Origin of the sequence: Legionella rowbothamii, from assembly GCF_900639985.1 — a bacterium.
Classification (GTDB): domain Bacteria; phylum Pseudomonadota; class Gammaproteobacteria; order Legionellales; family Legionellaceae; genus Legionella; species Legionella rowbothamii.
Map to the genome: position 1 here is coordinate 1 of NZ_CAAAIM010000006.1, position 115,343 is coordinate 115,343.

Here is a 115,343-nt window from a genome sequence, read left to right on the forward strand (position 1 = left end):
TGCAGCGTCAATTTAACTTTTTAAATCGCAAGAAAAGAGAGCGTATCGAATATTAGGCGCAAAGAATCTCAGAAGCAGTGTCTTGCCAAATTTCTTTAGCTTTTTGAAATTGGCTTCTTCGTTGATGGGCGGAGTTGGTATAGCGCCCCACGGCGACAGCAAAAAGATTACGCACTTTCCCCATGAGTGCGATGACGGCCTGTGCCCCAGCAGGTGAGTTAAATCGAATGAGGCATTTTTCTTTTCTTCGCGTGGGCTGGTGGGCATTTTCTACCCGATTATTGAGCCCTTTATGCGAACGATGCTCCACTCCTTTACCCATCTGGCGAATGGGTTTCGTGTAGCTCCTGAGCTTGTCCGTTACAATCACCCGGGCCTTGGGGTAGGCGTTCAGTAGACGAGACAGGAAACGAATAGCCGCCTTTTTATTACGTCGCTTTTGCAGAAACACATCCAGCTCATAACCCTTCATCCACAGCGCGCCATAAATAATATATAGCTCCACGAATGCGTAGTTGCTGCTCATCCAAGTGCCATTTATCCGATGCTCTTGGTGCTCGCTTCTTAATGACGCTCTTAAAGTGAGGCCCAAATTTAATACACCATTGACGTATCGTTTCATAGCTGACATCGATACCACGATAAAGCAAGCGCTCCGATACATCCCGGTAGCTGTCATTGAATCGATGGTAACTCCATACCACAATGCTGATTAACTCTAATGAATAGCGGTATCTTTTCGGTTTCCTTTCTAGCATCGCGTTCTTCCTGTAAATAAATTACAGTCTAGCTCAAAGTTAAATTGACGCTACCTCTCATGAGCATGAATTATATTAAGTAACGCCAGCGCATTATTATGCTCCATTTCTTTAGAGCCAAACAACAAAGTCACTTTTTTATGTTTGGCCTTTTCTTTAATTAAATCAATTAAATCCTGTTTATCCTCTAATTCCTTTGCATAGCATTTTTGAAATTCTGACCATTTTTCTGCATCATGATTAAACCACTTACGTAAGGCATCACTCGGTGCGATTTCTTTGAGCCATAAATCAATCGAAGCCTCCGCTTTTTTAATACCACGTGGCCATAGTCTGTCGATTAATATTCTAAACCCATCTGTTTTTTCAGGAGCTTCATAAATCCTTTTAATTTCAATCGTTGCCATTTTAAATCACTCCTTTGTCAAAGAGTTTTTGCAATAATAAATGGAAATAGACAAATCCTGCATAAGGATGCCACGATGCAGTAATTGTTGCCGTTTGTTTATGATCTAGCTTATCTTCAAGACGAAGCAAATTGCGTAGATTATTTTGAGCACCAATGTCATCTACGGGGAAAACCTCAATCCGTCCTAGTCCGCGCAACAAAGCATATTCCGCAGTCCAACGCCCTATTCCCTTAAATTGACAAAGAAATTGGATTACCTCATCCTTTGGCTTATCCTCCAAACGAGCAAAAACATCAGGAGCTTCTTTTAGCCCAGATGTTAGGCGAATAATGGTTTCACTTTTATGGGTGCTATAACCAATCGTTTTTAACTCAGCAAGAGTGCACGCACTAACATCCTCAGCCATTGGGAATGCATAAACCTCTTCGTTATTCCCATACACTCTCATATTAATATGCTGAATTAATCGATTTTGAATCTGTAATCCTGCATCCAGAGATATTTGCTGACAGGAAATTGCATTCATCAATGCTTCAAAAAGAGAAGGAAAACGAGGGGGTTTGAGCCCCATAAATTGAGATACAAGAGCACTCAATGGGACCTCCTGCTTGGCCATTTTATAAAAGGCAGCTACATCTCGTTTTAGTCCTAACATCAATTCGATAAGATGGATTATTTTTTCCTGTAATAAATGAGGAATTGCTTGGTCTAACGAGACACGAAGTTCTGGATTATTGAGATTGTTTACTTGTTCAATACGTATTTTAATGAGCTGATTTTCAAGGTTTAATACGCGGGTGTAATAGTGGCCATCCCATTTATCAACAAGATTTTTACTTCGTCTACGTAATGCTATGGCCGTATAATCCAGCCGAAACGGAGCAATAGGATGTAGTGTAAATGAAGTATGCATGAGTAATCCTGTACTTAACTATCCTATTAATAAGTTTAGCCTTCATTCTATCTATTCGGAGTAGCTTGCTTGTCCCCACAACTTTCTTAGCACATGGCGTGACCTTATTGAAACGCTCATCGGTGGCTTTTCCTTTTAGAAAACTCATTAACGCAGTATCATCATGACGCTCTAAAAAATAGCCGAAAAATCAAAAATCATTCCAAATCGATAATCAGGTATTTCTTTTTGCATTGGTGAAACATAAATCATTCCTTAGGGTTTGCAAAAAAGGAACGTAGTAATAATCACTTCTCAATAAAAGCAAGCTTGTTCCACTTGAAGTATAATTTGCTGAATATAAGGAGATATCATGACATCAAACTACAATGAGCTACTCTGCTATAAAAAAACGGATATTGACAGTCATGGAAAACTAAAATTTTTCCTAGAAAAACACAGCACTAAAGAAGGTACCTGGGCAAAGCTCGCCCTACAAGAAGGAGCAATTGATTTTGTATTCTTAAATGGACAGGGGCAAGAATTGTCCCGGATTACAGTCAACCAAGAACAACCCGAGGTACTAATCCCCCCCGCTGCCTGGCACAAAATCATTCCTGCCAGTGAATCGTTTAAGGCAACTCTTGAGTTTTATTGCATGCCTCAACGTTACTTTAATAAAAAATACGGATTGGCCGCTGTACATAGTGACTTAATGTACATTTATCAGACTTATTTGCAGCACTTACACATGGCATCCATCCTTGATGTAGGTTGTGGTTCCGGCAGAAATTTATTGTATTTGGCACAAATGGGACATCATGTGAAGGGAGTAGATCACAACCAAACCGCAATAGAGGCAATTCAAAATATCGCTCAAAAAGAGGCCCTCGCCGACGTGCTTACTCAAGTGCATGATTTAAATCAACCTTTGGGCCTGGAAACAGAGCATTATGATTTAGTACTCTCCACGGTTACCTTGCAATTTTTAAACCCTCAACGTATCCCCATCCTGCTCACAGAACTTCAGAAAATAACCAATAAGAATGGATATCACTTTTTAGTCTTCCCTATTCAATCAGACCTCTATCCACTACCTGATTTTTTCACCTTTCTTCCTGCAAAAGAAGAACTGTACCATCTCTATCAAAACAGCGGCTGGTCAATACTCGAATACAAAGAGTCGATAGGTCACCTGCATAAGCAGGATACATTAGGAAGACAGATATCAGGTATATTCGGTATTTTGCTCGCACAAAAAATCACATAAACCCGAATTACCGCGGTCAATCCGCGGTAATTCAAAAATCCTATATCAAACTAATCTTTTCCTTTAGCAGTTGAATTTTAAAAGGTTTTTGCAAAACATAATTAGCACCAATCTCTAACGCCAGTTCTTTAATATTAGGAGAGGCGGAAAGGATAATAACTGGCACCGCCTTGGTTCGTTCATTCCTTTTAAGGATACGACACAGTTCAATACCATCAAATCCTGATAATTGTTTATCAATCAAATAAACATCTGGTACTGGCATATTTTCCGCGAGAACGTCTTCAGCTTTAGTGCAAAGAAGCAGCTTGTATTCCAGTTCTTGAAATATTAATTGCATTGCATCTTGTATAGAAGGATCATCCTCAACTAATAATATTGTTTTCATTGGTTCTCTTCGCGAAATTTAATAGGAATAATAAAACTAAGCGTAGAACCAACTAGCTCCTGGCTTTCAACCTCTAGCCTACCGCTATGCATATCAATAATATCTTTACAAATCGCAAGACCGATTCCCATACCTGGAAAGGTTTTTGCTTCATTGGAATATACTCGATAAAAGCGTTCGAAGATCTTTTCAAAATCTTCTTTGGGAATACCAATACCACTATCCATAACACTTACTTTTACAAAGTCATCCATTGTTTCACTAGAAATTAGAATTTTTCCACCTAGAGGAGAATATTTTATGGCATTAGAAATAAGATTAATAAGTACCTGCCCAATACGCTCTTCGTCCGCTACAATTTGCTCGACCGACTTAAGCTGCAGCTCCAATCGGTGCTTTTTAGTATTCAATTGAAGATTTTCTGCTTTTTCTCGTATTAAATTATGCAAATTAAAGCATGTAATATTTAACTGCAATTTTCCTTCTGCCAAACGTGTGGTATCCAGCATATCTCGGATAAGTCCATGCAACCTCTCCACCTGCTCCCTTAATTTTATTACCATTTCCGTGTGGTGGGGATTAACCGTTCCTTCGAATTGCCGTTCGAGTATTTGTGCATAAATCATCATACTAGTAAGCGGGGTATTTAGTTCATGGCTTGCATTACCAATAAACTCATCTCGCAAACGCAATAACATCTTCAACTTCTGTTCGCTTTCACGCAACGCTTCCTCTGCTTGTGTTCGCTCCACTAATTCCTGTTCACGAGAAATAATGATTGCCGCCGCATGCGCAAGAATACCTGCTAACTCTAATTCTTGGGCCGAAGGTGTACATGGCTCACGGAAATAAATACCTAGGGTTCCAACTATTGGCCCGTCCTTAGTTCGTATAGGAAATGACCAGCATGCACGACAGTCATGCTTGCGAGCTAAATCTCTCAATGGGCCCCATGATGGATCCTCTTCAACATCAGGAGTAATAATGGGCTCTCCTTTATACATCGCCAGACCACATGCCAGCGAATCGGGGCCTACTTTAAATCCATTTATGTCCTTTGCATACTCCTCTGACATACCCACGATATGATACAACCCGGTACCGGCTGATGACATTCGATAAAAAGCAGCTCGTGCTTTGCCATTAGTCTGAACGACTATAGTGTCAACCAAAGCCTTAAGTGATATTGTCAACGGTAAGCCACTCATCGCGGCCTGAAACGCCTCTTTTTGCCCATTTAACCAGGACTTATTTTCGCGTAAAACTGTTTGTGCTTGCATGCGTTCCAGGAGTGCATTTTTTAACTCTTTCCTATCTTTATCGTGAAGTTTTTCGTAAATTGCTAACTGATTTTGATAATGTATTTTCTCATGGCGCAATTGATTAAGCTCTATTAAAAGAGCATCCAAAGATTGATTAGTTAATGCATCTCCCCCCTTGCCTTCTGAGAGGTTTTTAAACTCATGGGTTTGTGCAGTTTTGGGCATTATTTACTCCTGTAACCATCTGCAGCTTTATACTGCTCAATCTTTATATAATCAATGGTAGATAGATAAAATTTTCTGTTACTCATGTATACTTTTTGCTTAAAGCAAACCTTAAGAGTATTCCTTCCGTTACACCCCTTCAAGATGATGCACATTACGTAACTTCATAAATAATAAATAAATTTAAAAAATACTGTTAAGTTAAACATCCAATGCTAGACTGGACAAGTGTGGGCTGCAGTGTAATCCACTATTCAATTAGGTTTCATTCAATTAATAAATTATAAAGATGATATCAGATATGAAAACAACAAAAACCTTCTTAAAATCGATACTTGCTGTAGCTTTATTCTCTTCTACTACTTTTGCTGCGGGTAATGCAATCAGTGGCCAAGTGATGCTCATTAACAACATGGGTAACGTAGACAGTAATACTAATTCTCCTGGAGCATCTCAATCCGCATTTCAGGTTTCACTATCAGATACCACAGGGATATGTAGCACTACTAAAATTAATTACAATGGATATGTAGTAGTTCCATGGTATTCCTCTGGTACTCATAGTAGCTCCCATTGTGTAGGCGCTCCTGTCTCTATAAAAGTAACCCCTACAATAGGAACTGTAAGCGGTATTTCTACAGCAATATATGATTCCGCTGTGATTACAGCCCCTGACACCTCACCAACAACCACTACCTTAAATGCACCAACACCAGGCTCTGTTGTTTGCGGCGTGAGTATCTGCACAACAAGCTATGAAAATATGGCAGTCATTATGACTGGTGATGGCAACCCGAGCACGGCCACTGCTGCAACCGCAACTACTTGGCAAAGCCTTGCAGGTGCTGTACCAGTTTTCGATTCAGGCAATGGCGCATTACAAAGCACTGGCGTGTTTGGCTTATTAGCGGTTATTGATTTAAAAGCTGAACAACTGATGAGAAAATATGGATATACCCCCCATACCGGTGGCCAGGCACCAAAATAAAAACCTTCTACCCTGGCGGCTTTGTGACTAGGTTTTCTTTTTCCGTGAGGGCAAAGGTTCACGTGAATAGCTATGCTACCACATGAGCAAATTAAATTTAAAATGACAAAGCAACCCAGGAGCTCTCTGCACGAAATCCTGGGTTGCTGCAAAAGCAGGCTAAAATTAACTGCGCTTTTTAGACTCAACAAGAGGACGAGGCATTACCTCACGTGGAGCATTAGCATGGAGATAAGTTTTAACTGATACCTCACTATAACCCAAAACAGCTGTATCAAGTGCACAAGACTCCAATAATGCAGGTTCTGTAATCCCGGATGCTTTACAAACATCAATAGCCTGAGCCGCTTCTTTAGGATACAGATCGCTCATATAAAATGGCTTCTCAGGCGCTCCAGGCCTCACCATGGAATCCGTTTCAAGTAACATTTGATCCGGCTGAACCCGCCAGCTTTCCCCATAAATATTATAAAGATCTTGGAAAGAAACAGGCCAGTTCAAAACCATCCCCTGCGATGTGACTAACTCATGAATATTGCCTTCTAAATTACCAAGGAGACCACGAGTTTTGCCCATAGAACTACTAAGACTCACAGTAACATTCATCCAAGTGTTCATACCATTATCATAGAGTATTGCGCGCACACTATCCCCTTTGGGTCCGACAATCACATACTCGTTGTCCCTACGAGCAATTTGAACTCCGTTAACTTCTATGTGTCTTTGTCCCTTGCTCATCTTATAGGGTTTATCATTAATGACTAGCCTTGTTGGTCCGACATAAATAGCCACTCGGGTTTGCCCCATTTTGACAGCAACCGCTTTGTTAATGGACGTATCCTTCCAGCGAGGATCAATCACAGGAGCCGCTTGACGAGTCTGCACGATGAAGTCAGGACCAGCCTCCACTAACACAAAATCGCCGGTTGCCTGAAAGTCATATTCTAAACCAGAAAAATTCGTGATGTGTGTATCCCCGGTACTCGACGCAGTTTGACAAGCAGAGCTCCCTGTATTATTGCTACTTTCCGTGAACACAATTGCCGCGGGATTTGCTCCTGCTGGGCTTGCTGTAAATATCCCAAAATTGAGGTTATTAGTTTCAGCCGTATACCCTGTCGCCAGACAACTTGGCGCCGCAGAGCTACCCGCATCAACTGCTGTTCTCACTTTAAGCGCCGCGACATTAGATGAGTTGTGGTTAAAAGTAGCCGCGGATCCATTACCGTCACCAAAGACATTGAATTCTGCTGTTTGCCAATAATTAGCAAGACTAACCACACTGTCATGATCACTTGTAGAATAGGCTGTTCCGCCCACCGTCATCGTAAGGGTATCATTGCCCCCTGCAGCAGCTTGACCAGCAACTACCATCTGGCTAAGTTTAGAGATGATTAAAGGAGGACTGCCAGTAACAGTAACCGCATTGCTATTGCCATAGCAATGGTTACTATAAGATATCCATCCAGTACCTGCTGGACCACCTGATGCCGGACATGTCGGCCCGTAATTAATGAGCCAGTACTGAATAAAGGCTGCTCCGCTAGCATTGGAGTAGACAAATTGAGCCCAACCCTCACAACCAAAAACTCCATTACAAGCGGGAGTATTCAGAAAAAAATTTGAATTTAATTGAAGAGAAAAAATATTCTGTGAAAACACATTATTGTATGGATTGATTCCGTATTCATTTACCACACCACTAACACTATCAAAGGATCCAATAGCTTCACTTATATTACCGCTAGCAGCCTGAGCTGTAACGTCATTACCGTTACCAATTACAAACCCATGACGTGCGCCACGAGTGGGAAGATAAGGCCATATGGGGGCCCTGGTACAAGGAACCTCACTCCATTCAGCTTTAGGATATTTGGCAGAAAAGCATCCATTTTTGGGTCGGGATACACGCAAAATAGATGAACGCCAGGATTGAAGTTCTTTTATACTTGGGCGAGATGAAGATTGGGATGCCCTCTCCTGATGAGCAGGAGATTGAGTCGCAGCAGCACCTGCGTAATTTGACATAAACATAAAGAGCAATCCCGAGCTCCCCATAATGCCACGTACTAAGTTATATCCTTTCATGTATTCTTGCTCTCCTTGTCAAAATAAACGTATCGATTAACAGGTAAAAAAACCTTATTTATCAACCTTACCATACTACATTACTTTCAAACGTAAGCCCTAGGCCTCGTGAACAAACTTTTCTATGAGCACCATCTAAAGAAAATTTGTTCACGAGAACTCAAGTATTTTTGGAAAAATGAAGAAAGATAGTAAACATTTAATGTTTTTATAGGAGTTATTAGCTATTGTGAATATATAGAATAAACAAGTATCGTTTATTTATTTTGCTAAATAAGGATAAATTTGCTTATGAAAGAGCGTTCAAGGCATTAATTATAAGGGAATATATATGATGCTTGATATCATTACTATTTTAACATTTGCTATTCTCATTTATTTTGCCTTTTTAAATATCTGGTGTTTTATACTTTTAATTAGCTGCGCTCCAGATATCATCAAAAAATTCAAAGAAGCAACCTACGGTGGTATCGAACAATTCATTGACCATCTCGATCTAATGCCTGTTACTGTTGTTACTCCCGCCTTTAATGAAGAACATCGCATTTTAAATATGCTATACAGCGGACTAAATAGCGATTATAAAAATACCAACTTTATTGTAGTTAACGATGGCTCTACCGATGGAACACTGGAGCTATTAAAAAAAGAATTTTTGCTCTATGAAATCCCTGTGACCAGCAAAAAATTGATAAAAACCTCAAAAATAAAACATTATTATCAATCAAAACGCTTTAAAAATTTAATGGTTATCGATAAGGAACATTCCCCTTGGGGATGTGGGGCAGATTCAATTAATGCCGGCTTAAATGCCTGCCAAACCCCAATTATGCTAACTATAGATGCTGACACCGTTGTCGAACCCGAAGCATTAACGCGACTTATCTATACCTTTTTATCACATCGACATTGTGTTGCTGTGAGTGGTACCGTTTATTGTTTAAATGGTAATCGAGTCGCTCATGGTAAGATGCTAACCCACAAATTACCCAAACCCTTTATTTCCGCATCGCAAGCACTAGAGCATATGCGCTCTTTTCTTTATAGCCGCTCAGGCTTAAACACGTTTGGAGGTGCATTATGCTTTCCTGGGGCGTTTACGCTTTTTGAAACAGAACTGTTACATCAGATTCAAGGCTTTGACACACAAAATTTTAGTTATGATGCAGAAATAACCATCAAAATACATCATTTCATGCGGAAGCATAAATACCCTTATCTAGTAAAACATTCATCTGATGCTTTTTGCTGGACTGAGATGCCCCCTACATGGAAAGCCTTTTGGATACAGCGAGATAAATGGCAACGCGGAATGCTACGAAGCGCAAACAAACATTTGGGAATGCTATTCAATCCAAGATATGGGATTGTGGGCTTATTAACTTTCCCGCTTTATATACTATTTGATATTTTCGGCCCAGTAATTGAATTTACATCGCTGCTATTATTTTTAATATGCATTTACATGCAGCAAGTTAATTGGTACATGTTAATCTGGTTACTGGTTTTAGCATGGGGATTTATTACTTATATGACTTTAACAGTGCTTTTTCTTAATGTAATTAGTTTTAACAAGTACCGAAAAAAAAGTGACGTATTCAGATCTATGTGGTTATGCTTTACCGAAATGCTAGGCTTTCGACAATTTCGTGCCATAAACTGTACCGTATCAACACTTCGTTATCTAATTAATCGTATCTCAGGAAAGCCACTTTAGTAAGCCTAATCCATTATATTTCAAATTAATTTAACTAATTAATATAAAAAAACAATAAGTTAAACACCTTATTGACGATACTCTTCAACACGATTATATTTGCAGGCGGATGACCATCAGCTCACTAATGCATTCCTTACATGTAATTCATTTTTCTAGACATTTTAAAAGGAGTTCACAATGTCGGTTTATTGCTTTTTCTCTATATTTAGTGGGTGCATCTAGATGCAAAAGCATATAATTATTCTATCCTGTTTCGTATTTTTTGATGCGCTAGCGAACTCATCCCCCCCCATCAAAAGCAATCAAGTAAATCATGTAATGAATCTAAGTAATAAAAACCAATTAGCTGCATCACCCTATTCTTTTCAACAAGTTCAACGATTACGAAAAGAAGGCAAACTTGCCCAAGCAAAAACATTAGCCAAAGCCTATCTGCAACAACATCCAAACGATGGCGATATGTTGTTTGTATTAGGACTCATTTATTATCAAGAAAGAAACTTAAACGAGGCCAGCACTTGCTTTAGTCGCGTCTTAGCGAAAACACCAACTTATATGGATGCACGAATTGCCTTAATACGCATAAAAATTCTTCACAAAAAATTTCAAGAGGCATCTAATTTAATTGTGATTGGACTATATCAAAATCCTAAACAGCAAGAGCTCATTGAACTAAAAGCAACAATTATCCAAGAAGTGAGTATTTTATCGGCGAAAGACCTATTAAAAAAGCAACCAGTAGAGGCGACAAAATACGCTGTAGCAATAACAAAACAAGTTACAGCAGTGAAAAAAACACAGGCAACAAGTCTCGCTGAGATAAAAGCATTAAGAGCACAAGGCAAACTAAGTCTTGCTAAAGCTAAAGCATTACAAAATTTAAAAATTAACCCTAAAGACTTAGATAGTGAGTTGTTATTAGGGCTTATTTACTTTCAACTAAAAGATTACCCTCAGGCAAGAGTTCGCTTAAGGGCCGTCTTAATCCAAAAGCCTGACTATTTAGATGCACGGGTTGGTTTGATTAAATTAAATTTAGTACAAAGGAAATTTAAAGAAGCTCAAGATTTAATTAAACAAGGCATGGCAACCAATCCACGCAATGATCAGCCCCTGCTACTGCTAAAAAAACAACTCGCAGGTTTAAGTAGGCCCCAAAAGACAAAGAGATTCCATCCAACACGCTCAGCACCAAAAGTAGACAAATTGGTCCAAACTAAAAGTTATATTGTCCAAAAGAAATATAATGAGGCGAAGATAATTCTACAAAATCTAGTCGCCCAATATCCTCATAATAGTGAATATCGCATCGCACTAGCTAATTTTTATCTTGATCAACAAAATGATATGAAAGCTTTGAGTGTGATTAGAAGTGGGCTAAAAAGCAACCCCTCCAATGCTGATTTATTGAACAAGGAGGGAATGATCCATGAAACCCTTCGCCAATATTCTTTAGCTGCACGAGCCTATCAACAAGCGAAGAAAGTTTCGCCTAAGGATAAAAAAATCGATGGCTTATTAACAAATATTAATAGCATTAGCCCACATTATGCCTATGGTTTAAATGAAATAGGGATATCCACTGATAATGCTTATGTATCTGACGTGCATTCTGTTTGGGATTGGTCTAGCATCTATTACAGTCGAGATACCATTTATGGGGTAGCTACTGCCAGGATCAACTATGCATCAAGACTACACCAAAGCACGCCTCAATATGAGCTTGATTTTTCACCGCGATTTAATAGAAATATTTATGCCGATTTAAGTGTAGCCTTTGCAAGTAAACCCGCTATATTTCCTGATGTTGCCACATCTGGTGAGGTTTACGTTAACATCCCTAAATTTTTTGAGCTGTCTGGCGGTACTAAATATGCCAAAATCGCTCAAACCTTTTTTGTAACCTACACCAGCTCCATCAGCTTTTACCCTCAAAGTTATTGGTTCAATTTTCGACCTTATTATTTTGTCCCCAAAGGCCATAAAAATACCTCCATTTTGTATACATTAAAAGGCAGAAAATACTTTGGTGGCAACCTGGATCACTATTTTGGAGTTGGTGTAGGTAGCGGAAAAAGCCCTGACCTTGCTGATTTACTAACGGTTAATTTTATTGTTATTCAAAATAACTACATCAACGCAAGTTATGGCTTTCCTATTTTTAACCATCATGTCATTACTGAATTACAAGCGGGCTATCAACGATGGAAATATCCAACGAATTTAGTTCGTAATCTTTATGACGGCTCAGTCGCCTTTAAATATAGGTTCTGAAAAAAATGCTCATGGAAACAATACTACACATTGTAAAAATTGTAGCAATAATCGAGTTAATCCTAATCACGCTATTTGTCTTACTCACTTTTTTTGCGAAATGTTATTTTAGCTGGCATAAGAAAAAAAATAGTCGCAATTTGAAATGGATTTTTGAATTACTCCGGTCTCGTATGGCAAATAAAGACCCCATTTCTATTACAGAAGCTAAGAAACTAAAAAAATCTGTTCCTAATGTGCTAATTATCATGAAACGCCTAGGGGAAAAACCTAATGATTACTTTGAACAGCTAAAAAAACAATTATTCACTTCGGTATTAAAACCTGTAGCAGTAAAATGGTCCTCATCCTACAGTGGATTCAAACGCAATCAAGCAGCAATGTGCTATTTATATGGACTGGATTCCGATGATCAAAAAAGAATATTTCGATTACTCAATGACAATACTCTACTTATTTCCATGAATGCAGGTCTTAGCATCGTAAGATTTGGCGATGCGACACAGATTAATAATATGATCACTACTTTTTCACAAGGGCGTCGTTTACAACAATCTTTATTAGCAAAGATAATTACCAGAGGCTTCCGGGATTTATCCCCAATTATCATCGAAAGATTACACACAGAACCAAATCCCTATGTGAAAACTTTTTGCTATCGGCTACTTTGCGAGTTTCCTCAACAAACAATAGCCCCTATCGCTAAAAAAGATTTTAACATTGAAGTAGTAGATTTAAAGATAGCAATTATTCGTTACTTCATTCATTGCCGAGATAGTGAAAAAAGAGAATTAATTTATGGCCTGGTAACAGACATCCATTGGGAAGTCCGAGCCATCATAGCAAAAGCAATAGGTACAATTCCTGGAGATAAAAGCATTCAGCTCCTAGCTAGATTATTGTGTGATCCCGAATGGTGGGTCCGCTTAAATGCCGCAAACGCATTAATCGAACAAGGCGAAAAAGGCATGGACGTTTTATACAATCAATCCCCCGATAAAGATAGATTTGCTTATGAAACAGCACAGAAAGTATTAATAATGCAGGAACATATATGCTCTTAAACATTCTTGTTGTTTTAACCATCGCGATTCTCATCTATTTTGCTCTTCTCAATCTCTGGTGCTTTTTGCTTTTAATTAGTTGTACTCCTGACATCATAAAAAAATTCAAAGAAGCAACCCATGGCGGCATTGAACAATTCATTGACCATCTCGAATTAATGCCCATAACTATTGTTACTCCTGCCTTTAATGAAGAAAATCGCATTTTAAATATGCTCTGCAGCGGACTAAATAGTAACTATAAAAATGTAAACTTCATTATAGTCAATGATGGTTCAACTGATAGAACCCTAGAACTATTAAAAAAAGAACTATTACTCTATAAAGTACCTGTGACCAGCAAACAATTGATCGAGACTGCAAAAATTAAAGATTATTATCAATCTGAACGTTTTAAAAATGTGCTGGTTATCGATAAAGAACATTCCCCTTGGGGATGTGGGGCAGATTCAATTAATGCGGGCTTAAATGCATGCCAAACGCCCATTATGATGACCTTAGATGCAGATACCGTTGTGGAGCCCGAAGCATTAACCCGATTAATTTATACCTTTTTATCACATCGTCATTGTGTTGCAGTCAGCGGTACCGTTTATAGCTTAAATGAGAATAAAGTTGCTCATGGAAAAATGCTAACGCACCAGTTACCTAAATCCTTTATTTCTGCATCGCAAGCACTAGAACACATGCGCTCCTTTCTTTACAGCCGTTCGGGTTTAAATACCTTTGGTGGCGCATTATGTTTTCCAGGGGCATTTACTTTTTTTGAAACACAACTATTACATGAGGTAAATGGTTTTGACACACAAAATTTTAGTTATGATGCAGAAATAACCATTAAAATCCACCATTACATGCGGAAAAATAATTATCCCTACATGGTAAAATACTCATCCGACGCCTTTTGTTGGACTGAAATGCCACGAACATGGAAAGCCTTTTGGAAGCAACGAGATAAATGGCAACGCGGGATGTTACGCAGTGCGTCCTTACATATACAAATGTTTTGCAATCCAAAGTATGGAATTATTGGCCTTTTAACTTTTCCGCTTTATATTTTATTTGATATTTTTGGGCCCGTAATTGAATTTCTTACCCTGATATTATTTATAATATCCATCTTCCTTGAGCAAATTAACTTCCCCGCATTGCTGTGGTTACTACTTTTAGCATGGGGATTTATTACCTATGCTACTGTAAGCGTGCTTTTTCTCAATGTAATTAGCTTTAATAAATACCAAAAAAAGAGCGATATATTTAGGTCAATGTGGTTATGTTTTACTGAAATGCTCGGCTTCCGCCAATACCGCGCCCTAGGCTATACGGTATCGACAATTCGTTATGTCATTAATCGTATTTCAGGAAAACCACTTTAGTAAAAAACACTTTTCAATGCGAAAAAGCTTATTATTAGCGTTTATGGAATCAACACTGAGACAGGTCTTTGGTATAGATATGGAAGCTGCAAGTGCAGAATTTGAGAGCAAAACTCCTAATACCATTAAATTTTTGATCTTCATCCTTTACATCTTCCCTACTTCAGACAACCACCGAGTATAGAATAAATCAACCATTAAGGATATGATGTTTCCCATCACATCCTCTTCTGTGAGAGAAGAAACTAGTTCAGCTAGTATGTTGAATTTTTATCAAAACAGGGAGTAAAACATGACACAAAGTGTAGAAGTACGACTATCAAAATATTGGTTCCTAAAAACTCAAGGTCAAAAAGGAATTCAAGATCGCAGAGCTATTTCACAACTAGGTGCCAATATTATCAATCAATGTCAAGACATCCTTGCGATGACTGATGATTCTTATACCAAGCAACAATTAAATTTAGTTATCCATAATACAACGGGTCTTATGTCCATAGTTTCAGCAAGTTCAGCAAAAGAAAAATATGAAAAAGACATTCTAGATGCATGCAGAGAGCTACAAACTAATATTTTATGCATCCCAACTACTATCCATACTCCTAGTAATTTAGCCAGCATAAACCATAAGCTTTCTATGATATGTATGTACATCCTTTTACTGAGTGTCGCCTTAACGATAGGTGGATCATTCGGTGCGCTGTATTTTGGCGTTCTTTCTGCAAGTTATGTCGCTGATTACCTTGTAATCGCTCTTGCAAGTATCGGAATTCCAGCACTTTGTGTTGGCGCATTTTCTTATGGTATTTATTCGGCACAAAATGATCCCGTATCAGAACGGTTTACTGACTTAGTGAAAAACATTGAACTGTTTTGTGATGAGGTTTCTTCAATTGAAGAAGAGAATAAAGAAGAGCGTATGTTAGTAGCCGTATAATAAGAACATAATGCAATTGTAGCTTGGTTGCTTGCAACCAGCTTTTCCTTAAACGGCAACTAATCAAATTGCATGGAACAGATCCCGAGTGCACGCCCCCAGACTTCCAATTAAGGTGATAGTAACTCGTTAATCCACCCATCCCCCTCCCTACGGTAACGAAGCACTTGTGAAAAGGAAATTGTCTCTACTGTATAAAAAACAAAAGTCTCAGGCTGAAAACGAAATCCCATATAATCATCACACATCGGAATAGATTGATTAGCGAATTGGCTGTCCAATTCTCGCTTTCGCTTATCTAATTGATGCAAGCACGAAATCACTTGACCCGATGTAGGAGCATAGGCTGAAAAACGCAGTTGTCGCTCTCGAGGTAAAGTCATCCAATAATGCTCATTTTCTTCTGGAGAAATTGGCTTTGCAATTCCTTCAATACTCACCTGACGTTGCTGCATGGCGAATAAAAAATTCAGAGTTGCGGCAGGATTAGTACACAGCTCGCTAACTTTGCGTGTCCCTTTTTGCGTAAAAAATAAGATACCCTCTTTTTTTATTTCGCGAATTGCCACCACCCGACTATGGGGTATTCCTGATGAAGTACAGGTTGCTAAAACAGCACATTCGGGTTGCATAACCCCTAATTCTTTTTCTTTACTCAACCAATCAATTAACTGATTAAATGGCACGGAAGACTCCTAGAAATCAATTGCGTCCAAAATGGCGGAAAACTCTGCAGTTTAAAGTATGTAATTTCAATTACTTGCAGCTATGCTGTCACAGGATCTTCATTTTGTCTAGCTCAATAATAATACAATCAGTGTTTGAAATTGGACTAATTCAAGAAAGCCTAGAATAGACTTGTTACGCTAATATTATTGATATGTTTTTGGATAAACCCTCATGTAATATGAGGCCAATTTGATCACATTTTTATTAACCTTGATCTTTTTTATATAAACTAATTAAAATATGGCACCAGGTAGGCTAAAACATTAGCTCCCACACGACTAATCCAAGAAGATGCTATGAATAATCCCCCCATCCAACCATCATATACTAAAAATGCAACCCAGTATTTACTCGCATATTTTTTAGAATCAGATGACAAATGGAGAGCAAGACTATTACTTGCCGGCTCGATTTTAAGTATTTTAACAATATCCGGACTGAGCTTGTGTTTAGGATGGTGGTGTTTTCCCAATATTTATGCCGCGCTTATGGCTAAAGATACAGCTCTCTTATTAACGAATTTAGCTTATAGCCTTTTCGTTTCCGGCGGGATGGCTTGCTTTCAATGGTTGGCTTATGATTTTAAAAACAAGTTATCTGTTTCATGGCGTAACTGGCTCTATAAAAAAACAACCGAGCAATATCTATTGGGAAAAACAAATTACTTGGAGATTTCAAGATCTTATAAAAATATTGATAATCCCGAACAACGTATTCAAGAAGACATTCATCACGTTGTTGATTCATTCCTTGACCTAACTTTAGGTTTTATTAATAATTTTACGAATCTCATTATTTACACCACCTTGTTGTATTTAGCTGGCAGCACCCTTTCTTTTACTATGTTAGGGTTAAATATAGTAATCCCTGGCTTTTTAGTGTGGACAGCCTTAGCCGTAGGGATTGGAACATCGCTTGTTGGTTATTTTATAAATAAACCCTTACACGAATTGACCACGGAAGAAACTATTAGCCAATCTAATTTGAGAACAAATCTGCTCAACATTCGTAATTTTGCGGAAGAAATAGCTATTGAACGTGGAGAACAATACCATGCAGATCGTCTTGAGAAACAGATGGATGAATTAAGCATTAAAACCACTCAACGATTATCTATCCAAAATAGAACAGCGACATTTAATATATTTAATGGCAACCTACAAATGCTGGTTCCATTTTTTGCCGCAGCACCTTTATATTTTAACGACTTACTCAGTTTAGAGGCATTTTATACAGTAGGATTTTATTTTTCCATGATGACCTCTTCTTTAAGCTGGTTCATTGAGTCCTTTGAAAAAATTAATAGATTTCAAACGAGCCTGGGACGCGTTCTTGGCCTACAAGAAATTTTGGACAAAAATAATACCTCAACTCAGAAAATTATTCGCATTGTAAGTGAGCATGAGCAAGATTTAGTAATAAACAATTTAAACCTTAAATTACATAATGAAGATAAATTGCTCGTAAAGGGTCTTAATTTAAGACTCACTCCCGGAGTTAATACCATATTTCAGTCACCATCAGGAACAGGAAAAAGTAGCATTTACAAAGCCATAGGAGGTACTTGGCTAGCAGGGGAAGGGGAAATTATTGTTCCCAAGAGTTTGGATGCACTTTATTTTTTACCGCAAAGACCTTACATTCCTTCTGATACACTAAGAAACATCCTCTCCTATCCTGATGTACAGTGTAGCTATTCTGATACAGAACTCCTTTCCGCCTTGGATGCAGTGAATCTGGGAGCCTTTACAGACAAACTGGACCAAAAAATTGAGAATGCATCCTTAGGTGAGCAACAACGAATAGCCTTTGCCCGTATATTCTTAAGGAAACCTGACTGGGTATTCTTAGATGAATCTACAGCATCCTTAGACGAAGACGTAGAAAAACTAGTTTATGACCGTCTTAGAAAGCTTCTACCGAACACAACTTTTGAGAGCATCGCGCACCGCTCGACAGTAAAACGCCATCATGACCATACAATATTTTTTAGAGTGAACGATATGAAAGAAGTGCGTGTGGAAGAACAACATCTATTGGTTGAAGAGGAATCAGAGTTAAGTATCGTCTATTGAAGTTGTGTTTTAGGAACCTAGTTGACTTATAGAAAACTGAATAGTGGACAAGAAAAAACTTATGGCTAATTGGAGGGGTTTGCGCGACACGAATTAAATTTATGCTTAGCCAAACCCAAATCAGGTTCAATAAGCCTTATCTCAATACGCTCTTTCCCACCACCAATATTAGCCCTTTTTAAACTAATAGCCCCAACTTCTTTTGTAGATTTCACATGAGTCCCACCACAAGCAACCCGAGAAAACCCCTCTATTTCCCAATAACGCCGTTGATTTGTCACATCGGAAAATCCAGTTTTGATAGGCCGATCATCTTTTATTATTTGATTATAATCAGCCAAGAGCTCAGGAAAAATAAACGATATGTTTTGGTTAGAAATAAAGTCTATGCGTGCTTTTGATTCAGCAATGTGGGCACCAATTTTTTGCATGGCTAATTTTTTTGTTACCAACTCAAGCACTAATTCTGCGGCAAAATGCAAACGCATCAATCGATATCGTCGTGGCCAGTCAATCTCCATGCTTACTTCATCACCAACAGCAAGTTGATGCTCTCTGGGCAGAGTATAATAAATCAAATTCCCCTCTCGTTCAGAGGTCAGAACAGGATAACCATGAATCCAAGCCTTATCACTTTCTTGCCCACCTGAAAAAGAAAATGCTATGGTTTCATCTAATAAAATACGCTCATGTTCAACTGCTGCTACCTTGGTTACTAAAGAATGCTGGTACGGGTTTTCCCAAAAAATTTTTTTCATAAGAATTACCTCCAAAGAGAACGCTTTCGATGAGCAAAATCATTCGTCATTTTACCAGCTAAATACTTTTGTTAAGGCTATCAATTTATTCTTAAATCGCTTTGTTGCCATTAGAAACGCCCTTCTCATCCTACTTCACAAGGTGTGCGTTTTAACGCATAATAACTCATGTTAACTCTGTGCGCTATAGCGCACAATGAATTTATGGAACATTTATACAAACGCATTGCCCTAACTTTAAAAAATTTACGTAAAGCACGTGGCTGGAGCCTTGATAAAGCCGCAGCAGCTACCGGAGTAAGCAAAGCAATGTTAGGCCAAATAGAACGAGAAGAATCAAGTCCCACCATTGCCACTTTATGGAAAATTGCCAGCGGTTTTCAAACCTCATTTTCCTCATTTATTGAGGAACTACAAGCTCACTCTAATGAGCCAGTATATCGAGCAGGAAGAACCAAGCAGCTTCACCCGAGTGATGAAAAAATTCGGGTCTTGACTCTTTTTTCCTTTGATAGGCAATTAAATTTTGAACTGTTTGTCATTGAGCTACTACCTGGGTGTAAGCATTTATCCCCACCTCATAAGCATGGGGTTATTGAGCATATTATCGTTCTAGAGGGCATTATGGATATTCTGATTGATAATTCATGGCAAACCTTACATCAAGGTGAAGGTCTGCGCTTTGAAGCAAGCAAACCTCATGGATATCGAAATACAACGACAAGTACTGCTCGATTTCACAATATTATTCACTATCCATAAACTACCCCTCCTGTCGCGCAACCCAAACAGTAGCCCCCCCACAATGAGGGTCATTTATTTTATGAACTAATACTTTAAATGAAGCAGCATTTAAAAGACATTCATATTCGCTTGTTGATAAAGAAGCATGATAAAGCTCTTGTCCTCCATTGTTAGCCCATACCTCCCCTTCATCAAGACCTGAAGTAAAAGCAAGTATACCATTAGGCTTAATATGAGCTGCAAATAATTGAAACATAGCTCGTTGACTTACCGGGTCAAGATGAAAAAAACTATGCCAAGCCAGAATCACATCAAATTGTCTGTTCAGATTTAATTCGCGCATGTCAGAAACGAGCCACTCTTCATTAGGAAATCGCTTCCTACATAATTTAATCATCTTTGGGCTACCATCCACGCCTGTAATCTTAAAACCCTTCTCAATAAAAAACAGAGCAATGGGCTCTCCAGTGCCACAGCCTAAATCTAAAATTGAAGCCCCAGCAGGAATGGAATTAGTAATTAAATTGAGATATTCAGCTTCTATTAAAGTTTTAGTACGGGCCTCATCAAACCAATCAACAATTTTTTCGTAAGCCTTATAAACTTGTTTTTTGTAACGTTTAATCATAATCCTTTTGCTCACACTAAGGTGAATAATATAAAAAATTAGAAGTGAATTAAAAACTCAGCCAAATGCAAATTTTAGTTAATTATACAACACAATTTGAGCTGGTTGATTAATTCAAAAAACCTTATAGAATGCATTTTCCAATGAAATTAATTGGTTATGATTTGTTAAAAGGAATTAAATATGAATTTAAAATCTATTCTTATTGCAGGCTTACTTTTGGGTACACCACAATTATATGCAGGAAATTTTTACAACATCAGTAATGTTCCTCTAAATATTTGTGCACTGGAGCAAACTGGAAACCCCCTTGATCTCGCATTAAGAAATGAAGGCTACTTGGTTGTTTCCCAAGGCAAAAAAGATAGCGAACTGTTGTTTACCCGGTATGGTGCAATGGGTTTAGACCCGAACGGATATATTCGCACCTACAATGGTGAATATCTACTTGCAATTAACAAGAAATCAGATCCCAAACATTTAAGTAAGTTAAAAGTTTCTACAAAAAACTTGCCCCCTAAAGCAACTTCCCAAGTATTCATGAGCATAAATCTTCCGGCTGATGCCCATGAGGGAAGCGGTTATCATAGCTCTAGTATTATCTACGATAGTATTTCTGGTAAACATACTTTAGAAATGAATTTTACAAATATCGGCCCTAACACTTGGAGTGCACAGGTAATTGTTGATGATATCAAGTTAAACAAAGGCACATTAGTGTTTAAAGGAAATACTGGTAAATTAACTAAACAAGAGGGCCTCGCTCACATTCTATGGCCTGCAGATTATGGCTTAAATGAAATGGGAATTGATCTTTCTGGAAGTACTCAATTTGTAAGCCCTTTCTCCATACAAACCATATCAAGTAATGGCTATCCTCTAGGATTACTTGCCAATGTAAGCGTTAGTTTGGATGGCGGTATCCTGTTGTTATATAACAATGGAGTAACTAAAGAGCTAGAAAACCATATCGCTGTAGCTAAATTTACCAACCCATCCTACTTAGAATCAGTAACGGAGCATTTGTATAGAGTAACCGCAAAATCAGGTCCTCCTAGACTCCACTGGACGAATAGCCAATATGCTATTTTAAGTGGTTATCTGGAAGCAGAACCCTGCCTGGCAAAATAACGAATTAAAGTTCAGGCCTACTTCATCGTAGGCCAACTCACTTAACTATCACTATTTCAATGATTGGCCCCCTTATTTAAGGATACTTCGCTAAGTATTAGGTGGTAAAAAACACTTATTAACCGCCCTATTCCATTCCTGGAACTGCTCTAAGTTGGATAAATGTCCTGCATTTGCTAATACAATCAATTGACTATTGCTGGCTAAATGCTGCATCTGTTCACTTTGAAGAAGGGAAATAATTCTATTGTGTTCACTGGTGATGATTAAAACAGGTACTGTAGTATTTGTCAGTAACTCGCGCATTGGACTGCGTAAGGCCATACCCCGCAAAACAGAGGCAAGTGCTGTGGGGTTTTGTGTGCTTAGAATGTGGACGAGAATAGCATTAGTTTGCTCTTCCATTATAACTCTATCCCCCAAAGGATAGTAGGATATCAAGTTAAAATCTGGATTTTGTCAAAGAAATTAGTGTGATGGAGGTACTAAAATATCGATATGATCGGACAAATCAATTTCTTCGGGGATATGTTGATTTGGTTTCCACAATTCTTTTAATAAATTTTTATAAGTATCCGTATACTCAATAATACGAGTTCCTTTTTTATTAAATTCACTTTCGGTATAAAAATAATTTTCGTCTTTTTTTTCTTCTATCCACATCCTACAAAGTCGATTCTCGGTTCTGGATACAGTGCATAAATCGATATAGGTCGTAATGGTTTGAAAACACTTTAAACGACGTTTCAATTCATCACGATAGCTTGCAATTCTTCCCATCATACAAGAATCTATATCCAGGTTTTTCAATTGGAATTTTTTTAATCCTAAATCATTTTTGAGGATATCTGCCAATATTTCGGCATCGTATCCTGCAATTAATTGGTTAGGAACATCACCCTGACCGTTAATTAGTATAGAATCGCCGTGATTTACTCGAACTAATAAAAAGTCAATATTTTCTGGGTCATAGAGGTTTATGATTGGTTTAGTATAGCCTCTACTATTGGCTTCCACTAAAAGCCGATTAAATTTGTCCGCATCCGGAGCATAGACAAATCTAATTTCTTGTCCAAAAATTTCAGTCAAAACTGAACCGGCATCTGTTCCTGAAATTACTTCATGCCCAACTTGTTCGATATATTCCTTGCTAGAACAATATAACTCAATTACATGGGTTTTATTCGGCGTGAAAAATTTCATATTGGGCATACTGCTTTGTGGACATGCTGAAATATTAACCATTTTATCATTAAAAGATGAGGGTTTTATTAAGTTGATTTCTTTAGAAAACTGCCTCTATAGGGGGAATAGTAGTTAAGCCTGATTTTCATACCGAAATTAGGCACTACCCACTGAGTATCTTACCTAAAGCAGTGTCCTGAGGATTTCCTTCATAACCATCAGGATCGTTAAATTGCATCTTAATGTACCCATTTCTCTGATAAAATTCTAATGTTTCTGGCGAAGACTCTACATGCAAACTTTTGCATCCTTGCTCTTTCAGCCAACGCTCGCAAAAGAGCAAAAATTGATGACCATAATGATGATTCCTTTTAGTTTCATCAATTACAATGACTCGCATCGCAACCCTGCCATCAGGCCAAAGCTGCAGATGGGCGTAACCAATGATTTCTGTACCTTGATACAAAACAAAATGCAGATGCGCATCATGCTCAAAAGTCAAAGTGTAGGGATCAGTAAGGCCCATCCGCTCAAAAAAATAAAGTTGACGAAAATGACAAACGGCACTCCATTCTCGTGGAGTCAATGCCTTTACTACCCTCAAGCCCAAACAACCCGTTCTTTTATCAACACCAGAAACAAAGTTCTCTTTACCAAAACAATACGCGCTGATGTCATCAGGATGTAATTGGGCCAAATCTTGTTTTAACTGAGCATAAGCATCTCGGTCTTCGGGATGCTCGCGCATCCAATCACGAAATTTCATGTGCCGCTCAATTTCAGAACTCCCCTGTTCAAAGACATGAACATTGAAAGAAGGCTGGGTATCCCCTTTTTGGAAAAAACGGCGAAAAAGCATCCCAAACTCACCTTTTGCCTCATATCCCAATGCAGCCATTAAAGAGTTCATGGCATCAACCTGCGTAATATCCAAAACTACAGGGATCATATCAATAACAGGCTTTGCAGCTAGACCAGGCACGGCTGTAGAGCCAATATGGTGAATCTCAATGCAATTAGGCCCTAAGGCCTTTTGGATAGATTGTGCTTCTTGTGTGAATTGTTCTGACCAATGACTATCATAAGGAAGTACTTTAATAAGCCGATTTGGGGGTATTTTTGTCATAATTCTCTCTCGTCCCATACGCTGTCACCAGTTTCTCGATGATGAGTCACAGCCTACTTAATTCAAACTCAATTCCACTACAAAAGCCAACCCTAACTTGGCGAAATTTTCTAAATGCTGCAAACTGATAGTCTCTAATCGATCATTAGACGTATGAACATTATCATTATCATCATCTAAGGTGGTAGCTGATGGATAGCACGCTGGAAATCCATTTATATGCCAATTCGCATGATCGCTGCAAGCATAACCGCAATGAGTGAAGGAAACTGGGATGTTCACATAATGAGTAGTTAGATTAGCTAAGAACTTAGTTAACTTAGAATCCACATAATCATCCAGTAACCAAATCGTATTGTCTTTGGGATTGGCTCTAAATCCTGCCTGATCAAATTGGAGAACTGCTTTAACAGGCGTTTTTTCATCTAAAAATGATTGCACAACAAAACCAGAGCCAACCAATCCCTGCTCCTCTGCTGCATAAGCAATGACATAAATAGGATGATCAAAGTTAATTCCTGAAGATAAAAGTATTCTAGATACTTCCAAAATCGCTGCAATTCCGCTGGCATCATCATCAGCTCCTGGCATATTGCCTTTTAGCGTATCTATATGCGCGCCAATTACGATTGCACCGCCTGGTTTTTCTTTACCAATAACGGTTACTACTGAAGGCTGCTTATATTTTTTACCCGTTGCGACCAAATAGCTTTGAACATCGTTGTGTTGATAATATTTTGCCATAGAATCGATTTGGTCTTTAAACCATTGCGCAGCCAAAACACCTGTTTGAGAGTTTGCGGAACGATTAATGTAGTTCGTAAGATGCTGCATATAGCCCCAAATATTATTCCTTTCAATTCCCTTCAATAGTGGCCTAACTTGAGCATCATGTCTGATAGGATATTCATCAAACCCCAAGGTGGGGCGTGTACGGGTTAAGTTAATTAATAACTGCTTTTCATTAATCTTTTGTTGAAACATCGCTTTTTTATACGGTTCAATATTTAAAAAGCCACCACATGCTCGTCGATTCTGGTGTAACACACTAATCAATTGATCGTTCATTTCAACTTCAATTAGTATGTATTTATCTGTTCTTGTAATTAAGCTCACTAAATTTTCTAGCTTCTCATACATACAGTTTGTGACAATTAGTTTATCTTTAACGGATAATTGATGGGCTCCAAGATTAAAACTTAGGGCCATTAGCAATAGCAAAAAAAATCTTTTCATAATTATCCTTAATTCAAAAGCCAGTAGTTTACCTTATTTAAAAATAAGTTTTAAAACCATTTGCATTAAATATCATCGTTATTATAATTGGATTCATTTTGACCACACGGTATGCGCTAAATGAAGTTTATTATTGATGAAATCATTTATTATGATGAAAAAAATCCAAAAATCGAAATATCTTGGAGTATTATTCATACAGATGGCACCAAGAAACCATTTCTTAATGAAGTGTTTAAATGGCGAAGCTATCCTGAAATTCTTTCCCCCAGTATGTTATTAAAAATGAAACCTCTTCGAGATGAAGAAGAAGAAGGTGATGAAAATAACTTATTTCTGGGCCATTATTCTCAAACCAAACGCTTACAGAAGTTAGTCGAAGCTCAGCTTAACATCACCAAAGTGTTGATAGCCAACCATTTAAATATCTTCAAAACAATACCAACAGCTACATGGAAAAACACCCCCCCCGATGAGCCAATGACTCCAGATGAGCTAAGAGTGCTTTACCCCTTAAGCTATGTAATTTATTCTGAGCACTTATTGAGTGATGGAAAACCTTGTCGTGTGCCTCTGTATATGGTTTGTCATAATGGTATGATTGACGCAGAGCCAGCTCCATCAATGCTAAGAGAGTTTAGACCTCCACATTCATTGCGCCATATATTATTTCATTCTCAGAAGAACAAAAGTTCTGAATTAGCTACGGAAAGCTCAAATAGCGAGCCCAATGATAGTCACGAACAACAAGCTTCCAGTAGTTATTCTTGGTAGGAAAATCTCTGATGAGCCGCGAAAGATGCCGCGGCTCATCAGAGATACATGCTCTAACGACCAGCTAAAGCAATCGCAGCAGGCGTATACTCATAGCCTAAATCCCGAGCAACCGCTTCAAATGTAATTTTACCTTGATGAACGTTCAAGCCATTTAATAAATGAGGATCATTTAATAAAGCCAGCTTCGTACCTTTAGTAATAATACTTAACACAAAAGGTAAGGTCGCATTGTTCAAAGCAAAAGTAGAAGTTCTTGGTACTGCACCAGGCATGTTGGCAACACAATAATGGACTACTTGATCCACAACATAAGTTGGTTCTTGATGTGTCGTAGGACGACTTGTTTCAAAACAACCGCCTTGGTCAATTGCCACATCCACTAATACAGAACCAGGACGCATTGATTTTAGCATCGCTCGAGTTACTAATTTTGGAGCCGCAGCACCAGGAACTAATACCGCCCCAATCACTAAATCTGCTCGAGATACATACTTTTCAATTGCATCAGCAGTAGAATAAACAGTATTAATCTTAGAACCGAATTGAAAATCCAATTCATTGAGACGTTGTAATGAGCGGTCTAATACAGTTACTCGCGCCTCCATTCCCATAGCCATACGTACCGCATTAGTCCCTACGACCCCACCCCCAATAACTACAACACTAGCGGCTGCTACACCAGGAACCCCACCTAATAAAACACCACTTCCACCTTGGGCCATTTCTAAGCAATGAGCACCTGCCTGGATGGACATACGACCTGCAACTTGTGACATAGGGGTCAACAAGGGTAAACCCCCATCATCCTGGGTTACGGTTTCATAGGCAATTGCGGTTACACCAGATTCTTTTAGCATACGCGCTTGATGCGGATCTGGAGCTAGATGCAAATAAGTAAATAAAGTTTGTCCTTCTCGAAGGCGTTTGCATTCAATAGGTTGAGGTTCTTTAACTTTAACGATTAAGTCGGCTTTAGCAAATACTTCATCCGCACTGTCAACAACCTCAGCCCCCGCATGGCTGTAATCATCATCCGAAATACCAATTCCTAATCCAGCACCTTTCTCAACAATAACAGCGCTACCAACTCTTATGATTTCCCTAACACTTGAAGGGACAAGACCCACACGATTCTCTTGTGGCTTAATCTCTTTTGGAACACCTACTAACATAAATTACTCCCTTTTACTGTGTTTTATAGGCCCCATTGACATTCCCACTTAGTCCAAATGGTCCAGGTTTGCAAAATACCAACAGGGCCTATGCTTTTATTTATCTTTTAAATGCGCAATTAATTGTGGTACTAATTCGAATAAATCGCCAACCAATCCATAATCTGCAATTTGGAAAATCGGTGCGTCTTCATCTTTGTTAATGGCAACGATCACTTTGGAATCTTTCATACCCGCCAAGTGCTGTACTGCTCCTGAAATACCAACGGCGATATAAAGTATTGGCGCGACTACCTTGCCAGTTTGTCCAACCTGATAGTCATTGGGAACAAATCCAGCATCAACTGCGGCACGTGATGCCCCAACTGCAGCACCGAGAGTATCGGCTAATTCTTCAATTAATTTAAATTTTTCAGCGCTTTGTAATCCCCTACCTCCAGAAACAACAATTTTAGCCGTACCTAAATCTGGACGCTCGGATTTACTGAGTTCATGCTTTATAAATTGGCTGTTATGAGCAGGAAATTCTTTGTCTAGGGTTTCAATAGTGCACGCAGCTTGGGTGGCAGTTACTGCATCAAAGGCCGTTGTTCTAATAGTCATTACTTTGATAAGATCCAGAACTCGCACCGTTTCTATGGCATTACCAGCATAAATAGGATGCTCAAAAGTGGCATTATCAAGAATTTTACTTACATCAGAAATTTGCGCAACATCGAGAAGCGCAGCAAGACGTGGAGCTATATTTTTACCAAAAGTACTGGATGGGATTAATATCGATTTAAATGAGGTGGCAAGGGCTAACAACAAATCACTCATTTGCTCTGCAAGTGGATGCTCATAACAGGATTTATCTGCATATAAAACTTTATGCACGCCTGAAAGCGCTGCCACCTGCTCTGCTACTGTTTTGCATTGATGTCCCGCTACCAGCAAATGTACTTCCTCGCCTAACTGCTGTGCAGCGGCCAAAACATTCCGAGTTGCAGGATGCATAGTTTGATTATCATGTTCAACAAGTATTAAAGTGCTCATCCTATCTCCTTATCAAAGCACTTTGGCTTGATTTTGTAATTCTTTAATGAGCTCATCTACTGAACCTACCTTTTTCCCTGCACTACGTGCTGCAGGTGCGGTAACTTGAATTACTTCAATATGTTTTTTCAGTGCTAAACCCATATTATCTAATTCAATAACATCTAGAGGCTTACGCTTTGCCTTCATGATATTAGGTAAACTGGCATATCGTGGCTCGTTCAAGCGCAAATCGGTGCTTACTATGGCTGGCAATTGAACTTTAATTGTTTCTAATCCACCATCAATTTCTCGGGTGACCTCAAGATGCTCAGTACTTGCTTCCAGCTTGGAGGCATAGGTTGCTTGTGGCCAATTTAATAAAGCGGATAGCATTTGGGGCGTTTGATTGTTATCGCCATCAATAGCTTGTTTCCCCATTAATACTAAAGAAGGTTTTTCATCATCAACAATCTTTTTTAATACTTTAGCAACATTCAAACTTTCTAAGGAGTCTAGTGTACGCACTAGAATAGCCCGGTCAGCACCTAATGCTAATCCGTGGCGTAAAATTTCTTGTGAACTGTCTGTACCAATACTCACAACCACTACTTCAGTAGCCCAATTTTTTTCACGTAAACGTAGCGCTTCTTCGACAGCAATTTCATCAAAAGGATTCATTGCCATTTTGATATTTTGTGTTTCAACTCCGGTATTATCCGATTTGACCCTAATTTTGACATAGGGATCAATTACACGCTTCACTGCAACGAGAATTTTCATAAGTCCTCACTGGAAAATCAAAACAAAAGCATCTTGCCAGAGATATGGGGACTAATTCAAGGGGGCATCGCGATTAAGTTGGAGATCATTGCATAAAAAACAAGGCTTCAAAAGACGGACTGACCAAGTATAATCTGCCTTCTACCTCTCGCAACTTCCTCCAAACATCTCCCGCTTTTTTTATTCTTTTAGTATTACCTAGAAGGAAATGTCCAAGCAGTCTTAAGTTTTAGCTGACCTCTTAGAACACCGGATTACCACGAGTTGACCGCGATAATTCGAGAATAATTTTTGGTAACTAGCAAATTAACGCTAATTGGACGGGCAGAAATGTCAAATTCATTACATTGATGAATTGCTAAGGCAGGCAATTGGCTTTACCTCCGTCTTACCATCCATCATAGCCAACGGATTTTTAATAAAAAACTTAAGAAAACGTTCTGCTTTATTAATTGCAGGGCCTGTATAACGCCCCTCTTCATATACTGTTTTATTTTCTTTTAACTTAACAATTAATCGTTGCGCCACTTCTAATTTTTTTTCAATAGGGTCATGATTTTGATCCAGTTCACGCATTTTAGTTAAAAACCGAGTGAGAACCCTGTCCTTTTCAGCACCAATCCGATGGTTTAAAAACCATTGCTCTTTTAATGCCGAACAACGAACTTCTATAGGAGCCACGATGAGCTTTAACTGATAGTTTTTAAAAAGCAATCCACCGTCTTTGTTTTCCCCTGCCTCAAGTAAGGCTTCTTCTATATTTTCAACAGAATCCGAGTCTGTTCCAGAAAAAAGTGGTTCTAATACAGTAGACCCAACTTGCAGTGTCGCCATATAACATTGGCGAGAACTCCAAAAAATCAACTCCATTAAACGAACAAGTAATGCGGTAGTCGTTGCCGCGGTAACGGAGGTTACTTGTTGCACCGTTCCACCAAATAATTGCAACTCGGAAATATTGGTTTTACCAATATACTCTCCTCCTTTGAGCACAATAAAATATAATGCATAAATAGCAAGTAACTCTTCTGCAAAAGCAATGGTACCTAGGCTCACTAAAAGTACAGGGATAAAAGACAATAAAGCTTTAATTGCGGTAGGTTTAACTTTTCCTATCTCATCGTAATAGTCTACAGACTCGTTTAATAATCCTAAAAGACTGTTATATAAACTTCGTTCGTTATAAGTTCTAGCCTTTGATGATAAATTTTCTAACCATTTCTTAAGATCATCCTGGTTCGTGATTTCACCAAATGTAAGTTCTTTATAATTTGCAGGTGTTACTAATCGTTGATAACAATCAGTTAAAGTTCTTTTGCATAAACCATCATTTAAGCCTTTAGATAAATGGTGTTCAAGCCATACTACTTCCGGTAAAGCAAACGAGCTCTCAAAAAACGAAAGCAGTTTATTGTAGTTTTCTTCAATTCGTTCCTTTTCAGCACCATCATGCAACAACCCTTGATTAAGCAATAAATGAAAGGAGCGATCCAAATTAAAAAGCTGCTCTTCATTTAAGTTATTCGAAGTTAGGGATTCTTGCTCCACAACAAGTGAAGGATATATAGATTGACCAATATGACTTCCATTCTCAGAGTTGGGTTCAGTAACACGATGATCTAAAGGCCCAAGATCATCTAAAGAGGCAATATGCTCATTCTTATTGATATAAATCCCTCTTTCCTGATCAAATTTAGCATAGACCTCAACCAACGATTTCAAATCAGCATCTATAATCATAATCACTCCTTGAAACCTAAGAAGCACTGTTATGCTTCTTAGGTGAAATCCATCAGGACCTGTTTAAACAAACTAAATGATTCACAGTCCCTAAGATCTTTGTCCGTTTAAAATTAAAGGCTTTGAATCAATGCAGCCTTTTTCCTCAAACCAATTTTTTTGTTTTAGATAATGAGTATAAAAGCCAACTACTAATACTGTTAAATAAAAGCCTGTCATCACATCACTTAGATAATGATAATACAATAATACTCTAGATGCTGCGACTAAGAGCGCCACCCCAAGGGCTGCATAAAAATAACGTGGGAACAAAACACCGAGACCTACAGCCAAACTAACTACAGTTGTAGTATGTCCCGATGGAAAAGACCAATAATATTTACCCATTCTAAACCAGTAAAAACCAAACTCATTACTGCTAAACAATAAATCAGGACGGGCTCGGCTTAAAGCAACTTTCAAAACAAAACACACTAAGTTGGCAACAAGCACACAACCTAATAAATACCATGCTCTTGCTTCAGATACTGGATTAGTGCGGACATAACGAAAATATACTGCAGCACAAAAAAATAAACCAATATAAACAATCCATTGACCAAACGCCGTCAAGATACTTAGGGCATGAATATTTGTTCTCAAATCAAGTTGATGAAAATATGTAGCCAATGTCTTATCAACAAAAATATAGGACAATATGACTAGAATTGCATAAAGTAAAATAACCCAGGTTTTTTTCATAAACTCAAATGTTTTTTCAAATTGTGTCATTAATCAAATTCCTCTTACTTAAAGTCAAATTCCTGTTTACATAAGGATGCTAGGCTAATGGCAATGCACCTAAACATGATCCAACATATTTAAAATTATCTGCCATCACCTACATGCGCACGCCTCAATACGGATTCCTGCCAGGGTATTGTAATCACTACTGTTCGCTCATCACGCTCTAAAAATAGTAAAGCACGTAACCCTGGTGCATGAATATTATGTAACAGATACTCATACCATTTTGGTTCCTCTAACTCAGGTATAATAAGCGCAATAATCCTGTCTGTCCTTTGTTTTTTCACTTTTTTAATATATTTAAGTACTGTGACGATAGAGCGGGAACATGAGTCATTATTGTAAATTCTGTTTCTTAGCTGCACTGGATGCCAAAGGACGTCCAAAAATTTTATTTATGAGTGACATCCTTATCATCTATTAGTTCAAAACACGTCATCTTAAGGTGACGTATATCGTATTTTTTTATTTTACTTGTTATTACAACAAACAATTCGTTAAAATCATCATACACTAACTAGTATATAGTTCTTAATGCCAGAATTTAATTTAATCCAGCAGATATGTATTTGGGCTCTTCCCGTTTTGCTTGCTATTACTCTTCATGAAGCAGCTCATGCTTATGTTGCTAATCTTTGCGGCGACACTACTGCAAAAATGTTTGGGCGTTTAAGTTTAAATCCAATTCGCCACATAGATCTTGTTGGTACTATATTAATACCCATATTAGTTGGTGTATTAACTAGCTTTCAATTCGTAATTGGTTATGCAAAACCCGTGCCGATTAATTGGAGCCGATTTAAACATCCGCGACGTGATATGATTCTCGTCACTCTCGCCGGGCCATTTTCAAATATTTTTATGGCATTTTTATGGGCTGCTGCATTTAAAATTGCAACTAATCTTCACCCAGAAACCTCTATGCCCGCCCTTTTTCTGTTAATGAGTGCTCGTGCAGGAATGATTATCAATCTGGTCTTAGCGGCATTAAACTTACTACCGCTACCCCCACTCGATGGCAGTCGCGTAGTCATGAGTCTTTTACCTCCTCGACAAGCAATGGTCTATGCGCAAATAGAACCCTATGGCTTTTTTATTCTCATCATTTTAATGTTCACCGGGATTTTAAATTACATTATGACTCCACTCATTAGCATAGGACTCTTTTTATTAAGTTCAGTTTTTCAATTATGAACGTTTTAGCAGATGCTTCACTACCCGGATTAGACGAAGCTTTTCCTGGGCCCTTTTGTCTAACACGTTATACTAGGCCTGATGAAATTGCCTCCCTACTTGCGGGGCAAGATGTTCTTTTGTGCCGAGCAAATCTCAAAGTAAATCACCATCTATTAAAGGGTCACAAAATAGGTTATGTAGCTACCGCGAGCAGCGGTAGTGATCATTTGGATAAACCGTGGTTAAAGACACAAAATATTCAGGTCATTGATGCTAAAGGATGCAATGCTCGTGCTGTTGCCGATTATGTTGTTTCTTGTCTTGCTTATGTGTATCAGCAGCAGCTTATCCAGGGTAAGCGTGCTGCAATTATTGGTTTCGGCGAAGTAGGAACACGAGTTCAAGCACGATTGGCTGCTGCTGGCTTTGCTACTATTGTTTACGATCCACTAAAAGGATTAAGTACTCAGCTTAAAGATTTATATCAAGTAGATCTTTTATGTATTCATGCAGAATTGCATGATGGCCCCTTTCATCCAAGCCGGAATTTAATTGATCAGCAATTCCTTGCCAATTTAAAGCCTGGTTGCATCATTATTAATGCAGCACGCGGGGGAATTATTGATGAAAATGCCTTAATTAATCTTGGTGATAAATTCATTTATTGTACTGATGTTTATCTCGATGAGCCGAATATTAATCAAAAAATTATTGAAAAAGCCACTTTATGCACACCGCATATTGCTGGTCACAGCCTTGAAGCTAAATATAGAGCGGTAAACATGGTTAGCGAAGTCCTGCATCAAATAGCTGAACTACCGTTGCCCAAGTTTGCTTGCCCTGAAATGGGTGAAGAAGTGCATTTGGAGACTAGCAAAACATGGCAAGAACAGATTTTATCTCTGTATAATCCCATTGAAGAAACAGTGCGTTTGAAGCAGGCTAAGTATCTTGAAGAGGCCTTTTTGCAGGTTAGGAAAGAACATCAAAAACGCCATGATTTTCGGCTCTATGCTAATGCAGGCCTGGATGCAGAAACGAAAGCCTTGTTAGGAGTCTAACAAGAACCTGTTGACTATTTTCCCTACTCACTCATGTAGGTTGGGGCCATGAGCCCAACCTACAAAATCAGTTTACCCTTAGCCGTCTTACAACTTCCTGATCCGAAAACGCATGCTTGACCGTACCAATTAGCTGATAAGCCTCATGCCCCTTCCCCGCAATTAAAATAATATCATCCTCATGCGCTTCCTTTAGGGCATAGGCGATCGCCTCTTCCCTATTTTCTAATTTCTTCATAGAAGCCGATGGTGAAACACCGACAGCAATCTCATTAATGATTGTTTGTGGATCTTCAGTACGTGGATTGTCACTAGTAATAACAATTTGATCCGCATGCTCACTTGCAATTTTCCCCATCATTGGACGTTTGCTTTTATCGCGATCGCCACCGCAACCAAACACTACCCAGAGCTTGCCCTTTTTTATTTGCCCTAAGGTAACTAAAGCATTTTCTAAAGCATCGGGGGTATGAGCATAATCGACAAGCACATAAGGAGCACTACTTACAATTTCCAGCCGTCCTGGAGCGGCTTTCAATTGCGACATAACTTGCACCACTTTTTCAGGCGCATAACCACTAGCCAATAAACTGCTAAATACCGCTAAACTATTATAGATATTAAACGCACCCAAAGCTTTAATGTGTAGCTTGTGTTGTCCCCAAGGAGACTGTACATCAATTAAAGTGCCATTGATGTCCATATGCCAATTGAGCACTTTAACATCACAATTCTCGGTCATACCATAACTTAACTTTTTTACATGCGGCTTTACTGCAGCTGCCATAAGCTGTTGGTATTCATCATCCTGATTAATAATCGCCCATTGCAAAGATTGTCGTGCAAATAAATTAGCCTTTGCGGCGGCATAATTTTCCATCGTTTGGTGGTAATCTAAATGATCTAAAGTCAAATTAGTAAAAATTGCTTGGCTAAATTCAATCGCATCCACTCGATGTTGAGCCAAAGCATGGGATGACACTTCCATACACACTTGGTGTAAGCCTTGATTCTTATATTGAGCAAATAATTTTTGTAAAAATAAGGCGTCAGGTGTGGTGTTATCTAAAGGCTTGAGGTGATGCACCTCTCCTTGTCCAATAGTCCCAATATATGCAGCACCTTGCCCAAGTAAAGAATGAGCTTGAGCTAATTGATAAGCAATGGTCGTCTTCCCGTTAGTACCAGTAATTCCTGTGAACATTAGCGCCTCGCCAGGATTAGCATAAAAAGCCTTAGCTATATATGCTAATTGAGTAGCCAAACCAGGGATAGCAATACAGGGAACATCCGGTGCAATCACATCTGAAGGAAAATCCTTTGGTTCAAAAATCACCGCTACGGCACCCGCAGCTACTGCTCTATGAATAAATAAACGCCCATCAGCAGCTGCACCAGGATAGGCTACAAACAAATCACCTGGCTGAACCTGCCGACTGTCATTTTGAATGCCGGTAATTGTACAATCAACAACATTTTGCTTTGTCCAAGGTGCTAACAATTGGCTTAGTTTCATGGTATTTCCGCTCGTTTAAACGTTAACTTATCGCCTCATCCGTAGGGATATTAAATAGCCGTAATGCGCCCATCATAACCTTAGAGAATAATGGAGCTGCAACTGCGGCAGCATAATAACCTTTTTTGGAAGGTTCATGAATAATGACCACTACGACAAATTTGGGTTTGGAAACAGGGGCAATCCCAATGAAGCTTGCCGTATATCTTCGATCCTTATAACCGTCTTTACCGGCCACACGTGCAGTTCCTGTTTTACCTGCTACTCGATATCCAGGTACCCTCGCCGATTTACCTGTACCATCTTTTCCTAGTACAGCCTCCATCATCGCCAAAACTTGTTTTGCTGTTTGCGCTTTAATCACTTGTACACCCGCTGTTGGTGGGTCATTGTGAATTAAGGTAACTGGAATTAAGCGCCCCTCATTAGCAAAAATCATATGCGCTTTGGCTAATTGCAATGCCGTTGCCGATAGGCCATAGCCAAAGGCCAGAGTTGCTAAAACAAAAGGGTTCGCATCTTTCACTTTAACAATACTCCCATCACTTTCGCCAGGATAGGTACTTTCCGTGCGTTGTCCAAAACCACAACGCTGTAATAAGCCAATTAATTGTTCTGGTGGGCTGGCTAACACCATTTTAGTCACCCCAACGTTACTTGAGTGCTGCAAAACACCCGTTACATCAAGCACCCCATAGTTATGTATGTCGCGTACTACATGGCCATGTACCGACATCCAACTAGGGTTAGTATCAATAATTGTTGATGGAGTATATAAACCAGTTTCCAGGGCACTTGCTATACTGAGTGTTTTCATAACAGAACCCGGCTCGAACGTATCCGTGACTGCCCTATTTCTATAGGTATCTTTATCATAACGTCCGCGTGAATTAGGGTTATAGGAAGGCACATTAGCCATCGCTAAAATTTCCCCATTTTCAGTATCTACGACTACTACCGATCCTGATTTTGCGCCAAACTCCTCTACAGTTTTACCCAACTCACTATAGGCTAAATACTGCAGGCGTCTATCAATACTTAACACCATATCGCGACCAGGACGTGGTTCTTTAATCACATTTAACTCTTCAATAATGCGACCAAGGCGATCTTTAATTACTCGTTTTTTCCCCACGACGCCCTTTAACCAATCCTGATAGGCTAACTCAATACCCTCCAAGCCTTGATCATCCACGTTAGTAAACCCTAGTAACTGCGAAATACTATCTGAATCGGGATAATAGCGTTTAAATTCTTTCTGAAAATTAACCCCTGGAATTTTCAGTTTCTCAATTTGTTTCGATAAAGCTGGAGGTAATTGTCTTTGTAAATAAAGGAACTCACGATTATCATTTTGTGCATCAACTATTTTTCTGCTTAGTTGTTTCGGAGTTAGATGCAAGTACTCAGCTAAAGACATAAATTGGTCTTCATCAGGTGAGAACTCTTTAGGATTGACCCACACCGATTCGACAGGGGTGCTTATAGCAAGCGGTGCACCATGACGGTCAGTAATCATGCCACGATAAGCAGGGATATCTACCGTACGTAAGCTACGCGCATTGCCCTGCCCTTGCAAAAATTTTCGATGCAACACAGTCAAATCAATCATTCGCCAAATCAAAATAAGCGTTAGCAAAATAAAAAACGCAGAGACAATAACCAGTCTGTTCAGATGGCGTGATCTTTTCATAGGCAACTACTCAAATTATTATTATGGTTTAATCTTGACCTGATGATTTGCATATAATGTCCTTATTCAGAACAGACAGCATGACAATCCTGATGCTTAAAATGAAATTTTAGCTGGTTTTTCAACCCACGCTATGTTCCTAGTATTAAGCGGTCACAAATAACTCGTGATGGTACTCGCTTAATACGAAAACTTCCAGACCCTGCTTAGTCGAATGCCTTAACTGTTTTCTAACCCCGTGGCTAGGCTGGGCCGTCAAGCCCAGCATGAGAAGCGGTACAACATTGCTGGAGTTTGTAGCCCTACCTACTTACCTTATTGTTGTCCCTGCAACCAAAAAGTATTTTTAGTTGTTGGTAGAACCATACCTAATTTGTCACTAGCTAAATCTTCTACTCGTGCCGGAGTTGCAAGACTTGCTTGCTCAAGCAACAATTGCCCCCATTGTAATTGCAAATAATGAGTTTGTTGTTCTTGTTGTTCTACCTGGCTAAACGTCGAACGATATGAATTCGTACTATAAACCACGGCTAATGCACTTACTAATACGGCAACTACTAATATGATTAACATATATGATGACCTTGACATCTGCATATCTGCCAGTTGACCATTAAATAAAGTACCTTGATTAATCACTTTCGCTGCAGCGTTCATGCTAATTTCTCCCCTATCCTGAGTACGGCACTCCTAGCTCTGACATTTTCTCTTACTTCATTTTCCTGCGGCATTATTGCTTTACCTATTCTCTTAAAATTTGTCTTTAACTCTTCATAACGAATTGGTACTTCTGGTGGTGGTCTTTCTCCTTGCTCCTTGTTCCGCATAAATTGCTTCACAATGCGATCTTCAAGAGAATGAAAGCTGATTACTGCTAATCGTCCATGGGGCGCCAATACCTTAAGACATTGTTCTAGACAACTACTTAAATCATTTAACTCTTGATTCACATGAATGCGAATCGCCTGAAACACTCGAGTTGCTGGATGTTTATGCTTTTCCCACTTGGGATTTGCTTCCTTTACTATTTCTGCCAACTGCAATGTTGTGGTAATTGGTGCGTTATTTCTAGCAGTAACAATCGCCCGCGCAATTCGTCCAGCAAAACGCTCTTCACCATACAATCTGAAAATTGCCGCCATTTCGTCTGCTTCAGCATGATTAACAAAATCAGCAGCACTCATTGATTGTGATAAATCCATGCGCATATCCAAAGGACCTTGTTGCATGAAACTAAACCCTCGCTCAGGGTTATCGATCTGTGGTGAAGATACTCCTAAATCCAACAAAATACCGTCTACTTTACCTAACACTCCTGCATCAGTAGCAAACTCCTCTATCTGAGCAAAAGAACCGTGAAAAATATGAAAGCGTTGATCTTGGCCAAAACGTTCTTTCGCATGAGCGATTGCATCTAAATCCTTATCAATCGCATACAAACGACCTTGGGCATCTAAATGACTCAAAATTTTCTGACTGTGGCCACCACGCCCAAAAGTTCCATCAAAATAAATACCGCTACTTTTAATAGCTAAGCCATCTATTGACTCATCGAGTAGCACTGATTGATGCATTGCCATTTTTGTTTCCATTACAAAGAAAACGTTTTCATTTCTTCGGGTAATCCAGAATCACCTGAACTTTCCTCCGCCAACCATTCTTCGCGTCGGGTATCCCAAAGTTCCTTACTCCAAACTTCAAATTTATTTCCTTGACCAATCATCACCACATCTTTTTCCAACTTTGCATAATTTCTTAAAACCGTAGGGAGTAATACCCGACCATTCGCATCCACTTCCACATCAGTAGCATGCCCAATAAGCAAACGTTGGATTCTACGTGCAGCGGCATTAAAGCTAGGCAATTTCTGTAAGTTATCTTCAATTACTTGCCACTGCGCGGCGGTGTAGAGTAGCAAACACGTTTCTTCGGTATCAATGGTCACAACCAAAGGAATTTTTTCCTCAGCACCTAAGGCAGAACGATAGCGCGTAGGTATCGCTAAGCGTCCTTTAGTGTCTATGGTGATGGCGTTTATTCCCCGAAACATGGTTCTCTCTTTCTATGTGAAAGTTTTCACCTCCACAATTCTCCACTTTTTTATTATTTTACTCCACTTTTATACACTATAGGAACACATTTCTACACCCGTCAAGCGAAAAACCCACTTTTATGGCAAATTATTTGTAATTTTTTTGAGCGGGCAAACAAGATGGGCAAAAACAAAACAATAGAACAATAAGCTACTCAACAAGGTATTTTATACTGCATTGATTTTTAGGAATAAAGTGGGGGAGTTTCCCGTGGACCAGCCACGGGAAGTCAATAAACGTGATCAATGACTTTTAGCAGAAGTGTAGGACGTTGTCGTCTCATCCTTCGGCGCCGAAGAAGAGGCTTGAGGCTGTTTTGAAGCAAATGTTGTTTGCGAAACAGAACTAACTTTCACTGGTTTTTTTTCTTCTGTAGACTTTTCTATTTTAGGCGTACTCACGTTCGGCTTCTGGTTTTTCACAGACTGTGTAGGTTTGAGTAAGGGTTGCGCTTTGTGGCCCCGACTCCTTAAAAGCTCTTGCTCTAATTCAGAATCAAGTTTGTTGCATTCTATGACTACTTCTGTAACTGTTGGCGGAATTGCCTCCATAATTTGCAATAGCTCAGTCTTATTAAAGCTCGAAAGTCCATTATTTCTTAATGACAGATACTTTACCCTTTTTGATATTGAACTCAAAGCAAGACACAAATAAGTGTGATTGTTTTCCCCTGTCGGATCCAAACGATGAAGACTGTTACTATCTAAAATCATTGTCTTAACTTTACACGATTTAATAATGAAACAGACGTCTAACTTACCAAACTCGTTCATTCTCATTGAGCTAAAGTTGACTTCACTAATTTTCTCGGGATCAATGGATCTTACCATATGAGCTAATTTCTTAGGTCCAATGTTGTGCAGACTACGGCACAGGCCCTCATTAGTGGCGCGGTACTTGACTGACCGGTTATCCATCAAAAAGAACGAATGCATCATATAATTGACCATATGAAATTGAACATCGATTTCAAGCGAGGAATTATTAGATACTTGACTTCCAAAAAAATGGGAACGTTCGTCTTCATTGTAACTCAGCTCATTCTTTTGAATAAAAGGCTTGAATATTGTTTCGTACCAAGAACTAGAATTTAAAGAAGTGTAGTCATAACCAAAAAATTTCTTTTTAAGCTGACTTTTAGGATCGAAAAACCTTTTGTCATTTTTTTCACCCATTCCACCAGTCACATTTATTACATCAATGTTTTTAGCAGAAAACCCCTTACGACCCGACAGTTGCCCCATAATCATTAAGGCTGTCCACAGATAAGCCACATCATTTACATCTTCACCAACTCCCGATATCTTAAATACTTGGTCCTGCGGAAAATCGGCGCCTGGTTTTATCCCATGAGCATAAAAATAACCTGCTAATTTCATTTGTGCTATAGCTAATGCACAATAGATTCGCAGTTCTTCATTACCTTGTTTCTCTTCAGGGAGTATTTTGAATTTAGGCATAATAATTCCTTTACTGTTCTCTGGACTTTGCTACTGGTATCTGTATCTATATCCAATCATTAAAATTACTCATTGCATCATAAAAGCCAACAAGCACTGCTTAAAAAAACAGCATAGTTTATGATGTATCCCCACAAAATGGAAGTACATTTTATGATTTTCGTTTTATCTTAAATATAAGAAATTGATATAAATATAAAATTATTTTTTGTGGTTTCTCTAAATAAGTATAGGCCGCACAAGAACAAAACAACATCAAATTGACCATTTAAAGACCGCGTGGATTATAGAATAATCGGTAGGCTGGGCTGTAAAGCCCAGCAAACACTGTGGAGCCTGTCCCGATACAGGGCCTTAACAAACCCAACCTAACTCCAAACTCAATAATTCATCAACGCAGCTAAACGAATACCTTGAAGAACTAAATCAGGTACAAGATGATCGTATAAATCTTGCTTATCGAATAAAGAAGCAAACCCCCCCGTTGCTAATACCAAAGCCTTACTCGTACCAAAAGCTTCTTGTTTCATACGTTGAATTAATTCACGGCAAGCACCAAGAGCACCATGATAAACACCTGATTGAATACTTTCTATAGTAGAACGCCCTACTGCATTATCTATTTTGATGATTTCTACAGCAGGTAATTTCGCCGTATTTTTCGATAAAGCATCAACAGATAATCGTACCCCGGGTAAAATTGCTCCCCCCAAATAAGCCTTTTGTGCGTTAATGACACAAAATGTGGTTGCCGTACCAAAATCAATGACAATAATGTTTTGATTAGGGTAGATGTGTGTTGCCGCAATTGCATTTGCAATTCTGTCAGCCCCAACTTCCACTGGATTACGGTATTTAATGTTCAACCCAGTCTTTACACCTGCTTGTAGCAAAAAAGGATCAATAGAAAAATATTTAAGGCATGCGGCACGCAACGAATAATCGATTTGAGGCACTACCGAACAAATACCAATTTTACTAATCGCTTCAGGAGAACAGCCATTTTCCCGCAAGACACTCTTTAAGAAAATGCCTAATTCATCAGAAGTACTCACTTGCGAGGTATGGCGGAAACGAAGTTTAATCTCATCGCCATCGAACACGCCACCATATATATGGGAATTCCCCACATCAATACAAAGAATCATTTATTTATACCTGCTTTAAAAAAGTCATGCGATTCTAGTATTCTTATGACAATAAAAAAAGCCCTGCATTAAGCAGGGCATAGAGTGGAGATACCGCATGTTACAACTACTTGGAAACTCCTTTGTTAAGGAGTTTATATTTATTGGTACAACGTAACCGATTTATAACCCGCCTTTGACGAAATCGAAATACAGGCTTAAGTACTAAAAATCCTACAATCCAACCTACCCTCTAATTAGTTTAGTAGGGTTTTACAATTACGGTAGTACCGACATCCATAAAATCTTGGTTCAACCATTTTGCAGCACTTGGTAATACCCGAATACATCCATGGCTGGCATTATAGTTAGGTACTTCATAAGCAGCATGGATAGAATAACCGCCGTGGAAGTGCATGCAATATGGCATTCTGGCTCCGCCATGGGTTTCAAGTGGGTAAACACTGGAAGTACAATCCTCGCCTTTTTTCGAGTAAACGTGATAAGTACCAGTTACAGTACGACATGGTTTACCAGCATCCTCACAAAAATCCTTACCGCCAGATGCGCTACCTGTATTTACCCTATTACCATCAGCATCATATGCAGCCCAAGCAGTTGCTTTCGGGTCAAAAATAAATACTTTTTTACCGGTCGCTACTCGTTTTGCAGGGAAATGGACCGTTCCTCGATGATCATTTGCCATGCTTTTTGTGTAATGTGTATAACCAGCGTCATCGACTACAGGTACCCCACCATCCATAGAAGAACATGACGCAGCTAATGCACAAACAGGCACTATAAGTAACATTTTTTTCATTTTTTTCTCCCTCTTTTTTCTTATTTATCGGGAGAAACAAAAATAGGTTTAGGCTTTTTTGTAAATTTTTTTTACTTTTTATTCATTTTATGAGTATCATGTTCATTTTATTTGAATTTTTCTTTTTGCTTTGGAAGCATAAATTGGATGGCTAACATGAGTTGTTTGTCAGTGCATTCAAAACATCCTCCCCGAGGCGGCATTGCATTTAATCCTTCATCAGTATGTTGAAACAAAATCTCCATTCCCTGTTTTAGACGTAATTTCCAATCCCCTTCTTCACCCACTCTTGGAGCCCCAACAGGAATCACGGGCTTTGTTGCATGACAGTTGACACAAAAATGATTATAAATCTGCTCACCTTCATTTTTAGAGCCACTCACCGACTGTAAAAAGTCCTGAGGACGATGGCTGTCTGCATGAGCCTGAAGAGAAAGAAAAAGCCAAGCAGTAGTACATATAATGATAAAACACCTAAGCATGTTATAAACTCCTTAATTTGATACTCTGTTTGCTGTATGATTCGAAAAAATATTTACAGGGACATTAGGGATATTGTTGTGAAAAAGAGCATACTAAGCATTTTACTATTTTTTGCAAGTGCGGGATTATTTGCAGAGCCAACTCAGTCACCTGAGTTATTAAGTCAAAAAATTGAACTGTACGTTCTTAAGCAATTGGCATCCTATAAAGAAGGGCGGATCCATGTTTCCGCAGACAAAATTGACTCCCGTTTAAGTTTAAAGGCCTGTGCAGAGGATCAATTAGTTGTATTTAATCCCTATAACACCCCAATTTTAGAAACCAACACAATGGGAATCAAATGCCAAGAACCAGAAAATCACTGGTCCTTATATGTACCCATTCGCATTATCATTCTAAAAACTGTTTTTGTAGCAAATCGCACATTAATGAAAGGCGATAAAATTACAGGCAATGATATTTACCAAACCGAGATGGACGTCCATAAATTAAAACATGGTTATTTTAATGACATAGATGATTTAATTGGCCGAGTATGTAAACAAAATATTGCGGTTAATCATGCCTTTAATCCCACCAACATTGAATTACCTAAAGTAGTTAATAAAGGAGAAAAGGTCTCTATTGTAGCTGGCAATAATAGTTTAACCATTAGCATGGATGGTATCGCAGTTACTGATGGCTCCTTAGGAGAAACCATCAAAGTACGAAATTTAAGCTCAAAAAAAATCGTTGAAGCGCAAGTTTCTGGAGAAAAAAGAGTCACTGTAGTTTTTTAAGCCAAGAATTTATTTTTTAATAAAAAAATCATAAAATTAAGAAAATTTACTAAAGTATTTTCTTGAGCTGCCGATAACGCGTTTACTGATGCAATTTTTAGGACTGCTAACTATAGGTCATCAGTATGAACTAAACACAAAACAACGTGAGGATAAGTTTATGTTTAATCAAATTAGTGATGCTACTCATGTAAAACCTATAGAGTCAGACAACCGTTTGAAAAGCAAACAGCTTGAAATTAATAAAATTTTAGCTGAGGGTTCTTCATCGTTTGATGACAACGTTAGCATCAGCAATACCACCAAACAGCTTGAAGCGATTAAAAAATCCTTAGAGACAGTTCCAGAAGTTAATGAGGCTCGTGTCCTCTATTTCAAAGCTGAAATTGAATTAGGTAATTACCAAATTAATAGTGACAAGATTGCTGCAAAAATGTTAAATAATACTGAAATGGCGTAAATTAAGGTAGTTATATGAATAACGACAAAGTAAAAGCATTATGCAAGCATTTAGAACAAGAAATTTCTTGGGTTGAGTCACTTAATGGTTTATTAGCCGAAGAAAAAGGACTTTTGGAAACTCGCCAATATGCTCAAATGGAAGAGTGCGCCAGCAAAAAACAAGACTTATCTAATAAATTAGAGAACAGTGCGAAGCAGCGTATGGAGATGATTAACTCTACGAACCAAACAGCCAATGCAGCAGATGCCTTAAATGCGTTTCTCAGAGAATGCCCAGAAGCTGAAATAAACTTAGTAAAAACACTAAATAGCAAACTTGCTCATGCGTTAACTCGTTGTCGCGAACTAAATACCGTAAATGGCCAAGTGATTGCGAATAATCTTTATGTTCGTCAGGAACTTGTTAATGCCCTCTCAGGGAATAAACCTGATGCAGTGAGTGTTTATAATGCTCACGGCAATTTATCCTCTTCAAACGATACTAATCGACATCACGAAGAAGCTTGATTTGAATAACACATAGGCTTCTAGGTTGAGTCTTGGACCCAACCTAGAAGCACGTAGCGTCCCTTACTGCCTACCGCATACGTAGTGCGCCATCTAAACGAATAACTTCTCCATTCATCATTCCATTTTCAATGATATGCCCTACTAAAGCAGCAAATTCCTCAGGTTGGCCAAAACGTTTAGGAAAGGTCATTGTTGAAATCAAATTATCTTGAACTTCTTGGGGCATATTCAGTAATAATGGAGTACCAATCAATCCTGGAGCGATTGTATTTACACGAATGGCAAATTGAGCTAATTCTCGTGCAGCAGGCAAGGTCATGGAAACAATTCCCCCCTTTGAAGCACTATAAGCTGCCTGACCTATCTGCCCTTCATATGCTGCAATTGATGCAGTATTAATGATAACCCCTCGTTCTTGTGATTTGCTATCCAACTCCAATGTAGACATTGCATGTGCCGCAACTCGCATTACATTAAATGTTCCAATAAGATTCACGTCAATAACTTGCTTAAACGCAGCCAAAGGCATTGCTCCGTCTTTACCAACAATCCGTTTAGCTGGGGCTATCCCCGCACAGTTAATACAAACTCGTGGCACACCAAGTTGAGCAATAGTCTGCTGCATTGCCTCTTCCACGGAGGCATCACTGGTCACATCACAATTAATAAATAAATCGGCCTCACTTTGAGGATCTGCTTGTTTATCCCAAATAGCTACTCGCATTCCTCGTTGCTGCAAATACTGAGCACACGCCTTTCCCATGCCTGAAGCACCACCAGTAATTAATGCTACTTGATTTGTAAAATTCACTATAACTTCTCCATTATTATAAACGTGTACTGTATTCCCGAACGAGGGACGTATTAGCGTAGCCTAATACGGGGATTAAATCTCGACATCCCATATTGCGACTTCGTTTGATACAGACTAGGTTCGAAAGAAAATTAGGACAAAAACTTTTTACTTAACTCTTTAAACTCAGGTGTGCCGGCCTTTCTTACCCACTCAAAAAATACCATTTCTGATGTAACTAAATGAACACCTGCTTGCTGCATACGTTTCAAACCAAATTTTAAATTGTTTTTTCCTCGGCTACTAACCGCATCAACAACAACAAAAACATCGAAACCCTGCTCTTTCATTTCCAAAGCAGTTTGCAACACACACACATGGGCTTCCATTCCGATTAGAATGAATTGTTTTTTATGAAATTGTTTTAAGCGTTGAACATAATTTACATCACTCATGCAAGAAAAATGAACTTTATCAATACATTCTTGCGAATCGAAATATTCCTTAAGTGGAGCGACCGTTGCGCCAAGCCCTTTGGGGTATTGTTCACTGACTAAAATTGGAACTGACAGTTTGTGAGCTAGTTTTAAAAGCCACTCACACTGAGAAATGAGGGACTCGCTGTTCATTACAGCAGGGGTAAGTTTTTCTTGCACATCGATTAATAATAATAATGACTCTTCTTTATTAAGTAACATCCCTATCTCCTTAAATAGTTGCTACGTCATCCCGAACGCAGGAGAGCCTGCGTCCAAGATGGTGTGCTTTGGAAGGATGAGGAAAAACTAAATTATGCTCCAGCAATATCAATAGTTTTCATAGCCACATCCATCTGTTTATTGCCACGCTGTACTGATACAGTGATTTTTTCACCAACCTTAATATCAGTCAACAAATTATAGAGTTCATCATAATTATTAACTGAATGACCATTAAGGGCAACAATCACATCACCTATCACCGTGCGTCCCCATGGATCGCGATGAGTGCCTTGCAAATGCGCTTGTGATGCAGGTGTGCGAGGAAGTACCTCAGCAACCAATATACCCTTGTGGACACCTAAACGATGCGCCACATTAGGTGCAACGCTATGAATACCTATTCCCGATAACACAACACGCCCATGCTTGATAATTTGTGACACAATCCGTTGAATATCATCAGCCGGCACAGCAAATCCAATTCCAGCAGAAGCCCCTGAGCGCGAAAAGATCATGGTATTCATACCGATTAATTGCCCAGCACTATTTAATAAGGGACCACCAGAATTACCTGGATTAATTGGCGTATCTGTTTGGATCATATTACGAATAGTCACCCCACCAATACCTGGAACTTGTCTACCTAATGCCGAAATAACCCCTTTAGACAAACTGTGATCTAAACCATAAGGATTACCAATTGCAATAGCCTTTTGTCCCACAATCAAATCAACAAGATGTACGACTTCAAAAGGTTTAAATGATTTTAGCGTGGATAAAGCATTTGGTGATTTCACTTGTAATACCGCAATGTCTTTACGTGGCTCAGAACCAACTACTCGTGCAGGAACCGTCATATTCCCCAAAGTAATAGCCAGTTTATCCGCACCTTTAATTACATGATAATTTGTAACAATATGACCTTGATTATCCCAAATGATTCCTGAACCAGAACCATCAGGAACCTGCATTTTCTTGAATGAATAATGATTAGTCACAGTTGCCAAGCGATGAACATAGACCACTTTGGGTGATGCTTGTTGAAATACTTGTACCGTATTCTGTTCATCTGGAAGAAGTGCATTTACATTAACGCTGTACGCAGGCACAGCTAAAATAACACCTAAAATAAATCCTAAGCGATGTTGCCTCATTGTTGTAATACTCCACAGCAATTATAAAATTGTATGCATCCCTTTAATGCAAGGAGATTGTATTATACATTGGGCAAAATGTCACCACTTGGCTTAAAAGCACAACTTAATCCTTAGTTATAAGGCAAAGGAAACTGAAGTATTTTTAATCTCACTTCCCTGGCCATTTTGTTCATCAAATACTCGAAGATGTTGGTTAGAGCGTTCTTCAGGATTATTAATGTCATTTTCTACTCGCTCTACTTCTTGTCTGGCACTATGTTCCACTCGAGTTTGCACCACAGCAATACTAGGTAAGGCATTACCGGCCCCAAAAAATTGCATCAAAAATTGTATGGGTGCCATCAGCATGTCTTTAAACGACATGGTACCTGCATCAATAAGCTTCACCGCCACCACCTCTGTATCATCAATATGACGTAAATAAACTTTCTCTAATAAGGCAGAATGTTGCTTGTAAATATTATCCAAATTGACGTTGCTCGCTTTCTCTTGATTTAACAGATACCGCTCAAAATCGGCATGCGTATCCCATAATATAGCCCTTCGCTTTTGTAATAGCTGCAACTCGCTGTCATAAAATGCGATCTTTTTATCAATTGCATCTCTTAATTTATCACAGATTGACTTACGTTCTGGAGAAACCTCCCCACTAGAAATAATCACCCCAGACTCTTTAATGGTTGCTTGAGCATAACGTTCTATGAGTTCTGTTTTTTTATTTAAAAGCTCTTCGATTTGATTATCCAAATACTTAATCGCGTCCTTATTTTCACCAAGCATTTGATAATGTGCTGTAAAACGCTTTTCATTTTGCATTTGCATTCGGATTTTCTCTAACTCGCTCGCTTCCTGCGCTAATGCCCTACTTTGTGCTTCATCATTTAATTTTTTATCTCTACTTAGTAATAATTGTCTGACAAATGCAGATGCGACCATCACTGTCCCAAATACTGCTGCACAAATAAGGCCTATAACCATCGGATCCATAATCCACTCCTTACTAATACAAATGAATCAGTTGAGTATGTATTTCAACTGCAAAATACTCATTAAACTGATGAAATGAATCAATCAAGGGCCATTGCTCAGATTGATTGCTAATGCGAGTCATTGCGGTTGAAAATATCGGCTGATAATAACTTTTAATAAAGGGCTTAATTTCCGTTAAATTAGAAAAGTTCTTCACCATCACAGTGGCATTTTCTTCTAAATTAGATAAGTGTACTCGTTCAATTACCTCAACCAGCTCATTTTGACCTTCAGCGGTTGATTTTAACCAATTAAGTAACGCCGTACGGGGTTTGAAGAGTAGTAATTGGTTTCCCTCTTCGATGGAAGCCTCCATCAAAATAATATGGTTATGCAATTCAAATCGGAAACAGCAAAGAAAATCTAAAAAATTAGTTTCAATTTCAGAACGAACACTGTCCCCTAACCACCGAGCAATTTCATGACGGAACATTTCAGGAAAACGCTTTTCTATTTCATTAAGGAGAGCATCATCTGAAGTTTGTTTTGGAATAGTGTAGGCCGTATTGTCGATTTGCAATAAACGCAGATCGGGTAATTTAACTTCTGGTAATTGAGACGCCAGAAATGATAAAAAAACAGCCGTAGGCTTTAAGACTATTATTTCATATGATTTTTGGCGCATAATTATCTCCTTATCTGTATCTTCTACATAAATCACAAAAAAAAAACCTCTCTGCGATGAATTTTTCTCCGCGGATGAGGGGACTTTAAATAGTATTAGCTGGTCCTAGGAGCAATTTACATTTCGAAACAGTAGAAATGTAAACTGCTCTTAATAAAACGATAGACCATGGACCAAGAGTTCGCGAATTAATTTTAAAATTTTTTCTGCATCGTGTTCAGGTATTAATCATATTAAAATTAAGATATTATCTTGGCTGATTAACTAGACAATGATTTAAGTGAATAAATTACCTGAGCAATTTACCAAGCCTTTGCTTGAATGGTTTGCTAACCATGGGCGCAAAAACCTGCCCTGGCAATTACCACGTAGTCCTTATCGAGTGTGGATTTCTGAAGTGATGCTGCAACAAACGCAAGTACAAACAGTTATCCCTTATTTCGAACGTTTTATGGCGCGCTTTCCAAGTATTAACGATTTAGCTCAGGCTCATGAAGATGAGGTCCTTTCCTTGTGGTCTGGATTAGGCTATTACAGCCGAGCACGTAATCTTCATCATACAGCTCAAATTATTGCTTCTGAGTATCAAGGGATTTTTCCTAATCAACTTGAACTAGTTCATGCATTACCAGGAATTGGGGCCTCAACAGCAGCAGCGATTTTATCGCAAGCCTTTAATCAGCCTACGGCGATTTTAGATGGGAATGTTAAACGAGTTTTAACGCGTTTTTTTGCGATTAAGGGACATCCTGAACAAGCTGCAATTAAAAAACAATTATGGCAGCTTGCTGATTCCTGTATGCCTCAAGAGCAATGTGCGGATTACACTCAAGCAATTATGGATTTAGGAGCTACTTGTTGCACCACTAAAAATCCGGATTGCCAACAATGCCCAGTACAAGATCATTGCTTGGCATTAAAATATAGAGAGCAACATTTATATCCAACCAAAAAAGTAAAAAAACCAGTACCTGTACAGCAACAACAACTATTAGTTTTATGTAATGACGAGGACAAAATCTATTTGGAAAAAAGAGGTCCTTCTGGGTTATGGGGTGGTTTGTGGTGTTTACCTAGTTTAGATGAAGGCAAATGCCCTCTTGATTTTATCAAGATGGAATATGATTTAAACGGCGAATCGCCGCAACATTTAATTGCGTTTAAACATCGTTTTAGTCATTTTCTTTTAGAAATAAATGCACTGAGGATTAAAACTAAAGCATTAGGAGCAAAATTGGCTGAGCCTAAAGGCCAGTGGTTTGCAAAAGAACATTTAAGTTCATTGGGATTGGCTAAGCCGACGAGCAAGATTTTGTCTTTATTAGATTGATAATAAAATCAACCGCATAGGGTGGACTGTAAAGTAAGACCCAGCAAATCCCGTCCGCTCTACTCCCAATGCTGAGCTGCTTTACAGCCCAGCTTACATTAAAGCAGTACAGATTGTTTTCCCTCTTTTAATAAACCTTTGGATTAACCACGGGAGTATTCATATTCCCATCCAGCATTCTCGCCGCAACTATAGCATCAGGTTGACCCGCATTTGCCGCAGCGGTGATCCAAAACCACGCTTTTTTACGATCCTCGACCACACCCTTACCGTAATAATACATATAACCAACAGCATACTGCGCGTCACGTTGTCCTTTTTTAGCTTCTGGTTTCAAACGTATAAACGCTGCTCGGTAATTCTCGACACGAAAACTGGTAATACCCTCGCGTAAATTGGTGGTGCTTGTCAGACAAGCAGCTAATGCGGGAATAAACAGTACTACAATTAATAATTTTAAAGCATGTCTCATCTAATCTATTCCCCTTTTAAAGGCTTAGCTACCGGCTCAAAGGTTAATTCATTTTTGGGTAAACTCAAACTTTCCAAAGCCCCCTGACGCTCAACAAGTACCCCATTAGCAGTAATTCGCTTAATTACTGCATCTCCTGGAATGGTATCGCCTATTTTATAGGTCTTCTCTTCCCCATTTGCAGCACGAATAATCACTTGTGAGTCATCCATATTACCAGCAAATAGGATTCCTACCAAAGTAACATTTAACATGGATTTTTTGACGCTACCATCACTCAAATCATTGGAAACATAAACACCGAAAAGGGATGCCTTAATAATGGCATCAAAAGAATCATCTTTCTGGGCAATTGGAATCGATCTTCTACCCGTTTCAGGAGCTACTTGAACTTTAATTGGTGAAAGTCTTAGTGAAAAAAACTCAATAATAATCAATAAAGAAAAAAAGGAAATTAAAGCAATGGCAATCCATTGTGCATATTTGCCTGACCATAAATAATGAAAATCAACCTTCATAGTTTCCTAAACCTTGGATTAAACGCGATTTCCGAATAAGAATCGCATAAAATCAAAAGAAATCAAAATTATTGAGAACAAAATACTCCAAAAGCCAATAATTAAAGACAAAGGCTTCCATTCACTTTAAATTTAGCATCAATTGGTACCTTGCCTAGAGTAAATTACCCCACTAGAATACTGACGATGACCTATAAGGAATATATTGAATGAAAAAGAATCACTTCGATACACGAGCTATTCATGCTGGCCAAGAACCATGCCCAAGTACCGGCGCAGTAATGACCCCTATTTATGCCACATCTACTTACCGACAAAGTGCGCCAGGAGTTCATCAAGGGTATGAATATTCCCGCACGCAAAATCCGACCCGCTCAGCTTATGAAGGCTGTATTGCTAGCTTGGAATCAGGTCAACGCGGTTTTGCTTTTGGCTCGGGAATGGCGGCCATAAATACCGTGATTGACCTGCTCGATGCCGGAGACCATGTGATTGCTACAGACGACCTTTATGGTGGTTCTTTTCGTTTATTCGATAAAGTAAAAACTCGTACTTCCAATTTATCTTTTTCTTTTGTAGATATGACTGATGTGCGCAACATTGAAGCTGCAATTACTCCTAAAACGCGCTTAATCTGGGTAGAAACTCCTTCCAATCCAATGCTAAAACTAGCTAATTTACGGGAAATCGCAGCGATTGGAAAACGACATAACCTAATTACTGTGGCCGACAATACCTTTGCTACCCCATGGATTCAACGTCCAATTGAGTTAGGTTTTGATATTGTAATGCATTCCGCAACTAAATACTTAAATGGTCATTCCGATGTAATTAGTGGTGTCGTTGTTGTTGGCGACAATGCCGATCTTATTGAGCGTATGGCATTCTTACAAAACTCCTGTGGAGGCATTGCCGGCCCATTTGATAGCTTTTTAGTGCTGCGAAGCCTAAAAACTCTATCCTTACGTATGCAAAGACATTGTGAAAATGCAGAACACTTAGCAAACTGGCTAAGTTCACATCCTAAAGTACGCAAAGTAATCTACCCAGGCCTTGCCAGCCATCCCCAACACCAATTAGCCAAAGAGCAAATGCAGGGTTTTGGCGGCATGATTTCCATGGTAATCGACGGGGGTATCGAAGAGGCTAAACGCTTTTTATCCCGCTGTGAATTATTCACGCTTGCTGAAAGCCTAGGCGGAGTTGAAAGCTTAATTGAACACCCAGCGATTATGACGCATGCCTCTATTCCACCAGAGCAACGCAAAGCCTTAGGTATTGAAGATGGCTTTATTCGCCTTTCTGTAGGTATTGAGCACGTAGAAGATTTACAATCTGATTTACACAATGCGTTAACTTAAGAAACAATTACGCCATCCAAAATATATGCGGCATCCTGAATATAGTAAGGGATGATGGGCAGGGGTAAATATCTTATCTTTATAGGAAAAACATATGCATACGTTACAAACCATTATTGAACAAGCTTTTGAACAGCGCCAGACCTTGTCCATGAATACTGCAACTCCCGAGCTCATTGCGGCAGTAAATGAAGTACTTTCTTGCCTGGATAGTGGCCAGTACCGCGTTGCAGAAAAAATAAATGGTGACTGGGTTGTGCATCAATGGATTAAAAAAGCCGTCCTTTTATCATTTAAATTATTTCCTAACCAAATTGTCGATGCCGGATTTTGTCAGTTTTACGACAAAGTCCCGCTAAAGTATCAAGGTTATAGCGAAGCGCAATTTCAGCAAACTGGTGTCCGCGTTGTACCTCATGCGATGGTGCGCAAAGGAGCTTATATTGCTAAAAACAGTATCTTAATGCCCTCCTATGTGAATGTTGGCGCCTATATTGATGAGGGCGTAATGGTTGATACTTGGGCGACCGTAGGTTCCTGTGCGCAAATTGGTAAGAATGTTCATCTTTCCGGAGGTGTTGGAATTGGTGGCGTATTAGAACCCTTGCAAGCAAATCCAACCATTATTGAAGATAATTGCTTTATCGGGGCGCGTTCCGAAGTGGTGGAAGGGGTCATTGTAGAGCGCAATTCCGTACTATCCATGGGTGTCTATCTAGGGCAAAGTACTAAAATCTACAATCGCCTGACTGGAGAAATTACCTATGGCCGCATTCCTGAAGGTTCCGTAGTTGTTGCCGGAAGCTTACCCAGCGAAGATAAAAGTCATAGCCTGTATTGTGCAGTAATTGTAAAACAGGTGGATGAAAAAACGCGGGCGAAAGTGAGTATTAATGAATTACTAAGAGCAAACTAAATTATGAGTAAAATAAAGGAGCTACTGGCTGAGCTCATTAATTTCCCATCGATTACTCCAGATGATGCCGGGTGTCAGGAATTTATGATTCAATTCTTGCAGGATTCAGGATTTAGTTGTGAGCGCATGAATAATGGCCCTGTATCTAATTTTTTTGCCCTTTATGGAAACAGTGGACCTTTATTAGTATTTGCAGGTCATACCGATGTGGTTCCTATTGGTGATGAATCAAAATGGCATACTGATCCCTTTGTTTTGGTAGATAAAGACAGCATGCTTTATGGCCGCGGCGTTGCAGATATGAAAGGCAGCCTTGCTTGTATGCTACTCATGGCAAAACGTTTCGTCGAAGCCTACCCTGATTTTCCAGCACGATTAGGCTTTCTTATTACCAGCGGTGAAGAAGGTGATGATTATGACTTAGGAACACCTTATGTTATGGAGCGATTGCAAAAACAAGGGATTCATATTGATTACTGCATTGTTGGTGAGCCTTCCAGTACTGCCCATGTTGGGGACGTGCTTAAAATTGGTAGACGGGGTTCGTTAAGTGCAAAAATCTGTCTGCATGGAAAACAAGGACACGTAGCCTATCCACATTTAGCAGAAAACCCCATTCATAAAATAAGTCCTGCTTTAGCTAAATTATCCACCATTCATTGGGATGAGGGCAATGCTTATTTCCCACCAACATCAATGCAAATAACCTCCATTAGCTCGGGAGGCCAAGCTCCGAATATTATTCCCGGAGAGCTCAACATGCACTTGAACTTCCGCTATTCTACAGAGCAAACTCAAGAGACCTTAAAGGAGCAAGTCATAGCAACCTTTAATGAGTTCGGCCTTAGTCCTTGCATCAACTGGCGTTTAAGTGGAGAGCCCTTTTTAACCGCCAAGGGCACTCTGTTAGAAAGTACTCAACAAGCGATTCTGGAGCAATCAGGCTTTACTCCCGAATTGTCAACTAGTGGTGGTACTTCTGACGGTCGTTTCATTGCTCCTTATGGCGTGGAAGTGATTGAATTAGGTCCTGTTAATACCACAATCCATCAAGTCAACGAATGTGTTTCTTTAATCGATCTACATCAATTAGAAGCACAATATTTTTCAATTTGTCAAAAACTACTACTTGACACAAAGTAGAGCTATACTCCTACAAGAGGCATTTTATGCCTCTGGGGCTGGCTAGCAAACAGGTTTAATTGTGAACCACCCATAAACCAACACAGCCTCTTTTCCACATGAGGCCTTTTTATATGGAGATAATTATGAGTGGTTGCAGATTAAACCCTGTAGGTTTGGGTCTAGCTTTTGGTATACTTTGGGGAATATCCATATTATTGCTAGGCTTAATTGCTACTTATTATGCCTATGGACATGATTTTGTTATAACAATGGGAAATTTATATCCAGGATATACGCCATCGATTAAGGGAAGTATCCTAGGAGCGGTTATTGCATTTATTGATTCCTTCATTATGGGTTTTCTTATTGCATGGTTATACAATAAGTTTAGCAATTGTGGTTGTGCTTGTTGTGACAAAGGAGTGAAAGAGGTTAAGAATAACCCGGCAGCTGAATAGCTTATTGCGGATTTCGTCATTGCGAGCCTTGGCGAAACAACCCAGAGTGATACTTCGTTAATGCTCAGTACCTGGTTGCTTCACTGCGTTCGCAATGACCACGATGTTGTTGGTTTCGCGATGTTTATATTCGCTAACTACTAGTTCACTACGTGCCAACTTCCATCAGGTTGGCGACAAGCGCTACCTCGGAGAAGCTGAGTTCGCCCATCAATCCATGCTTTTGTAGTATATTCACGACAAGGTAAACGCTCATGATGGTGCTCATGATAGTAAGTTCTAGTAGGTTGAACGGTATAACGATATCCAGTATCTGGGTTTGACCAATTAACTGCTCTACCTGTCGGCGCAGTTTCCAATGCCCTTTGCATTTGCATTTGGTCCACTTTATCCATGCTTCTCCCAATTTGGCCACCTAAAACAGCACCGATAAGCGCACCACCAGCTGCTGCAGCGACTTTACCACCGCCACTACCAAATTGGCTACCGAGCAATCCACCAACGACACCACCAGAAAGGGCGCCTATGCCTTCATTATTCACTCCGGTACAACCAACGAGTAAGAAAGACAAAGATAAGGATGCAACAGTTAACTTTTTCATGATTGTCACCAGATTTAAGGGTTAAAAAATCGACACCATTCTAACACCCTGGGTGATTATGATCCATATCCTTTTAACAAGGGGCTGGTTCTAAGCTAAGAATGACGCACGCGCTCTGAAATTTGGCATAACAATTCATAAGCAATTGTTCCCGCGGCTTGAGCAATACGCTCTACTAAAATATGAGCTCCCCACAGCTCAACTGGAGCTCCGGGCTGAACATCAGGATGTCCCGTTAAATCAACAGCCATCATATCCATAGAAATACGACCTGCAATAGGTACTTCCCTACCCTGCACCCAAACGGGCGTATTCGCAGCAATATGACGCGGATAACCATCCCCATAGCCCGCAGCAATAATACCAATTCGTGAAGGTTTTAGGCTACTCCAAACACCCCCATACCCTACTTGTGCAAAAGGAGGGTTCTCATAAACCGCACTAATCGCGGAGACAAAACGCATAACTGGCACTAAGCCCAACTCAGTTGCTGTCTTATCCGCAAAAGGTGAGACCCCATACAGCATAATACCGGGCCTAACGACATCCGCATGGGTTTGGGGAAAAGAAATAATTGCTGCTGAATTGGCCATACTACGCTGGCTAAAACCTGGCACAGAAATACGTTCAAAAAGAGAAATCTGCTGATAATTTTCCACACGCCCAGGCTCATCAGCACAAGCTAAATGAGTCATTAAGCCGATGTCTTTATCCACCCAAGGACAAGCTTGTAACGCATGCATCACCTCTTGCAATTCATGAGGCTTAAAACCCAGGCGATGCATACCGGTATTTACTTTCACCCATAACTTAATAGGCTTATCTAATGGCGTATTTAATAACCATTGTACTTGGTGGGGCTGATGCATGACACAACCTAATTGGTGTTCAGCAACCAGTTTAAATTCATCAGGGCTAAACACCCCTTGGAACAAAATACAAGGAGTACGACTACCCAGGCGGCGAATAACCATAGCCTCTTCAATACAGGCTACACCAAACGCATCAACATGCCCTTCTAGCACTGGCACTACAGCATGAATACCACAGCCATAAGCGTTGGCTTTAACCATAGTAATTATTTTTTTGCCGGGAGCAAATCGTCTTATTTGTGCGAGGTTATGTAATAAAGCACTGGGATCAACAACCAAATGGGTCGGTCTTGACACTATTCGAAACCCTCTTGATAACCATTAAATGCTAAATCCTCAAATCGAGTATATTTACCAATAAACGCTACACGGACTTTTCCAATAGGACCATTCCTTTGTTTTGCAACAATAATTTCCGCGGTTCCTTTATCAGGGCTATCTTCATTATACACCTCATCCCGGTAAATAAAGCAGATTAAATCCGCATCCTGCTCAATCGCACCCGATTCCCTTAAGTCAGACATTACAGGACGTTTATCAGCACGTTGCTCCAAACTTCGGTTTAACTGTGACAAAGCAATTACTGGGGTTTGCAATTCTTTGGCAAGAGATTTCAAACTTCGTGAAATTTCCGAGATTTCCGCTGTTCTGTTTTCGGCGTTAAAACCTGGTACTTTCATAAGCTGTAGATAATCCACCACAATTAAGCCAACAGAACCATGTTCTTTGGCTACACGGCGCGAGCGGGCCCGCATTTCCGAGGGGCTTAACGCTGGGGTATCATCAATAAATAATGATGCTTCAGACAACATATGTACCGCAGAAGTTACCCGAGGCCAATCATCATCATCAAGCTTTCCGGTTCTTATCTTGTGCTGATCAATACGTCCTAAAGAAGACATCATCCTCATAGCTAATGAATCCGAGGGCATCTCCATTGAGTAGACGATTACTGGCTTCCCAGACTTAATCGCAACATGCTCTGCCATGTTCATTACTAAGGTGGTTTTACCCATAGAAGGACGGCCCGCAACGATAATCAAATCAGAGGGTTGTAAACCCGAGGTCATTTTGTCTAAATCACTAAGTCCTGTAGCAACCCCGGTGAGCGCATCACCATTGTGGTATAAGGCATCAATCTTCTCAACGGTACGAACTAAAATGGATTTAATATTTTCAGGACCCCCATCGCCACCAGTTTGCTCCCCGATTGCAAATACCTTGGTTTCAGCCATATCTAATAATTCAGGTACTTCTCTGCCTTCAGGGTTATAAGCTGCATCAGCAATTTCTGTAGCCACCCCAATCAGTTGTCGTTGTACGGATTTTTCTCGCACAATATCAGCATATGCATTGACATTCGCCACACTAGGTGTGTTATTTGCTAATTCAAACAAGTAAGCTTCACCACCGGCATCATCTAGCTCATTATGAGACTTTAAGGTATCAAGAAGAGTGACTACATCAAAAGGTTGGTCTTTTTTTGATAATACGGAAATTGCCCGGAATAAAATACGATGTTCTGTGCGGTAAAAATCTGCCTCGCATAGTTTAGTACTAATTTTATCCCAAACCTGATTATCCAGCATTAATCCACCAATAATCGATTGCTCAGCTTCGACTGAATGAGGGGGTCTTCTTAGTGGATCAACGGTTTTTTGAGATTTTTTTAGATCAAGCATAGTTACGTAGGCAATGTGAGTTGGAACAACGGCTATTGTAATGGTCTTTTGCTAAGATGTCATCTGATTAAGGGCGGTGGTTTAATTGGAACGAGGATTTCTAAAAGAAAAACCTGGTTGCAAGCAACCAGGCTAGGGGAATTATCTAACCCATGTTTGAGTGCGTCCTAATAAGGAAACGCCTAAATATCCTCTAACATGAAGTTTATTTCCGTCAAGAGTCATTTTTGCTTTATAAACTTTACCTGATTTAGGGTCTAGAATAGAGCCACCACTCCACTCGTTGTTACCATCACTTTTCAAACCCCATAAAAAACGTAAGCCCGCAACTTTTTTACCTTTAAACGAGCCTGGACATTTTTCACAAACTCCAGTATCGCCTGGTTGTGGGTATACTTTTTGAATAACACCACTTATAACGCCGCCAGATTCAGAAATCATAACAACAGCTCTTTTGGCCCCAGTTTTATCATCAATAGTTGTCCATTGACCAACAGGCGAACCTGATGCAGCAATGGCACTAGGAATAAATGATACAGCAAAAACCAAACCACAAATCGCTTTCCATAATTTCATAGTTTTCTCCATAATTACAATCATATATAGCTTAAGCCATGATTTGCGACTATGCCAGTTTTTCAATAAAAAAGCATTATTTTTTATGTTTTTTGAATGATGGACTGTTTTAAAACCCATCAAAAACGAGGCTAGACTTGTAGATTAGGTCCATGGCCCAACATGGGGCTCTAATGTGCTACGAAGCCTTGGCGGGAAGCAAGGTTCAACCTACAACGGCGCAAAAAACTGCTCGATATCCTCTTCACTTAAACTCATCGCCTTAGCTGGATCTGCAGATAAAATCCCATCCACCAATAGACGTTTACGCTCCTGCATACCTAAAATGGCTTCTTCAACCGTACCTGAAGTAATCAGCTTATAAACAAACACTGGATTTACCTGACCAATACGATGTGTCCTATCTGTAGCTTGATCCTCGACCGCCGGATTCCACCAGGGATCATAATGAATTACGGTATCCGCACGCGTTAAGTTCAATCCAGTCCCCCCTGCTTTTAAACTAATTAAAAACACCGGGGTCTTTCCTTCCTGAAACCGCTCAACTAAAGCCTGTCTGTTTTGTGTTTGTCCGGTAAGCTTTAAATAATCATAATTCCGTGCATGCAACTCATTTTCGATTAATTGCAGCATGGACGTAAATTGAGAGAAAACGAGCACCCGCCTACCCTCTTCCACTAAATTATCGAGTAGCTCCATTAAGGTCTCGAGCTTAGCCGAAGTACCATGGGCTATAGTTGCTTCAGGTAATGATAATAAACGTGGATCACAGCAAATCTGGCGTAGTTTCAATAAGGCATCAAGAATAATAATGTGACTTTTGCCTAAGCCTTGCTTCACAATTGCATCACGAACCTTTTTCTCCATGCTCATGCGAATGGCTTCATAAAGATCACGTTGTGGCCCAATAATTTCAATAGTACGAGTCATTTCCGTTTTCGGTGGCAATTCACGAGCAACCTGGTTTTTGGTCCGTCTTAGAATAAAGGGCTTTACTCGATTAACTAAAACTTCACGTCGATGCACATCGGCATGTTTTTCTATCGGATTTCTAAACCAAAGTCTGAATTGTTTCGGATCACCTAATAAACCTGGCATTAAAAAGTGAAATAATGACCATAATTCGCCTAAATGATTTTCTAACGGTGTTCCTGTGAGGCATAAACGATGCGCCGCATGCAATTGCTGGATAATCTGCGTTGTTTTTGTACGCGCATTTTTGATAAATTGAGCCTCATCCAAAATGAGATAATAGAAGGGATAACTCACAAATTTTTCTTTATCTCGATGAATGAGTCCGTAAGTAGAAATAACCAAATCGTAATCGTCAAAATTATCCTGATGCCGCTCACTGCCATGATAAACTAATACTTTTAATGCAGGAGTAAAACGTCGAGCCTCTGCCTCCCAATTGCCAACTAAACTGGTGGGGGCAATAATTAATGTAGCGGTTCGTGTACGACCCTGCTCTTTTTCATAAAGCAAATGCGTCAACGTTTGAATCGTTTTTCCCAAGCCCATATCATCAGCTAAAATACCGCTGAAACTGCTTGTACGCAGAAACTGTATCCAATTTAATCCTTGACGTTGGTAATCTCTTAATTGTGCTTGCAACCCTTGGGGAACCGAAACCTCCGGGATGTCGATTAACTTAACCAGGCGCTTGAGTTCATCGCGTAACATTTCAGCACCTTGCCAACGTGACTTTGTGGCCGCAAGCGCGAGTTCAGCTTCCTGCATCAAGATCAGTTGGTATTTGTTAATTTGTAGATGTTGATTTTCATCTATATGACGTAAACCGAATTGCACAAGTAAACGTACCAATGGTTTAATACGCCCCATTTCTAACTGCAAAGCGCGCCCATCATCTAAAGGTAATTTAACTAATTGCTCATCCGGAAGACCATCCAACTCCCCTGCTTTGTAATGCTGGATTAAATCAGCAACCAAAGGAACGATACTGACTGACTTACCCTCGACTAAGATACCTAACTGATAAGAAAAGAAGTCGGTGCCACTACCCTCATGCAAATCAGAAAACCACTCCACATCATCAGCACTAACAACTTGCTGATACAATGAGCTGATCATATCAACCTGCCAGCCCCGGTGTGTTAATAAAGGTACCGCTTGGCTGTAAAGAAACTCTAAGTCTGAAGCTTGGGTAATATTTTCTAATATGAAATCAGCTTGCCCGGTTTTATCCCACTGCGCCTTTTCCCAACCTTTAGGCACTCTCAATTTAAGAATTTGATGTAGTTCATTTAGCTTTTCCGCTTCGAAATTTTTATCGCGTTGGTAACGAATTAAAATGCCATTTTCTTGAGTAACGACCGTATCACAGTCTTCGTTAAGCGCTATTTTTGATTGATTATAATTGAAAAAAACCCGTGAAATAAATAAAGCGTTCAATTCCTCATCATCATAAAACCAAGATGGTCCTTCCTGCTCCTCATTTACTGCATCTAGAATCAACATGGGGGTAGGCTTAACTTGGCGTGTTTCCTGAATAGTAAATACTTGGGGTACAGGAAACTCGGGGCAAGTTTGCTCCATTTTTTTCGCGAGTAATGGCGCTTGCTCAATGGAAATAGGTGGTGCTTCTAATAAATGCCCGAGCTGCTTTATTGGGTAAGGAGTTTTTAAATACCCCAAGACTCCTTCATCATAATCAAAATACCAACTCTCATCTAATAGTAAAGGGCTAACGGGTTCATCCTCATGCATCAACAATAAATTCTGGCTACCGTTTTGTGCCAAAACCCATTGGCATGTACCATCATATGTTTCACCCATATGAATAGCATGCTCTTGATCATGAGCAAAAAAAGCCCTGCCTGTAGCAATAATTCGTGCTAATAATTCACTATTACGAATGCTTAATGAATCAAACCAGCCGGTAACACCGCATTTAAACAATAATTGAGCGACCAATTCATTATCATCGCCAATAAAGTGCTGCTTCTTCGACTCAGCAAGGCTGTTAAAGGTGATCATCTTTCCATAACCACCCCGTTTTAATAACTTAGCTAAAGCCAATTTAACGATTACTTTATGCTCATAGCCATCAAGTCTAAGTTCGATTAAATAGGTTAACTGATGAGTGGACTCATGGGTCTTAACCACCGAGGCCTCTTGAGCACGTAGATTTTTTAACCAACTGTCTAAACGTTTATCTAGCTTATTTGCAGGTTGTGATACCATATTGGTTTGGTCGCGTAAAGCAAATAAACAGGCAGCAGCATGCTTGCAGTTGATATGTGAGGCACAGGTGCAACTCGCACGTTTTCCAGGCCAGGCTTTTAAATCCATGTGCACATCATAAATCTGGCTGGAACTGCCTTTAACGCGCCCTTTTAAAAGGCCCTCACTGAAACGAATATTCAGCACATGGCCATTCTCAAAATACTCTTGCCCACGCAATAATATTTTCGCCTCAAACGCTTCTGGCATCTTTGATAGTGCTTCATTTAACATAATATTTGGGATGTACTCGCCAAAAGCATTTATTTTATGCAATTTTTAGGCTAATTAACACTTATATCTTTCATTTAGGCATACTTTGTAATAATTTACTGCCTATTATCATCAAAGTGCGCTCAATATCATGCAAAACACGCTTCGAATTCTTATGGCTCAAATAAATCCCACTGTTGGCGCATTAGCATTCAATCGGGATAAAATTATTGAAATCATAAAAAACAAGCAAGATGACCACGATGTCATTCTTTTTCCTGAGCTGGCCTTAACAGGCTATCCTCCAGAAGACTTACTTTTTCGGAATGAATTTCATCTTTCAGTGATAGAACATTTAATACAAATCCAAGAGGTGACCAAAGACTGTTATGTAGTAGTTGGTCATCCAAGTATAGATCAAAAAAACTGCTATAACAGTGTGAGCATTTTGCATCAAGGCCAAATAATTACGACATACCACAAACAGAAGCTTCCTAATTATGAGATTTTTGATGAAGCACGCTATTTCACCGCGGGCGAAAGAAAACCATGTATTCTAAAAATAAATAATTACCAAGTGGGTATTTGCATTTGTGAAGATGCCTGGCAGCGCGGTCCGATCGAAGACTTAATTGAACATGGTGTTTCAATAATCCTCATACCCAACGCGTCCCCATTTGATGAGCACAAATATCAAAAACGTGAGGCCTTATTAAAATCCTATGCACAACAAGGTGTTGCTATTGCATATGTAAATCAAATTGGTGGGCAGGACGAGTTATTATTTGATGGACACTCATTTGCCCTAGACCAACAAGGCACTGTCTGTGCTCGTGCCTCCGCGTTTAAAGAAGAGTTATGCACGATTAAATTACAAGACAAACAGCTTTCCGGTTCTATAGCGCCCCTGCCAACAAAAGAAGCATTACTCTATGAAGCGTTAATTTGTGGAACCCGGGATTATGTTAATAAGAATCAATTTCCAGGCGTTCTATTAGGCTTATCAGGAGGTATTGATTCAGCACTCACATTAGCAGTCGCTGTTGATGCCTTAGGAGCAGAACGAGTGCATGCCGTACTTATGCCTTCCCGCTATACGGCTGAAATGAGCGTAGTAGATGCGATGCTCGAACTAAAAGCTTTGGCAGTCACTCACTCGATGCTATCCATTGAACCTGCATATGAAGCCTTAATGACTACCTTGAAATCTGAATTTGATGGGTATCCCACCGATCTAACCGAGGAAAACATACAAGCTCGAATTCGCGGTTTACTGTTAATGGCCTTGTCGAATAAGACTGGAAAAATGGTATTAACCACCTCGAATAAAAGCGAGTCTGCGGTAGGATATGCAACCTTGTACGGAGACATGTGTGGGGGCTTTGGGGTTTTAAAAGACGTGCTAAAAACCCAAGTCTATGCGCTGGCTCATTATCGTAATACGTTGTCTCAGGTTATCCCTGAACGTGTGATTACTCGTCCTCCTTCTGCTGAATTAAGAGATAATCAAACCGATCAGGACAGCTTACCTGACTATGAAATTTTAGATGCCATTATCGTTGCGTACATGGAAAAGAATTTAAGCCCATCAGAGATAATTCAACATGGATTTAAACCCGAACTCGTCACTAAGGTCATCCAAATGATTAAACGTAATGAATATAAACGACGTCAGGCTGCTCCTGGAATCAAAGTGAGTGCAGTAGCCTTTGATAAAGATTGGCGTTATCCAATAACGAATGGGTTTAAATAATATAAACCCTGGTTGCTTGCAACCAGGGTTTCCTTAGATTTAACGGCAACCCAATGAGATTGCCGTGGCGTGAAAGTTGATGACACAGGTTATCTACATCGTATTAAGCGTACGTGATAACTCTTCCGCATTCTCTAAGGCTTCTGTTGTTATCCTCTTTTCGTGCCAAATATTAGGCAACTGGCTAATCGCAGTATACCGTTCTTTGCTTAAGGGCTGAGGAACAACCTTCTGAGTATCCTCTTTAAATGACGCATCAACCTTAGGTGTTACTTGCACCGCGTCAGATGTCTGCCCTGATTGAACTTCACCATGTATCCTCAGTCTATTCTCAAGCATGTCCCTAATATTTTGAAAACTCTTCTTATCTAACTCATGGATTGGGTTAACATTTAACAAGTAATTCTTAAATGCTAATTCATCTTCTGCGTTAAATGGAGCAGGATGAGTCCCTAGCCAATTCAAAAGTTCAGGATAATTTTTTAACCTAATTTGATTGATCACACCTAAGCTATTTGCCCACCAAAGAGAATGCTCCTTGTCTGTATGACGTAAAATAAAGGTTGAGGTAATATGCATACGCTGCAAGTCTCTAATTCTTTGTTCTGGGTTAATCTTGTATTGAAGTAGACTCAGCGCACGCTCATGAGCATTAAGTTTTACCTCCTCAATATTTGGTTCTCCCATTTGTCTTTTAAAAATGCCACCTAACTGTCGATTCATCTGAGAAACAGTGGTTGTATTCAAGGCCTTGGCCGTTTTTACTCCCAATAAATGAAGTTTTATCGAGTTCTCAATTTCTTTTTTAGTTCCTTCATTCAAATCATTGTCGTGCAACAGTCCAAGATTATTAGTTAAACACTCATGAAGGGTAGAATAATCTTTGAGTTCAATAAAGTTAAGTGCTCCCAAACTGCTTACCCACCAAAGATTAATTTTAGGTGGATCAGTACGTAAAATGAAGGTCGAATTAATGCCTTTATTAACAATATCCATATTACTTTGTTCTGGATTGATCACCAGTTGTAAATGGTCAAGCAATTGCATTTTTGCCTTCTGACACTCAGTTATTATATGTTCCAACTGATCAGAACTTAATTTTGTTACGTGGGTAATTTTCTTGCTGGAAAGAAATAATTTAAGTTCTAAGGTTGTATTTAACGGATATATCTTACCTTCTGCATCAACTAAGGAAAGCTTCCACAGATTAGTATCCTTTACTAGGCAAAAAACAACTTTATCTAATTCTGTGGCTGCTTTATTTTTTGCAATCTCAATATCTTCCTCGACGAGCGCTGAATCTAATAGACGTTGTTTTGCTAACCCGGCTTGCTGCAGCTCTTCATTGCGGCATTTTGCCTCATCCAGCGCTTTCTTACGATCAGCAATTAAATAATTTAATCGGTTCATAATGGGTTCTTTTAGCTTAAGCACAAAAGAATGTTTTTCCTGCTCCTCCAAAGATTCATATCCCTCAATGGCACTAGCAAGCTCTAAAAGAAAGTAGAAATTATAAGAACCATTATTCCATTCCCCTTTGCTTAAAAGCTTTTTAACTGCTTCCCAGCGAAAATAAGAATCTTTAGTATCTTTCAACTCAGTAATAAAGCTGTTGATGTCGCGGGTGCGCGTAAAATAATAAAGCCAATATTTGTATTTTACTTTGGCCTGCTCAGCGAGATCGACTATTTTTTGACGACCTTCCTCGGTCGAATCAGAAATAAGATCCACAAGCTTTTCAATAACAGGGGCTGGTATTTCCATTAACGATTTTTTTTTATTGTTAGTCATTATGAAACTCCATTTCAATATGTAAAAAATTTATCATTGCACCAATGCTCATTAGAAACAAGTAGACGATTCACACAGATAGTATATTTCTCAATATCGAATAACGTGAGTAAAGGAAACCCATTTTGAGACAGAAAAATCAATATGGTCAATTCATTATAGTAGTGATAAAAATTTTTTGTTTTTTAAAACTATTTTTTTGTTTCTACGGTGAAATAAGAGACATATAAGACATGTGGCACTAACTGAATCTCCTTAAATATTTGTTAAATATTTTTGAATTTAAGGACTTGCAAATTTAGGACAACACGATAACATGACCTCACAAAAAAAATAATAATAATAAAGGGAAGTCATGAAATCCGTACTATTTTCTACTGCTTTATTAGCATCAAGCATCGCATCAGCGTCTACTGCTGTTGATGGCTGGTATATGAGTGCTTTCGGAGGATATAGCCATTTATCTTCTAACGTCAATACGAATATTTTAGGTGTACACCTCTCTGACGTAAGCTACCGCGATGGGTGGAATGCAGGTGGCCGTCTAGGCTATCAATATAATCCTGTTCGTTATGAGTTTGAATATACGTACATCTCTGCCAATCCCGATCGTTTTCGTGTTACCGACTTTGATCTCACATCATTTAGTGGTAGAACCTCCGCTAATGTGCTTATGGCTAACCTCTATTTCGACTTCCCAGAGTTTTTAGAAACACTATCTCCCTTCATTGGCGGTGGTATTGGTTATTCATTCTTAAACCTAGATTTAAATGCATCCGGCCCATTTGATGCGATTTCGTTTAGTGCCAAAAAAAATGTATTTACCTATCAAGGAACTGTGGGTATAACCTATAATTTCTCAGAAAATTATGCACTCAACGCGGCATATCGATATATGTCTACCACAAGCATCAATACTTTTGGAAGATCATTCCAGGCACAAATGGGTAGTGTTGGGATAATCTATCGATTTGATTCTTGCAGTTACAAGTAAAACGTAGGCTGGGCCGAGAAGCCCAGCACTGGTCCTCATGCAAACTACTTTGCTCGGCTTTACAGCTCCGCCTATGACTGTTTATTTCCTAGCATGTAGAGCTTAATAACGAATAGACCTTTTGCCTTTAATATGAGGCATTGCTTGAGGCTCCTGCCATAAGGTAACAAAGAGTACCATAACTACAGGTCCTATAAATAAGCCCAATAAACCTAAAGTCTCAACTCCACCTAAGATACCAAACAGCACGGCCAAAAAGGGTAGTTCAATCGCGCCTCCAATAAGCACAGGTTTGACGAAGTGGTCCGCAATAAACATCACTAACGTTCCCCAAACTAAAACAATGATCGCACCAATCATACTTCCTGCGGAAAATAAAATAATTGCAACAGTCACAAAAACAATAGGCACGACAAAAGGAATCATGGCGGCTAAGGCAGTAATAAATCCAGTCAACGTAGGTGCGGGAAAACCTACCAAGCCATAACAAATTCCCATTAATATTCCTACTCCCAGCCCGACAACGATAGTACCATTAACAGTCGCACTTAATGCTTTAGGTAATCTATCAGCGTAGCGAAACCATCTTTCGCCCAAGCAATATTCCCCTATTTGATAGATCTGGATCAATAATTGATCCCCGTCACGGTAGAAAAAGAATAAGGTTAATAAAGTAAAACCAACCTGTATACTACGATGAGCTAAACTCGTTCCTATTTGTTTGACATAATAACTGGTCGGGGCTAATGATAAATGCACATTAGAGAGAAAATCCCGAATCTTACCGGGTTGGCCAATATTTTCATCCCAATAGGTTACTAATTCATTACCAATGAATGGAAAATTTTTCAGAAACTCCGGTGCAACACCACCTTGCTGATTCAAATTTTGTAAAAAATTAATGAAATACTGGACTTCAGTAATCAATATTCGCACTAACCAGCTTAAAGGAAGGAGAAAAAGTAAACCAATTAGCGTGGTAAAAAGAAAGGCAGCAAGATTGTCTTTATTACCAAACAGGTGCCGCCATTTTTTATACAAAGGATAGGTAGCAATCACAATAATTGCCGCCCAAATCATCGATGGGATAAAACGATGGATAATAAATAAAGTAAGTGCAACAATGCCGACAGTCAGCCCAATACTAATTAGCTCCTTATGATTCTCATTCATCATGAAAAACTCCAAGCTAACAACTGCATTATGATCCAAGCTGGTATCGCGGCTAACACATCATCTAACATAATCCCCATCCCACCTTTTACCTTTTCATCAATGTATCCTATAGGTTGGGGTTTCCAAATATCAAAAATACGAAACAAAATAAAACCGCATAACATCCATTTAAATCCTGGTGGTGCCATAAACATCGTTAATAAAAAACCTACGACCTCATCCCAAACGATCCCTTTATAATCATGTAAACCTAACTCATTACTTACTTTATCAGAGACCCAAACCCCTAAAATAAATGCCAATGCAGTTAAAATAAGATAAACAATTGGATTGCAATGCATCAGTAGTAAATAGACCGGGACAGCAGCTACAGTTCCCCAAGTTCCAGGGGCTTTAGGCATCAAACCAGAACCAAAACCAAAAGCGATGAAATAAACAGGGTCCTGCCACACACGATTTGCTAAATTGATTTGTTTCATTATTATTCTCACTACAATTGCACAGCTATAGTTCACGTAATGGCATCAACTTAAGAGGAACTATTGCCTGGATGAAGCGAAGTGCAATCCGGGATCAAGCTCAAATTAAACTCCTGTCTCAGATTACGGCTGCGCCTTCATCCAGACTACATCTTAAATTGACGATCTAAAAATGCGAATAGCCTTGTGGGACTAGTTCATGATACAGATTCTCAGCTGTTTTAACTCTTAACCCAGGCTCTTTTTCAATCACACCAATTGGGTAACAAACCATCTCAGCTTGCTTTAATGTACTTAGCAGTGAATCAAATTTCAGCTCGGGGACTGTAAAACATAACTCATAATCATCACCGCCTGTAAGAGCTAAGTCAACTGATTTATCACGATAATAGTACTTCACTAAAGGATCTATAGGAATAGCGTCTAGATTAAGACAAGCGCCAGTCCCGCTGGCTGTGCAGATATGATTAAGATCAGCACCAAGCCCATCAGAGATATCTATTGCTGCCGTGGCATAAAGACGCAAAAATTTGATTAGATCAATGCGTGGCTGAGGGTGCAATAATTTATGCATTAATTTGGCGCGATCCGATGGCGGTATATCTTGTGCATCAAGAAATTTAACCGCTAAGGCTGCAGCCCCTAAGTTTCCTGACACAAGAATAATATCACCAGGTTTAGCACCACTACGACGCACTTCTTGACTGAAAGGTGCTTGACCAAAAACGGTTAACGTAATTGAAAGTGGCCCACGGGTAGTGTCCCCGCCAATTAAAGCAATATTAAATTGTTTTAATGAGTCTTTTAAACCACGTGCAAAAGAAGCAAGCCAAGCAGGATCCATTTGAGGCAAGGTCAATGCCAGTGTAGCCCAACAGGGCAAAGCCGCCATAGCAGCCAAATCACTAACACTAACCATAACCGAACGATAGGCAATATCATATGCCTGCCACTCAGGAAGAAAATGTACTTTTTCTACTAAGGTATCAGTGCTAACTAATAAATTCATGCCCTCGGGCACATGCAAGCAAGCTGCATCGTCCCCAATACCCAATAAAACATCATCGCGTTTTAGATCTAAGGGCTTGAAAAACTTATCTATTAGAGAAAACTCATCCATTACCATTATCTAGATTAATTTCAACTGAACGAACTTGTTGAGCCAGGTTATTCAGTACCCCATTGACATAACGATATCCATCTTGGGCACCAAATTCTTTAGTCAATGATATGGCTTCATCCAAAACTACTTTATAAGGAATATCTGGGCAGTTAATTAATTCAAAAGCCCCTAGGCGTAACACAGTCAACTCAATCGGATTTAATCCATTGATTTCTCTATCCAAAAATGGAGTAAAGCGCTCTTCAAGTTGCTGCACATTCTCAGGAATACCATACAACAGACGGCAAAAATAATCGACATCAACTTTTTCCATATTATTTGCCACTCGGAATTGTGCTTCAATTTCATATAGATCAGCACCAGACATTAACCACTGATACAGTGCCTGAAGTGCTAATTTTCGAGCTTTTCGTTTTCCACTTATAGACTGCTTTTCCACTATAACCTCATGAATTTTGTTGTACGTGCTCACTGAACATGGTTAAAATAAAAAATCAGCCATCATCGCTTTGCCTAGGCTCGCAATGATGGCGAATTACCTATTCTGTGAACACTTATTTTGTGTTTGCTTAAACCTAAAGTTTACTCTTTTAAGCTAGCCCCCATCAAAATCCTTTTTTTGTCTGTTTATACTTTGCTGTAAACACCCTAATCTTTTTTCATCTGATCAATCGTTTGTCTAAAATCACTCACGTCTTTAAAACGCTTATACACTGAAGCAAAACGCACATAAGCAACATGATCCAAACTATACAAAGCCTGCATAACTAACTCACCAACGAGTCGAGAATCAATTTCACGCTCACCTCTACGGCGAATTTCTTGAGTAATGGCGATGATTGCCTCTTCTAAAGAATCAACGCTTACCGGTCTTTTTTCCAACGCTCGTAACATTCCTGAGCGCAAATTATCGATACTAAATGCCTCGCGCCGACCATCGCGCTTAATAATTAAAGGCATAATCAATTCTGCCGTTTCAAACGTCGTGAAACGTTCATGGCATTCAAGGCATTCGCGCCTTCTACGTACTTGAGCACCATCAGCCACTAAACGCGAATCGACAACCTTAGTTTCTTCTGCATGACAAAATGGACAATACATGATTACCTATAAACCGGAAACTCGCGACACAAACGCAATACATCTTCTTTAACCCGCGCTACAGTCGCTTCATTGTTAATATCATCAAGAATATCTGCTACCCAATTTGATAGAAGAGTAATTTCTTTTTCCTTAAACCCTCGGGTCGTAACTGCAGGAGTTCCCAACCTTAAACCACTGGTAACAAACGGTGAACGCGGATCGTTAGGTACTGAATTTTTGTTTACTGTAATATTGGCGTGACCTAAGGCAGCGTCAGCGTCTTTACCAGTAATATCTTTATTAATTAAATCAACTAACAGTAAATGATTATCCGTTCCGCCGGAAACAATATTATATCCCCGACTAATTAAAACAGAGCTCATTGTTTTTGCATTTAGCAAAACTTGCTCTTGATAGGCTTTAAATTCTGGTAATAAAGCTTCTGCAAAGGCAACTGCCTTTGCTGCAATAACGTGCATTAATGGTCCGCCTTGCATTCCAGGAAATACAGCTGAATTTAATTTTTTCTCAATTTCCTCATTTGCACGACATAAAATCAACCCCCCACGCGGGCCTCTTAATGTCTTATGAGTCGTTGTGGTTACTACATCAGCATAAGGAATAGGTGAAGGATATAAACCTACGGCGATCAAACCAGCAACATGGGCTACATCCGCCATCAAATAAGCACCAACTTTATCCGCAATCGCTCGAAAACGTGGCCAATCAAGAACACGTGAATAAGCTGAAAAACCTGCAATGATTAACTTCGGTTTATGCTCCAGAGCTAAACGTTCTAATTCATCGTAGTCAATTAATCCGGTTTGCTCATCCACCCCATAAGGCATTGCCTGATATAATTTTCCAGAAAAATTAACCTTAGAACCATGTGTTAAATGGCCTCCGTGAGGTAAGGCCATACCTAAAATAACATCGCCTGGAGATAATAAAGCCATCATCACTTCAGCATTGGCTTGGGAGCCAGAGTGTGGTTGTACATTGGCGTAATCAGCCCCGAACAACTTTTTCGCACGCTCAATTGCCAGAGCTTCCGCCACGTCAACATACTCGCAACCGCCATAATAACGTTTGCCAGGATAGCCTTCAGCATATTTGTTCGTCAGCACCGAACCCTGAGCCTCAAGTACGCGTGGGCTCACATAATTTTCCGATGCAATAAGCTCAATATGATCTTCTTGTCGACGCTCTTCATCAACAATTGCTTGGAAGATCTCTTTATCAAAATTTTCTATGGTATAGCTTCCATCAAACATAAGTAAGTTCCTTAGCCTGGAAATAATTACATCAAGGTTTAACAACGATATCGTTAATAACGCTGCTCACACCATCTACACCGGCAGCAATAGCGCCTGCTCTTTGTTTTAAGCGCTCGGTAGGAACGAAACCACTTAGTTGTACCTGATCTTTAAAGGTTTTAACTTGTATTGAAAGTCCAGTCGCTCCTAAATCATTCACTAGGGTTGCTTTTACTTTGGTGGTCGTCGTGGAGCTATCCAGAAACTCTCCTGTGCTTTCACTACCGGGTGAAGCAACACAAGCAGCCAAAATTAAAGACAAAAACACCAGATGGAGGATTTTAAATAGGTTACGCATCACTGGAATTCCTCAAATAAAAAAACGCAGCTAAGACTACCACAAAATTTAATCGGATACGAATGCAATGCGGTGCGCCACCCTAAAGATGGTTACCCCGAAGGATCTTCTGAATGTGGCATTGTGTAAATTTATAACGACTATGCCACATTCAAGCCCCTCATTCTGTTCGGAATACTTTGTCGTGAGATAACCCGTATGACAGGGCTACGTTTCTTTTTAGTTTTGGTGTCCTGCTGTGCTCGGATAAACAATTACTTTCGCACCCGAAGATGTAGATTGATTCGCGTGGCTTGGGCTATGTGCTTGCTCTTGTGGACGTGCCTGAGCCTGTGATTGAGGACGCGCCGGAACTTGCGGTTGCGGACGGACTTGTGGCTGGCGAGGATTAATAACTACGGGTTGTCCGCCACGCCTAACCCCATGACTATGGGCAGTGCCATTACCATGAACATTTGCTGGGGCTTGATATACCCGAGCTTGGGGAACTGGTCTATAACCATGGCGATGATGACGAGGACCATGATCATAATGACGATGTTCTTCATAACGATGTATTTCAACATAAGGTGGAGGGGGTGCCGCATAATAACCTGGCTCGTAATATGCTCCCTCAGGAACACAAGAAGACAGCAAAGGTAATAACAACATACAAGGTATTAAACGTTTCATTGGAATGACTCCACATATACAAAAAAAAAGGAAGTTACACCTAAATGCAACTTCCCTATTAATTTAATTCTTAATTAAAAATTATCTGTGCGATATTTCAGCTTTAACGCCATTTCTCAGGAAAGGAACAACGTGAATAGTACTGTCTACATTAGTCCAACCAGAATACACAACTCCGTATGGAGATTGAATTGTCAGGTACATACCACTATGGCAGTAGAAATAATAGAATAAGTTAATGTAATGAGGCGCTTCGTAACGATAGATACTGAAATCAATTGTGCTGCCATCATCAAAAGTACCATACACATAAACGTCAGTGAAACTGTCGTTTATAATTTCGATTTGGCAATAGCCAGGAAACATAGCTTCTTTAGCGATAGATTTTTTGTCAGCGGCATCTGCCTTTGGATGCATATGCGCAGTCACTGCAAAAAGATTGCTAAAGAAGCCTAAACAAATTACAAACAACAAGGACTTCAACTTCATGGTTTTCCCCTTTTTCGTTATGAAAGCCGCATAGTAGCAAAGTATTGTATTTAGTCAATAGGTTTTTTTTGTAACCACGTCCCCCCTGACTCACATGGTGCAAACTAAGCAAAGATACCTTAAACTTTGACCACTGCAGTAAAGAACATTGTACTTCACAAAGAAAGAACAAAGTATCATGGCCAAGGTAATCCATTGTCAACACATTAAATAAAATTAATATAATTGAGAGAATTAAGCCCCTCTTTCGTGGTATATTTAGCCCCGCTTTAAATTTGTAAGGGGCACCTAATGAAAAAACGTTTGACTATCATGGGCATTGCGCTAGTGGTTGTGTTCGGTGGAATTATTGCTTTTAATTTCATTAAAGCATTTATGATTAAACGGTTTTTTGCGAGCTACCAACCCCCAGCGGTTGCCGTTGCTTCTGCTGTAGCCAAAGAAATAAACTGGGTTCCCACGCTAAATGCTGTAGGCAATTTCGTCGCTTTAAATGGTGTGGATCTTGGTTCGCAAGCCTCAGGAAATGTGGTTAAAATTGATTTTGAATCCGGGCAATATGTCGAAAAAGACGCCCCCTTAGTTACTTTGGATGATTCAATTGACCAAGCTGTCCTAAAATTTAACCAATCCGATCTAGCACTGAAAACACTCAGTTACAAACGCCAATCAGATTTATTTAAGCGCGGAGCGACTCCAATTTCTAGTGTGGATGAAGCTAAAGCAATGCTTGATCAAGCCCAAGCAAAGGTTGATCAAACACAAGCGCAAATTAATCAAAAACATATTACAGCTCCATTTGCTGGTCGTTTAGGCATCCGCCAAGTTAATGTGGGGCAATTTGTTAATCCAGGACAAACAACGATTGTTTCGTTGCAATCCCTAGATCCTTTATATTTAGACTTTTACCTTCCAGAGCAACTTTATAAAAAAGTTCATCCCAATCAAACCATTACCTTTTCTCTAGAGCAATTCCCTAATCTTCTTTTTGAAGCCAAGGTTTCGGCAATTAACTCCAAAGTAGACCTCAATACGCATAACGTTCTAGTTCAAGGTGTTCTAGCAAACTGTCCGGCGAGTGCAATTAAAAATCCAGCAAGCTCACCGTTGGTTAAAACACATAAGGAAGCACATAGCAGTAAACAAATTGTTTCATGTAATACTGAAGCTAATGTCCACAATAAAATACAAAAATATGCTTTTGTCCCGGGAATGTTTGCTGCAATAGAAATTGAGCAAGCGGCAAAAGCACATACTGTTGTGGTGCCATCAACAGCAATTTCTTACAGCCTCTACGGTAACTCGGTTTATATCATCGAAAAAGATAAAGAAGGTAAGAAAAATAAAGATGGTTCTGACGTACTTACTGTTAATCGTGTTTTTGTCACCATTGGCGAACAGCGCGGAAATTACACCGTAATTAAAAAAGGGATAAAAGCAGGACAACAAGTGGTTAGTGCTGGAGAGGTCAAATTACAAAACGGCACTCCTGTTGTAATCAATAATGAAGTCAAACTCAATGATACCAGTAATCCCAGTTTACTGGGTCAGTAATGTCCCTTAATACTTGGGTTAGGAGTTCACTTCTAACCCAGAAAATGAATTACTTTTTTTCAGGATAATTTATGAAATTTACCGATCTTTTTATCAAACGGCCTGTGCTTGCCATGGTAATTAGCTTGCTCATTTTCCTGTTTGGCCTCAATGCCATGCATGACATGCAAATTCGCCAATATCCACGTATGGATAATACGGTTATTACTATTATGACCGGATACCCAGGAGCAGACGCCGATCTGATCGCCGGGTTTATCACCTCACCGTTAGAAAATGCCGTTGCTAGTGCCGAAGGGATTGATTACATGACCTCATCCAGCACCCAAGGCATGAGCACCATTACCCTAAACATCAAATTAAATTTTGATCCTCAAATTGCTTTTACTGACGTGATGAGTAAAGTGCAACAAACGATAAACCAGCTTCCCAAAGAAGCACAGCAGCCTGTCATTTTAAAAGCATCGGACTCATCAACCGCCTTGATGTACATCAGTTTAGACAGTACGGAAATGACACCCCAACAAATTACCGACTATGCAACGCGTGTGGTACAACCCCAATTGCAAACGGTTGATGGCGTAGCTAAAGCAGAAATTCTTGGGGGCTCTACCTACTCCATGAGAATATTCCTCAACCCTGTAAAAATGGCTGCTTTAAATGTGGCTCCCTCAGATGTTTCCGCGGCTCTTGCCAAAAATAACTTTTTAACCGCAGCAGGAAATACTAAAGGAGAATACGTAGCGCTAAGCATCACTGCGAAAACCGACCTCAATGATGCATCGCAATTTAGCAGCCTGATTGTTAAAAGCGATAAAGGTTCTATTGTACGTTTACGCGATGTCGCTAAAGTTAAACTGGGGTCACAAAGCTATGACTCATCCGTAACTTTTAATAGCAAAAAAGCCGTATTCATTTCTATTACACCAACCCCCACAGCAAATCCATTAACGGTAATCAGTGATGTTCGAGCTCTCATGCCTTCGATTACCAAGGAATTTCCACCCTCCCTAACCGGCACTATCGTTTATGACGCAACCGACTTTATTCGTGCCTCATTAGATGAAGTAATCCATACCATTATTGAAGCAGCAGCCATTGTTATTGTGGTAATCTATTTATTCTTAGGCTCAATACGCTCGGTATTTATCCCTATTGTAACTATTCCACTATCACTCGTTGGCGTTTGTACCCTAATGCTCATGTTAGGTTATAGTATTAACCTGCTGACCCTACTCGCCTTTGTGCTCGCTATTGGCTTGGTAGTCGACGATGCCATTGTGGTTGTGGAGAATATTCACCGTCACATTGAAGAAGGTAAAACACCTTTTGACGCAGCAATTATTGGCGCTCGAGAAATCGCCACCCCGGTTATTGCGATGACCATCACTCTAGCTGCGGTTTATGCCCCGATTGGCTTTATGGGAGGATTAACCGGTGCTCTATTTAAAGAGTTCGCATTTACTCTCGCCAGCGCGGTAATTATTTCCGGAGTTATTGCATTAACCTTATCGCCAATGATGTGTTCTAAAGTACTGACAGCAGATATTGGTAGTGGCAAATTCGTTCATTTCCTTGATACCTTTTTTAATAAGCTAAAAGGAAAATACCAACGCATTCTCCATAGTCTGCTAGATACTCGAATCATTATGCTGCCATTTGCCGCCGTAGTGATTTTCATGCTGCCTTATCTTTATACGCATAGTGCCGCAGAAACTGCCCCTGAAGAAGACCAAGGCTTCTTCTTTGTCATCGGAACAGCGCCGCAATTTGCAACAATCAATTATATTGAAGCGTTTACGAAACCATTTGATGAAATCTATAAAAGTTTCCCAGAAACTGGAAATTACTTTACAGTAAATAGCAGCCAACCTGTTTCTGGAATGGTGCTCAAACCCTGGAATGAGCGCAAGAAAAGCCAATTTGAGTTAAAGCAGCCATTACAAGATAAATTATCGCAAGTGGCTGGCTTGAATACCTTCGCCATTATCCCCCCTCCCCTTCCTGGTGGTGGTAGTGGTACTCCAGTGCAATTTGTGATTAAAACGACAAATGACTTCCAAAGTCTATTTGAAATATCTAATCAGCTTACGGATAAAGCAAGAAATAGCGGTATGTTTATTTATGTTGATAATTCGCTGAAATTCAACCAACCTCAAATTGAATTAAAGATTAATCGTTCTAAAGCATCCGAAATGGGACTGGACATGCAAGCGGTAGGAAGCAGTTTAACCAGCGCTCTTTCAGGTAATTACGTGAATTACTTCAATTTGCAGGGGCGTAGCTATCAAGTTATCCCTCAACTGGATCGCCCATTCCGCATGTCACCTAAACAACTTGGTCGTATTTATGTGAAAAGCATTAATGGTGCGATGGTCCCACTTTCTACCGTAGTAACTGCTGTGGAAAAAACCGCTCCAAATGCAGCCTCCCATTTCCAACAGCTCAACTCAGCAACTATCCAGGCAATTATGATGCCAGGAAAAACCTTAGGTGAGGGTTTACATTTCTTACAAGAAGCAGCAAATGAAACTTTACCCAAAGGTTTTTCTTCCGATTATGGAGGTGCGTCACGGCAATTTATGCAGGAAGGTAATGCTCTGTTATTCGCATTTGTCTTCGCAATTATCATCATTTTCTTGGTTCTATCAGCTCAGTATGAAAGCTTCCGTGATCCATTAATCGTTTTAATCAGTGTGCCTATGTCGATTTGTGGTGCGTTAATCCCGTTAAACTTAGGTTTGGCAAGTATTAACATCTACACCCAGGTAGGTTTAATTACCTTAATTGGATTAATTTCCAAACATGGAATTCTGATTGTGGATTTTGCAAACCAATTGCAACGAGAAAAAAATCTGGATCGCCGCGCAGCAGTAGAAGAGGCAGCAGGAATTCGATTAAGACCTATTCTTATGACCACTGCAGCTATGGTGTTTGGGGTTTTACCTCTATTAATTGCTAGCGGGGCAGGTGCAGTAAGCCGTTTCGATATAGGTTTGGTTATTGCTGCCGGACTTTTAATTGGTACCTGCTTTACTTTATTTGTGGTGCCTACTATGTACACTTATATTGCTGAGGATCATCGTACTAAAAAAGATGATGATTTAGTGCCAGAGCGTACCTAGAATTTACATTTACAGTAAAATGGTAGCCCGTATTAGCGCAGCATAATACGGGGTGCATCAACGTCCCGTGTTACGACTACGTCTAATACGGGCTACATTTTGTGCCAATTTCTCGCCATCACAAAATGCCTTGAACCATGTAAAATCCCCCTTAACCTGTGGTACTATCTCTGGTTTTATCAGTACAGGTTTATATCATGGATAAAATCTACTCCCCCGAAGCGATTGAAAGCGCATGTTATAACACGTGGGAAAGCCATCACTACTTTCAACCTCAAGGCGATGGCGCAAAATACTGCATTATGCTCCCTCCTCCGAATGTGACCGGAAGCTTGCACATGGGACATGGTTTTCAACATACCATTATGGATGCTTTAACTCGTTATCACCGTATGTTAGGCGACAAAACCTTATGGCAACCAGGTACCGACCACGCCGGTATTTCAACGCAATTGGTTGTTGAACGCCGGTTAGAAGCCAATGGTATTTATAGAAAAGATTTAAGCCGTGAAGAATTCCTCGAGCGCGTATGGCAATGGAAAGAAGAATCGGGTAATACCATAACCAAACAAATGAGACGTTTAGGTGCTTCAGTTGATTGGACTAGAGAACGCTTCACCATGGATGAAGGTTTATCCGCCGCGGTTCAAAAGGTATTCGTACAACTTCATGATGAAGGCTTAATTTATCGTGGAACTCGCCTGGTTAACTGGGATCCTAAATTAGGTACGGCGGTATCGGATCTGGAAGTATTGTCTGAAGAAGAAGATGGCTTTTTATGGCATATTCGCTACCCAATTGAAGGATCTACTGAGTCATTAATTGTTGCAACCACCCGTCCAGAAACCTTACTCGGCGATACTGCAGTTGCAGTAAACCCAGAGGATGAGCGCTTTAAGCATTTGATTGGCAAGCAGGTACAACTTCCCCTTTGCGATCGCACTATCCCCATCATTGCCGATGATTATGTGGATAAAGAATTCGCCAGTGGTTGCGTTAAAATCACTCCGGCTCATGATTTTAATGACCATGAAGTTGGAAAGCGCCATCAACTACCCGTTATCAATGTCTTCACCAAAAAAGCATCGATTAACAAAAATGCTCCTTTAAAATATCAGGGCATGGACCGATTTGTTGCTCGTGAACAAATTATTAAGGATTTAGAGACAGAAGGCTTCTTAGTTAAAACAGAAGCTCATAAATTAAAAGTACCTCGTGGTGAAAAATCAAATGTAATCATTGAACCTCTATTAACCGATCAATGGTATGTAAAAATCCAACCTTTAGCAGAACCTGCTATTGCTGCAGTAAAAAATGGGGAAATTCGCTTTATCCCAGAAAATTGGAGCAAAACTTATTTTCAATGGATGGAAAATATTGAAGATTGGTGTATTAGCCGTCAATTATGGTGGGGACATCGTATCCCAGCCTGGTATGACAGCAACGGCAATGTTTATGTAGGCTACAGTGAAAATGATGTTCGCTTTAAATACAAAATTAAAGAAGGCACCCTGTTAAAACAGGATGAAGATGTTCTGGATACCTGGTTCTCCTCTGCCCTATGGCCTTTTTCAACCTTAGGCTGGCCGGAGCGTACTCCTGAGCTCGAACAATTCTACCCTACTTCGGTATTGGTCACTGGTTTTGACATTATCTTCTTCTGGGTTGCTCGCATGATTATGATGGGCCTAAAGTTTACTGGAAAAGTTCCTTTTAAAGACGTATATATTACTGGCTTAATCCGCGATAGCGAAGGCCATAAAATGTCTAAATCAAAAGGCAACGTGCTGGATCCGCTTGACCTGATTGATGGTATTGATTTGGATTCCCTGATCGAAAAGCGTACGTCAAATCTGATGTTACAATCCGTTCGCGATAAAATTATCAAGGCGACTCGTAAAGAGTTTCCTGATGGCATAAACGCCTATGGAACTGATGCACTGCGCTTTACTTATTGTTCATTAGCATCAACTGGACGTAACGTCCGTTTTGATGTGGGGCGAGTAGAAGGCTATCGTAATTTCTGTAATAAATTATGGAATGCTGCCCGTTATGTATTGTTGAATACCGATGAGGAGCAAGTTGATTTCGGAGATGGTCCATTCCAATACAGCCCTGCAGATGAATGGATCTTGTCTCGCTTACAACGGACCATTAGCAAAGTTCATCATTATTTTGAAACCTATCGCTTTGATTTGTTAGCTAATACGGTATATGAGTTCGTCTGGCATGAATACTGTGACTGGTACCTAGAATTATCCAAGCCCATCCTCCAAGATGAGCATGCGCTGGCCCCTTTAAAACGTGGCACTCGTAAAACATTGTTCCACGTATTGGATCAAATCCTGAAATTATTGCATCCATTAATGCCATTTATTACCGAAGAAATTTGGCAACGTACGTCAAAACTCACCAGCGAGAATGGTAATGCCAGCATCATGCTAAGCAGCTATCCTCAAGTGGATGAAGAATTCATCAATGATGCCATTGAAGAGGAGTTGGAATGGCTTAAATCAGCAATCCAAGCAATACGTACAATTCGTAGTGAAATGTCAATTTCCCCAGGAAAACAGATTCCACTGTATGTTCGTAACTATACTCCTGAACTCAAAGAGCGTATGGAAAAATATCAGCATACATTAAAAGTCTTAAGCAAGTTAACGCAAATTAACTACTTGGATGCTGGAGAAAAACCGCCTATTTCTGCAACGGCAGTACTTGGAGAAGTTGAGCTTTTAATTCCAATGGCTGATTTAATTGACAAAGAAGCTGAGTTAGCACGCTTATCTAAGGAATTAGCAAAACTGGAAAAAGACATTAGCTTAGCCTCAGGTAAATTAAATAATCCTAAATTTACAGATAAAGCTCCTGCTGAAATTATTGCGAAAGAACAGGAAAAACTAGCGCAAGCGCAACAAGCTAAGGAAAAGCTGTTACAACATAAAATTCGTATTGAATCGTTGTAAACCCCGTAGGCTGGGCTGCCAAGCCCAGCAAACACAGCTTGTGCCACTCCCAATGTTGGGCTTGATAGCCCAGCCTACATTCTAATAAAAACTGCAGCATTAATTAATCGAGAAAAATCAAATCTAGCTGCTGATTTTATAAACCAATAATATCGCTCATAGTGTTTTCCCTCTAAAGATATGGGCAAGAAATGAACAAATTGAGATGTTAATTATTCTATGGGTACATTGAAAAATATAGGAAGGGTCAGCACAAATTATCCAGAAGATAGTAATAAAAGGCACCGCAGGTCTTTTGGTTTACAGCTCTAATCCATCAAAACAGAAGCCCTCCTACATTACAGGCCACTTCAAGCCCCTGAAATAACCAAATTTCAGATACTTCCGCCTCTAAACGCAATACCTTAGATAGACATCCCCAAGATATCTATAACGTGCTGCCTGCTCCGTGCAACTCAAGGTCCTTATAACAATGTTTTATTCTATATCGCCGCTCAGCATCCAGGATTATTTAGACCATTTATCAAGAGTCTCCTACAGTATCCTAATGCGAAACAAATCAGTACATTATTCAACCAACCGAATCTAAATGGAGAAACATCATTAGTACTCGTTGTGCTATTGGGATCAGGAGGGCAATTAAGGCAATTAATTGATTTAGATGTAAACATTAATCAGCTTGATGCGAATCTTGATACCCTTTTACACCATGCGTTCAAAGATGGAAATACTCTCTTAGTAGAGACATTACTCCCAAAAAATGCCGATATTAGTATAAAGAACCTGCAAAAAATGTGCTCTTGAATTGGCGATAGGGTATCAACCTCTGCTTATCAAACCTATTTTACGGCGGCTTACTTACACACTTACACGTATGCCATTAGAAGAACAGACACGATATCTCCTTAACTTACCGGATATATTCTTGTTTTGGAGGATTCTGAACTGCTCAGTGTTCTCATTACACTATGCTCATTTAACCCGGATCCTAATAATCCCACGCAGCTAAATCAGATGTTAAATGCTATAGACCTTGATACACATTTACAGAAATTTGGTGCTCAGTATTTGAGCATGAAAGAAAAATCACGTACGAATGTAAACTCCCCTGAGGCTGCGGCCGCAACGAAAACACTATTAATCGAATGTATTAAAGGCAAAATTACGCTTTTTCAAAATGATAATGCTCTCGATGTCAAAATAAGTACAGTTAAGCAACGCTACAGCGATGCAGCGATGCAATTTAACTAGAACCCTAAAATAACGGAGGTCAGACCCATGGCCCGACCTAGAGTTAAATTTTACCGGAGCAAACACGACGGTTGATCCACCAGGCTAATAATAATGTGGAGAAGACACCTAAATAAACACTGGTATTTTCCCAGCCTGCGCCAGCCAATTGCAGTGCATCAGGATTTTGTGCAATGGAGAATGGGATGGCGAGCAAGACATCAATGATCGCTGAACCCGCAACTAGACCACAGGCAATCAAAGTACCCTTTTGCTTTCTGGTTACCTGTTCTTCCTCACTTCTCTGAGCGCGGCGTAAATGCCTTTGTACAAATAATGCAATCATCCCACCAATGAATAATGGGAACGAGGAGGAAAGAGGTAAATACATGCCTATAGCAACCCCAAGGATAGACAAGTTGAGGTAGCGTCTTATTTTAAAAATATGGTTCAAGAAAATGATGACTAAAATAACACAAGAACCAACAAACATCATGTTCCAAGGCAATGAATTTTGGAACACTGCTTCAGTGATTGCAGCCATCAAGGCAGCAGTTGGAGCGGGTAAGGATTGGCTCACATCCATTCCCGGATGCGGCATTACTCCAGCAATACCATAGACATTAAATAGAAGTTGCATTACTGGTGGAATGACCAGCGAAGAAACCACTACTCCGAGTAAGAGCATAAGCTGTTGTTTCCAAGGGGTGGCGCCAACTAACTGCCCTACTTTTAAATCCTGAGTATTATCATTGGCAATGGCCGCAATTCCCGTTACTACGGCACCAATCATTATTGTAATTGCTTCTGCTGCTTGTATTTGTTGAGGACTTAATGGCAACGGCAGGAAATGATCAATGGCAACTAGTAACAACCATGCAGCAAACAACATCCCCGAAATAACTACCGAACTTCCCGGACTGGCAGTAACCCCAACCATTCCCGAAAAATAGGCCGTAATTACCGAAAAGATAAAACCAATAAATAAAACATACAACACAGCGAGAAATACTAGAGTGGGGGAATAATCGTTATCTAATCCCACCTGCGCTAAAGGCAATACTAATTGGAAAAATAAAAATAAAATCGAAGCCATCACCCCTATCCCCATGAGTAGGTAAGGAAGTGGAATATCCTTGTCTGTACGCGGTACTTGTAAATCCATACGACTTTTCGATACAAAAGTATTAAAAGAGGTTTGAATACTCTTGGACAATGGCTTAACTAATTTGAGAAAAGTCCACATGCCAGCAAATAACATGGCTCCAATCCCTAGATAACGCATCTCACTATTCCATAAGAATGAAGCTGCTTGCTCTGGGTTGTAATGCGTTAAAAATTCTGGATAAAAACGGCTGACTATAGGTAAAGCAACTAACCAAGAAATAACAGCCCCCAAAAAGATACTGATCGCCATATCATGTCCGACTAGATAACCAGCACCTATCATGGTTGCCGAAAAACCAGCACCTAAACCAAATAAGGAGCGCTTGACAACAAACCAATATCCCCAGCTGTTTGCAACAAGTTTAAAACCAGTTTGCAATAATTCAATTAAGCCACCAATCGCACCACCCATCAATATATCGCTAATTCCGGCTTTTTCTACTGAGGATTTTAATACCTCAGCAATAGCTCGTCCTTCAGGGAATTTTAAATTACGATCATTAACTAAAATACGGCGCAAAGGAATTGAGAAAAGGACACCAAGAACTCCTCCGCTCACTGCAATAAAAAAATTAGTCAGATAATCAAAATGATTCCAATAGCCAATAATGATCAAGGCGGGAATAGTATACACAATACCGCCAGCGACAGCCTCTCCAGCAGAGGCGGCAGTCTGCACCGCATTATTTTCCAAAACAGTGGAATTTTTAAAGAAGCGTAAAATTCCCATAGAAATAATGGCTGCAGGAATCGATGCAGACGTTAAAATACCTAATTTTAAGGCCAAATAGGCGTTTGACATGGCCAATAATACGGTCAATATTATGGCCAAAATAATGACCCGAAAAGTTAATTCGGCTACTTTTTTATCGGCAGCTATAAAAGGTATATCACTCATCAAGACTTCCAAACTATTTTTTGTATTTCAGGTTTCAACATCGCTGAAATAGCAGATAAAGGAATTGAAACTATTTGTGGACCATAAACGTAAGCAGCCACTTGATAGCTATCAAAAATGATCTCAAGTCCTTTTGGTGAGAAAGACCAAACATGGTAATTTTCCGCGACGGGCTTAGTTCCTTCCTTGATCCATTTCGCATCAGAAATATTCTTTGCTGTAATAACTTTACTACTAATTTCAGAAATTGTTTTTAAATAATCAGCCCCATTAACGAATAACTCAGCAAGTTCAACTTGGCGATTGTTAACAAAATTCAATACAGCAGTTGTATTTAATGGATGAGCCGCACCGCGATGATAAATAGAAATATTAAAACGAACGCTTAACGCATTATTTTGTTCGTAAGGAATAGAATAAGTAATATTTAGTCCACTTTTACCAGAAACATCTAACGCAACATTTTCATCTTCGGATAGCTCACTAAAAAAACTTTTTTGGGTTTGTTCAATAAAATCTTTTACTACTGTGTTCACATTGGCATTTTTGAAGCCTTGTGGATATTTGACATCGATAATATAGGTCGATGTTTCTTTCTTAAGTGATGTAGGCGTAACTGCCTGAGCAGCTAAAGAAGAAATAATCAATAACACCGATAAAATGAATTTCAATTGGTTCATCATAATTTAGTTCCCAAGTCAAAAATCCTTCGTAGATACCCATTCACCAGCAATCATTGTTTGGTGAGGCAACGGATATGCAAAATAATAACAAAGGGCGGCCCCCTCAGTCGCCGACCATAATACCAAATCTGCAGCCATACCAGGAGCAATCTGGCCAACTTCGTTGTCTAAGCCCAAGGCTTTAGCAGCGTGGCTCGTCACCCCAGCTAACACCTCAGGGACAGATAGATCAAAAAATTGGCATGCCATGCTCATCATCAATCTTAATGACGCAGTTGGTGAAGAGCCCGGATTACAGTCAGTAGCAATAGCCATCCGTACTCCAGCTTGGCGTAATAAATCTACCGGCGGTTTGTGTTGTTCACGTAAAAAATAATAAGCCCCTGGAAGCAATACGGCCACAGTATTGGACTTAGCCAATGCCTGCGCTCCGTCCCCATCTAAAAACTCGAGATGGTCACATGATAAAGCACCAAATTCGGAGGCCAACTCGCTTGCCCCCAGATTAGATAATTGCTCTGCATGACATTTTATCGGTAAATTTAATGAATGAGCAACACGAAAAATTTGCTCCGTCTGCGCAAGCGAAAAAGCAATCGATTCACAAAAAACATCTACCGCATCAATTAAATTCGTCTCAGTCAACGCAGGCAACATTTCCTGGCACAACATATCCACATAAGCTTGACTGTTTCCTGTAAATTCTGGGCCAACCGCATGCGCACCCAAAAAGGTTTTACGTACTCTTAAACCGGTCATTTCACCCAAACGTTTCGCTACACGTAGCATTTTTAACTCCGTAGGCAAATCCAAACCGTAGCCTGATTTAATTTCTACCGTAGTTACACCTTCGTTTTTTAAAGCTAAAATTCGTGGTAATGATTGCTGGATTAGCTCTTCCTCTGAGGCTGCACGAGTTTGCTTTACCGTAGAGATAATCCCACCACCTGCTTTAGCAATTTCTGTATAACTGACTCCAGAGAGTTTCATCTGAAACTCTGCTGCTCGATTTCCCGCAAAAACTAAATGCGTATGACAATCAATTAAGCCTGGAGTAATTAATTGGCCATGACAATCAACCCGCTCTTTAGTTTCATTATAGAGCGGCGGCAATTCAGCTTCGGGCCCACTCCAAGAAATAATACCCTTGCTAATAGCAATTGCCTGTTGTGCTAATTGTTTGCCTAAAGCATCAATAGTCGTTGCATTAACTAGTAATTTATCGCAAGCAGACATTAAAAATCCCAATGAAGAACTTGATGTGGAGCCTTAAGCCATGCCGCGTGGTGACTCGTATCGTAAATGTCCCATTCCTTAGAACCATAGGTTTGTATATCAACATCCACCAATAACCAAGTTAAAAATTCTGCGACAGTTTCGGGTGCAACCAAGCGCCCCTTCTCTTTCAGACGTTTATAAAAATTACCCTGAGCATGATCTGGGTTTTCGTCACTACGGGCCAAAACTTGCATGTTCGTGTCAATAATTCCAGGCATTACACTAGCAAAAGTAACCGATTCAGACTCCAAGTGCCAGCACTTAGACAACATTGCTAATGCTGCTTTTGAAACGCAATAGGCGCCCCAACCTTTTATCGCAAAATAAGCAGCTCCGGAACCAATATTTAGCACTCGGCCTTGATTTAATTTGGCATATAACATTTGTGATAAATAAAGTGGTGCATTTAAATTAGTATTTATTGCATTTTGCCATTCTTGAGGTTCAATATCTTTTAATAAGCTCAGGGGATTTAAAGTACCTGCATTATTAATTAGTGCAGTAATTTGAGATACTGATTCTAGATGGGCTTTTATTGCTGCTAATCCATCAGAAGTAGCAACGTCAGCACAGAAATATTGAATGTTTGTCGCGGCAGCTGCTGTTTCCTTCAATAACTGCTCTCGACGCCCAATGATTAGTACATTTTTACCGCGTTTATCCAAAGATAAGGCTAAAGCTTTTCCTATGCCACTTCCACCGCCAGTAATAATAAACACAATTACCTCTGTATCCTCCGTCTAAGTGTACATAGATAATACCAGACATTAGACTAAGTTGGCATATTTTAACCTAGTAAAGGTAAAATTTCTTTTTTTATAGTAAGTACTATAGAATCAATAACTTTCCATACGTATGGTTAATGCAGGGAGAATTTAATGTTTGAAAATCTGTCCAATTATCGGCACGCCGATCCGCTTTTATGGCAGGGTAGAAAGGATACTCCTAATGCAGAACGTTTTTTTCAAAAAGTAACCTTTCCCACACAACAAACCGATTTAATTAGCAAAGAGAAAAAAACCGTTTTTGTTGGCTTTGCTAGCGATGCCGGAGTGCGACGCAACCAGGGTAGAGCTGGGGCAAAATTGGGGCCTGACCAAATAAAAACTCAGTTAGCAAAGCTTCCCTGCTCGAATAACAAGGTTTATGTCGACTTAGGAAATATCATCTGCGAACAGGATGAGTTGGAATTAGCACAAAGCCAATTTGCCAGTTTGATTAATTTTTGTCATCAACAGGGACACCAAACTATTGCTCTAGGTGGTGGCCATGAAATTGCCTGGGCGCATCATCAAGGTTTAGCACCTCATTATACGCGATTGGGCATTATTAATTTTGATGCACACTTTGATCTACGCCCCTACCCCAAAGATCAACTTGGAACTTCCGGAACACCTTTTTCACAAATCGCCGCTTGGTGTGAAGAAAACCGCCGTAAATTTGATTATTGCTGCTTGGGTATCCAGCAAATGGGTAATACCTCTTCCTTGTTTCGTCGTGCAGCAGAATTAAATGTACGCTATTTAACCGCAGAAGATATTTATGAGAAAAGTCTTGCTTGGCATTTTGCTTTTCTTGATGATTTTATGTTGAATATGGACCATATTTATTTGACCATCTGTCTTGATGTTTTAGCAGAATGTTTTGCCCCAGGAGTAAGCGCCCCACAGCCATTGGGGTTAACCCCATGGCAAATATTGCCACTCTTGAAATACATCATGCAAAGTGGCAAAGTAGTCAGTTTAGACATTGCCGAGCTTTCGCCGCCTCTGGATCAGGATCAAAAAACAGCCAGGCTGGCAGCGCTTATTATCGCAGAATTGCTGCACACAATTTAAAGGAGTTATTTCATGAAGAAAACCATACTTTGGAGTGCCTTAGCTACTCTAATTAGCGCTCAAGTATATGCTGCTGATCCAACAACACCAGCAACTCCACCAACCGCCACACCAACAGAACCTAGTAAGCTTCCAGCAGCCCCAGGAGGTCAAGTAACACCTGCCCCAGCGCCTAGTGCAGTCATTGATTGCAATTATAAAATTCCAGCACAAGTCAAAACTGTAGAACAATCAGTTGTTTTAGCCTGGTCGCAAAAAGCAGTGATCCAGGCATTCAGTTTTGATCCGAATACATTGGATGCCCAAATGCAACAATTACAGGCCTGTTTTACTGAACAAGGGTGGACTGGCTTTAGTAGCGCATTAAAAAAATCAGGTAATGTTGAGGCGATTAAATCACAAAGTTTAAAAGTAAGTAGTCATGTTGATGGACAAGGATTTATTACTGATGCCAAAGACAATCAGTGGAAAGTCACCTTGCCTTTAGTCGTCGTCTATCAAAATGAGAAAGAAAAAGTTAGTCAATTATTGAGTATTGATTTAACTGTCAATCGTAAACCGACTGGGGATCTAGGCATTACCCAAATGATAGCGACTCCACGCGGCACAGTTACTACGAAAAAACCAGTGCTGATAAATAATCCAGAGAATACTAATCTTGATACCCGCCCACCAGCTGATAATACCTCTAATGCTCCACAAAACCAGCCAGTTACAGACAAGCCTCAATAACCGGCCTTGTGTCACCATATCCCGTATTTATGACTGCATATTATACGGGTTAGTTCCTGGTTGGAAGCAACCAGGAACTAAAATCCGTGACTCACACTAATGGAGAGGCTAATAAGAAATTTATATTCGGAGTCGAATATAGTTCGATTCAAATCAGAAGGGTAGCCCGTATTAGTAAAGGCTAATACGGGTTTTATGTGCATTATTTAAAATGACTGAGGTTTTGAACGATTCACACCATTTTGATCTGGGTAGGCTAAGATGATTACTTTAGTGCCAATTTTCATGAAATTTTCATTTAACCATTTTGCTGCACTTGGGAACACACGTACGCAACCATGGCTTGAAGGACGTTCCGGAACCTCATAGGCAGCATGAATTGTAAATCCTTGGTAGAAATACATGCAGTAAGGCATTTTAGCCCCGCCGCGGGTATCTACAGGATATTCTCCTGAACGGCAATTAATACCTTGCTTGTTATAAACACGGAACATACCAGTTACTGTTCTGCATGACTGGCTTGAATTTTCTTCACAAGTATCAACCCCGGCCGAACCTGCCCCAGTTAATAGGCGGTTGCCTTCTTCATCATAAGCAGCCCAAGCAGAAGCTTTAGGATCGAACACAAAACGCTTTTCACCAGTTGCTTTAATTTTCATTGGAAAATAGCTACGGCCACGTTTGTCTTTTGTGTAATGAATGGTTCGGTGCACATAACCTGCATCATCGGTAATTAAAGTAGATTCATCATAGTCTACACAGGATGTTAACCCAAGGCATAGCAACAAACCTGCCCAAAATAACTTCTTCATTTAGATATTTTCTCCAAAAAAAATCCCCTTCCCTGCAGGGAAGGATTTACTTACATCAATTAAGCTTAAAAAGGCACGTCACCCTGAGGAGTTTACGACGAAGGGCCTCGAAAGGTGGCATTATACTAATCCACAAAATTTATGCCACATTCAAGAGACCCTTCTCGTCGTTCGGAATAACGTAACCAACAACAAAACGCTTCTAAGACTCTAACTTTTTGTATTTAATCCGTGAAGGTCTATTTGCAGCATCACCTAAACGGCGTTTTCTATCTGCTTCGTAATCACTGTAATTTCCTTCAAGGAAGACAATTTGTGAATCACCTTCAAACGCCATGAAATGGGTGCAAATTCGATCCAAGAACCATCTATCATGCGAAATGATCACCGCGCAACCAGGGAAATTTAAAAGTGCCTCTTCCAATGCGCGTAAAGTTTCAACATCCAAATCGTTACTGGGTTCGTCAAGTAATAACACGTTACAACCACTCTTTAGCAGTTTTGCTAAATGCACGCGGTTTCGCTCTCCCCCAGAAAGTTGGGACATTTTCTTTTGTTGATCCGATCCTTTAAAGTTAAAACGTCCAACGTAGGCACGCGAAGGCATTTGGAAACTGCCCACTTGCATAATGTCGTGGCCGTCAGAAATCTCTTCCCAAACGGATTTATTCGGATCTAATTCATCGCGAAGCTGATCTACATAAGCCAACTGTACTGTCTCACCAATGCGAATAGTGCCGCTATCAGGCTGCTCTTGACCAGTAATCATTTTCAAAAAGGTTGATTTACCAGCGCCATTAGGGCCAATGATCCCCAAGACACCGCCTTTGGGTAGTTTAAAGTCAAATTTATCAATTAAGATTCGATCACCGAATGCTTTAGTAATTTGTTCCCCTTCGAAGACTAAATCGCCTAAACGCTCACCAGGCGGGATATAAATTTCATTGGTTTCATTACGTTTTTGGAACTCTTTAGAATTCATTTCTTCGAAACGTTGCAAACGTGCTTTATTCTTAGCGTGACGTCCTTTCGGAGAAGTACGTACCCATTCTAATTCAGCCTTAATGGTTCGTTGATGCGAATCTTCCTGTTTCTTTTCCATTTCTAAACGAGCTTCTTTTTGCTCAAGCCAAGCGGTGTAATTACCTTTATAAGGGAAACCCTCGCCTCGGTCTAATTCTAAGATCCACTCAGCGGCATTATCTAAGAAATATCTATCATGCGTAATCGCAACTACGGTTCCGGGGAAGCCTTCTAAATAATGTTCTAACCATGCTACTGACTCAGCATCCAAATGGTTGGTTGGCTCATCAAGTAGTAACATGTCTGGATTAGAAAGTAATAAACGACATAAAGCAACACGACGGCGCTCTCCTCCAGAGAGGTTGCGAACAACTGCATCCCATTCTGGTAATCTTAGTGCATCAGCAGCGATGTCGAGCTTTCTATCCAAGTCCCAACCACCACCAGCTTCAATGACATTTTGTAACTCGCCTTGTTCAGCAAGTAACTCATTCATTTCATCGTCGCTCATGGGCTCAGCAAAACGCATGCTGATTTCATCGAAGCGCACTAAATGCTGCTTCATCTCGGATACGCCCTCTTCGACAATTTCGCGCACCGTTTTATCCAAATGTAGTTGTGGTTCTTGCTCTAGATAACCAATTTTAATGCCCGGTTGAGGTCTTGCCTCACCTTCAAATTGGGTATCTACTCCCGCCATAATACGTAACAGCGTTGACTTACCTGAACCGTTCAGCCCCAGCACACCAATTTTTGCGCCAGGAAAAAAACTTAATGAAATATCCTTTAAAATAAATCGCTGATTTTCAACAATTTTGCTGACACGATTCATGGTAAAAATATATTGTGACATAAAAACTCCGCTTTACTTACTATAAAATCTTAGGTCCAGTCTAAAATAACCTTGCCAGATTGACCTGATGCCATAATTTGGAATGCATTTTGGTAGTCATCTACTGGAAAATGATGAGTGGTTACTGGTGAAATATCCAATCCACTTTGTAACATGGCAATCATTTTATACCAGGTTTCAAACATTTCCCGACCATAAATACCCTTAATTACTAGCCCTTTAAAAATTACCTGGTTCCAATCAATTGGGGTTTCTTGTGGCGGAATACCTAACATAGCAACATGACCACCGTGAGTCATGGCTTTCATCATTTCGTTTAAGGCTAAGGGGTTACCTGACATTTCCAAGCCTACATCAAAACCTTCATTCATACCCAGATCGGCTACAACATCAGAAAGCTTTTCATACTTAACGTTCACCGCACGCGTAACACCCATTTTACGTGCTAACTCGAGGCGGTAATCATTCACATCAGTAATCACAACATGACGAGCACCAATATGGCGAACGATTGCTGCAGCCATAATACCTATAGGACCGGCCCCTGTAATTAGAACATCCTCACCCACAACATCAAAAGACAAAGCGCAATGAGCTGCATTACCAAATGGGTCAAAAATTGACGCTTGATCATCAGTAATATTGTCAGGAAGAACAATAACATTCGATGCAGGTAATGCTAAATATTCAGCAAAACATCCAGGACGATTTACGCCAACGCCTAAAGTATTGCGACATAAATGACGTTTTCCTGCACGGCAATTACGGCAATAACCACAAGTAATATGTCCTTCACCGGAAACGCGCTGCCCGACAGTCAAACCTTGAACTTCCTGGCCTAAAGCCACGATCTCGCCCACAAATTCATGCCCTACAGTCATAGGAACAGGGATAGTCGCTTGGGCCCAATCATCCCAAGAATAAATATGGATATCAGTACCACAAATCGCTGTTTTATTAATTTTAATTAAAACATCATTAACGCCATACTCAGGAATGGCAACCTCTTCCATCCAAATTCCAGGCTCTCTTTTAGCTTTGACTAATGATTTCATTTAATTACCTCAAAATAGTGAATTATCCTTCAGTCGCTATGGCGCGAAGACGCTCCAATATTATGTCCCTATTTATATAACGGAAAACTCTTTACCTACTGTTTCAAACGCAGCAATGGCTTTATCTAAATGGTGCAATTCATGCGCAGCAGACATTTGCGTACGAATACGGGCTAAACCTTTAGGAACCACTGGATAAGAAAAACCTACTACATAAATACCTAACTCCAGCAAGCGATTGGCCATACGTCCAGCCAAACTAGCATCCCCTAACATCACAGGAATAATTGCATGCTCACCCGGTATTAACTTAAAGCCTAATTTTGACATTCCTTCACGGAAGTACTTGCTGTTACGCTTTAATTTTTCTGATAAATGACTATCTTTCATTAAATTATCTAAAACCACACAAGAAGTATGTGCAATTACGGGTGCAAGGGTATTAGAAAATAAGTAAGGTCTGGAACGCTGACGCAACCAATTAACAATCGTTGCATTTGCGGAGGTATACCCGCCAGAAGCACCACCTAAAGCTTTGCCTAAGGTACCAGTAATAATATCGATGCGCTCACTAACGCCAAAATGCTCAGGCGTGCCACGACCTGTTTTCCCCATAAAACCAACAGCATGCGAATCATCCACCATCACCATCGCATCATATTTATCTGCTAATTCACAAATAGCGGGTAAGTTGGCAAGAATACCATCCATAGAAAACACACCATCGGTGGCAATCAAACGAAAACGCGCACCTTTAGCTGCAATTAGCTGCTCTTCTAAGGCTTTCATATCATTATTTGCATAACGATAACGTGCTGCTTTACATAATCGTATACCATCAATAATGCTGGCATGATTTAAGGCATCACTGATAATCGCATCTTCTTCGCCCAATAAGGTTTCAAAAAGGCCAGCATTCGCATCAAAGCAAGAAGAATATAATATAGTATCTTCCTTACCTAAAAACTGGCTAATTTTTTGTTCCAACTGTATGTGTGGTGTTTGAGTTCCGCAAATAAAGCGTACTGAAGCCATACCATAACCGTATTGCTCGAGTGCTTTTTGTCCTTCAGCGATTAATTGAGGATCATTTGCTAAACCTAAATAGTTGTTCGCACAAAGGTTAATCACTTCTTTGTGGTTTACGGTCACGTCAGCCTGTTGTTGACTATCAATGATACGCTCTGATTTGTAGAGTCCTTCACTTTTCAGCTGTTCTAATTCGCTTTGCAAAAAATCGCTAAATTGGTCAAGCACGGTTCTCTCCTATACATTAACTTAGAAACAACAGTTGCATCGCTCCTACTCAGCAAAGAATACATTTGCTTTTTCGAAGTGAGTTACGATAAATTTACGGATCATAACAAACTTTAACCACAGTCACCACGAAATTAAGGATTAGGACATTATTTCTTAGCACATAAGCTAATTTTTTGCTAAGATGGTCGCAGAGTTTTAACCCATTAAACACAATGAATATGGTAGAGCAAATGAGTTATCAACACGCACGCACGAACATGGTTAAACAACAGTTACGAACTGGTGATGTTTTAGAAGAGTCTATTCTGAGCTTATATGATTTAATCCCAAGACATGAATTCGTCCCTGAACAGTATACTCAGTTTGCCTATTCAGATATGCAAATTCCTCTAGGACATGGTCAGCGTATGCTTACCCCCTTAGAAGAAGGAATCATTCTACAGTCTTTAGAACTTAAAGGTACTGAAACGGTTTTAGAAGTTGGTACCGGTAGCGGTTTTTTTACTGCATTACTCAGCAAATTATGCAAACAAGTGATTAGTGTAGACTACTATTCTGAATTCACTGCGAATGCAGCACATAAATTAAAAGCACATAATTGTGAAAATGTAGAATTGATTACTGGCGATGCCTGCCAAGGTTGGTTAGAAAAAGCTCCTTACGATACGGTTATCTTTACTGGCGCTCTAGAAAAGCTAACAGAAACCCATATGTTACAAGTATTACCAGGCGGAAAATTATTTGCTATTGAAGGAAAAATGCCTGTAATGAAAGGTGTATTACACCAATTAGATCACCAAGGAAATTGGCAAAAATCAGTTATTTTGGAAACAGGAATTCCATCATTAATTGATAAGCTCAAGCCAAAAGAATTTACATTCTAGTCAAGAATTAGTACCGCCATTAAGTTTAGTTGTTATCTGCCATACCCACTAGTGTGGGTATGGAAACAATTCTTTACTCAATGGTAGTCGGTGATCAGAAACAATTATTCAACACAAAGCCGCAGGAAGACGGACTCTGTATTTTTAGGGTGAATCTTATAATGAAAAAGCTGCTGTTCTGCTCTCTCATAACCATGGGACTGTCTTCATTCGCTTACGCAACAGACTTAATGGATGTTTATCAACAGGCCCTTGCAAATGATCCGATTTTCAAGAATGCCTATGATACGTACATGGCCAATGCAGAAGCAGTTCCTCAGGCCCGAGCTGCATTGCTTCCTCAGCTGACCCTCGGCGGCCAGGGAAATCGTAATTATTTTGAATATAATTCTCCTGCTTTTGGCTCTACGGCTCAATATTATAATTCCGCAGTTTGGCAAGTAACTGCATCGCAAGCATTATTCAATTATGAATCATGGGCCAAAGTACGCCAAGCCAAAGCCTATGTTAAAGCAGCGCAAGCCACATTTAACGACTCCGCCCAAGATTTAATTTTGCGGACGGCAAAAGCCTATTTTGATGTGCTCTATGCGCAAGACACTTTAGAGTTTGCTGAGGCGAAAAAAAGAGCCAACAAACGCCAATACGAGCAAGCGCAACAACGTTTTCAAGTTGGTCTGGACGCAATTACCTCGGTTTATGAAGCTAAAGCGGCCTATGATCAATCTATAGCGACGGTTATTGCTTCTCGTAATAATAAAATAAACCAGTATGAAAATTTAAGAAAATTAACTAATCACGTTTATGAGGCATTAGCACCTCTGCGTGATGGTAAAATACCTCTGATAAAACCTGAGCCAAACAATGTGAATGTTTGGGTCGACACCGGTTTAAATCAAAATTATAAGTTATTTGCAGCAAAATATAATCTCGAAGTAGCACGAGAAAATGTAAAAGCACTTTCTGCAGGTAACTGGCCTACAATTGCGATTCAGGGAAATAGTACACAAACCTTTAACCAGGTTTCTAATACTGATAGCAACCCCCTGCTTCCCAAAAACCAGAAACAAGCAAATGTTGCCTTAGCTTTAAACTTCCCTGTTTTCCAAGGAGGATTGGTTCGTTCCCAAACCCGCCAGGCTCAGCATAATTTCCAGGGAAGTAGCGAGCAAATGGAACAAGCCTACCGCAACGTGGTTGTGAATAGCCGTATAGCTTTCAATACGATTATTGATGGGATTAGTAAAGTAAAAGCGGATAGACAAACAATTATCTCACAGCAAAATTCATTAGAAAGCACCGAAGCCCAATTTGAAGTAGGCACACGTACGATGGTTGATGTAGTAAACGCACAACAACGTCTGTTCGAAGCCCAACAGCAATTAGCCAATGATCAATACAACTTGATTAATTCTGTTTTGACTTTAAAATACTTTGCCGGTTCATTAAATGTTAATGATCTGCAACTCGTCAATTCATGGCTGGCAACGATGCGCGTTAACACTCATATCGCCAATAAGAAAAGCAAATAACAAGGTTTTATCATGTCCAATCCGTCTCAAGTTGAAAAAAAATTACTGCATTATACTGGAAAGGCTATTGCAGATTTTAATATGATCCAACGCGGTGATCGCGTAATGGTTTGTTTATCAGGAGGCAAGGATTCCTTTACGCTGTTAACTATTCTTGATCAACTACGCCGACGTTCAGGTAATAAGTTTGAACTGTTTTCATTTACTTTAGATCAAGCCCAACCAGGCTGGGATGATTCCACACTTCGTCAATGGCTCGCTGATCGTTCAATTAAACATGAAATTTTGACACGTGATACCTACAGTATTGTAAAGGAAAAGGTTCCCGAGGGAAAAACCTATTGTTCTTTATGCTCACGCCTGCGCCGCGGTATTATTTATCGTTATGCAGAAGAAAATGGCTATAATAAAATTGCATTGGGCCATCATCGTGATGATTTAATTCGTACGCTGCTGATGTCTATTTTATATAATGGCGACGTTCGCTCTATGCCACCTAAACTCCTAAGCGATAATAAAAAACATATCGTTATACGCCCATTAAGCTATGTACAAGAAAAAGATATTATTACCTTTGCTAATGAACAGGCTTTTCCCATCATCCCTTGTAATCTTTGCGGTTCACAAGAAAATTTAATGCGCAAAAAAGTGGCGCGTTTAATTGATCAACTTGCCGAGGAAAATCCCAAAGTTCCAAGTAATATTTTGCATGCACTGCAAAGTATTAAACCAAGCCAGCTCATGGATCAAAGTATGTGGAACTTTAAAAACTTAGAACATGAATTGATTACTGAAAATAGAAACGAGGCGGATGAACTTTTTTCTGCGGAAGAATTTGAAACATCCGAAGAATCTTAAGCGATATCCCCCTCATTTCCTTTAGCCTGGTTGCTACCTAATAGCACTTTACTTAGGTATACTGGGCTAACATGGTCTCTAGAAGAGAAAATTACCACGGCTCGACCGCGGTATCCAAACCTATGTTGGTTTCTCACTCCGTATTTATGGATACCATGGTCAAACTAAGGTAATTAGCATATTATTATGCCAACAAAAATATAAAGAAGTGGCCTTAGTTACTTACAGCCAGATTGTTGCCTTAATCTCTCGGACTTAATACACCAAAATCTAACAATATAATGTTAATGAAAATCTTGGTTACTCTAAACCTCTTCTCTCTTAACATAAACGTTACATAAATGTTACATTACTGTAACATATATGTTTCAATAGATTACACTTTAGTCTAAAATCACAAGGCTTATAAAATAAGTGGATTCAAGCGATATCTGATAAATAATTTTCAATATAGGATACTATTCATGCAAGCAGAAACGATGTTTGATGTACGTAAATTTCGAATCTACGGCAAACGCTATTTAAAGTTTGATCTGGTCGCAGGAATAGTCGTATTTCTCGTGGCAATCCCACTCTGCTTAGGAATCGCGCTCGCTTCCGGAGCTCCACTATTTTCAGGAATCATAAGTGGTATTATTGGAGGAATTGTTGTAGGCGTATTAAGTGGCTCACAAGTCAGCGTGAGTGGTCCCGCTGCCGGGATGGCCGCCGTCGTCGTTACAGCCATTGCCCAGATAGGAGACTTCAATTCATTCCTGTTAGCCTTAGTTCTTGCCGGTATGCTGCAAGTCATTATAGGTAGCCTAAGAGCGGGCTTTGTTGCTGATTATGTTCCTTCTAATGTGGTGCAGGGCTTACTTTGTGCAATCGGTATTTTATTAATTATCAAAGAATTACCACTAGCATTTACTCACTCAAGTGATTTTAATGAGCTTAAAACTCACTTAATGGAAACTACAGATGTCATTACCTTAAGCCCCCTGCTCGCCCTCTATAATCATCTTAATAACGGGGCAATGATTATTACACTATTTTCTTTAGTTATTTTAATTTACTTTGATCAAACCAAAAATAAAGTTCTGAAAGAAATCCCTGCTCCAATTATTGTAGTAATTCTGGGTGTGCTCTTAAATGAGCTCTATATGTGGGGTGACTCTGAGTTGATTCAAGATACACCACAATTGGTTAATATTCCCCATAGTGATAGTATCTCTGACTTTATTAGTAAATTAGTACATCCCAACTGGGCAGCATGGAGTAATGCAAAAGTCTATTTTTACGGGGTTATTATTGCTATTGTCGCGTCTCTTGAAACATTACTTAACTTTAAAGCAGGGGAACGGTTAGATAAACAAAAACGTCATGCCTCAACTAATCGGGAATTAGTAGCTCAAGGGGTTGGAAACCTGACCGCAGGCCTACTTGGTGGTATCCCGATTACTTCGGTTATCGTACGAACGTCTATTAACATCCAAGCCGGTTCAAGAACGAAAATGTCCATCATTTTACATGGGGTATTTATTCTTTTTGCCGTAATGTTAATTCCGGGAACACTTAACAAAATCCCGTTATCCTCTTTAGCAGCCATTCTTATATATACGGGATATAAATTAAATAAACCTGATATTTATCGTTCAATATATGCCCAAGGTGTCGATCGCTTTATTCCCTTTATCGCGACAGTGATTGGTATTATTGTATTTAATCTTTTGGTAGGTATTTTAATCGGTCTGGCCGTAAGCTTGTTTTTCATCTTGAAATCAAATAGCCAAGCACGTATTGATATTATTAAAGAGATTTATCCTAATGGAATAACCAGCCGACTGATACTACCACAGCAAGTAACGTTCTTAAATAAATCGACGTTAATTGCTGAACTTGACTCAATTCCCAATGGTTCCCAGTTAATTATTGATGCCCATTATACTCAGTATATTGATAAAGAAATTTCTGAACTACTGAAAGAGTTTAAAGAAGAACAAGCACCACTGAAGCAAATATCAACAAACCTCACGGGCTTCAAAGAACATTATAAGATCCATAATTACATTAATTTTATTAATGTCACTACTTATGACGTACAATCTCACCTGTCCCCCGCTCAAGTGCTTAATATTTTAAATGAGGGAAATAGTCGTTTTCTAGCCGATGAGCGCATTCATCGATTGACTCATCTTGATGTTCAACACACAGCAAAAGAACAGCATCCAATTGCTATTGTATTAGGTTGTATTGATTCACGCGTACCTGTAGAAACCATTTTTGATATGACTTTTGGGGATATTTTCTGTGTGCGTGTTGCCGGGAACGTGGTTAATGAGGATGTTTTGGCAAGTATCGAATACGCCTGTAATGTAGTTGGTGTTAAACTAATCGTTGTTTTAGGTCATACACGTTGCGGCGCGATTCAATCTGCGTGCAATGGAGTAGAGCAAGGATACATCACACAATTGTTGGCAAAAATAAAGCCCGCAATTAAAGCCGAAACAAAAACAACATCAAATCGGGATGGCCAGAATACTAATTTTGTGAAACATGTTACCGAGCTTAATGTTGCGAATACTCTGCAAAATATTTATGAACGTAGCCCAACACTACAAGACATGATTGAAAAGGATGATGTTGCGGTTGTTGGTGCCATTTATAATGTTAAAAGCGGTGAAGTACACTATAGTGACTATGCAAAAGAACTAGCGCAATTAGAGGGTGATAAGAATGCTCATTTAGCTTCTAAAATCGCTCAAGTACTAAAGGATGCTAACGTACACCATTAAAAGTATGCGGGGCTTTACGGCCCCGCATACTTTATCATTTAAGCAAAATTAGCTGTCAGCGAAACAGTAGTCTGATTACTGCTGTAAATACTTCCACGTTTAAAATATTGCTGCTCTACACGAAGCGAGTATTGCTTATAAGAGAGGTTCACTCCCCCACCAACTTTATAACCATTCTTATCTAAATTTAGTCCAGGAACAGGCCCTACAAACGCAATCGGTACACCCCGTTGGTTATTACTAAAGTTTGCTACTTGTAATAAGCCGCCATTAACAAAGGGTTGAATCATTGGCGTTGCTTGATAGCCTATCTCAGCATTTTCCAAAAGAAAGGTTGCATCAGTATGAAGTCTATCCACAAACTGAGTAGCGATGAAGTTTGCAAAATCAAGATTATAAGGTCGTTGATTTACTTCCGTATGCAATACACCAACGTTGGCATTAAGAATGAAATTATTCAACTGCTTGCTGTATAAAGCCGCACCACTAATGAACCAATTATTACCTCGATTATTACCAGCCGCATAATTAGTTCCCATACCTGGAAATTGCACGCTCGTACGAAAATGCCCCGTATTTTGTCCATAGCCTCCAGCAACATCAAAAAAGAAGGAAGGCTTAATATGTGTGAGGACATGTCCATAAATACTATTGTTGGTAATGGATTGGTCAGTCTTAGAAAAAGAAAAGCCCGGTAACAACAACTGGGAATTCAAGCTCGTATTGATCCAATAAGCAAAAAGTCCTGCTGAGAAATAATCATTCAACCTAACATTATTGCCACCAATACTATAAAAATTTGCATGCCCTTTATAACGATTAAACCCGCCTGTAAGAGTAGTCGAATTAAAATTAAAATCATTATAAGCATAAACGCCGTTTACACTATATCTGGACATATTAGGCGCTTGTACCTGCTGTTGGTTTGCGGTGGCAATGGACTGAGCCAACAACAGAGAGATAAATAACGCCGGCTTTTTCATCATAACTCCATTCATTCGTAATTCCTGTAATACTTTACCAATTAATTTTTAAAAAATACGCTAACTAACAACAAGGGCAAGCGCCTGAACCTACAATAGGTAGAATTGTCGTGGTCACAGTATGGGTTGCAGAATTAGTAATTGTCGCATTAACAACTTGGGTTAAGGTGCTAGGGTCAATAAAGTCGGGACTATTTCCAGCCTGGGAGGATGGGAGATCTACCCAACCATTTGCTGACCAATTAATTGGGCCGTAAGTAATTTGTTTGGTACTTGCATTATAAATAGCACTACTTTGTTGCTGGCCAGGACCTAGGGGATAACGATTATCAACAATCACTAATCCATCAGTAACCTGAATTGCAAATTTTTTACAAGTAGCGGTATTACAGAATATTGCTGCCCGATACTTTGTTCCTGCAATTGCTAAGGCCACTAGAGGAGTGCTTAAAAGAGATTTTTTTTTGGTATCTGATGTTGCAGTTGTCGATTCCAAACCACCTTTCGCTAAATAAGCAGAATTACCAACTGCCGCTGCTTTATGATAGGAAACTACAGAATAATCAGAGTTAGGTTGTAACGAAACTAAAGTTCCGTTGGAGTATTGAAGCTGAGCAAGTGCACCACTCCTCGTGCTAATCACATCTCCTTCAAAAAACTCAGCTCCGCGTGTTAATGTTCGTTGCTGATTATTTCGTTTAGCGACGACTTCTTTGCTAGTAAATAAAACCTTTCCTGCCGATTCTGAAAACGCCACGGCTTGATAGATAAATAAAAATACAAATAACCATTTTTTCATCGGTGTATCCTTCACACATTTTTTTACAAACGCATTATCATAGTACAGAGCGGCGCGGAAGGTAAGAGAATTTATAAAAAACTTTTTTATAAAAGGCTAGTAATATCAATAGAAATACATTATAAAATTTGCCTTTGAATTACATGTATTAAAATTTTAGATTTTTACAAGGATTGTCGATGCAGTACCCTAGAAAAAAAATATCTCAACCTGTGCCCTCTTTAGTTTTAACTAGCATATTAATCGCCACCACAGCAACTCCAATAAATTCAGTGTGGGCTTTCGGAGGTCCGTGGAAACCACGACAAACGTTAAATATCCAGGGTGGTCATGGCCTTCAAGATTATTACGATGCACTTCTTCCTATTTCTGGTGATGCCGAAAGAATGTTTTATATTAACGGAGCTTTTGCCGGTACTCATCATGTAACTGGAGGCGACCTCGGACTTGGTTATCGCCAAATAATACTCAACAATGAATATGTAATTGGTGGTTATGCCCTTATGGGACGCTATCAAACCAACTACCATAATATGTTTACTCAATTAACCTTGGGTACAGAACTCTTTGGGACGATATGGGAAGGACGGGCACATTTATACCAACCCACAAGCCGAAGAAATAAATTTGTGAGCACTCGTTCAGGGGGATTTAGTTTTCAGGGACATAAATTATTAGGTATTCAAACGACAACTTATGAGCACGCAGAAGGAGGAGCTGATGTCGAAGTTGGACGAGTAGTTCCGTGGATCCCTAAATTACGAGGTTTTGCAGGATACTATCGTAATGGTATAGCCAATGATCGTAAGAATATTAATGGCGGATATGGGCGTTTTGAATATCGCTATAACAACCATTTTACCTTTACCCTGAGTGATGCCTACGATAGATATCAAGGTAACTTCTTTGCCGTTGGGGTAAGAATGAGTATCGGCAGCCCCGAGGGTACGGTGCCTTTAACGGCAGAACAACGCATGACGGATTACTCAGTAAGACGTCGTGATGTATTTACTTATACCAGTAACTACAGTGTACCCTTTACTTCCGTAGAAAACTTTTATTTTGTTGCGGGCCAATCAACTTCCGGCAACGGAACCTTTGAAACGCCCTATGGAACGATTCAAGAAGCAATAACCGCTGCGAATTCAGGTGGAAACACCAACAACTATGTCTATGTATGCAATTGCAGTAACACATCTAGCTATACTTATGATTTAGGTGGGCAATTAAACATAGGACCGAATACCAAGCTCATTGGCTCAGGTGGAAGCTTTTCTTACAATAATATAACCGTACCCTCTTTATGTGGAAATGCAAGACCTACTTTAGTTGGTAGCCTCTATCTTCCAGGAAATAATGAGCTAACTAACTTCAATATTACCGGAACTGGAACTACTCAAAATGCGGGTGTAATCGTTTCAGGACAGAATGTTACCCTGAGTAACCTCAGTATTTACAGTTATACAGGACCTAATGGGGCTAATGGAACTAATGGGGCAAACGGTGATTTTGGTTCGGATGGGGCTAATGGAACATCAGGAAATAATGGAACTAATGCCTATGGTATTTTCATCAGCAACTCATCTAATGTGTTGATTAGCAACGTTACTGTAACTGATATTAATGGCGGTAATGGTGGACTTGGTGGTAATGGCGGTAATGCCGGCCCGAACAGTGGTAACGCTACTAATGGCGGATTTGGTGCTGATGGTGGTAGTGGCGGTGACGCTTGGGGTATTTCTATTAATAACAGCAGCTTAGTTACTCTAAACCAAGTTGCAATTTCTAACCTACTGGGCGGCAATGGTAATTCAGGTGGCTCTGGTGGATACGGTTTGTCTAGTGACATATTCTCAGCTGGTAATGGTGGTGGTTCAGGTAATGGTGGAAATGGTGGAACTGCTGGAGGATTATCACTAAATTCCGGTGCTTCTATTTCCATCAATGCGTTAAACATCAGCGGAAACCTTACGGGGGGTAATGCAGGAGTAGGTGGTACAGGTGGTGCAGGCAGTGTAGGTACTGAACCCTTCTTCCCCACTTCCATTAGTGGTATGGGAGGTAATGGCGGTAATGGAGGTAATGGGGGTAATGGGGGAAGTGCTGTAGGTATTTCAATCATTGATACCTCCTCCATATCAGCTTCTGGAGTCACTTTAAGTGGGTCTTATAGTGCAGGTGCGGCCGCCGCTGGCGGTAATGGAGGCGCAGGTGGCGACGGAGGTGATGCTCCCCTCTCAGGTACAGCCGGTGGTAATGGTGGTGATGGTGGTGCTGCAGGTAACGGTGGTAATGGTGGTAATGCTTATGGTATAGAATCTAATAGCGGAACCATTAATGCAACCTTTGAGGAAACACTTACAGCAACATCTGGGGCGAGTGCGGGTACGGTTGGTGCCGGAGGTGCAGCAGGTACAGGTAATGGAGCACCCAACGGTCAACCAGGTGCATCAGGCGCAGTGGGACAGAATGGAGCTGATGGTACAGCAAGTAATACTGCACCCTAATCGTTCAAAACACCGAAAATGATATGAGCTAATTTAAAAATGACAGCATAAAAATTGTTTTCGGTGTTTTGACCACAGACTTAATAATTGACATATTGTTTAATTATTGAATAAAATACACCAAATTTATTCTTTGAGCTATTTATATGGAAGATTATTTAAGCCTTGGCGAGTTCCCAACTTTTCTTGAACATTATTATCCTGAAGATTATTTAACAAGCATTCGCCTATTCTGTTTTTTCCTTGAACAAAATTACGGTTATGAATTTGAAGAACGGTTCGATACAGAAACTCTGTTATCCGAGAATCCACAGATTGTTTCTGAGCTATTAAGCGAACAAGACGCTTTTTTATTATTAAATAAGATAGAGCTCTTTATAGGCGCTGACAAATGCCAATTGGTAGCATCTCGTTATACCCCAAATTCATATCGTGTATTAATTGACTATGATCTTCTTGCTTATCATGCTAATTTAAAAAACATTCGGGAGTATATTAATTCTCACCAATCAACAAACAAGCCACGTTATTGCATCTTCCAACGAGCCTCCTCTGAATCTCAAGAGCAAACAAAAGTCCCAAGCCTTCGTGTTATTATTCTTAAGCGTCTGGCACAAAACGGATTTATATCTCTATCTCCAGAGGAATATGATGAGTTACTAGACAGGATAAACGAACTCGATAATTTCTATATTGTAACAGAAATAGAGCTATTAGCTGAATTATCTGATGCCCTAAAGAACCGCAGAATAACCTGGCAACGTATCATTAAAGAATGGCAGTTTACTATTCCCGTCCTTCTCCAATTGGCTGAGAAACAGGTTGATTTACAAGAGACTCTGCTAAAAGAATTAGGCGATAATACATTTGTCCAGTTAGTTGCACAATGTAATTCTAAATCAGTGTTTATCCAATTTATAAAACAAGCATTCCATAGTGATGAATGCAGAGATCATCTACTTATTGATCTCAACAAATACCCTCATAGGTATGTCAATATAGCACAAGGTCATCCACCAATCTTACTTGAGCTTATTGAGCTAGCGTTAACCAATGAGGAAGTAGCAACATTATTGCAATCAAGTATTCTATCAACAGAAGAACCACCCGCTGAGAACTATTCACCCAACGAAGAATCATTTAAACGCGAGATGTATAAATTACTCACCATGAATTTATTTGGCGCCCCCTTTGGTGAGGGAAATATTAATCCATGGTCCGTACTAATAGGTAATGCCCGCTTTAATCCAATAGAGAGAAAATTTCTTGAGCATATGCTTTGCCATCCAGTTCAACTTGCAGGCACTGAATATTATGACTCCGTATACTATCAAAATGGATTATTAGCTCTACTCACCGAATCAGGCTATCACGAAAGTCTTTCAACCCTTTTTGAACTTGCGACACGACATCGTGAATTGCACATTAGCCTGGTACAAGCACTTCTCGTTACAAACACGACTAAAAATGTTTTACACGAACTAAGTGTTCACGCGCCCGATTATTTATCTGCTTTCTTAGCTTTGGCACAGTCTAGCCCTGCTTTGCAAGATGCTTTAGCTATTATTCTAGACACAGAAAAAAGTTACTATTTGCCTGCCATTGCAGAGATGCATGAAGAGAATAACGAAGTACAAAGTGATGATAATATGAGTTGGGATTCTTATTGCTCCTATGCTTCCCCGAATTACTACGGCACTGTGATGGATCTTGCTAGAGGAAGAGTTTATAGCGGGACCCGATCCAATGGGGGGTATGAAGCTCTACCTTCTTTGTCTTTGTTAGCAAAAGCCGAACCGCAGCAACTTTTTAAACTCATTAAAATGACGGATACCAGCCTCAAAATGAGAAGTGTATTTACTGAAATTATTGCATCACCTGCCTGGAAGGAAATTACTGCCAACTTATCAGAACAAGCAAAATTGTCATTGCATCAACTTGCGATGCAATCATCCCAAACGGGTTACTCCTCCTCGTTCTTTAATAATACAGGAATAAATATCATTTGGAATTTGATTACAGAAACGATGAAAGAACAGAGTTTCGAAAGCGCTCCCAGTTCCTCACTCAACTAAAGATAGGAAAAGAACGCCCGATTTACCATGGCTTGATCACGGTCTCCAGAGTTATCTTGCAACCTCACTCCGACTTATGAATACCGCGCTCAAGTCGCGGTAATTCTCAAACGGGCTATGGGAGAGTATTAAACTGCCCCTTCTTCTTTATTCTAATAAAATCATACTTCATTAAATACGTTAAACTACGTACAACGACTCCAGAGGAAATAGTTCTATCCCGGCTAGTAACAAAACTGACAGCATCTTGAGTACTTATTGTTTTATGATGAGCAGCAGCAACAATTTGCTGCAAATACGTAAGGGGAACAATCTGCTGCGCCCCCATTCCACCTAAATGGTTTGCGATTAATGGTTCTAATTGGTCAAGCGAAGTCTGGCCTGATTTAAAGTAATCGTTGGGCTTTAAAGTGGTACTAGCATGCCCAGAAAAGGTATGAAAAGGATCGGCAAGCAAAGGAGGAACTCCGATTGCTATTTTCGCTTCATTTGTTGCAGCACGACGTCTTGCAGAGAGCTCGTCCCACAAAGCATCATAACGAGGTAAAACTTTACTCCAATGAAAATGCTCTTGCACACGCCGATAGCCTGCCGCCCCCATCTGCTGTCTTAATTCAGGATTTAGATACAATTGCCATAACGCATTCACGCAAGCCCCCACATCAACTGCAGCCATTTGTGCAGTCAATCCTGCATAGGTTAACCAATTAATCCCTTTAGTTAAATAACCCAGACTTAAATCCACTCCACAGCCCGCGGGAGGTAAAATAGTAGGGAGCAGAAAACCATCCACCTCATGACGAACGGTATCTCTGTAACCATCCCAATCAGAGACAATTACCGGCAGTTTATTTGCCATAGCTTCCAATGGAGTGACTCCAAAACTTTCCTGAATATTGTCCGATAAAGACATAAATACATCCGCTCCAGGCCAGATGGCTTTTTTCTTTGCTTCCGTATCCATATCATTAATAAAATGCGTCTTAACTGAGGGACAAAATAATTGAGCCGCCTTTTGATAATGAGTTTTATGTTCTTCCTTATCAAACCACCCAGCTTGCACAAAATGAACTCGACTTTGAGCACCTATACGTTGTGCCAATGCCTCCAATGCCAAATACATAGGAATGGGATGTGCTTTTTCATAAAAGAACAATCGACCAACAAAGAGCACCACATAATCATGCTCAGCAATACCGTATTGCTTACGAAAATTGTTACGATGCACTTCATGGAGTTGTGGGGCAGAAACATCTTCCGGATTAATCCCCAATGGAAGCACTGGTAATTGTAAGGTACACTTTACTGGCTCTTTATAGCGCGTTTTTAGATAATCATGCCACTGGCTAAATAAATTCTCCATCACCCGTTTGGATGCAATGGAAGTGCAAATTATTGCATCCCAATCATGCAAAGGCGCCTGAACTAATTGGGCAACTTCCTCAGCCGTATCCATACCTGCTAAAGCATGTACTAGTCCACAAATACTAAATGAATCTGGACTCATAAATGCTCTAGACCACGCCATTTTATTAATCAGGACATCCGGCTGCATGTAAAGATCCGATTGTTTCAAAGCGGGAACATCACCTTGCATAATTGGATAAAAGGTTTTGAAGGGAGAATCCAGCTCATAATTATTTTTAAACTCATCAAAAAAATGAGCCTGAGCAATATAAGGAGATAATGTAGAACGAGCTCCATATTTAACTAATGCCTTCAGCAAACCATCATTGGCAATTGTATTACCCGCAACACGCGTTACGGTCCGGTAATTAATGGGAGCATAATAAATACTCATTGAAGAATTTATCATAGTACATCCTTTTAAATGTGGCATCCCATTAAACTTAGCAATGGGTCTCATTGAGGTGGTATACAAAAAAATGAATACTCCAGTAACTAACCTTAAAAATCAAGAAAAACAGGATCCCTTATGCCCTGCTTTAATAGTATTTTGGCATTCCTTGGGTATATAATGCCTAAATTTACGAAATTACTTTCAGGAGCAGAAATGCGTGCGTCACAATGGTTTTTAGTTACCCTAAAAGAAACTCCTAACGATGCTGAAATCGTTTCTCATCAATTGATGTTGAGAACAGGGATGATCCGTAAACTGGGCTCAGGGCTTTATACTTGGATGCCTCTAGGACTCAGGGTACTTCGTAAAATAGAACAAATCGTTCGTGAAGAAATGAATCGTACCAATGCCATGGAAGTACTCATGCCATCCGTACAACCTGCGGAGCTTTGGCAAGAAACTGGACGTTGGGAAACTTTTGGTGGACAACTGCTCACCATGAAAGATTCTAACCAAAGAGAATATTGCTACGGTCCAACTCATGAAGAAGTCATTACAGACATTATGCGTAATGAGCTGCAATCTTATAAACAATTACCAGCAAACTTTTATCAAATCCAGACTAAATTCCGAGATGAAATCAGACCACGCTTTGGAGTAATGCGTGCTCGTGAATTTATTATGAAAGATGCTTATTCATTCCACTTAGGCATAGAAAGTTTACAAAAAACTTATCAAGACATGTACCAGGCTTATTGCCGTATTTTTGATCGTATGGGTCTAAAATATCGTGCGGTAGAAGCGGATACAGGCGCTATTGGAGGCTCAGCCTCTCATGAGTTCCAAGTACTGGCTGATTCTGGCGAAGACTTAATTTTCTATAGTGATGCAGGTAGCTATGCAGCGAATATAGAACAAGCTATTAGTCTAAAACCTGAAAAATCAACTAATCCTACGACTCAAAAGATCGCATTGATTGATACACCAAAGCAAAAAACCATTGCTGAAGTGTCAAAATTCCTAAATATCGCAAGTCGCGATATGATCAAAACCTTAATTGTACGTGGTAAAGAGCATCCTATGGTTGCTTTGATTTTACGTGGTGATGATGAACTTAATGAAGTAAAAGCAACAAAACACCCACTCATTGCCTCTCCATTACAATTTATAGATGAAGAAAACATTCTAAAAACACTAAACGCTCCAATTGGTTCGCTAGGACCTATTGGCTTATCCATTCCATTAATTGCAGACCACCATGCGCTTGCTATGGATGAGTTTGTTTGCGGCGCAAACCAAGCGGATAAACATTACCAACATGCCGCCTGGGATAAAGATATCGATGTTTACCAAGCATATGACTTACGTAACGTAAAAGACGGGGATCCAAGCCCAGATGGTCAAGGTACCCTGCGCTCTTGTCGCGGTATTGAAGTTGGCCATGTATTCCAATTAGGCGATAAATATGCCAAAGCAATGAATGCTTCAGTAGTTAATGAACAAGGTCAATTAGAAACGATGTTGATGGGTTGTTATGGTTTAGGGATCACTCGTGTCGTTGCTGCAGCAATAGAGCAACATCATGATGATCAAGGAATTATCTGGCCACAAAATATCGCGCCATTCCAAATGGTGATTATTCCCTTGAATGCGCATAAATCTCAAGTAGTAAAAGACCAAGCAGAAGCCTTGTATCAACAACTTAGTGATGCAGGAGTTGAAGTGTTACTTGATGATCGAAATGAGCGTGCAGGAGCCCTCTTTGCCGATCATGATTTAATTGGTATACCGCATCGTCTGGTGGTTAGCGACCGAAACATTGAGCAGAATTGTGTGGAATATAAATCACGTTCTACTGGTGAAACACAACAAATCTCTCTGAGCACTGCTGTTGCAGATCTAATTAAATTAATTTCACAATAAACCAAATCTATACATAGCCTGGTTGCTTGCAACCAGGTTCTCTTTATTTAATATCCCTATTCTTATTCACTATCTCATTCCCAACACCATGAGGGATCTCATGAATTCGTGGCACCCCGGGATGATGTGCGACACATAATAAATAGAATGCTCACCTCATTAAGTTACGAATTCTGCTGTAAAAATTACTTTTAATATAAAAATTATTCAATGTTTCTTGTCCTTCAACACTAAAATGTTATACTATAACACTTTCAAAGTTGATATGACTTCATTTGCCCCTAACCGCCCACTAAGTGATCATATGAGTAAACAAAAGAAAACACACCATCATCACAAGCATGACCATCATAATCATAGCCATGACCATCATGGCCACAATCACGCTCACCATCATGGACATCACCATGAAAACCATTGGCTGAAAGCTGCTTTAGGTTTACTTTGGGGGGCAGGTTTGCTGGTCTTATCTGTTGCGGGTTTTAGTATTCCCATTACAGCTTACTATGCCATCACCGGATTTACTTCGCTGATGACCTTATACTTGGGACACAACGTTTACCAATCAGCCTGGAGCTCATTTCGTGAAAGCAAATGGGATATGACGACTTTATATACTATTAGTACCCTTAGCATTCTCGTTGTATCGATTGCCAGTATCCTGATTCCTGGGTTACCGATGATGTTTGAAGCCGCCCCCTTAGTTTTAGGTTTTTGGCATTTAGGAGAAGGCATTGAACATACTCTTATTGATCAGATCAATAAAAAATTAGATATCCTTGATTGTATTCCTGAAAAAGTCTTATTAAAAGGCGACATAGATAAAAAAGTATCCGTTAAAAAATTACCCCTTGAGAGTTTGATTGCTATTCAAAAAGGCGAGGTCATTCCTGTTGATGGCGTATTAACCACAGATGCCCTACTTTACACCACTCGAATTGATGGTTCTCCCGAGCTTAAAAGCTTTAAAGCAGGAGATAAAGTAAAGTCTGGTATGCGCTTAGCCGATCATATTCCTTTGCTAGAAATGCGTGTTACCGAAACCTATAAAAACTCTTATCTTTCTTTAGTCGCCAAAGATATTAAGAAAGCCAATGAAGAAAAAGCTCCGATTGAGTTAATAGCGAATAAAATATTGGATTATTTTATTCCTGGCTTGCTCATAACCGCAGCTGTATCCGGAGTAGTTATTAGTTCACTTTTTGGGATTGCGCCTGCAATTCAATGTGTTATCTCTGTCCTTGTAAGTGCCTGCCCCTGTGCCTTAAGTTTAATTACCCCAATGGCGGTTAAAATCGGCATGAACAAAGCCGCGGAACAAGGCATTCAGTTTAGCAATGGTGCAGCATTACAAGCAGCAGCGGATATTGATACGATTGTTTTTGATTTAAACGGTACCCTTACCCAAGGTAAAATGCAGGTACAAGCTCTGCAAATTAGTGATAAAAGACTATTAGCTCATATCGCATTATTAGAACGCAACGCCGATCACCCTGCAGCAAAAACCATCGCCGATTATATTCATAGCCAAGAAGATGCTACCGATGAGCTATTAGAAATAACCAACATCGATAAAAGCCATCATTCAGGTGTACAAGCGCTCATCAATGGCGAACGGTTTCTGATAGGCAATAAAGACATGCTGTTGGCAAATGACATAACACATATTGATGAGCCCTATAATGATCCTAAAAATGGTTCTACTTATATTGTGCGCGGCAACACAGTAATAGGACAAATATCTCTAATGGATCCGTTACGTGAGGACGCGATCGCAGCCGTCAAGCAATTAAAACAGCTTGGTAAAACCGTGCATATTTGTACTGGTGCGGCTCAGGAAACTGCAGAACGATATGCTGCTTTATTAGGTATTGGTAAAGAAAATATTTGCGCCAATGCAGTAGGAGTAGCCACTCAAGCACATGAAGTATCTAAAATTAGTTATATTCAACGATTAAAAGATAAAGGATATAAAGTTGCTATGGTTGGCGATGCAGCCAATGATGCTGCAGCAATTGCAGGAGCTCATATTGGTATTGCAGTTGAATCAAAGATTGGGGATAACAGTGCCAAACAATTTGCCGGAATCGTCGTGCATGAAGGTTTATTATTCCCTATTGCAACAGCATTTGATCTGGCACAAAAAGGAAAGCAAAATATTATTCAAAACTATTTTGTGAGCTTAACCTATAATTCGGCTATTACTTTAGTTGCCTCTGGATTATTTGTTGCAGTAGGTTTTACCCTCACCCCACCACTCGGCATTGCTTTAATGGTGCTTGAAACAAGTGTAGTTTTAAGCAATTTATATCGTTTTAAACAACAAAATGTAGTAGCCACTACTCCTCAAAATAGTAATACAGCTGAGCTTGCGTTGGGTGATTCACCATCAATGATGTCTAAGTTGTTGGGTGCTCGTCCTCAAACAACAGTAACACAAGAAAAAGAGCCATTGGTCTTGAATTTATTTACTACTAATGAATCTTATTCACATCAAACAGCTCTTCAAAGTGGCACAACATATCAATATTAATTGATCTAGGCCGTATTCGCAGTATTATAATACGGCCTACATGGTTAGGCTTTCAAGTAGCTCCTATCCCCCCTATAGTATTCGTTAATTCATCGGCAGCAAATGCAGACCAATTAAATACGCATCCTTTAGATCTTTGAGCCCCATCAAATGGAAGATCTCGTTATGATAAATCAAACTGTTGAAGACATTTACTCAGAACCTGGAGAGAAAGGCTTTATTTTGATAAGGTAAACGATAAGTACTCTACCTCTTTAACAACTCAATATTAAAGCTTCAGAAGAAACTGTCATTATTAGATGATGTAGGTACTTAGAGTGAAGTTATATTCGTGTTTGTGCGACAGCTGCAATCTTTTGCAGGTTAATATCCAGCCAAAATTCCAGCCGCGCCAAACAAATACAGTATAGCTACTTTTTTTTAGAATACTGCTCGAAAAACACTAATTTATGTGTAAGATATTTCTTAAAGTATCGTAAGAGCAAATGGCTCCCGTGGACAAACCACGGGAATTCCAGAAAAGATTAATGAGTTGCTGGTGCTGCAGGAGCTGGGGCCTCTGCGGGCGCTGGAGCAGGAGTTGATGCTTGTGGCTTTTCTGCTAAAGCATCTTCAGAACATGCCGCAGCAATATCATTAATACCTTCATCATATTGCTTATCTGTCAGATTATCTGCTTGTTTGATCAGAGTCATAACTTTAGGTTTAGCGCATTCGCAATAAGCCATAGTGACCTTCTTATTTTCTTCACTCAGGTTAGGATAAATGAGGTTCCATCGATCCTGACAAAACTGAAGAAAGTCACTTTCTTGCGCTTTACTTAAACCCACATCATCTTCCATTGCATCTAATGCATCATGCAATAAAGTACGTGACATACATACGTGAATTGCCTTTTGTATTGCTTCATCACTACCTAAAGGTTGTGATGCAGCACATGCGCAATATTTTTCTCCAAAATTTTTGAAGTCAACTTTATCTTTCGCGGCATCTGCTTTTTCCATCCAAGCATTAGTACAAATTGTTGCAAAGTCTTCTTTGAGATTAGCTTCTTCGGCAAATACAGAAAAAGAGAATAAAGCCGCAGCTGCGATTATTCCCGTGCGCTTCAATAAAGAATAATTCATGATGTATCACTCCTTTGATTAATAATTATTCTTAACTGAGCATAGACGATGTCTGTTCAGTTAGCTACCAAATCATGAGATATATTTCTTAACCATTGCTGTATATACTCTTTACTTTTTATAGTGCCGGAGAGAAATGATGAATGTATTGGTTACTGGTGCCTCAGGATTTATTGCCTCCCAAATTGTTACAGACTTAATTGCTGCAGGACACCGCGTTACTTGCTGTGTCCGCGATGTTGCTTATGCTCAAAATTTATTTCCAACAGCATCGATTATTCCTTGCGATTTTATTCACGACCAATCCAGTGAGGTTTGGAGTGAGCGCTTAGCTAGTATTGATATAGTCATTAATAGTGTTGGTATTCTTTACCATCCTAATGACCAAGTAACCTGGGCAATTCACTATCATACTCCTCGCGCCTTATTCGATGCCTGCGTTAATGCTGGAGTAAAAAAGATTATACAAATTTCCGCATTGGGAATTGAGAAATCGGATGTTGTTTATGCGACCAGTAAGAAAGCAGCGGATGATTATTTACAGAAGGTGCCAATCCAATCCATTATCTTACGCCCCTCTTTAGTTTATGGACGAGGATCCTATGGCGGCTCCTCTTTATTTCGTGGTTTAGCAGGGCTTCCCTGGATTACTCTCGTACCAGATAAAGGAAGCCAAGAATTCCAACCCATTTATCTAGAGGATTTATCAAAGGCCGTCATCAAACTGCTGGAACAGCCCTTAACTCACAGTTTAATATTAAATGCTGTAAGTGCAAAACGTGTTAGCTTAGCTAGCGTTTTAACTCAGATGCGTACTTGGTTAGGTTTTTCGAAAGCAAAATTAATTCACGTCCCTTTGAAATTAATTCGTTTGGGAGCATTAATTGGGGATCGTATACCCTACTCTATTTTTAATACCAATTCATATAAACTACTATTTCAAAACAATGTAACCAGTTATGAAGAAACCCAAAGGTTTCATGAACAAATTGGTTTTACTCCGAGAGAATTCACTGCAGGTCTCTATAGCCATCCCAGCTCAATCCAAGATCGTTGGCATTCGCGACTTTATTTTCTCAAACCCGTATTAAAATTTAGTATTGCTTTTATTTGGTTATTTACCGCCATCTGTTGTCTATTCATTTATCCTCGAGCCGCATCTTATGAATTATTGGCACAAATTGGCGTTAATGTATTTTGGCAACCCATTTTATTTTATGGCGCGAGTATTCTTGATGCTGCCTTAGGGTTAGCGGTATTGTGCTCGAAATCAACGAAAGTGGGACTCTTACAAATTATCTTGATAATAGGCTATAGTGTCATACTTACGTGGAAGCTTCCCTCGTTGTGGTTTGAACCTTTTGCTCCTTTAGCAAAAAATATCCCACTCCTGGCAGCTATACTGGTATCTATGTCTTTGGAGTCTGATCGATAATGCTCTATTTTTGGCTTAAATTCATTCATGTTTTAAGTTCAACCATACTTTTTGGCACCGGGATAGGCACTGCCT

103 protein-coding genes (1 of these 103 running past the window's edge) are annotated in these 115,343 nt (G+C 39.6%); 40 read left to right on the forward strand and 63 right to left on the reverse strand.

The genetic code is table 11. The annotated features are described in order from the left end of the window. Positions 1-52: 52 nt before the first annotated feature. From E1P08_RS10775 to E1P08_RS10785, 4 genes are read right to left on the reverse strand one after another with little or no spacing between them, the layout of a single operon-like run. A complete protein-coding gene (locus E1P08_RS10775) occupies positions 53-526 on the reverse strand; it encodes a DDE-type integrase/transposase/recombinase (RefSeq protein WP_207387362.1) in 474 nt (157 codons plus the stop codon). After that, positions 459-758, reverse strand: a complete 300-nt coding sequence (locus E1P08_RS17345) for an IS6 family transposase (protein ID WP_207387363.1) — start codon at positions 756-758, stop codon at positions 459-461. The genes E1P08_RS10775 and E1P08_RS17345 overlap by 68 nt, the downstream gene beginning before the upstream one ends. A 50-nt stretch (positions 759-808) precedes the next feature. Next, the gene (locus E1P08_RS10780) at positions 809-1,165 is read right to left on the reverse strand and encodes a DUF488 domain-containing protein (protein ID WP_133137036.1); all 357 of its coding nucleotides are present in this window, start codon (positions 1,163-1,165) and stop codon (positions 809-811) included. 1 nt (position 1,166) lies between these two features. Next, positions 1,167-2,081 (reverse strand): DNA-3-methyladenine glycosylase family protein, encoded by a 915-nt coding sequence (locus E1P08_RS10785; RefSeq protein WP_133137037.1) that lies wholly within the window; start codon positions 2,079-2,081, stop codon positions 1,167-1,169. A 352-nt stretch (positions 2,082-2,433) separates the two neighbouring features. Here E1P08_RS10785 and tehB point away from each other — a divergent pair, with 352 nt between their 5' ends. Continuing rightward, on the forward strand, positions 2,434-3,330 hold the full coding sequence (tehB, locus tag E1P08_RS10790; protein WP_133137038.1) for an SAM-dependent methyltransferase TehB: 897 nt from the start codon (positions 2,434-2,436) through the stop codon (positions 3,328-3,330). A gap of 40 nt (positions 3,331-3,370) precedes the next feature. On the opposite strand, the gene E1P08_RS10795 is transcribed toward tehB, so the two are convergent. Together E1P08_RS10795 and E1P08_RS10800 are read right to left on the reverse strand one after the other, a co-directional pair. Continuing rightward, on the reverse strand, positions 3,371-3,718 hold the full coding sequence (locus E1P08_RS10795) for a response regulator (protein ID WP_133137039.1): 348 nt from the start codon (positions 3,716-3,718) through the stop codon (positions 3,371-3,373). After that, complete coding sequence (locus E1P08_RS10800) at positions 3,715-5,205, reverse strand: GAF domain-containing sensor histidine kinase (protein WP_133137040.1); 1,491 nt, start codon at positions 5,203-5,205, stop codon at positions 3,715-3,717. The genes E1P08_RS10795 and E1P08_RS10800 overlap by 4 nt, the downstream gene beginning before the upstream one ends. A 301-nt stretch (positions 5,206-5,506) precedes the next feature. On the opposite strand from E1P08_RS10800, the gene E1P08_RS10805 reads away from it, so the two are divergent. Next, positions 5,507-6,193, forward strand: a complete 687-nt coding sequence (locus E1P08_RS10805; RefSeq protein WP_133137041.1) for a hypothetical protein — start codon at positions 5,507-5,509, stop codon at positions 6,191-6,193. A 165-nt stretch (positions 6,194-6,358) separates the two neighbouring features. Here the strand turns inward: E1P08_RS10805 and E1P08_RS10810 are convergent, their stop codons facing one another. Continuing rightward, positions 6,359-8,281, reverse strand: coding sequence for a VWD domain-containing protein (locus E1P08_RS10810; RefSeq protein ID WP_133137042.1), 1,923 nt, complete (start codon positions 8,279-8,281; stop codon positions 6,359-6,361). Positions 8,282-8,612: 331 nt separating this feature from the next. On the opposite strand from E1P08_RS10810, the gene E1P08_RS10815 reads away from it, so the two are divergent. The 5 genes from E1P08_RS10815 to E1P08_RS10835 all read left to right on the forward strand — a co-directional run bounded on the left by E1P08_RS10815 (position 8,613) and on the right by E1P08_RS10835 (position 15,652). Further along, positions 8,613-9,998 carry a glycosyltransferase family 2 protein gene (locus tag E1P08_RS10815; protein WP_133137043.1) on the forward strand — a complete coding sequence of 462 codons (1,386 nt, stop codon included), beginning with the start codon at positions 8,613-8,615 and terminating at the stop codon, positions 9,996-9,998. Between the two features lie 225 nt (positions 9,999-10,223). Then, positions 10,224-12,275: a tetratricopeptide repeat protein gene (locus E1P08_RS10820; RefSeq protein ID WP_133137044.1), complete on the forward strand. Its 2,052-nt coding sequence runs from the start codon at positions 10,224-10,226 to the stop codon at positions 12,273-12,275. A gap of 173 nt (positions 12,276-12,448) precedes the next feature. Beyond that, a complete protein-coding gene (locus tag E1P08_RS10825) occupies positions 12,449-13,339 on the forward strand; it encodes a HEAT repeat domain-containing protein (protein ID WP_165485157.1) in 891 nt (296 codons plus the stop codon). Then, on the forward strand, positions 13,330-14,715 hold the full coding sequence (locus tag E1P08_RS10830; protein WP_133137046.1) for a glycosyltransferase family 2 protein: 1,386 nt from the start codon (positions 13,330-13,332) through the stop codon (positions 14,713-14,715). The genes E1P08_RS10825 and E1P08_RS10830 overlap by 10 nt, the downstream gene beginning before the upstream one ends. Positions 14,716-15,007: 292 nt before the next feature. Next, a complete protein-coding gene (locus E1P08_RS10835; protein ID WP_133137047.1) occupies positions 15,008-15,652 on the forward strand; it encodes a hypothetical protein in 645 nt (214 codons plus the stop codon). Between the two features lie 110 nt (positions 15,653-15,762). On the opposite strand, the gene E1P08_RS10840 is transcribed toward E1P08_RS10835, so the two are convergent. Next, a complete protein-coding gene (locus tag E1P08_RS10840; RefSeq protein WP_133137048.1) occupies positions 15,763-16,338 on the reverse strand; it encodes a pyridoxine/pyridoxamine 5'-phosphate oxidase in 576 nt (191 codons plus the stop codon). Between the two features lie 339 nt (positions 16,339-16,677). Here E1P08_RS10840 and E1P08_RS10845 point away from each other — a divergent pair, with 339 nt between their 5' ends. Beyond that, positions 16,678-18,456, forward strand: a complete 1,779-nt coding sequence (locus tag E1P08_RS10845; RefSeq protein ID WP_133137049.1) for an ABC transporter ATP-binding protein/permease — start codon at positions 16,678-16,680, stop codon at positions 18,454-18,456. A gap of 65 nt (positions 18,457-18,521) precedes the next feature. On the opposite strand, the gene E1P08_RS10850 is transcribed toward E1P08_RS10845, so the two are convergent. Continuing rightward, on the reverse strand, positions 18,522-19,214 hold the full coding sequence (locus E1P08_RS10850) for an alanyl-tRNA editing protein (protein WP_133137050.1): 693 nt from the start codon (positions 19,212-19,214) through the stop codon (positions 18,522-18,524). A 204-nt stretch (positions 19,215-19,418) separates the two neighbouring features. On the opposite strand from E1P08_RS10850, the gene E1P08_RS10855 reads away from it, so the two are divergent. Further along, on the forward strand, positions 19,419-19,976 hold the full coding sequence (locus E1P08_RS10855; RefSeq protein ID WP_133137051.1) for a helix-turn-helix domain-containing protein: 558 nt from the start codon (positions 19,419-19,421) through the stop codon (positions 19,974-19,976). Between the two features lies 1 nt (position 19,977). On the opposite strand, the gene E1P08_RS10860 is transcribed toward E1P08_RS10855, so the two are convergent. Continuing rightward, entirely contained in the window at positions 19,978-20,586 is a 609-nt protein-coding gene (locus E1P08_RS10860; RefSeq protein ID WP_133137052.1) for a class I SAM-dependent methyltransferase, read from the reverse strand. A gap of 183 nt (positions 20,587-20,769) precedes the next feature. On the opposite strand from E1P08_RS10860, the gene E1P08_RS10865 reads away from it, so the two are divergent. Further along, positions 20,770-21,717, forward strand: coding sequence for a flagellar hook-basal body complex protein (locus E1P08_RS10865; RefSeq protein WP_133137053.1), 948 nt, complete (start codon positions 20,770-20,772; stop codon positions 21,715-21,717). Positions 21,718-21,807: 90 nt separating this feature from the next. Here the strand turns inward: E1P08_RS10865 and E1P08_RS10870 are convergent, their stop codons facing one another. From E1P08_RS10870 to E1P08_RS10885, 4 genes are all read right to left on the reverse strand, one after another. Continuing rightward, on the reverse strand, positions 21,808-22,122 hold the full coding sequence (locus tag E1P08_RS10870) for an alpha/beta fold hydrolase (RefSeq protein ID WP_133137054.1): 315 nt from the start codon (positions 22,120-22,122) through the stop codon (positions 21,808-21,810). Between the two features lie 63 nt (positions 22,123-22,185). Continuing rightward, complete coding sequence (locus E1P08_RS10875; RefSeq protein WP_242602432.1) at positions 22,186-22,962, reverse strand: hypothetical protein; 777 nt, start codon at positions 22,960-22,962, stop codon at positions 22,186-22,188. A 103-nt stretch (positions 22,963-23,065) separates the two neighbouring features. Beyond that, positions 23,066-24,028 carry a bifunctional GrpB family protein/GNAT family N-acetyltransferase gene (locus tag E1P08_RS10880; RefSeq protein WP_133137055.1) on the reverse strand — a complete coding sequence of 321 codons (963 nt, stop codon included), beginning with the start codon at positions 24,026-24,028 and terminating at the stop codon, positions 23,066-23,068. 57 nt (positions 24,029-24,085) lie between these two features. Then, positions 24,086-25,264: a M20/M25/M40 family metallo-hydrolase gene (locus E1P08_RS10885; RefSeq protein ID WP_133137056.1), complete on the reverse strand. Its 1,179-nt coding sequence runs from the start codon at positions 25,262-25,264 to the stop codon at positions 24,086-24,088. Positions 25,265-25,384: 120 nt separating this feature from the next. Here E1P08_RS10885 and E1P08_RS10890 point away from each other — a divergent pair, with 120 nt between their 5' ends. Next, positions 25,385-26,038, forward strand: coding sequence for a hypothetical protein (locus E1P08_RS10890; RefSeq protein WP_133137057.1), 654 nt, complete (start codon positions 25,385-25,387; stop codon positions 26,036-26,038). 53 nt (positions 26,039-26,091) lie between these two features. Here E1P08_RS10890 and ald read toward each other — a convergent pair whose 3' ends face one another. The 6 genes from ald to E1P08_RS10920 form a co-directional block, all read right to left on the reverse strand. Further along, positions 26,092-27,213 carry an alanine dehydrogenase gene (gene ald / locus E1P08_RS10895; protein WP_133137058.1) on the reverse strand — a complete coding sequence of 374 codons (1,122 nt, stop codon included), beginning with the start codon at positions 27,211-27,213 and terminating at the stop codon, positions 26,092-26,094. A 96-nt stretch (positions 27,214-27,309) separates the two neighbouring features. Beyond that, positions 27,310-28,248, reverse strand: coding sequence for an electron transfer flavoprotein subunit alpha/FixB family protein (locus E1P08_RS10900; RefSeq protein ID WP_133137059.1), 939 nt, complete (start codon positions 28,246-28,248; stop codon positions 27,310-27,312). Positions 28,249-28,260: 12 nt separating this feature from the next. After that, positions 28,261-29,010: an electron transfer flavoprotein subunit beta/FixA family protein gene (locus E1P08_RS10905; protein WP_133137060.1), complete on the reverse strand. Its 750-nt coding sequence runs from the start codon at positions 29,008-29,010 to the stop codon at positions 28,261-28,263. Between the two features lie 342 nt (positions 29,011-29,352). Next, positions 29,353-30,750: a J domain-containing protein gene (locus E1P08_RS10910; protein WP_133137061.1), complete on the reverse strand. Its 1,398-nt coding sequence runs from the start codon at positions 30,748-30,750 to the stop codon at positions 29,353-29,355. 90 nt (positions 30,751-30,840) lie between these two features. Beyond that, positions 30,841-31,521, reverse strand: coding sequence for a phosphatase PAP2 family protein (locus E1P08_RS10915; RefSeq protein ID WP_133137062.1), 681 nt, complete (start codon positions 31,519-31,521; stop codon positions 30,841-30,843). Positions 31,522-31,616: 95 nt separating this feature from the next. Further along, positions 31,617-31,823, reverse strand: a complete 207-nt coding sequence (locus E1P08_RS10920) for a hypothetical protein (protein WP_242602433.1) — start codon at positions 31,821-31,823, stop codon at positions 31,617-31,619. Positions 31,824-32,070: 247 nt separating this feature from the next. Between E1P08_RS10920 and E1P08_RS10925 the strand changes: the two genes are divergently transcribed. Further along, entirely contained in the window at positions 32,071-32,730 is a 660-nt protein-coding gene (locus tag E1P08_RS10925) for a site-2 protease family protein (protein ID WP_133137063.1), read from the forward strand. Beyond that, on the forward strand, positions 32,727-33,773 hold the full coding sequence (locus tag E1P08_RS10930; protein ID WP_133137064.1) for an NAD(P)-dependent oxidoreductase: 1,047 nt from the start codon (positions 32,727-32,729) through the stop codon (positions 33,771-33,773). Before E1P08_RS10925 ends, E1P08_RS10930 begins: the two co-directional genes overlap by 4 nt. Before the next feature lie 67 nt (positions 33,774-33,840). On the opposite strand, the gene E1P08_RS10935 is transcribed toward E1P08_RS10930, so the two are convergent. From E1P08_RS10935 to E1P08_RS10975, 9 genes are all read right to left on the reverse strand, one after another. Further along, complete coding sequence (locus E1P08_RS10935) at positions 33,841-35,289, reverse strand: UDP-N-acetylmuramoyl-L-alanyl-D-glutamate--2,6-diaminopimelate ligase (protein ID WP_133137065.1); 1,449 nt, start codon at positions 35,287-35,289, stop codon at positions 33,841-33,843. 22 nt (positions 35,290-35,311) lie between these two features. Beyond that, entirely contained in the window at positions 35,312-36,982 is a 1,671-nt protein-coding gene (locus tag E1P08_RS10940; RefSeq protein WP_133137066.1) for a peptidoglycan D,D-transpeptidase FtsI family protein, read from the reverse strand. 315 nt (positions 36,983-37,297) lie between these two features. Next, on the reverse strand, positions 37,298-37,639 hold the full coding sequence (gene ftsL / locus E1P08_RS10945) for a cell division protein FtsL (RefSeq protein ID WP_133137067.1): 342 nt from the start codon (positions 37,637-37,639) through the stop codon (positions 37,298-37,300). Beyond that, a complete protein-coding gene (gene rsmH / locus E1P08_RS10950; RefSeq protein ID WP_133137068.1) occupies positions 37,636-38,562 on the reverse strand; it encodes a 16S rRNA (cytosine(1402)-N(4))-methyltransferase RsmH in 927 nt (308 codons plus the stop codon). Before rsmH ends, ftsL begins: the two co-directional genes overlap by 4 nt. An 11-nt stretch (positions 38,563-38,573) precedes the next feature. Beyond that, entirely contained in the window at positions 38,574-39,032 is a 459-nt protein-coding gene (gene mraZ / locus E1P08_RS10955; RefSeq protein WP_133137069.1) for a division/cell wall cluster transcriptional repressor MraZ, read from the reverse strand. A gap of 285 nt (positions 39,033-39,317) precedes the next feature. Next, complete coding sequence (locus E1P08_RS10960) at positions 39,318-40,535, reverse strand: hypothetical protein (RefSeq protein WP_133137070.1); 1,218 nt, start codon at positions 40,533-40,535, stop codon at positions 39,318-39,320. Between the two features lie 380 nt (positions 40,536-40,915). Further along, complete coding sequence (locus E1P08_RS10965) at positions 40,916-41,683, reverse strand: type III pantothenate kinase (RefSeq protein WP_133137071.1); 768 nt, start codon at positions 41,681-41,683, stop codon at positions 40,916-40,918. Positions 41,684-41,924: 241 nt separating this feature from the next. Then, on the reverse strand, positions 41,925-42,482 hold the full coding sequence (locus tag E1P08_RS10970; RefSeq protein WP_133137072.1) for a L,D-transpeptidase: 558 nt from the start codon (positions 42,480-42,482) through the stop codon (positions 41,925-41,927). 107 nt (positions 42,483-42,589) lie between these two features. After that, positions 42,590-42,964, reverse strand: coding sequence for a c-type cytochrome (locus E1P08_RS10975; protein ID WP_133137073.1), 375 nt, complete (start codon positions 42,962-42,964; stop codon positions 42,590-42,592). A 78-nt stretch (positions 42,965-43,042) separates the two neighbouring features. Between E1P08_RS10975 and flgA the strand changes: the two genes are divergently transcribed. The 3 genes from flgA (at position 43,043) to E1P08_RS10990 (ending at position 44,713) form a co-directional block, all read left to right on the forward strand. Next, the gene (gene flgA, locus E1P08_RS10980) at positions 43,043-43,744 is read left to right on the forward strand and encodes a flagellar basal body P-ring formation chaperone FlgA (RefSeq protein WP_133137074.1); all 702 of its coding nucleotides are present in this window, start codon (positions 43,043-43,045) and stop codon (positions 43,742-43,744) included. 160 nt (positions 43,745-43,904) lie between these two features. After that, entirely contained in the window at positions 43,905-44,204 is a 300-nt protein-coding gene (gene flgM / locus E1P08_RS10985; RefSeq protein WP_133137075.1) for a flagellar biosynthesis anti-sigma factor FlgM, read from the forward strand. A 14-nt stretch (positions 44,205-44,218) separates the two neighbouring features. Beyond that, positions 44,219-44,713: a flagella synthesis protein FlgN gene (locus tag E1P08_RS10990; RefSeq protein ID WP_133137076.1), complete on the forward strand. Its 495-nt coding sequence runs from the start codon at positions 44,219-44,221 to the stop codon at positions 44,711-44,713. Positions 44,714-44,783: 70 nt separating this feature from the next. Here E1P08_RS10990 and E1P08_RS10995 read toward each other — a convergent pair whose 3' ends face one another. The 5 genes from E1P08_RS10995 to E1P08_RS11015 form a co-directional block, all read right to left on the reverse strand. After that, positions 44,784-45,527, reverse strand: coding sequence for an SDR family NAD(P)-dependent oxidoreductase (locus tag E1P08_RS10995; RefSeq protein WP_133137077.1), 744 nt, complete (start codon positions 45,525-45,527; stop codon positions 44,784-44,786). Positions 45,528-45,661: 134 nt separating this feature from the next. Then, complete coding sequence (locus E1P08_RS11000; protein ID WP_133137078.1) at positions 45,662-46,207, reverse strand: isochorismatase family protein; 546 nt, start codon at positions 46,205-46,207, stop codon at positions 45,662-45,664. 92 nt (positions 46,208-46,299) lie between these two features. Next, the gene (locus E1P08_RS11005; protein WP_133137079.1) at positions 46,300-47,364 is read right to left on the reverse strand and encodes a S1C family serine protease; all 1,065 of its coding nucleotides are present in this window, start codon (positions 47,362-47,364) and stop codon (positions 46,300-46,302) included. Between the two features lie 117 nt (positions 47,365-47,481). Then, positions 47,482-48,354, reverse strand: coding sequence for a hypothetical protein (locus tag E1P08_RS11010; protein ID WP_207387364.1), 873 nt, complete (start codon positions 48,352-48,354; stop codon positions 47,482-47,484). Between the two features lie 13 nt (positions 48,355-48,367). After that, entirely contained in the window at positions 48,368-49,021 is a 654-nt protein-coding gene (locus E1P08_RS11015) for a hypothetical protein (protein ID WP_133137080.1), read from the reverse strand. A gap of 280 nt (positions 49,022-49,301) precedes the next feature. On the opposite strand from E1P08_RS11015, the gene mutY reads away from it, so the two are divergent. Then, positions 49,302-50,351 carry an A/G-specific adenine glycosylase gene (mutY, locus tag E1P08_RS11020; RefSeq protein WP_133137081.1) on the forward strand — a complete coding sequence of 350 codons (1,050 nt, stop codon included), beginning with the start codon at positions 49,302-49,304 and terminating at the stop codon, positions 50,349-50,351. A gap of 127 nt (positions 50,352-50,478) precedes the next feature. On the opposite strand, the gene E1P08_RS11025 is transcribed toward mutY, so the two are convergent. Both E1P08_RS11025 and E1P08_RS11030 read right to left on the reverse strand, forming a co-directional pair. After that, complete coding sequence (locus E1P08_RS11025; RefSeq protein WP_133137082.1) at positions 50,479-50,823, reverse strand: SEL1-like repeat protein; 345 nt, start codon at positions 50,821-50,823, stop codon at positions 50,479-50,481. A gap of 5 nt (positions 50,824-50,828) precedes the next feature. Next, entirely contained in the window at positions 50,829-51,341 is a 513-nt protein-coding gene (locus E1P08_RS11030) for a type II secretion system protein N (protein ID WP_133137083.1), read from the reverse strand. A gap of 209 nt (positions 51,342-51,550) precedes the next feature. On the opposite strand from E1P08_RS11030, the gene E1P08_RS11035 reads away from it, so the two are divergent. From E1P08_RS11035 to E1P08_RS11050, 4 genes are all read left to right on the forward strand, one after another. Then, the gene (locus E1P08_RS11035) at positions 51,551-52,702 is read left to right on the forward strand and encodes a trans-sulfuration enzyme family protein (RefSeq protein ID WP_133137084.1); all 1,152 of its coding nucleotides are present in this window, start codon (positions 51,551-51,553) and stop codon (positions 52,700-52,702) included. Positions 52,703-52,796: 94 nt separating this feature from the next. Continuing rightward, positions 52,797-53,618: a 2,3,4,5-tetrahydropyridine-2,6-dicarboxylate N-succinyltransferase gene (gene dapD, locus E1P08_RS11040; RefSeq protein WP_133137085.1), complete on the forward strand. Its 822-nt coding sequence runs from the start codon at positions 52,797-52,799 to the stop codon at positions 53,616-53,618. 3 nt (positions 53,619-53,621) lie between these two features. Next, positions 53,622-54,761, forward strand: a complete 1,140-nt coding sequence (dapE, locus tag E1P08_RS11045; RefSeq protein WP_133137086.1) for a succinyl-diaminopimelate desuccinylase — start codon at positions 53,622-53,624, stop codon at positions 54,759-54,761. A gap of 125 nt (positions 54,762-54,886) precedes the next feature. Beyond that, positions 54,887-55,201: a bacteriophage holin gene (locus E1P08_RS11050; protein WP_133137087.1), complete on the forward strand. Its 315-nt coding sequence runs from the start codon at positions 54,887-54,889 to the stop codon at positions 55,199-55,201. A 140-nt stretch (positions 55,202-55,341) separates the two neighbouring features. Here the strand turns inward: E1P08_RS11050 and E1P08_RS11055 are convergent, their stop codons facing one another. The 5 genes from E1P08_RS11055 to E1P08_RS11075 all read right to left on the reverse strand — a co-directional run bounded on the left by E1P08_RS11055 (position 55,342) and on the right by E1P08_RS11075 (position 62,410). After that, entirely contained in the window at positions 55,342-55,803 is a 462-nt protein-coding gene (locus E1P08_RS11055) for an RT0821/Lpp0805 family surface protein (protein WP_133137088.1), read from the reverse strand. A gap of 95 nt (positions 55,804-55,898) precedes the next feature. Next, the gene (alr, locus tag E1P08_RS11060) at positions 55,899-56,972 is read right to left on the reverse strand and encodes an alanine racemase (protein ID WP_133137089.1); all 1,074 of its coding nucleotides are present in this window, start codon (positions 56,970-56,972) and stop codon (positions 55,899-55,901) included. Further along, positions 56,972-58,357: a replicative DNA helicase gene (gene dnaB, locus E1P08_RS11065; protein WP_133137090.1), complete on the reverse strand. Its 1,386-nt coding sequence runs from the start codon at positions 58,355-58,357 to the stop codon at positions 56,972-56,974. The genes alr and dnaB overlap by 1 nt, the downstream gene beginning before the upstream one ends. A gap of 141 nt (positions 58,358-58,498) precedes the next feature. Further along, complete coding sequence (locus E1P08_RS11070) at positions 58,499-58,933, reverse strand: DUF2147 domain-containing protein (RefSeq protein ID WP_133137091.1); 435 nt, start codon at positions 58,931-58,933, stop codon at positions 58,499-58,501. A 210-nt stretch (positions 58,934-59,143) separates the two neighbouring features. Then, on the reverse strand, positions 59,144-62,410 hold the full coding sequence (locus E1P08_RS11075; RefSeq protein WP_133137222.1) for a DEAD/DEAH box helicase: 3,267 nt from the start codon (positions 62,408-62,410) through the stop codon (positions 59,144-59,146). Between the two features lie 130 nt (positions 62,411-62,540). Between E1P08_RS11075 and E1P08_RS11080 the strand changes: the two genes are divergently transcribed. Then, positions 62,541-64,142, forward strand: coding sequence for an NAD+ synthase (locus tag E1P08_RS11080; protein WP_133137092.1), 1,602 nt, complete (start codon positions 62,541-62,543; stop codon positions 64,140-64,142). A gap of 93 nt (positions 64,143-64,235) precedes the next feature. Here the strand turns inward: E1P08_RS11080 and E1P08_RS11085 are convergent, their stop codons facing one another. Beyond that, positions 64,236-65,933 (reverse strand): hypothetical protein, encoded by a 1,698-nt coding sequence (locus E1P08_RS11085; protein WP_133137093.1) that lies wholly within the window; start codon positions 65,931-65,933, stop codon positions 64,236-64,238. A gap of 355 nt (positions 65,934-66,288) precedes the next feature. Between E1P08_RS11085 and E1P08_RS11090 the strand changes: the two genes are divergently transcribed. Then, a complete protein-coding gene (locus E1P08_RS11090; protein WP_133137094.1) occupies positions 66,289-66,927 on the forward strand; it encodes an outer membrane protein in 639 nt (212 codons plus the stop codon). Positions 66,928-67,029: 102 nt separating this feature from the next. Here E1P08_RS11090 and E1P08_RS11095 read toward each other — a convergent pair whose 3' ends face one another. The 9 genes from E1P08_RS11095 to E1P08_RS11135 form a co-directional block, all read right to left on the reverse strand. Further along, complete coding sequence (locus E1P08_RS11095; protein ID WP_133137223.1) at positions 67,030-68,100, reverse strand: AI-2E family transporter; 1,071 nt, start codon at positions 68,098-68,100, stop codon at positions 67,030-67,032. Continuing rightward, positions 68,100-68,582 carry a phosphatidylglycerophosphatase A family protein gene (locus E1P08_RS11100; RefSeq protein WP_133137095.1) on the reverse strand — a complete coding sequence of 161 codons (483 nt, stop codon included), beginning with the start codon at positions 68,580-68,582 and terminating at the stop codon, positions 68,100-68,102. The genes E1P08_RS11095 and E1P08_RS11100 overlap by 1 nt, the downstream gene beginning before the upstream one ends. A gap of 166 nt (positions 68,583-68,748) precedes the next feature. Next, entirely contained in the window at positions 68,749-69,702 is a 954-nt protein-coding gene (gene thiL / locus E1P08_RS11105) for a thiamine-phosphate kinase (protein ID WP_133137096.1), read from the reverse strand. Then, on the reverse strand, positions 69,695-70,144 hold the full coding sequence (gene nusB / locus E1P08_RS11110; RefSeq protein WP_133137097.1) for a transcription antitermination factor NusB: 450 nt from the start codon (positions 70,142-70,144) through the stop codon (positions 69,695-69,697). The genes thiL and nusB overlap by 8 nt, the downstream gene beginning before the upstream one ends. Before the next feature lie 209 nt (positions 70,145-70,353). Further along, positions 70,354-70,806 (reverse strand): transcriptional regulator NrdR, encoded by a 453-nt coding sequence (gene nrdR / locus E1P08_RS11115; protein WP_133137098.1) that lies wholly within the window; start codon positions 70,804-70,806, stop codon positions 70,354-70,356. A 2-nt stretch (positions 70,807-70,808) separates the two neighbouring features. Further along, positions 70,809-72,062, reverse strand: coding sequence for a serine hydroxymethyltransferase (gene glyA, locus E1P08_RS11120; RefSeq protein WP_133137099.1), 1,254 nt, complete (start codon positions 72,060-72,062; stop codon positions 70,809-70,811). Between the two features lie 31 nt (positions 72,063-72,093). Next, a complete protein-coding gene (locus E1P08_RS11125; RefSeq protein ID WP_133137100.1) occupies positions 72,094-72,402 on the reverse strand; it encodes a BON domain-containing protein in 309 nt (102 codons plus the stop codon). 219 nt (positions 72,403-72,621) lie between these two features. Further along, positions 72,622-73,074 carry a hypothetical protein gene (locus E1P08_RS11130; protein WP_133137101.1) on the reverse strand — a complete coding sequence of 151 codons (453 nt, stop codon included), beginning with the start codon at positions 73,072-73,074 and terminating at the stop codon, positions 72,622-72,624. An 81-nt stretch (positions 73,075-73,155) separates the two neighbouring features. Further along, positions 73,156-73,563, reverse strand: coding sequence for a hypothetical protein (locus E1P08_RS11135; RefSeq protein WP_133137102.1), 408 nt, complete (start codon positions 73,561-73,563; stop codon positions 73,156-73,158). 291 nt (positions 73,564-73,854) lie between these two features. Between E1P08_RS11135 and E1P08_RS11140 the strand changes: the two genes are divergently transcribed. The 5 genes from E1P08_RS11140 (at position 73,855) to E1P08_RS11155 (ending at position 82,459) form a co-directional block, all read left to right on the forward strand. Next, entirely contained in the window at positions 73,855-75,117 is a 1,263-nt protein-coding gene (locus E1P08_RS11140) for an efflux RND transporter periplasmic adaptor subunit (RefSeq protein ID WP_133137103.1), read from the forward strand. A 71-nt stretch (positions 75,118-75,188) separates the two neighbouring features. Then, on the forward strand, positions 75,189-78,242 hold the full coding sequence (locus tag E1P08_RS11145; protein WP_133137104.1) for an efflux RND transporter permease subunit: 3,054 nt from the start codon (positions 75,189-75,191) through the stop codon (positions 78,240-78,242). A gap of 197 nt (positions 78,243-78,439) precedes the next feature. After that, positions 78,440-81,208: a valine--tRNA ligase gene (locus tag E1P08_RS11150; RefSeq protein WP_133137105.1), complete on the forward strand. Its 2,769-nt coding sequence runs from the start codon at positions 78,440-78,442 to the stop codon at positions 81,206-81,208. Positions 81,209-81,694: 486 nt separating this feature from the next. Next, complete coding sequence (locus E1P08_RS17755; RefSeq protein WP_423202224.1) at positions 81,695-82,012, forward strand: ankyrin repeat domain-containing protein; 318 nt, start codon at positions 81,695-81,697, stop codon at positions 82,010-82,012. 210 nt (positions 82,013-82,222) lie between these two features. Continuing rightward, positions 82,223-82,459, forward strand: a complete 237-nt coding sequence (locus tag E1P08_RS11155) for a hypothetical protein (protein ID WP_133137106.1) — start codon at positions 82,223-82,225, stop codon at positions 82,457-82,459. A 43-nt stretch (positions 82,460-82,502) separates the two neighbouring features. Here the strand turns inward: E1P08_RS11155 and E1P08_RS11160 are convergent, their stop codons facing one another. Genes E1P08_RS11160 through E1P08_RS11175 form a run of 4 tightly spaced genes read right to left on the reverse strand, consistent with a single transcriptional unit; the run spans position 82,503 to position 87,183 of the window. Beyond that, positions 82,503-84,503: an OPT family oligopeptide transporter gene (locus E1P08_RS11160; RefSeq protein WP_133137107.1), complete on the reverse strand. Its 2,001-nt coding sequence runs from the start codon at positions 84,501-84,503 to the stop codon at positions 82,503-82,505. After that, positions 84,503-85,186, reverse strand: coding sequence for an RsiV family protein (locus E1P08_RS11165; protein WP_165485158.1), 684 nt, complete (start codon positions 85,184-85,186; stop codon positions 84,503-84,505). Before E1P08_RS11165 ends, E1P08_RS11160 begins: the two co-directional genes overlap by 1 nt. A 15-nt stretch (positions 85,187-85,201) precedes the next feature. Further along, on the reverse strand, positions 85,202-86,422 hold the full coding sequence (hutI, locus tag E1P08_RS11170; RefSeq protein WP_133137108.1) for an imidazolonepropionase: 1,221 nt from the start codon (positions 86,420-86,422) through the stop codon (positions 85,202-85,204). Then, on the reverse strand, positions 86,422-87,183 hold the full coding sequence (locus E1P08_RS11175) for an SDR family NAD(P)-dependent oxidoreductase (protein WP_133137109.1): 762 nt from the start codon (positions 87,181-87,183) through the stop codon (positions 86,422-86,424). Before E1P08_RS11175 ends, hutI begins: the two co-directional genes overlap by 1 nt. A gap of 159 nt (positions 87,184-87,342) precedes the next feature. Between E1P08_RS11175 and hutG the strand changes: the two genes are divergently transcribed. Then, on the forward strand, positions 87,343-88,302 hold the full coding sequence (gene hutG, locus E1P08_RS11180; RefSeq protein ID WP_133137110.1) for a formimidoylglutamase: 960 nt from the start codon (positions 87,343-87,345) through the stop codon (positions 88,300-88,302). 12 nt (positions 88,303-88,314) lie between these two features. Next, entirely contained in the window at positions 88,315-89,034 is a 720-nt protein-coding gene (locus E1P08_RS11185; RefSeq protein WP_133137111.1) for a DotI/IcmL family type IV secretion protein, read from the forward strand. Positions 89,035-89,240: 206 nt separating this feature from the next. Here the strand turns inward: E1P08_RS11185 and E1P08_RS11190 are convergent, their stop codons facing one another. From E1P08_RS11190 to E1P08_RS11205, 4 genes are all read right to left on the reverse strand, one after another. Continuing rightward, positions 89,241-89,846, reverse strand: coding sequence for a L,D-transpeptidase (locus tag E1P08_RS11190; RefSeq protein ID WP_133137112.1), 606 nt, complete (start codon positions 89,844-89,846; stop codon positions 89,241-89,243). A 202-nt stretch (positions 89,847-90,048) separates the two neighbouring features. Continuing rightward, positions 90,049-91,722, reverse strand: coding sequence for an energy-dependent translational throttle protein EttA (gene ettA / locus E1P08_RS11195; RefSeq protein ID WP_133137113.1), 1,674 nt, complete (start codon positions 91,720-91,722; stop codon positions 90,049-90,051). 29 nt (positions 91,723-91,751) lie between these two features. Further along, positions 91,752-92,777 carry an L-threonine 3-dehydrogenase gene (gene tdh, locus E1P08_RS11200; protein WP_133137114.1) on the reverse strand — a complete coding sequence of 342 codons (1,026 nt, stop codon included), beginning with the start codon at positions 92,775-92,777 and terminating at the stop codon, positions 91,752-91,754. Positions 92,778-92,849: 72 nt separating this feature from the next. Beyond that, complete coding sequence (locus E1P08_RS11205; RefSeq protein ID WP_133137115.1) at positions 92,850-94,034, reverse strand: glycine C-acetyltransferase; 1,185 nt, start codon at positions 94,032-94,034, stop codon at positions 92,850-92,852. Between the two features lie 233 nt (positions 94,035-94,267). On the opposite strand from E1P08_RS11205, the gene E1P08_RS11210 reads away from it, so the two are divergent. From E1P08_RS11210 to E1P08_RS11225, 4 genes are all read left to right on the forward strand, one after another. Further along, positions 94,268-94,921, forward strand: coding sequence for a protein-L-isoaspartate O-methyltransferase family protein (locus E1P08_RS11210; protein ID WP_133137116.1), 654 nt, complete (start codon positions 94,268-94,270; stop codon positions 94,919-94,921). A gap of 161 nt (positions 94,922-95,082) precedes the next feature. After that, the gene (locus E1P08_RS11215; protein WP_133137117.1) at positions 95,083-96,453 is read left to right on the forward strand and encodes a TolC family outer membrane protein; all 1,371 of its coding nucleotides are present in this window, start codon (positions 95,083-95,085) and stop codon (positions 96,451-96,453) included. A gap of 12 nt (positions 96,454-96,465) precedes the next feature. Next, positions 96,466-97,311 (forward strand): tRNA 2-thiocytidine(32) synthetase TtcA, encoded by an 846-nt coding sequence (gene ttcA, locus E1P08_RS11220; protein ID WP_165485159.1) that lies wholly within the window; start codon positions 96,466-96,468, stop codon positions 97,309-97,311. Between the two features lie 464 nt (positions 97,312-97,775). Further along, positions 97,776-100,085, forward strand: coding sequence for a SulP family inorganic anion transporter (locus tag E1P08_RS11225; protein WP_133137119.1), 2,310 nt, complete (start codon positions 97,776-97,778; stop codon positions 100,083-100,085). 38 nt (positions 100,086-100,123) lie between these two features. On the opposite strand, the gene E1P08_RS11230 is transcribed toward E1P08_RS11225, so the two are convergent. Further along, complete coding sequence (locus tag E1P08_RS11230; protein ID WP_133137120.1) at positions 100,124-101,083, reverse strand: autotransporter outer membrane beta-barrel domain-containing protein; 960 nt, start codon at positions 101,081-101,083, stop codon at positions 100,124-100,126. A 49-nt stretch (positions 101,084-101,132) separates the two neighbouring features. Then, a complete protein-coding gene (locus E1P08_RS11235; protein ID WP_133137121.1) occupies positions 101,133-101,867 on the reverse strand; it encodes a FecR family protein in 735 nt (244 codons plus the stop codon). Between the two features lie 179 nt (positions 101,868-102,046). Between E1P08_RS11235 and E1P08_RS11240 the strand changes: the two genes are divergently transcribed. Next, entirely contained in the window at positions 102,047-104,374 is a 2,328-nt protein-coding gene (locus E1P08_RS11240) for an inverse autotransporter beta domain-containing protein (protein WP_133137122.1), read from the forward strand. 146 nt (positions 104,375-104,520) lie between these two features. Then, entirely contained in the window at positions 104,521-106,449 is a 1,929-nt protein-coding gene (locus tag E1P08_RS11245) for a hypothetical protein (protein WP_133137123.1), read from the forward strand. Positions 106,450-106,564: 115 nt separating this feature from the next. Here E1P08_RS11245 and E1P08_RS11250 read toward each other — a convergent pair whose 3' ends face one another. Beyond that, entirely contained in the window at positions 106,565-108,265 is a 1,701-nt protein-coding gene (locus E1P08_RS11250) for a glycosyltransferase family 4 protein (RefSeq protein WP_165485160.1), read from the reverse strand. Between the two features lie 198 nt (positions 108,266-108,463). Here E1P08_RS11250 and E1P08_RS11255 point away from each other — a divergent pair, with 198 nt between their 5' ends. After that, complete coding sequence (locus E1P08_RS11255) at positions 108,464-110,173, forward strand: proline--tRNA ligase (protein ID WP_133137225.1); 1,710 nt, start codon at positions 108,464-108,466, stop codon at positions 110,171-110,173. Positions 110,174-110,477: 304 nt separating this feature from the next. After that, the gene (locus E1P08_RS11260; protein WP_242602434.1) at positions 110,478-112,706 is read left to right on the forward strand and encodes a heavy metal translocating P-type ATPase; all 2,229 of its coding nucleotides are present in this window, start codon (positions 110,478-110,480) and stop codon (positions 112,704-112,706) included. Between the two features lie 524 nt (positions 112,707-113,230). On the opposite strand, the gene E1P08_RS11265 is transcribed toward E1P08_RS11260, so the two are convergent. Next, the gene (locus E1P08_RS11265) at positions 113,231-113,833 is read right to left on the reverse strand and encodes a hypothetical protein (RefSeq protein ID WP_133137126.1); all 603 of its coding nucleotides are present in this window, start codon (positions 113,831-113,833) and stop codon (positions 113,231-113,233) included. Between the two features lie 136 nt (positions 113,834-113,969). Between E1P08_RS11265 and E1P08_RS11270 the strand changes: the two genes are divergently transcribed. Both E1P08_RS11270 and E1P08_RS11275 read left to right on the forward strand, forming a co-directional pair. Next, positions 113,970-115,268, forward strand: coding sequence for an NAD(P)H-binding protein (locus E1P08_RS11270; protein ID WP_242602435.1), 1,299 nt, complete (start codon positions 113,970-113,972; stop codon positions 115,266-115,268). Continuing rightward, positions 115,268-115,343: the beginning of a DUF2269 family protein gene (locus E1P08_RS11275; RefSeq protein WP_133137127.1), read on the forward strand. It continues 401 nt past the right edge of the window; only the first 76 of its 477 coding nucleotides appear in the window; its start codon is at positions 115,268-115,270; its stop codon lies off the right edge, out of view. Before E1P08_RS11270 ends, E1P08_RS11275 begins: the two co-directional genes overlap by 1 nt.

Coding starts and splice junctions, on each gene's coding strand:
- E1P08_RS11080 (WP_133137092.1), top strand. CDS start 62,541: ATGCAAAACACGCTTCGAATTCTTATGGCTCAAATAAATCCCACTGTT.
- tehB (WP_133137038.1), top strand. CDS start 2,434: ATGACATCAAACTACAATGAGCTACTCTGCTATAAAAAAACGGATATT.
- E1P08_RS10805 (WP_133137041.1), top strand. CDS start 5,507: ATGAAAACAACAAAAACCTTCTTAAAATCGATACTTGCTGTAGCTTTA.
- tdh (WP_133137114.1), bottom strand. CDS start 92,777: ATGAAATCATTAGTCAAAGCTAAAAGAGAGCCTGGAATTTGGATGGAA.
- E1P08_RS11235 (WP_133137121.1), bottom strand. CDS start 101,867: ATGAAAAAATGGTTATTTGTATTTTTATTTATCTATCAAGCCGTGGCG.
- E1P08_RS17345 (WP_207387363.1), bottom strand. CDS start 758: ATGCTAGAAAGGAAACCGAAAAGATACCGCTATTCATTAGAGTTAATC.
- E1P08_RS10835 (WP_133137047.1), top strand. CDS start 15,008: ATGACACAAAGTGTAGAAGTACGACTATCAAAATATTGGTTCCTAAAA.
- E1P08_RS11095 (WP_133137223.1), bottom strand. CDS start 68,100: ATGAATGAGAATCATAAGGAGCTAATTAGTATTGGGCTGACTGTCGGC.
- E1P08_RS10785 (WP_133137037.1), bottom strand. CDS start 2,081: ATGCATACTTCATTTACACTACATCCTATTGCTCCGTTTCGGCTGGAT.
- E1P08_RS11050 (WP_133137087.1), top strand. CDS start 54,887: ATGAGTGGTTGCAGATTAAACCCTGTAGGTTTGGGTCTAGCTTTTGGT.
- E1P08_RS10900 (WP_133137059.1), bottom strand. CDS start 28,248: ATGAGCACTTTAATACTTGTTGAACATGATAATCAAACTATGCATCCT.
- E1P08_RS10975 (WP_133137073.1), bottom strand. CDS start 42,964: ATGCTTAGGTGTTTTATCATTATATGTACTACTGCTTGGCTTTTTCTT.
- E1P08_RS11015 (WP_133137080.1), bottom strand. CDS start 49,021: ATGCGCCAAAAATCATATGAAATAATAGTCTTAAAGCCTACGGCTGTT.
- E1P08_RS11160 (WP_133137107.1), bottom strand. CDS start 84,503: ATGAGTGATATACCTTTTATAGCTGCCGATAAAAAAGTAGCCGAATTA.
- glyA (WP_133137099.1), bottom strand. CDS start 72,062: ATGTTTGATGGAAGCTATACCATAGAAAATTTTGATAAAGAGATCTTC.
- hutG (WP_133137110.1), top strand. CDS start 87,343: ATGTTTGAAAATCTGTCCAATTATCGGCACGCCGATCCGCTTTTATGG.
- E1P08_RS10860 (WP_133137052.1), bottom strand. CDS start 20,586: ATGATTAAACGTTACAAAAAACAAGTTTATAAGGCTTACGAAAAAATT.
- E1P08_RS10880 (WP_133137055.1), bottom strand. CDS start 24,028: ATGACAAAAATACCCCCAAATCGGCTTATTAAAGTACTTCCTTATGAT.
- E1P08_RS10960 (WP_133137070.1), bottom strand. CDS start 40,535: ATGCCTAAATTCAAAATACTCCCTGAAGAGAAACAAGGTAATGAAGAA.
- flgM (WP_133137075.1), top strand. CDS start 43,905: ATGTTTAATCAAATTAGTGATGCTACTCATGTAAAACCTATAGAGTCA.
- E1P08_RS10905 (WP_133137060.1), bottom strand. CDS start 29,010: ATGAAAATTCTCGTTGCAGTGAAGCGTGTAATTGATCCCTATGTCAAA.
- E1P08_RS11145 (WP_133137104.1), top strand. CDS start 75,189: ATGAAATTTACCGATCTTTTTATCAAACGGCCTGTGCTTGCCATGGTA.
- E1P08_RS11030 (WP_133137083.1), bottom strand. CDS start 51,341: ATGAAGGTTGATTTTCATTATTTATGGTCAGGCAAATATGCACAATGG.
- E1P08_RS11190 (WP_133137112.1), bottom strand. CDS start 89,846: ATGAAGAAGTTATTTTGGGCAGGTTTGTTGCTATGCCTTGGGTTAACA.
- E1P08_RS10800 (WP_133137040.1), bottom strand. CDS start 5,205: ATGCCCAAAACTGCACAAACCCATGAGTTTAAAAACCTCTCAGAAGGC.
- dapE (WP_133137086.1), top strand. CDS start 53,622: ATGAGTAAAATAAAGGAGCTACTGGCTGAGCTCATTAATTTCCCATCG.
- E1P08_RS11025 (WP_133137082.1), bottom strand. CDS start 50,823: ATGAGACATGCTTTAAAATTATTAATTGTAGTACTGTTTATTCCCGCA.
- E1P08_RS11250 (WP_165485160.1), bottom strand. CDS start 108,265: ATGATAAATTCTTCAATGAGTATTTATTATGCTCCCATTAATTACCGG.
- mraZ (WP_133137069.1), bottom strand. CDS start 39,032: ATGTTTCGGGGAATAAACGCCATCACCATAGACACTAAAGGACGCTTA.
- E1P08_RS10795 (WP_133137039.1), bottom strand. CDS start 3,718: ATGAAAACAATATTATTAGTTGAGGATGATCCTTCTATACAAGATGCA.
- E1P08_RS10890 (WP_133137057.1), top strand. CDS start 25,385: ATGAAGTTTATTATTGATGAAATCATTTATTATGATGAAAAAAATCCA.
- E1P08_RS11085 (WP_133137093.1), bottom strand. CDS start 65,933: ATGACTAACAATAAAAAAAAATCGTTAATGGAAATACCAGCCCCTGTT.
- E1P08_RS10810 (WP_133137042.1), bottom strand. CDS start 8,281: ATGAAAGGATATAACTTAGTACGTGGCATTATGGGGAGCTCGGGATTG.
- E1P08_RS11270 (WP_242602435.1), top strand. CDS start 113,970: ATGATGAATGTATTGGTTACTGGTGCCTCAGGATTTATTGCCTCCCAA.
- E1P08_RS10825 (WP_165485157.1), top strand. CDS start 12,449: ATGGCAAATAAAGACCCCATTTCTATTACAGAAGCTAAGAAACTAAAA.
- E1P08_RS11185 (WP_133137111.1), top strand. CDS start 88,315: ATGAAGAAAACCATACTTTGGAGTGCCTTAGCTACTCTAATTAGCGCT.
- E1P08_RS10885 (WP_133137056.1), bottom strand. CDS start 25,264: ATGAAAAGATTTTTTTTGCTATTGCTAATGGCCCTAAGTTTTAATCTT.
- E1P08_RS11140 (WP_133137103.1), top strand. CDS start 73,855: ATGAAAAAACGTTTGACTATCATGGGCATTGCGCTAGTGGTTGTGTTC.
- dnaB (WP_133137090.1), bottom strand. CDS start 58,357: ATGCTTGATCTAAAAAAATCTCAAAAAACCGTTGATCCACTAAGAAGA.
- E1P08_RS11265 (WP_133137126.1), bottom strand. CDS start 113,833: ATGAATTATTCTTTATTGAAGCGCACGGGAATAATCGCAGCTGCGGCT.
- E1P08_RS11010 (WP_207387364.1), bottom strand. CDS start 48,354: ATGGATCCGATGGTTATAGGCCTTATTTGTGCAGCAGTATTTGGGACA.
- hutI (WP_133137108.1), bottom strand. CDS start 86,422: ATGTCTGCTTGCGATAAATTACTAGTTAATGCAACGACTATTGATGCT.
- E1P08_RS10820 (WP_133137044.1), top strand. CDS start 10,224: ATGCAAAAGCATATAATTATTCTATCCTGTTTCGTATTTTTTGATGCG.
- E1P08_RS11230 (WP_133137120.1), bottom strand. CDS start 101,083: ATGAATGGAGTTATGATGAAAAAGCCGGCGTTATTTATCTCTCTGTTG.
- rsmH (WP_133137068.1), bottom strand. CDS start 38,562: ATGGCAATGCATCAATCAGTGCTACTCGATGAGTCAATAGATGGCTTA.
- E1P08_RS11210 (WP_133137116.1), top strand. CDS start 94,268: ATGAGTTATCAACACGCACGCACGAACATGGTTAAACAACAGTTACGA.
- E1P08_RS10925 (WP_133137063.1), top strand. CDS start 32,071: ATGCCAGAATTTAATTTAATCCAGCAGATATGTATTTGGGCTCTTCCC.
- nrdR (WP_133137098.1), bottom strand. CDS start 70,806: ATGTATTGTCCATTTTGTCATGCAGAAGAAACTAAGGTTGTCGATTCG.
- E1P08_RS11150 (WP_133137105.1), top strand. CDS start 78,440: ATGGATAAAATCTACTCCCCCGAAGCGATTGAAAGCGCATGTTATAAC.
- E1P08_RS11055 (WP_133137088.1), bottom strand. CDS start 55,803: ATGAAAAAGTTAACTGTTGCATCCTTATCTTTGTCTTTCTTACTCGTT.
- ettA (WP_133137113.1), bottom strand. CDS start 91,722: ATGTCACAATATATTTTTACCATGAATCGTGTCAGCAAAATTGTTGAA.
- E1P08_RS11260 (WP_242602434.1), top strand. CDS start 110,478: ATGAGTAAACAAAAGAAAACACACCATCATCACAAGCATGACCATCAT.
- E1P08_RS11135 (WP_133137102.1), bottom strand. CDS start 73,563: ATGAAGTTGAAGTCCTTGTTGTTTGTAATTTGTTTAGGCTTCTTTAGC.
- E1P08_RS11035 (WP_133137084.1), top strand. CDS start 51,551: ATGAAAAAGAATCACTTCGATACACGAGCTATTCATGCTGGCCAAGAA.
- E1P08_RS10915 (WP_133137062.1), bottom strand. CDS start 31,521: ATGACACAATTTGAAAAAACATTTGAGTTTATGAAAAAAACCTGGGTT.
- E1P08_RS10870 (WP_133137054.1), bottom strand. CDS start 22,122: ATGGAAGAGCAAACTAATGCTATTCTCGTCCACATTCTAAGCACACAA.
- thiL (WP_133137096.1), bottom strand. CDS start 69,702: ATGGATGAGTTTTCTCTAATAGATAAGTTTTTCAAGCCCTTAGATCTA.
- E1P08_RS10940 (WP_133137066.1), bottom strand. CDS start 36,982: ATGAAAAGATCACGCCATCTGAACAGACTGGTTATTGTCTCTGCGTTT.
- E1P08_RS10780 (WP_133137036.1), bottom strand. CDS start 1,165: ATGGCAACGATTGAAATTAAAAGGATTTATGAAGCTCCTGAAAAAACA.
- E1P08_RS11075 (WP_133137222.1), bottom strand. CDS start 62,410: ATGTTAAATGAAGCACTATCAAAGATGCCAGAAGCGTTTGAGGCGAAA.
- ftsL (WP_133137067.1), bottom strand. CDS start 37,639: ATGAACGCTGCAGCGAAAGTGATTAATCAAGGTACTTTATTTAATGGT.
- E1P08_RS10865 (WP_133137053.1), top strand. CDS start 20,770: ATGAATTTAAAATCTATTCTTATTGCAGGCTTACTTTTGGGTACACCA.
- E1P08_RS11070 (WP_133137091.1), bottom strand. CDS start 58,933: ATGAAATTATGGAAAGCGATTTGTGGTTTGGTTTTTGCTGTATCATTT.
- E1P08_RS10910 (WP_133137061.1), bottom strand. CDS start 30,750: ATGATTATAGATGCTGATTTGAAATCGTTGGTTGAGGTCTATGCTAAA.
- E1P08_RS11165 (WP_165485158.1), bottom strand. CDS start 85,186: ATGATGAACCAATTGAAATTCATTTTATCGGTGTTATTGATTATTTCT.
- E1P08_RS10815 (WP_133137043.1), top strand. CDS start 8,613: ATGATGCTTGATATCATTACTATTTTAACATTTGCTATTCTCATTTAT.
- dapD (WP_133137085.1), top strand. CDS start 52,797: ATGCATACGTTACAAACCATTATTGAACAAGCTTTTGAACAGCGCCAG.
- E1P08_RS10990 (WP_133137076.1), top strand. CDS start 44,219: ATGAATAACGACAAAGTAAAAGCATTATGCAAGCATTTAGAACAAGAA.
- E1P08_RS11215 (WP_133137117.1), top strand. CDS start 95,083: ATGAAAAAGCTGCTGTTCTGCTCTCTCATAACCATGGGACTGTCTTCA.
- E1P08_RS11255 (WP_133137225.1), top strand. CDS start 108,464: ATGCGTGCGTCACAATGGTTTTTAGTTACCCTAAAAGAAACTCCTAAC.
- ttcA (WP_165485159.1), top strand. CDS start 96,466: ATGTCCAATCCGTCTCAAGTTGAAAAAAAATTACTGCATTATACTGGA.
- E1P08_RS11155 (WP_133137106.1), top strand. CDS start 82,223: ATGTTAAATGCTATAGACCTTGATACACATTTACAGAAATTTGGTGCT.
- E1P08_RS10850 (WP_133137050.1), bottom strand. CDS start 19,214: ATGAAAAAAATTTTTTGGGAAAACCCGTACCAGCATTCTTTAGTAACC.
- E1P08_RS10845 (WP_133137049.1), top strand. CDS start 16,678: ATGAATAATCCCCCCATCCAACCATCATATACTAAAAATGCAACCCAG.
- E1P08_RS11225 (WP_133137119.1), top strand. CDS start 97,776: ATGCAAGCAGAAACGATGTTTGATGTACGTAAATTTCGAATCTACGGC.
- E1P08_RS10965 (WP_133137071.1), bottom strand. CDS start 41,683: ATGATTCTTTGTATTGATGTGGGGAATTCCCATATATATGGTGGCGTG.
- E1P08_RS11125 (WP_133137100.1), bottom strand. CDS start 72,402: ATGCGTAACCTATTTAAAATCCTCCATCTGGTGTTTTTGTCTTTAATT.
- E1P08_RS11005 (WP_133137079.1), bottom strand. CDS start 47,364: ATGAGGCAACATCGCTTAGGATTTATTTTAGGTGTTATTTTAGCTGTG.
- E1P08_RS11245 (WP_133137123.1), top strand. CDS start 104,521: ATGGAAGATTATTTAAGCCTTGGCGAGTTCCCAACTTTTCTTGAACAT.
- E1P08_RS10775 (WP_207387362.1), bottom strand. CDS start 526: ATGAGCAGCAACTACGCATTCGTGGAGCTATATATTATTTATGGCGCG.
- E1P08_RS10875 (WP_242602432.1), bottom strand. CDS start 22,962: ATGGTTAATATTTCAGCATGTCCACAAAGCAGTATGCCCAATATGAAA.
- E1P08_RS10855 (WP_133137051.1), top strand. CDS start 19,419: ATGGAACATTTATACAAACGCATTGCCCTAACTTTAAAAAATTTACGT.
- E1P08_RS10930 (WP_133137064.1), top strand. CDS start 32,727: ATGAACGTTTTAGCAGATGCTTCACTACCCGGATTAGACGAAGCTTTT.
- E1P08_RS11090 (WP_133137094.1), top strand. CDS start 66,289: ATGAAATCCGTACTATTTTCTACTGCTTTATTAGCATCAAGCATCGCA.
- E1P08_RS11240 (WP_133137122.1), top strand. CDS start 102,047: ATGCAGTACCCTAGAAAAAAAATATCTCAACCTGTGCCCTCTTTAGTT.
- E1P08_RS11130 (WP_133137101.1), bottom strand. CDS start 73,074: ATGAAACGTTTAATACCTTGTATGTTGTTATTACCTTTGCTGTCTTCT.
- E1P08_RS10830 (WP_133137046.1), top strand. CDS start 13,330: ATGCTCTTAAACATTCTTGTTGTTTTAACCATCGCGATTCTCATCTAT.
- ald (WP_133137058.1), bottom strand. CDS start 27,213: ATGTTAGTAGGTGTTCCAAAAGAGATTAAGCCACAAGAGAATCGTGTG.
- E1P08_RS10970 (WP_133137072.1), bottom strand. CDS start 42,482: ATGAAAAAAATGTTACTTATAGTGCCTGTTTGTGCATTAGCTGCGTCA.
- E1P08_RS11000 (WP_133137078.1), bottom strand. CDS start 46,207: ATGTTACTTAATAAAGAAGAGTCATTATTATTATTAATCGATGTGCAA.
- E1P08_RS10935 (WP_133137065.1), bottom strand. CDS start 35,289: ATGAAACTAAGCCAATTGTTAGCACCTTGGACAAAGCAAAATGTTGTT.
- E1P08_RS11100 (WP_133137095.1), bottom strand. CDS start 68,582: ATGAAACAAATCAATTTAGCAAATCGTGTGTGGCAGGACCCTGTTTAT.